97 protein-coding genes and 2 pseudogenes (1 of these 99 running past the window's edge) are annotated in these 115,343 nt (G+C 50.7%); 51 read left to right on the top strand and 48 right to left on the bottom strand.

All coding sequences use genetic code 11. From position 1 onward, the window contains the following. Positions 1-321: the 5' portion of a tetraacyldisaccharide 4'-kinase gene (gene lpxK, locus CFERDRAFT_RS02010; protein WP_006365526.1), read on the bottom strand. The gene continues 747 nt to the left of window position 1, outside the view; only the first 321 of its 1,068 coding nucleotides appear in the window; its start codon is at positions 319-321; its stop codon lies beyond the left edge, outside the window. Further along, on the bottom strand, positions 314-931 hold the full coding sequence (locus CFERDRAFT_RS02005) for a lysophospholipid acyltransferase family protein (protein WP_006365525.1): 618 nt from the start codon (positions 929-931) through the stop codon (positions 314-316). The genes lpxK and CFERDRAFT_RS02005 overlap by 8 nt, the downstream gene beginning before the upstream one ends. A gap of 144 nt (positions 932-1,075) precedes the next feature. On the opposite strand from CFERDRAFT_RS02005, the gene purD reads away from it, so the two are divergent. The 4 genes from purD (at position 1,076) to trpC (ending at position 5,492) form a co-directional block, all read left to right on the top strand. After that, a complete protein-coding gene (gene purD / locus CFERDRAFT_RS02000; RefSeq protein WP_040432940.1) occupies positions 1,076-2,365 on the top strand; it encodes a phosphoribosylamine--glycine ligase in 1,290 nt (429 codons plus the stop codon). Positions 2,366-2,680: 315 nt separating this feature from the next. Further along, on the top strand, positions 2,681-3,112 hold the full coding sequence (locus tag CFERDRAFT_RS01995) for a Mov34/MPN/PAD-1 family protein (protein ID WP_006365523.1): 432 nt from the start codon (positions 2,681-2,683) through the stop codon (positions 3,110-3,112). Between the two features lie 119 nt (positions 3,113-3,231). Next, positions 3,232-4,710, top strand: a complete 1,479-nt coding sequence (gene carB, locus CFERDRAFT_RS01990; RefSeq protein ID WP_006365522.1) for a carbamoyl-phosphate synthase large subunit — start codon at positions 3,232-3,234, stop codon at positions 4,708-4,710. 5 nt (positions 4,711-4,715) lie between these two features. Beyond that, a complete protein-coding gene (trpC, locus tag CFERDRAFT_RS01985; RefSeq protein WP_006365520.1) occupies positions 4,716-5,492 on the top strand; it encodes an indole-3-glycerol phosphate synthase TrpC in 777 nt (258 codons plus the stop codon). Here trpC and rpe read toward each other — a convergent pair. Together rpe and CFERDRAFT_RS12555 are read right to left on the bottom strand one after the other, a co-directional pair. Continuing rightward, complete coding sequence (gene rpe, locus CFERDRAFT_RS01980) at positions 5,473-6,138, bottom strand: ribulose-phosphate 3-epimerase (RefSeq protein ID WP_006365521.1); 666 nt, start codon at positions 6,136-6,138, stop codon at positions 5,473-5,475. The two genes, trpC and rpe, sit on opposite strands and share 20 nt — an antisense overlap. Positions 6,139-6,186: 48 nt before the next feature. After that, positions 6,187-7,425, bottom strand: coding sequence for a BamA/TamA family outer membrane protein (locus tag CFERDRAFT_RS12555; RefSeq protein WP_006365519.1), 1,239 nt, complete (start codon positions 7,423-7,425; stop codon positions 6,187-6,189). Positions 7,426-7,788: 363 nt separating this feature from the next. Here CFERDRAFT_RS12555 and CFERDRAFT_RS12550 point away from each other — a divergent pair, with 363 nt between their 5' ends. After that, the gene (locus tag CFERDRAFT_RS12550; RefSeq protein WP_232209738.1) at positions 7,789-8,007 is read left to right on the top strand and encodes a hypothetical protein; all 219 of its coding nucleotides are present in this window, start codon (positions 7,789-7,791) and stop codon (positions 8,005-8,007) included. 21 nt (positions 8,008-8,028) lie between these two features. Here CFERDRAFT_RS12550 and CFERDRAFT_RS12545 read toward each other — a convergent pair. From CFERDRAFT_RS12545 to pheA, 5 genes and pseudogenes are all read right to left on the bottom strand, one after another. Next, positions 8,029-8,277, bottom strand: a pseudogene (locus CFERDRAFT_RS12545) (POTRA domain-containing protein); the annotation flags it as partial. 160 nt (positions 8,278-8,437) lie between these two features. Beyond that, positions 8,438-8,665, bottom strand: coding sequence for a DUF2795 domain-containing protein (locus tag CFERDRAFT_RS01970; RefSeq protein WP_006365518.1), 228 nt, complete (start codon positions 8,663-8,665; stop codon positions 8,438-8,440). Positions 8,666-8,685: 20 nt separating this feature from the next. Then, positions 8,686-9,447, bottom strand: a complete 762-nt coding sequence (locus CFERDRAFT_RS01965; protein ID WP_232209737.1) for a M23 family metallopeptidase — start codon at positions 9,445-9,447, stop codon at positions 8,686-8,688. A gap of 102 nt (positions 9,448-9,549) precedes the next feature. After that, positions 9,550-12,384 (bottom strand): DNA polymerase I, encoded by a 2,835-nt coding sequence (gene polA, locus CFERDRAFT_RS01960; protein ID WP_006365516.1) that lies wholly within the window; start codon positions 12,382-12,384, stop codon positions 9,550-9,552. After that, on the bottom strand, positions 12,381-13,223 hold the full coding sequence (pheA, locus tag CFERDRAFT_RS01955) for a prephenate dehydratase (protein WP_006365515.1): 843 nt from the start codon (positions 13,221-13,223) through the stop codon (positions 12,381-12,383). The genes polA and pheA overlap by 4 nt, the downstream gene beginning before the upstream one ends. A 233-nt stretch (positions 13,224-13,456) precedes the next feature. On the opposite strand from pheA, the gene CFERDRAFT_RS01950 reads away from it, so the two are divergent. From CFERDRAFT_RS01950 to CFERDRAFT_RS01940, 3 genes are all read left to right on the top strand, one after another. Further along, on the top strand, positions 13,457-14,209 hold the full coding sequence (locus CFERDRAFT_RS01950) for a YebC/PmpR family DNA-binding transcriptional regulator (protein ID WP_006365514.1): 753 nt from the start codon (positions 13,457-13,459) through the stop codon (positions 14,207-14,209). Positions 14,210-14,214: 5 nt separating this feature from the next. Further along, positions 14,215-14,781 carry a crossover junction endodeoxyribonuclease RuvC gene (gene ruvC / locus CFERDRAFT_RS01945; protein ID WP_006365513.1) on the top strand — a complete coding sequence of 189 codons (567 nt, stop codon included), beginning with the start codon at positions 14,215-14,217 and terminating at the stop codon, positions 14,779-14,781. Positions 14,782-14,870: 89 nt separating this feature from the next. Next, on the top strand, positions 14,871-15,425 hold the full coding sequence (locus CFERDRAFT_RS01940; protein ID WP_006365512.1) for a CDP-alcohol phosphatidyltransferase family protein: 555 nt from the start codon (positions 14,871-14,873) through the stop codon (positions 15,423-15,425). Between the two features lie 317 nt (positions 15,426-15,742). Here the strand turns inward: CFERDRAFT_RS01940 and CFERDRAFT_RS01935 are convergent, their stop codons facing one another. Beyond that, positions 15,743-17,146, bottom strand: a complete 1,404-nt coding sequence (locus tag CFERDRAFT_RS01935; protein WP_006365511.1) for a bifunctional UDP-3-O-[3-hydroxymyristoyl] N-acetylglucosamine deacetylase/3-hydroxyacyl-ACP dehydratase — start codon at positions 17,144-17,146, stop codon at positions 15,743-15,745. A gap of 155 nt (positions 17,147-17,301) precedes the next feature. Beyond that, positions 17,302-18,102, bottom strand: coding sequence for an inositol monophosphatase family protein (locus CFERDRAFT_RS01930; RefSeq protein WP_006365510.1), 801 nt, complete (start codon positions 18,100-18,102; stop codon positions 17,302-17,304). Between the two features lie 358 nt (positions 18,103-18,460). Here CFERDRAFT_RS01930 and CFERDRAFT_RS01925 point away from each other — a divergent pair, with 358 nt between their 5' ends. Beyond that, entirely contained in the window at positions 18,461-18,937 is a 477-nt protein-coding gene (locus CFERDRAFT_RS01925) for a TspO/MBR family protein (RefSeq protein WP_006365509.1), read from the top strand. A gap of 66 nt (positions 18,938-19,003) precedes the next feature. Here CFERDRAFT_RS01925 and CFERDRAFT_RS01920 read toward each other — a convergent pair whose 3' ends face one another. The 6 genes from CFERDRAFT_RS01920 to rsmI form a co-directional block, all read right to left on the bottom strand. Further along, complete coding sequence (locus CFERDRAFT_RS01920; protein WP_006365508.1) at positions 19,004-19,498, bottom strand: DUF4405 domain-containing protein; 495 nt, start codon at positions 19,496-19,498, stop codon at positions 19,004-19,006. A gap of 344 nt (positions 19,499-19,842) precedes the next feature. Continuing rightward, on the bottom strand, positions 19,843-21,846 hold the full coding sequence (gene acs / locus CFERDRAFT_RS01915; RefSeq protein ID WP_006365507.1) for an acetate--CoA ligase: 2,004 nt from the start codon (positions 21,844-21,846) through the stop codon (positions 19,843-19,845). Between the two features lie 187 nt (positions 21,847-22,033). Next, complete coding sequence (gene leuS, locus CFERDRAFT_RS01910) at positions 22,034-24,463, bottom strand: leucine--tRNA ligase (RefSeq protein ID WP_040432914.1); 2,430 nt, start codon at positions 24,461-24,463, stop codon at positions 22,034-22,036. A gap of 135 nt (positions 24,464-24,598) precedes the next feature. Then, on the bottom strand, positions 24,599-26,794 hold the full coding sequence (locus tag CFERDRAFT_RS01905; RefSeq protein WP_006365505.1) for a polyribonucleotide nucleotidyltransferase: 2,196 nt from the start codon (positions 26,792-26,794) through the stop codon (positions 24,599-24,601). A 315-nt stretch (positions 26,795-27,109) separates the two neighbouring features. Next, positions 27,110-27,961 carry a pantoate--beta-alanine ligase gene (gene panC, locus CFERDRAFT_RS01900; protein WP_006365504.1) on the bottom strand — a complete coding sequence of 284 codons (852 nt, stop codon included), beginning with the start codon at positions 27,959-27,961 and terminating at the stop codon, positions 27,110-27,112. Beyond that, positions 27,945-28,679, bottom strand: a complete 735-nt coding sequence (gene rsmI, locus CFERDRAFT_RS01895) for a 16S rRNA (cytidine(1402)-2'-O)-methyltransferase (protein ID WP_006365503.1) — start codon at positions 28,677-28,679, stop codon at positions 27,945-27,947. Before rsmI ends, panC begins: the two co-directional genes overlap by 17 nt. 135 nt (positions 28,680-28,814) lie before the next feature. Between rsmI and CFERDRAFT_RS01890 the strand changes: the two genes are divergently transcribed. Together CFERDRAFT_RS01890 and sppA are read left to right on the top strand one after the other, a co-directional pair. Continuing rightward, a complete protein-coding gene (locus CFERDRAFT_RS01890; RefSeq protein ID WP_006365502.1) occupies positions 28,815-29,798 on the top strand; it encodes an ABC transporter ATP-binding protein in 984 nt (327 codons plus the stop codon). Then, entirely contained in the window at positions 29,791-31,599 is a 1,809-nt protein-coding gene (sppA, locus tag CFERDRAFT_RS01885; protein WP_006365501.1) for a signal peptide peptidase SppA, read from the top strand. Before CFERDRAFT_RS01890 ends, sppA begins: the two co-directional genes overlap by 8 nt. Before the next feature lie 181 nt (positions 31,600-31,780). Here sppA and CFERDRAFT_RS01880 read toward each other — a convergent pair whose 3' ends face one another. The 3 genes from CFERDRAFT_RS01880 to CFERDRAFT_RS01870 all read right to left on the bottom strand — a co-directional run bounded on the left by CFERDRAFT_RS01880 (position 31,781) and on the right by CFERDRAFT_RS01870 (position 37,658). Next, positions 31,781-33,088 (bottom strand): DcaP family trimeric outer membrane transporter, encoded by a 1,308-nt coding sequence (locus CFERDRAFT_RS01880; RefSeq protein ID WP_006365500.1) that lies wholly within the window; start codon positions 33,086-33,088, stop codon positions 31,781-31,783. Between the two features lie 122 nt (positions 33,089-33,210). Further along, a complete protein-coding gene (locus CFERDRAFT_RS01875; protein WP_006365499.1) occupies positions 33,211-34,761 on the bottom strand; it encodes a YifB family Mg chelatase-like AAA ATPase in 1,551 nt (516 codons plus the stop codon). Between the two features lie 140 nt (positions 34,762-34,901). Continuing rightward, entirely contained in the window at positions 34,902-37,658 is a 2,757-nt protein-coding gene (locus CFERDRAFT_RS01870) for a phosphoenolpyruvate carboxylase (protein WP_006365498.1), read from the bottom strand. Positions 37,659-37,887: 229 nt separating this feature from the next. Between CFERDRAFT_RS01870 and CFERDRAFT_RS01865 the strand changes: the two genes are divergently transcribed. Continuing rightward, positions 37,888-38,538, top strand: a complete 651-nt coding sequence (locus CFERDRAFT_RS01865; RefSeq protein ID WP_006365497.1) for a photosystem P840 reaction-center cytochrome c-551 — start codon at positions 37,888-37,890, stop codon at positions 38,536-38,538. Positions 38,539-38,617: 79 nt separating this feature from the next. Here the strand turns inward: CFERDRAFT_RS01865 and queF are convergent, their stop codons facing one another. Beyond that, positions 38,618-38,968, bottom strand: a complete 351-nt coding sequence (gene queF, locus CFERDRAFT_RS01860; protein WP_006365496.1) for a preQ(1) synthase — start codon at positions 38,966-38,968, stop codon at positions 38,618-38,620. Between the two features lie 178 nt (positions 38,969-39,146). Here queF and CFERDRAFT_RS01855 point away from each other — a divergent pair, with 178 nt between their 5' ends. The 9 genes from CFERDRAFT_RS01855 (at position 39,147) to CFERDRAFT_RS01815 (ending at position 48,737) form a co-directional block, all read left to right on the top strand. After that, complete coding sequence (locus CFERDRAFT_RS01855) at positions 39,147-39,857, top strand: class I SAM-dependent methyltransferase (RefSeq protein ID WP_006365495.1); 711 nt, start codon at positions 39,147-39,149, stop codon at positions 39,855-39,857. Next, positions 39,854-40,717 carry a DUF4905 domain-containing protein gene (locus CFERDRAFT_RS01850; protein WP_006365494.1) on the top strand — a complete coding sequence of 288 codons (864 nt, stop codon included), beginning with the start codon at positions 39,854-39,856 and terminating at the stop codon, positions 40,715-40,717. The genes CFERDRAFT_RS01855 and CFERDRAFT_RS01850 overlap by 4 nt, the downstream gene beginning before the upstream one ends. Further along, complete coding sequence (locus CFERDRAFT_RS01845; protein WP_006365493.1) at positions 40,714-41,724, top strand: tyrosine recombinase XerC; 1,011 nt, start codon at positions 40,714-40,716, stop codon at positions 41,722-41,724. Before CFERDRAFT_RS01850 ends, CFERDRAFT_RS01845 begins: the two co-directional genes overlap by 4 nt. Before the next feature lie 80 nt (positions 41,725-41,804). Continuing rightward, positions 41,805-42,125, top strand: a complete 321-nt coding sequence (locus CFERDRAFT_RS01840) for an HPF/RaiA family ribosome-associated protein (protein ID WP_006365492.1) — start codon at positions 41,805-41,807, stop codon at positions 42,123-42,125. Between the two features lie 77 nt (positions 42,126-42,202). Further along, complete coding sequence (gene hprK / locus CFERDRAFT_RS01835) at positions 42,203-43,198, top strand: HPr(Ser) kinase/phosphatase (RefSeq protein WP_006365491.1); 996 nt, start codon at positions 42,203-42,205, stop codon at positions 43,196-43,198. 73 nt (positions 43,199-43,271) lie between these two features. Beyond that, the gene (locus tag CFERDRAFT_RS01830) at positions 43,272-44,993 is read left to right on the top strand and encodes a peptide-binding protein (protein WP_156777968.1); all 1,722 of its coding nucleotides are present in this window, start codon (positions 43,272-43,274) and stop codon (positions 44,991-44,993) included. 6 nt (positions 44,994-44,999) lie between these two features. Beyond that, positions 45,000-45,965: an ABC transporter permease gene (locus CFERDRAFT_RS01825; protein ID WP_006365489.1), complete on the top strand. Its 966-nt coding sequence runs from the start codon at positions 45,000-45,002 to the stop codon at positions 45,963-45,965. 35 nt (positions 45,966-46,000) lie between these two features. Further along, on the top strand, positions 46,001-47,023 hold the full coding sequence (gene ruvB, locus CFERDRAFT_RS01820; RefSeq protein ID WP_040432936.1) for a Holliday junction branch migration DNA helicase RuvB: 1,023 nt from the start codon (positions 46,001-46,003) through the stop codon (positions 47,021-47,023). Positions 47,024-47,066: 43 nt separating this feature from the next. After that, positions 47,067-48,737 (top strand): tetratricopeptide repeat protein, encoded by a 1,671-nt coding sequence (locus tag CFERDRAFT_RS01815; protein WP_198002377.1) that lies wholly within the window; start codon positions 47,067-47,069, stop codon positions 48,735-48,737. A 202-nt stretch (positions 48,738-48,939) separates the two neighbouring features. On the opposite strand, the gene nifJ is transcribed toward CFERDRAFT_RS01815, so the two are convergent. After that, positions 48,940-52,503 (bottom strand): pyruvate:ferredoxin (flavodoxin) oxidoreductase, encoded by a 3,564-nt coding sequence (gene nifJ / locus CFERDRAFT_RS01810; protein WP_006365486.1) that lies wholly within the window; start codon positions 52,501-52,503, stop codon positions 48,940-48,942. 243 nt (positions 52,504-52,746) lie between these two features. Between nifJ and rlmB the strand changes: the two genes are divergently transcribed. The 3 genes from rlmB to gcvPA all read left to right on the top strand — a co-directional run bounded on the left by rlmB (position 52,747) and on the right by gcvPA (position 55,349). Then, positions 52,747-53,493 carry a 23S rRNA (guanosine(2251)-2'-O)-methyltransferase RlmB gene (gene rlmB / locus CFERDRAFT_RS01805; RefSeq protein ID WP_006365485.1) on the top strand — a complete coding sequence of 249 codons (747 nt, stop codon included), beginning with the start codon at positions 52,747-52,749 and terminating at the stop codon, positions 53,491-53,493. A 131-nt stretch (positions 53,494-53,624) separates the two neighbouring features. Then, entirely contained in the window at positions 53,625-54,008 is a 384-nt protein-coding gene (gcvH, locus tag CFERDRAFT_RS01800) for a glycine cleavage system protein GcvH (protein WP_006365484.1), read from the top strand. Between the two features lie 3 nt (positions 54,009-54,011). Further along, the gene (gene gcvPA, locus CFERDRAFT_RS01795) at positions 54,012-55,349 is read left to right on the top strand and encodes an aminomethyl-transferring glycine dehydrogenase subunit GcvPA (RefSeq protein ID WP_006365483.1); all 1,338 of its coding nucleotides are present in this window, start codon (positions 54,012-54,014) and stop codon (positions 55,347-55,349) included. A 72-nt stretch (positions 55,350-55,421) separates the two neighbouring features. On the opposite strand, the gene dapA is transcribed toward gcvPA, so the two are convergent. The 5 genes from dapA to CFERDRAFT_RS01770 all read right to left on the bottom strand — a co-directional run bounded on the left by dapA (position 55,422) and on the right by CFERDRAFT_RS01770 (position 59,778). After that, positions 55,422-56,312: a 4-hydroxy-tetrahydrodipicolinate synthase gene (dapA, locus tag CFERDRAFT_RS01790; protein ID WP_006365482.1), complete on the bottom strand. Its 891-nt coding sequence runs from the start codon at positions 56,310-56,312 to the stop codon at positions 55,422-55,424. 269 nt (positions 56,313-56,581) lie between these two features. Then, the gene (locus CFERDRAFT_RS01785) at positions 56,582-56,791 is read right to left on the bottom strand and encodes a hypothetical protein (RefSeq protein WP_006365481.1); all 210 of its coding nucleotides are present in this window, start codon (positions 56,789-56,791) and stop codon (positions 56,582-56,584) included. A gap of 173 nt (positions 56,792-56,964) precedes the next feature. Continuing rightward, positions 56,965-58,680 carry a DNA repair protein RecN gene (gene recN, locus CFERDRAFT_RS01780; protein WP_006365480.1) on the bottom strand — a complete coding sequence of 572 codons (1,716 nt, stop codon included), beginning with the start codon at positions 58,678-58,680 and terminating at the stop codon, positions 56,965-56,967. 191 nt (positions 58,681-58,871) lie between these two features. Further along, positions 58,872-59,072: a Sec-independent protein translocase subunit TatA/TatB gene (locus CFERDRAFT_RS01775; RefSeq protein ID WP_006365479.1), complete on the bottom strand. Its 201-nt coding sequence runs from the start codon at positions 59,070-59,072 to the stop codon at positions 58,872-58,874. A gap of 85 nt (positions 59,073-59,157) precedes the next feature. Further along, complete coding sequence (locus CFERDRAFT_RS01770; RefSeq protein ID WP_006365478.1) at positions 59,158-59,778, bottom strand: phosphatidylserine decarboxylase; 621 nt, start codon at positions 59,776-59,778, stop codon at positions 59,158-59,160. Positions 59,779-59,996: 218 nt separating this feature from the next. Between CFERDRAFT_RS01770 and tilS the strand changes: the two genes are divergently transcribed. Further along, positions 59,997-61,010, top strand: coding sequence for a tRNA lysidine(34) synthetase TilS (tilS, locus tag CFERDRAFT_RS01765; RefSeq protein ID WP_006365477.1), 1,014 nt, complete (start codon positions 59,997-59,999; stop codon positions 61,008-61,010). 8 nt (positions 61,011-61,018) lie between these two features. On the opposite strand, the gene CFERDRAFT_RS01760 is transcribed toward tilS, so the two are convergent. From CFERDRAFT_RS01760 to trpD, 5 genes are all read right to left on the bottom strand, one after another. After that, entirely contained in the window at positions 61,019-62,053 is a 1,035-nt protein-coding gene (locus tag CFERDRAFT_RS01760; protein ID WP_006365476.1) for a hypothetical protein, read from the bottom strand. 11 nt (positions 62,054-62,064) lie between these two features. Beyond that, positions 62,065-62,505: a ribonuclease HI gene (gene rnhA, locus CFERDRAFT_RS01755; RefSeq protein ID WP_006365474.1), complete on the bottom strand. Its 441-nt coding sequence runs from the start codon at positions 62,503-62,505 to the stop codon at positions 62,065-62,067. An 83-nt stretch (positions 62,506-62,588) separates the two neighbouring features. Next, positions 62,589-62,804 (bottom strand): 50S ribosomal protein L28, encoded by a 216-nt coding sequence (gene rpmB / locus CFERDRAFT_RS01750; protein ID WP_006365473.1) that lies wholly within the window; start codon positions 62,802-62,804, stop codon positions 62,589-62,591. Positions 62,805-62,950: 146 nt separating this feature from the next. After that, on the bottom strand, positions 62,951-63,943 hold the full coding sequence (gene chlG, locus CFERDRAFT_RS01745; RefSeq protein WP_006365471.1) for a chlorophyll synthase ChlG: 993 nt from the start codon (positions 63,941-63,943) through the stop codon (positions 62,951-62,953). Positions 63,944-64,017: 74 nt separating this feature from the next. Next, complete coding sequence (gene trpD / locus CFERDRAFT_RS01740) at positions 64,018-65,073, bottom strand: anthranilate phosphoribosyltransferase (RefSeq protein WP_006365469.1); 1,056 nt, start codon at positions 65,071-65,073, stop codon at positions 64,018-64,020. A 244-nt stretch (positions 65,074-65,317) separates the two neighbouring features. Here trpD and CFERDRAFT_RS01735 point away from each other — a divergent pair, with 244 nt between their 5' ends. Next, positions 65,318-66,400: a M24 family metallopeptidase gene (locus CFERDRAFT_RS01735; protein WP_006365467.1), complete on the top strand. Its 1,083-nt coding sequence runs from the start codon at positions 65,318-65,320 to the stop codon at positions 66,398-66,400. A 37-nt stretch (positions 66,401-66,437) separates the two neighbouring features. Beyond that, positions 66,438-66,785, top strand: coding sequence for a divalent-cation tolerance protein CutA (gene cutA, locus CFERDRAFT_RS01730; protein WP_232209736.1), 348 nt, complete (start codon positions 66,438-66,440; stop codon positions 66,783-66,785). A gap of 72 nt (positions 66,786-66,857) precedes the next feature. On the opposite strand, the gene CFERDRAFT_RS01725 is transcribed toward cutA, so the two are convergent. From CFERDRAFT_RS01725 to CFERDRAFT_RS01715, 3 genes are all read right to left on the bottom strand, one after another. Beyond that, the gene (locus CFERDRAFT_RS01725) at positions 66,858-68,027 is read right to left on the bottom strand and encodes a DNA polymerase III subunit (protein WP_006365465.1); all 1,170 of its coding nucleotides are present in this window, start codon (positions 68,025-68,027) and stop codon (positions 66,858-66,860) included. A gap of 16 nt (positions 68,028-68,043) precedes the next feature. Beyond that, positions 68,044-68,955, bottom strand: coding sequence for a branched-chain amino acid transaminase (locus CFERDRAFT_RS01720; RefSeq protein ID WP_006365463.1), 912 nt, complete (start codon positions 68,953-68,955; stop codon positions 68,044-68,046). A gap of 219 nt (positions 68,956-69,174) precedes the next feature. Continuing rightward, on the bottom strand, positions 69,175-70,380 hold the full coding sequence (locus tag CFERDRAFT_RS01715) for a 6-phosphofructokinase (protein WP_006365461.1): 1,206 nt from the start codon (positions 70,378-70,380) through the stop codon (positions 69,175-69,177). 184 nt (positions 70,381-70,564) lie between these two features. Between CFERDRAFT_RS01715 and CFERDRAFT_RS01710 the strand changes: the two genes are divergently transcribed. Continuing rightward, positions 70,565-71,839: an ABC transporter permease gene (locus CFERDRAFT_RS01710; RefSeq protein WP_006365460.1), complete on the top strand. Its 1,275-nt coding sequence runs from the start codon at positions 70,565-70,567 to the stop codon at positions 71,837-71,839. Between the two features lie 39 nt (positions 71,840-71,878). Here the strand turns inward: CFERDRAFT_RS01710 and ispF are convergent, their stop codons facing one another. Then, entirely contained in the window at positions 71,879-72,352 is a 474-nt protein-coding gene (gene ispF / locus CFERDRAFT_RS01705) for a 2-C-methyl-D-erythritol 2,4-cyclodiphosphate synthase (protein WP_040432934.1), read from the bottom strand. Between the two features lie 226 nt (positions 72,353-72,578). On the opposite strand from ispF, the gene CFERDRAFT_RS01700 reads away from it, so the two are divergent. Continuing rightward, on the top strand, positions 72,579-73,676 hold the full coding sequence (locus CFERDRAFT_RS01700; protein WP_040432933.1) for a DUF4407 domain-containing protein: 1,098 nt from the start codon (positions 72,579-72,581) through the stop codon (positions 73,674-73,676). Between the two features lie 14 nt (positions 73,677-73,690). On the opposite strand, the gene CFERDRAFT_RS01695 is transcribed toward CFERDRAFT_RS01700, so the two are convergent. Together CFERDRAFT_RS01695 and glgP are read right to left on the bottom strand one after the other, a co-directional pair. Then, the gene (locus CFERDRAFT_RS01695) at positions 73,691-74,635 is read right to left on the bottom strand and encodes a dihydroorotate dehydrogenase (protein WP_006365457.1); all 945 of its coding nucleotides are present in this window, start codon (positions 74,633-74,635) and stop codon (positions 73,691-73,693) included. 112 nt (positions 74,636-74,747) lie between these two features. Next, the gene (gene glgP / locus CFERDRAFT_RS01690) at positions 74,748-76,859 is read right to left on the bottom strand and encodes an alpha-glucan family phosphorylase (protein WP_006365456.1); all 2,112 of its coding nucleotides are present in this window, start codon (positions 76,857-76,859) and stop codon (positions 74,748-74,750) included. Between the two features lie 157 nt (positions 76,860-77,016). Here glgP and CFERDRAFT_RS01685 point away from each other — a divergent pair, with 157 nt between their 5' ends. Further along, complete coding sequence (locus tag CFERDRAFT_RS01685; RefSeq protein WP_006365455.1) at positions 77,017-77,883, top strand: metallophosphoesterase family protein; 867 nt, start codon at positions 77,017-77,019, stop codon at positions 77,881-77,883. A gap of 70 nt (positions 77,884-77,953) precedes the next feature. Here the strand turns inward: CFERDRAFT_RS01685 and CFERDRAFT_RS01680 are convergent, their stop codons facing one another. After that, entirely contained in the window at positions 77,954-78,424 is a 471-nt protein-coding gene (locus CFERDRAFT_RS01680; RefSeq protein WP_006365454.1) for a hypothetical protein, read from the bottom strand. 207 nt (positions 78,425-78,631) lie between these two features. On the opposite strand from CFERDRAFT_RS01680, the gene CFERDRAFT_RS01675 reads away from it, so the two are divergent. Further along, positions 78,632-80,596: a tetratricopeptide repeat protein gene (locus tag CFERDRAFT_RS01675; RefSeq protein ID WP_006365453.1), complete on the top strand. Its 1,965-nt coding sequence runs from the start codon at positions 78,632-78,634 to the stop codon at positions 80,594-80,596. A gap of 47 nt (positions 80,597-80,643) precedes the next feature. Here the strand turns inward: CFERDRAFT_RS01675 and carB (CFERDRAFT_RS01670) are convergent, their stop codons facing one another. Continuing rightward, positions 80,644-82,500, bottom strand: a complete 1,857-nt coding sequence (gene carB, locus CFERDRAFT_RS01670; RefSeq protein ID WP_006365452.1) for a carbamoyl-phosphate synthase large subunit — start codon at positions 82,498-82,500, stop codon at positions 80,644-80,646. Positions 82,501-82,728: 228 nt separating this feature from the next. Here carB (CFERDRAFT_RS01670) and CFERDRAFT_RS01665 point away from each other — a divergent pair, with 228 nt between their 5' ends. Together CFERDRAFT_RS01665 and glyA are read left to right on the top strand one after the other, a co-directional pair. After that, on the top strand, positions 82,729-83,970 hold the full coding sequence (locus CFERDRAFT_RS01665) for a bifunctional 3,4-dihydroxy-2-butanone-4-phosphate synthase/GTP cyclohydrolase II (RefSeq protein WP_006365451.1): 1,242 nt from the start codon (positions 82,729-82,731) through the stop codon (positions 83,968-83,970). 61 nt (positions 83,971-84,031) lie between these two features. Then, complete coding sequence (glyA, locus tag CFERDRAFT_RS01660; protein WP_006365450.1) at positions 84,032-85,345, top strand: serine hydroxymethyltransferase; 1,314 nt, start codon at positions 84,032-84,034, stop codon at positions 85,343-85,345. Between the two features lie 84 nt (positions 85,346-85,429). Here glyA and dnaG read toward each other — a convergent pair whose 3' ends face one another. Beyond that, positions 85,430-87,325 carry a DNA primase gene (gene dnaG / locus CFERDRAFT_RS01655; protein WP_006365449.1) on the bottom strand — a complete coding sequence of 632 codons (1,896 nt, stop codon included), beginning with the start codon at positions 87,323-87,325 and terminating at the stop codon, positions 85,430-85,432. A 211-nt stretch (positions 87,326-87,536) separates the two neighbouring features. Between dnaG and CFERDRAFT_RS01650 the strand changes: the two genes are divergently transcribed. The 4 genes from CFERDRAFT_RS01650 to CFERDRAFT_RS01635 are packed head-to-tail and all read left to right on the top strand — an operon-like array spanning position 87,537 to position 90,182. Further along, positions 87,537-88,286, top strand: a complete 750-nt coding sequence (locus CFERDRAFT_RS01650) for a MotA/TolQ/ExbB proton channel family protein (RefSeq protein ID WP_006365448.1) — start codon at positions 87,537-87,539, stop codon at positions 88,284-88,286. Further along, the gene (locus tag CFERDRAFT_RS01645) at positions 88,286-88,819 is read left to right on the top strand and encodes an ExbD/TolR family protein (protein ID WP_006365447.1); all 534 of its coding nucleotides are present in this window, start codon (positions 88,286-88,288) and stop codon (positions 88,817-88,819) included. The genes CFERDRAFT_RS01650 and CFERDRAFT_RS01645 overlap by 1 nt, the downstream gene beginning before the upstream one ends. Before the next feature lie 2 nt (positions 88,820-88,821). Next, positions 88,822-89,346 carry an ExbD/TolR family protein gene (locus tag CFERDRAFT_RS01640; protein ID WP_006365446.1) on the top strand — a complete coding sequence of 175 codons (525 nt, stop codon included), beginning with the start codon at positions 88,822-88,824 and terminating at the stop codon, positions 89,344-89,346. A 29-nt stretch (positions 89,347-89,375) separates the two neighbouring features. Then, complete coding sequence (locus CFERDRAFT_RS01635) at positions 89,376-90,182, top strand: energy transducer TonB (RefSeq protein ID WP_006365445.1); 807 nt, start codon at positions 89,376-89,378, stop codon at positions 90,180-90,182. 158 nt (positions 90,183-90,340) lie between these two features. Here CFERDRAFT_RS01635 and CFERDRAFT_RS01630 read toward each other — a convergent pair whose 3' ends face one another. From CFERDRAFT_RS01630 to CFERDRAFT_RS01615, 4 genes are all read right to left on the bottom strand, one after another. Beyond that, a complete protein-coding gene (locus CFERDRAFT_RS01630) occupies positions 90,341-90,538 on the bottom strand; it encodes a hypothetical protein (protein ID WP_050770602.1) in 198 nt (65 codons plus the stop codon). 25 nt (positions 90,539-90,563) lie between these two features. Then, positions 90,564-91,766, bottom strand: a complete 1,203-nt coding sequence (locus CFERDRAFT_RS01625; RefSeq protein WP_006365443.1) for an aspartate aminotransferase family protein — start codon at positions 91,764-91,766, stop codon at positions 90,564-90,566. A gap of 73 nt (positions 91,767-91,839) precedes the next feature. After that, positions 91,840-92,052 (bottom strand): hypothetical protein, encoded by a 213-nt coding sequence (locus CFERDRAFT_RS01620; RefSeq protein ID WP_232209735.1) that lies wholly within the window; start codon positions 92,050-92,052, stop codon positions 91,840-91,842. Next, the gene (locus CFERDRAFT_RS01615) at positions 92,049-93,344 is read right to left on the bottom strand and encodes an NAD(P)/FAD-dependent oxidoreductase (RefSeq protein WP_006365442.1); all 1,296 of its coding nucleotides are present in this window, start codon (positions 93,342-93,344) and stop codon (positions 92,049-92,051) included. Before CFERDRAFT_RS01615 ends, CFERDRAFT_RS01620 begins: the two co-directional genes overlap by 4 nt. A gap of 219 nt (positions 93,345-93,563) precedes the next feature. On the opposite strand from CFERDRAFT_RS01615, the gene CFERDRAFT_RS01610 reads away from it, so the two are divergent. Beyond that, positions 93,564-98,114, top strand: a complete 4,551-nt coding sequence (locus CFERDRAFT_RS01610) for an autotransporter domain-containing protein (protein WP_156777960.1) — start codon at positions 93,564-93,566, stop codon at positions 98,112-98,114. Between the two features lie 5 nt (positions 98,115-98,119). Here the strand turns inward: CFERDRAFT_RS01610 and CFERDRAFT_RS01605 are convergent, their stop codons facing one another. After that, positions 98,120-98,620: a cupin domain-containing protein gene (locus tag CFERDRAFT_RS01605; protein WP_006365440.1), complete on the bottom strand. Its 501-nt coding sequence runs from the start codon at positions 98,618-98,620 to the stop codon at positions 98,120-98,122. Beyond that, positions 98,607-99,137, bottom strand: coding sequence for a 5-(carboxyamino)imidazole ribonucleotide mutase (gene purE, locus CFERDRAFT_RS01600; protein WP_006365439.1), 531 nt, complete (start codon positions 99,135-99,137; stop codon positions 98,607-98,609). The genes CFERDRAFT_RS01605 and purE overlap by 14 nt, the downstream gene beginning before the upstream one ends. A 141-nt stretch (positions 99,138-99,278) precedes the next feature. On the opposite strand from purE, the gene hemN reads away from it, so the two are divergent. From hemN to CFERDRAFT_RS01545, 13 genes and pseudogenes are all read left to right on the top strand, one after another. Beyond that, complete coding sequence (gene hemN / locus CFERDRAFT_RS01595; protein WP_006365438.1) at positions 99,279-100,697, top strand: oxygen-independent coproporphyrinogen III oxidase; 1,419 nt, start codon at positions 99,279-99,281, stop codon at positions 100,695-100,697. Between the two features lie 291 nt (positions 100,698-100,988). Beyond that, a pseudogene (locus CFERDRAFT_RS11840) lies at positions 100,989-101,138 on the top strand (tyrosine-type recombinase/integrase); the annotation flags it as partial. Between the two features lie 189 nt (positions 101,139-101,327). After that, complete coding sequence (locus CFERDRAFT_RS01590) at positions 101,328-104,810, top strand: tetratricopeptide repeat protein (RefSeq protein WP_006365436.1); 3,483 nt, start codon at positions 101,328-101,330, stop codon at positions 104,808-104,810. A gap of 166 nt (positions 104,811-104,976) precedes the next feature. Further along, positions 104,977-105,198 (top strand): BrnT family toxin, encoded by a 222-nt coding sequence (locus tag CFERDRAFT_RS12605; RefSeq protein WP_083791463.1) that lies wholly within the window; start codon positions 104,977-104,979, stop codon positions 105,196-105,198. Beyond that, a complete protein-coding gene (locus tag CFERDRAFT_RS01585; protein WP_040432908.1) occupies positions 105,182-105,481 on the top strand; it encodes a BrnA antitoxin family protein in 300 nt (99 codons plus the stop codon). Before CFERDRAFT_RS12605 ends, CFERDRAFT_RS01585 begins: the two co-directional genes overlap by 17 nt. A gap of 241 nt (positions 105,482-105,722) precedes the next feature. Further along, positions 105,723-106,181: a DUF6088 family protein gene (locus CFERDRAFT_RS01580; RefSeq protein WP_232209734.1), complete on the top strand. Its 459-nt coding sequence runs from the start codon at positions 105,723-105,725 to the stop codon at positions 106,179-106,181. A 101-nt stretch (positions 106,182-106,282) separates the two neighbouring features. Next, positions 106,283-106,426, top strand: coding sequence for a DUF2442 domain-containing protein (locus tag CFERDRAFT_RS12535; protein ID WP_232209733.1), 144 nt, complete (start codon positions 106,283-106,285; stop codon positions 106,424-106,426). Between the two features lie 247 nt (positions 106,427-106,673). Further along, the gene (locus CFERDRAFT_RS01575; protein WP_006365434.1) at positions 106,674-107,090 is read left to right on the top strand and encodes a VOC family protein; all 417 of its coding nucleotides are present in this window, start codon (positions 106,674-106,676) and stop codon (positions 107,088-107,090) included. Between the two features lie 329 nt (positions 107,091-107,419). Continuing rightward, the gene (locus CFERDRAFT_RS01565; RefSeq protein WP_040432906.1) at positions 107,420-107,719 is read left to right on the top strand and encodes a HigA family addiction module antitoxin; all 300 of its coding nucleotides are present in this window, start codon (positions 107,420-107,422) and stop codon (positions 107,717-107,719) included. Between the two features lie 354 nt (positions 107,720-108,073). Beyond that, positions 108,074-109,210 (top strand): Gfo/Idh/MocA family protein, encoded by a 1,137-nt coding sequence (locus CFERDRAFT_RS01560; protein ID WP_006365433.1) that lies wholly within the window; start codon positions 108,074-108,076, stop codon positions 109,208-109,210. A gap of 60 nt (positions 109,211-109,270) precedes the next feature. After that, positions 109,271-109,597, top strand: coding sequence for a quaternary ammonium compound efflux SMR transporter SugE (gene sugE, locus CFERDRAFT_RS01555; protein WP_006365432.1), 327 nt, complete (start codon positions 109,271-109,273; stop codon positions 109,595-109,597). Positions 109,598-109,732: 135 nt separating this feature from the next. After that, the gene (locus CFERDRAFT_RS01550; protein ID WP_006365431.1) at positions 109,733-110,200 is read left to right on the top strand and encodes a methylglyoxal synthase; all 468 of its coding nucleotides are present in this window, start codon (positions 109,733-109,735) and stop codon (positions 110,198-110,200) included. 366 nt (positions 110,201-110,566) lie between these two features. Continuing rightward, on the top strand, positions 110,567-114,622 hold the full coding sequence (locus CFERDRAFT_RS01545; protein WP_232209732.1) for a response regulator: 4,056 nt from the start codon (positions 110,567-110,569) through the stop codon (positions 114,620-114,622). Positions 114,623-114,821: 199 nt separating this feature from the next. Here the strand turns inward: CFERDRAFT_RS01545 and CFERDRAFT_RS01540 are convergent. Then, a partial coding sequence (locus CFERDRAFT_RS01540; protein WP_006365429.1) for a Tll0287-like domain-containing protein occupies positions 114,822-115,343 on the bottom strand: 522 nt, incomplete at its 5' end.

Genomic DNA, 115,343 nt, shown 5'->3' with positions numbered 1-115,343 from the left:
TGTTGTTTCATCTCCGGCCTCCCTGCTGCCGAGCAGAACTCTGTTGCCGTCTGAAACCAGTTTTACCCCTTTTGACTCCCGCCGGTAACCACGCGAGATGATTGCCGGTTTACAGCCGATTGAGAGGTAGTATTTGACAATCCAGTCAACGAGCGGAGTTTTGCCTGTTCCTCCTGCCGTAAGGTTGCCGATTGAGACAACCGGAATCGGGGAGCTCCATCGGCTGAAGAGTGTGCGCTCGAAGAGTGCATTGCGCAGTTGCATGATGGAGCCATAGAGGAGAGCGACGGGACGGAGAAGTATGGAGAGCGGGTTATGCATGGCTCAGTTGTTCAGAAAGTTGTTTGCAGCAGGCGTGAAGTTCCTCTTCACTTCTGAATTCGGGGAGTTCTATGAGCTGGAGTGTGACCGTCGTTCTGGTGAAGGGTTTCGGGATTTCAAACCGGTCCCAGCTTTTGAGCCTCCAGGATGCGGCATAGCTGATTCGGGCAAAAATCAGAGGAGAGCGGTTGCGGGCAGCGAGCCGGATAGAGCCATACTTGAACTGGTTTATCGGTCCCCTTGGTCCGTCAGGAGTAATGACAACAATATCCCCTTTTTCGAGAGTCTGCTGCATGGCTCGTATGACTTCAACGCTTCCCCTGGAGCTTGACCCCCTGATGAGTGCATAGCCGAGCTGCTGCAGTGCATCGGAAAGAATGCGCCCGTCTTTTGACTGACTTACCACCGCAGCGGTAGGCTCTCCGGGAAAGAGTTCCCGTGCCAGGAGCCATCCGGCAACCATTTTGCCGTGCCAGAATGCGAAAATGGTTCCTTTTCCGTGCACTCTCATCTCTCCTTCCGGAGGCGTCACTGATATGCGGAGGCTTTTATAGAGAAGCTTCAGCACAAACGGCAGGATATGCCGGGTAATTACCGGTGAGAGTGCCATAAAAGGGGTGGCAAATTTTTTTTATTGTTTATTTTACCCTGCCTGCATTATATACATGCTACCTGCTGTATGAACGGGAGTAATTTAATAAACCACGCCGATAAACCACAGGGTGAACTGCGGCTGATGCCCACACTGAGAGCTATGAATGTTTTGATTATTGGAAGCGGAGCCCGGGAGCATGCCATGGCGCGGGCAGCAGCACAAAGTGAACGGGTGCAAGCCGTTTTTGTTGCTCCCGGCAATGGAGGAACCGCCATGATGGGTGGTAAAGTCCACAATGTTGCGCTCAAGGCAACCGATCTGGACGGTTTATTGCAATTTGCCGGAGAAACAGGTGTTGAGCTGACGGTTGTCGGCCCTGAACAGCCGCTTGAACTGGGTATTGTCGATCTGTTTCGCCGTTCCGGTAAAAAGATCGTCGGCCCGACAAGGGATGCTGCCCGTCTTGAATCGAGCAAGGTGTTTGCCAAGGAGTTTATGCAGCGGCATCATATTCCCACTGCCGGGTATCGTGTGTTCCGCGATTCGGCCTCCGCTGTCAGCTACCTCGGTGCACTTCCGGAACGCTCCTGGCCCCAGGTCATCAAGGCCAGCGGTCTCTGCGGAGGTAAGGGTGTGATTATTGCCGAAGACCGTGACGTTGCTTTGCGGACCATCATCGAGCTTTTTGACGATCGTATTTTCGGAGATGCCGCCGATGAGGTGGTTATCGAGGATTTTTTAAAGGGAGAGGAGGCAAGCGTTTTTGCCCTGACCGATGGTGTCAGCTACAGGTTGTTTCTCTCTGCACAGGACCATAAGCGGATAGGCGACGGGGATACCGGGAAAAACACCGGGGGAATGGGTGCTTATGCCCCGGCTCCGCTGGTGAGTGCCGAGGTTATGCGAAAGGTTGAAGAGCGGGTTATCCGTCCTACTCTTGCCGGGATGGCTTCGGAAGGTTATCCCTATACAGGCTTTTTGTATGTCGGTCTGATGATTGATGGCGGTGAACCTTCAGTAGTTGAGTACAATGCGCGTCTCGGTGATCCGGAAACCCAGGTGGTGCTTCCGCTTTTGAAAAGCGACCTGATCGCGGCCCTTCAGGCAAGTGTTGATGGTGATGGACGGCTCAATGAGGTACCGTTCGAGATGTATCAGCAATCTGCTGCGACGGTTGTTATGGCTTCCGGCGGCTATCCGGATCATTATGAAACCGGTAAACCGGTCACTATTGCCGACGGAGTGGAGAGTTTGGAGGGGTGTATGGTTTTTCATGCCGGAACGAGCCTGGATGGCGCGAGACTGTTAACGGCGGGGGGGAGGGTTTTTTCGGTTACCGCTCTCGGTGATACGCTCAGAGAGAGTATTGACCGAGCCTATGAGGCTGTTGAAAAAATCAGTTTTGAGGGAGCATATTATCGAAGCGATATAGGGGCAAAAGCGCTTTAGGGGATTACCGCTCATGACGATTTATAGCGCTGCCCTTAAGTGCTTTGGGAAGAGGAAGATGAAGAAAGTGGACTGAGTGGACGAAGAGATGGTGGACAGAAGTGGACGCTGGTGGACAAGAGGAAAAAAGTGCTGAGTAGCGAGTGTTGAGTCGAAGAGAACAGCAGCATGGTTTTTTGTGCATAATTTCGTGTAATTTCGTCTGTTTCGTGGTTCAAAAATCCTCAAACCGCTCATGACAATTTTAAAAAGGGCCTATAAAAAAGGTGCCTATATCTACAAGGTTTACGTATCAAGTCAATCGATAGTTGTTTTATGAAACTACTCAGGCGTAAATTTGAAATTATTCAGGAACAGGCTTTCCGGGAACTGCCCTATGAGTGCTGCGGGCTGCTTGCGGGAGTGAAAAATGTAGATCACCGGGGCAATATCGAGAACATTGTCTATGAGGTTGCTCCCTGCAGGAACTGCCTTTATTCCGGACGGGAACATGGTTTTGAGATTTCGCATAATGAGTATGACGCTGTCGAGAGGGAGGCCGAACGCCTCGGTTACCAGATTGTCGGTTCCTACCACTCGCATATCAATTCGCCGGCGATTCCGTCACTTCACGATGTTGATTTTGCCCGATCGGGCCATACCATGCTGATTATTTCACTGATGAATCGTGAACCGAAAGAGGTAACGGCATGGCTGAGACGTGAGTCAGGCGGTTTTCACCAGGAGCAGATCAGGGTGATGGAGTAGCGGAAGAGAGTGGAGTGTAGTGGACGCTGGTGGACAAGATGAAGAGGGGTGAAACTCGGCAAATATTTTGTACATTACGTTCATTTTGAAGCTTACCAAGTATTAAAACCCGAAACAACGTGCCAAAGCGGGAAGATATAAAGTCGATTTTAGTGATTGGGGCCGGTCCTATTGTGATCGGTCAGGCCTGTGAGTTTGATTATTCCGGCACTCAGGCCTGCCGTGCTCTCAAGGAGGATGGCTATCGTGTTATTCTGGTGAACAGCAATCCGGCGACCATTATGACCGATGTTGAGTTTGCCGATGCCACCTATATTGAGCCGATTACACCGGAGTATGTGCAGAAAATCATAGAGAAGGAGAAGCCTGATGCGCTTCTGCCTACCATGGGCGGTCAGACTGCATTGAATACGGCGGTCGCTCTTGCCGAGTCCGGCATTCTTGAACGTAACGGGGTTGAGCTTATCGGCGCAAAGCTTCGCGCAATCAGAAAGGCTGAAAACCGTGAGTTTTTCAGCGATGCCATGAAGAAAATAGGCCTTGAGATGGCCAAGGGTGTTTTTGTCCGCAATGAAAAAGAGGCAAAAGAGGCGCTTGAGGAGATAGGTCTTCCGATCATTATCCGTCCCTCGTTTACGCTTGGAGGTACCGGCGGCGGTTTTGCCGAAACCAAGTCAGACTATTATGAAGCGGTCCGCAGAGGTCTTGCTGAAAGTCCCATCAGTGAAGTGCTGGTTGAGGAGTGCCTCTTCGGCTGGAAGGAGTATGAGCTTGAGGTGATTCGTGATCTGGCCGATAATGTCATTATTGTCTGCTCTATCGAAAATTTTGATCCGATGGGCGTGCACACCGGCGACAGTATTACCGTAGCGCCAGCCCAGACACTTACCGACCGCCAGTACCAGGAGCTCAGGGATGCTTCGGTCCGGATTATCCGCGAAATCGGTGTTGAGACCGGCGGCAGCAATATCCAGTTTGCCATTCATCCAGGGAATGGCCGTATCGTTGTTATTGAGATGAATCCGCGTGTGTCGCGCAGCTCTGCACTGGCCTCCAAGGCGACCGGATTTCCGATTGCCAAGGTTGCGGCAAAGCTTGCCGTGGGTTATACACTCGACGAAATTCTCAATGATATCACTAAAACCACTCCGGCCAGTTTTGAGCCGGTCATTGATTACTGCGTCGTCAAGGTTCCCCGCTGGGATTTTGAAAAGTTCAAGAATGTTGACGCCCGTCTGGGTGTGCAGATGAAGTCGGTCGGTGAAGTGATGGCGTTCGGCCGCAACTTCCGCGAAGCGCTGCAGAAGTCGCTCAGGGGACTTGAGATCGGTCGTGCCGGTCTTGGCTCCGACGGCAAGGATATCATGAATGTGCTTGATATGACGCAGCAGCAGAAGAAGTTTGCCAAAGAGGATATTCTGGAGAAGATAAGGATACCGAAAGCGGACAGGATCTTTTATCTCCGTTACGCATTTCAGGCGGGTGCGACCATTGATGAGGTGCATCAGTCAACCGGAATTGATCCATGGTTTCTCGACAATATCCGCCAGATCGTTGAGTTCGAAAATGAGCTCAGGGAACTTGCTGCCGCCGAGTGAGCGCCATGACCTACCTTACCAGGATTTTAGAGGAGAAGAGACGGGAGATAGCGGAGCTCAAAAAAGAGAAGCCCCTGCAGCGCTATATGGCGGAGCAGGGCTCTTTTGCTTTGTGCCGTGATTTTACCGCCGCCCTCAAAAGAAGTGACGGGGGGGTAAGGCTTATTGCTGAAATCAAAAAAGCCTCTCCCTCGCGCGGTCTTATAGTACACGATTTTGATCCTGCGGCGATTGCCGGTCGCTACCTGGAACTCGGTGCCTCGGCTTATTCGGTGCTGACCGACCGCCGGTTTTTTCAGGGTTCGAACGACTATCTCCAGCTTGTCAGCCGTTCATTTCCGCTGCCGGTTCTGCGAAAGGATTTTATTATCGATGAAACCCAGATTTTTGAGTCACGCCTGATCGGAGCTGATGCCATTCTGCTCATCGTTGCCGCGCTTGACCGCAGCCAGCTTGCGGACTATTTACAGGTAGCAGCTTCAATAGGCCTGCATGTGCTGGTAGAGGTTCACGATCATAAAGAGCTTGAGCAGGCAGTTGAAGCCGGCGCAGCGATAATCGGCGTGAACAACCGCAATCTCAAGGACTTTTCGGTTGATATCCAGACCTCCGTGATCCTCCGGCCCTACATTCCATCCGGCGTATTGGCTGTGGCCGAGAGCGGTCTGAAAACCGCCGCCGATATTGCCCTGATCGAGCAGGCATCTTTCGATGCCGTGCTGATAGGAGAGGGGCTGCATACCAGTCCGGAACTCTCTTCGCTTACCTGGTCAAAGCCCTGATTTTTGCCGCTGTTTCCGCAGGGTTTGCGGCCTTGAAGAACGCGGTACCCGCTATCAGCGCATCGGCTCCTGCTGAAACAACCTCCTGAGCATTATCCTCCGTAATACCGCCATCAATAGCGATAACCAGCTCAGGATTGATCCTTGTGCGCATGTTGTGCAGCTCTCTGATCTTTCCTATTGAAGAGGGGATAAACTTCTGGCCGCCGAAACCGGGATTGACCGACATCAGGAGAACAAGGTCAAGGTCGGGTAGAATCGATTCAAGCGTTGAGACCGGTGTTCCGGGGTTGATCGAGACTCCCGCTTTTGCTCCGAGACTTTTGATGAACTGAATGGTGCGGTGCAGGTGCGGGCAGGCCTCCTGGTGGACGGTGATCTGGTGTGATCCTGCCTTGACAAACTCCTCGATGTAACGGTCCGGTGCGGCAATCATGAGGTGTGTATCGATGATCATGGAGGTACATGATGCGATTGCCTGAACGATGAATGGCCCGAAGGTGATGTTCGGTACAAAGTTTCCGTCCATGATATCGCAGTGAATCCACTCGGCGCCCGCATTTTCAGCGATTGCTATTGATGAACGGAGATCTGTGAAGTCTGCCGAGAGAATGGATGGGGCCAGGAGTGTTGAGTGTGCAGGCATGGTTGTACTTCTGTTGATCGTGAAAAAAATATCCTTGTAATGAAATAATTAAAAAGCCTCTCCAATTCCAAAATTGAAGGTGTAGTCTTTCAGGCGCCATTGAGCTATTCGCCATGGCTGCACTTCAGCCGGGTCATGGATTTTCCAGGCGAAGTCAAAACGGAAGGGACCGATCGGGGAGCCTATTCTGAATCCGGCGCCTGCATCCCAGGCAAAATCTCTTCTCAACGAGCGCAGTGTCAGGGCGTATGGCCCGGTTCGATCCCAGATGTTACCGACATCGGTAAAGAAGGTGACTCCTGATTGCTGCTTGAAGAACCTGAAGAATTTGAGACGGTACTCCAAACCGAGCTCAAGCTTGATGTCCGCCCCGAAATTTGAGGCAGCTTCACTGGCGCTCCTGCCGGGGCCAAGGGTGTTGAACAGCCAGCCGCGCATACTGTTCGGCCCGCCGGCATAAAATCGCCGTTCTTCGGGAGTCGTTTCAGCCTTGCCGTACGGCCGCATCAACCCGATACTCCATCTCCCTGCCAGCTGGCTGCCGGGTGAAAGGTTTTTGGCAAATCCCATACCTGATTCCAGCTTGACATACTGGGAATAGGCTATGCCGAATATCTGGGGGTCACTCTCGGTAAAGCCTGCATACGGTTTTTTGTCAAGATAGTTGTCAACGAGCCATGCCAGACTACCGGACTCTTCAACGAGCAGATCGAGGTTCCAGATTGTTTTTTCGGGCAGTGCATTCAGCCGGTTCGAGTAGTTATAGCGAAGCCGGAAGCTCTGGTTGACATGGGTGTTGAGCAGGCTGTCAATTCCCGCGTTGACTCTGCTCTCATTGGTCGGGTCTATGCCGATATTGCGGGCAAGGTCGGTTTTAAAGAGCTTTTTAAAGCCGCGAAGGGAGTCCTTCTGTACCAGTTCAAATTCAAAAAAGTCGAAATTCAGGCGGGATGAAGGGCCAAGTTTTGCACTGTAGCTGCTACGGAGCAGTCCGTTCCGGCTTGAGAGCAGTATCGGTTGAGTTATGGTTGCATATTCGGCCGTTATGGAATAGAAGTTTCCCGGTTTTTTAAGAACAGGCAGAAGCAGCCGGTTTTTCAGGCTGAACTCCCTGGGAGTTACCTTGTCATAATCACCCGGAGCAAGGTTTGAAAGCAGTCTGGTGCTGCTGCCGGACTGGGTGCCGTAAGCTGCCGTTGAAAGGAATTTTTCAGCTCCACCAAAGATATTTTTGTTTTCAAAGGCCAGTGCTCCTCCGAAAAAAAGCTCCCCGTAGCGGTTGTCCACCAGCAGCTTGGGCTCTATCTGGTACTTTGGTGCGGTTTCCAGATGGAGTGTGGTGAAGAGCTCGCCGGCGCGGACCGAGTCCTGATTGATATAAATAGAGGAAAAGAGGTTTGTAAGGCCAAAATTCTGCAGGGTGTTCTGTTCACGACTCTGGCGGGTTGTATCGCCCGGTCTGAATTCTATGGCTGAAACAATGAGATCCGGAGCTATTTTCTGTTTGCCGATAATGGTGGTGCTGATCCCCTCTTTTGTATATGCATGTACTTTTGCGGTGCCGGTGTTTCTCGAAGTAGTGTTGACAACGACATTGACACTGCCGTATTTGAGGCGTTGCGGCAGATTGAACCTGAACCGGACGCCGGCATGGGTGCCGACGGTATCAACCTTGATGCGGATACTGTCTTCATGAAAAAAGGTATAGCCATACTCTTTGAAAAAGGAGATGGTGCGGTTTCGTTCTTCAATCAGTCGTTCAACGGAAAATATATCGTTGACTTTGAGGCGTTTCTGATTGAGAAAGAGCGTTCGGAGCTCGTCGGAAATTGGCTCAAGACCAATGTAGTTGAGGCTGTCTACTCTTGATGGCTCGTTTTCACGGATCCGGATGTTGATATTGACTTTCCGGCCGTCTCCTTTTTTATCAACAGTGGTGTTTACCTCACTGAAAAAATAGCCTTTGTAGGTGTAGAGCTTTTTTATGAGGGAGATATCCTTGTTAAACTCTTCGGGGTTGAATGGTTTTTTTGCCCCGCCAAAGAGCCCTAATCCGAGGAAGGATGAGTGTTCTGTGGTAGCAATGATCTGGCGGAGTTCATCCTCACTGATCGATTTATTGCCGGAAAAGCGAATGTTGCCGACATAGGGCGTTACCGTTTCTCTGACTGTTTCAGAAGGTTCGGGAAGAGCATTTACCGGTAAGGCAAAGAGGAGAAGAAGGGCAACAAGTGCGAAGACTTTTGCCCTTGCATAACGGGATTTATTTAAAAAAAAAACACTGGCTCCCTTTTTGGCTCTATGTTAATGGTTCTTCATCGCCGTACAGAAAGTCCTCATCTGTAGGGTAGTCAGGCCATATCTCATCAATGGTTTCATACATGTCGTCACTATCGGGAAGATCAATCAGGTTGTCAATTACTTGCTGGGGCGCGCCGGTTCTGTTGGCGTAATTGATCAGTTCATCTTTTGTTACAGGCCATGGGGCATCGGCTATATAACGGGCCAGGTCTAAATTCCAATACATACTGCGTCGATTGAATCGGTTTAAGAGTTATTACCACTCTCTTCGGCTGAAGCGTCCTTTGTTGTGATGAATTTGTCAGGATTTGCATCATCAAAGAAATAGGCGGTTGGATTTACTAAGAGATTGTTTTTGCGCACTTCGTAGTGCAGGTGCGGCCCGGTTGAAACTCCGGTGTTGCCGGAAAGCGCGATGATGTCGCCGCGCTTGACTCTTTGACCCTGACGAACCAGAGCTTTTGAGAGATGGCCATAGATTGTTTTATAGCCGTAACCGTGATTGATGGTGATTTTCTGGCCATACCCCCGGTCATATCCCGAGAAAGCTACAATACCGTCACCTGTTGAGCGCACTCTTGATCCTTCGGCCGCAGCAAAGTCAATGCCGGAGTGAAAAAGAGGCACATTGTAGATTGGATGTACCCTGATACCGAATTTGCTGGTAATTGAGCCGGAAAGCGGTTTGATATTGGGTACGCTGGCAAAAAAGGATGTTGGTCTCGGGTTATCTGATAGTTCTCCCGTTTCAGGTGTGCTCTCCCTTTGGCGTTCAATCTGCAGGATCAGGTGTTCAATCATCTGTTCTGTACTTGCCAGCAGTCCCTCGGTAGTTTTGGTCTGATCGCTGGTTTTGGTTACCGCAGGCTGTTTTTCTTCAGCATGAAGCGAACGGGGTGGTGACTGGAGCAAGAGAGAGAGAAGCAGCAGGGCAAGAACAGGTGGCAGTGAAAAGGGGATCGAAAAGAGGGAGTTCTTCACTTTTCTGACGTAATCAGTTCGAATCATAAATCGTGTGTTTGAAGACATGTGCTATCCGGATTATCACGCTGAGTATGTGAGTCATTATCGATTGAGAAGTATAAAAAAACTTTTTCTATAACCCAATGATTAGTGGGCATCCAGCCAGTTTTTTCCGATGCCGGTATCGACCTCTACGGGAACATTTTTCAACCCGCAAATTATTGCTGCATCGATCATTGCCTCTTCTATCAAGTCGGCAAGCGGCTCTTTTTCTTCATCAGTAGTTTCGAAGAGCAGCTCGTCATGTACCTGAAGAAGCATAACCGAACGCATGGAGTTTTTTCGCAGGCGCTCGCTGCAGAGGTTCATGGCACACTTGATGATATCGGCCGCTGTGCCCTGGATCGGCGTATTCATTGCCGCCCGTTCCGCCGCTTTCTGAATATTGGAATTGCGGCTGTTGAGATCAGCAATATAGCGGCGCCGTCCGAGAAGGGTCGAAACGTAACCATCTTTTTTTCCGGTTTCGATAATCTCCTGCAGGGCGAGGAAGAGCCCCGGATATTTGGCTTTATAGGTATCTATGATAGCGATTGCCTCGGAACGGGGGATGTTGAGCCGCTTTGAAAGGCCGAACGGCATGATGCCGTAGAGGACACCGAAGTTCACCTCTTTTGCCTTCCGCCGCATGTCGGGAGTTATCTCATCACTGCCGAAAATTACCCGGGCAGTTGCCGTATGGATATCTTCACGGTTACGGAATGCTTCAATGAGCTGCGGGTCTCCGGAAATTTCAGCCGCAATTCGAAGTTCAATCTGGGAGTAGTCTGCCGACAGCAGCCACTTGTCCGGTGATGAAGGAATAAAAGCCCTGCGGATCTCCTTGCCGAGAGGGGAGCGGATAGGGATGTTCTGCAGGTTCGGGTTTGATGAGGAGAGCCTTCCGGTTGCCGTGATAAACTGGTTGAAAGAGGTATGCAGCCTTCCGGTTAAAGGATTGACTATTTTCGGCAGTGCATCAATATAGGTGGTCTTGAGCTTCTGGAGCGTCCGGTATTCAAGCAGACTTGCTACAACGGGATGAAGCTCTGCGAGCTCTTCGAGCACTTCGACATTTGTTGAAAAGCCGGTTTTGGTGCTCTTTTTTGTGGGAAGACCGAGCACATTGAAGAGAATATTGGAGAGCTGCTTCGGTGAGTCGATGTTGAATGGTGCGCCTGACGCTGCGTATATCTTTTCCGTCAGCAGTTCAAGTTCTTTTCCGACCGCTTCGGAGGTCTTTTCAAGATGGGGCGTGTCGATACAGATACCGGCATGCTCCATGGCGGCAAGTACACTGACCAGCGGAAATTCTATATGCTCGCATAGCCAGAGAAGCTCTTTTTCCCCTTCAAGTTTTTTGCGGAAGATCTCCTCAAGCTGCAGGGCAAGATCGGCATCCTGACAGGCGTAGTCGGAGAGTTGTTCGGGTTCCACATCGAAAATATGCAGTTTTGCTTTTCCGGTGCCTGTGAGCTCTTCAAAGGTAGTTGTTTTGTAACCGAGATGGCGGGCTGCCAGATCATCGAGATTGTGCTTCTCCTCCGGGTCAAGTACATAGCTGGCCAGCATGGTATCGAATCCGACAGGCGTGAGATCAATGCCGTATTTCTTCAGAACAAGAATATCGTATTTGAGGTTCTGGCCGGTTTTCGGCAGTTCAGGGTTTTCAAGCAGCGGTCTGAGGAGCTCAAGGGCACTCTGAGGATTGAGTGAGCTGTTTGCAAGTGCGATAAAGCGGGCTTTACGGGCCTCTGTGGAGATTGATATGCCGGCAAGTTCAGCTTCAAAGGTGTTGAGGCTGGTCGTTTCGGTATCCACCGCGATCCGGGGAGCGTCCTGAAGTGAATTGATGAGTGCCTTCAGCCCTTCCTCTGTGGTGATCACGCCATAATCGGCGCCGGTTCGGGGTGAGCGGAGTTCCGGCTCTGCTGCAGCGAGGGGACTGTCCGGACCGTCATGCATACTCGCCTCAAGGGAAGCATGTTCCATGAGCTTCGGAAAGACGACAGGAAGCCGTCCGATAACGGTTTTAAGCTCCAGTTTATTCAGGAGCGGTAACAGCAAGGTGAGGTCCGGTGAACCGCAGGCAAGCTCTTTCAGCGTGAGGTCGATCTGCAGATCCGTGCGAATGGTGACGAGCTGCTTTATCAGGTCGAGCTGCGGCTGAAACTCTTCAAGAGTGAGTCTGTTTTTTGGGGAGAGATCACCGAGATGGAGGTAGATATTCTGCAGGGAGTCGTATTTGCCGAGCAGTGTTGCTGCGGTTTTCGGCCCGATCCCTTTTGCTCCGGGGATATTGTCGGAGGTATCTCCGGTTAGTGTCAGCAGGTCGGTAAATCGCTCGGGAGGAACCCCGAACTGTTCAGCGATCTCGCTCCGGCCGAGCAGTTCAAGCTCATTCTGGTTTTTACCGGGCCTCAGGATGCTTACTCCGTCCTGGACCAGCTGGGCAAGGTCCTTGTCCGGCGTGACGATAAAGACTGCGCATTCCGGTTGAAATATCCGTGCGGCTGTGCCGATAAGATCGTCGGCCTCGAATCCGGGGATTTTGATGAGCGGGATATCGAAAGCTGCAAGCAGCTCGAAGACCGCATCGAGCTGGCTGATGAGATCTTCGGGCGGAGCGGAACGGTTTGCCTTGTAGAGCGGGTAGAGATGGTGACGGAAGGTTTTTTCACGGCTGTCGAATGCTGCCGCCAGGTAGTCGGGCTTATAGGTTTCAAAGATTTTCAGCAGCGCTGAGGTAAATCCATACACTGCTCCGGTCGGCTTGCCGTCACGACTGGTCATCCCTGCCCGCTGGAGGGCAAAAAAAGCCCGATAGAGCATGGCCATACCGTCGATCAGAATGAGCTTTGGTTTTTCAGCAACCGGTTTCGGCGGGGCTACCGCTCTTTCCGCACTGCCGGAATGGAAAAAATCAAGCTGTTTGCGGCTCATGATGCAACCACCCCGTAACTGCCAAGCACCTTGACCATGGTTGCGAATTCGCGGAGATGGCAGAGGGCGTTATGGATATTCGGGTCGCTCTGATGCCCGGTAAAGTCAACATAGAACAGATACTCAAATGCTTTTTTTCGAAATGGCCGCGACTCTATTTTAGTCATATCGATACCTCGCAGGGCAAAGGTTGCCATGGCTTTAAAAAGTGATCCCGGTTCGTTCGGCAGGGTGAAGGCTATGGATGTTTTATATTGTGCGGGGTCCGTTCCGGTTTCGAGCTGAAGCGCAACACTGTTCTCTGCATGCGAAATACAGAAGAATCGGGTGATATTCCACTCTTCGTCTGCCAGGTTCTCCTGCAGGATCCGGAGTCCGTAGAGTTCGCCGGCTCTTTTTGATGCAATGGCCAGTTTTGTGGGGTCGTTGTCAGCGGCAATTATTTTTGCGCTGCCGGCAGTGTCATAGGCTACTTCAGCTTTAACTTCTTTGTGTGCTGCAAAGAAATTGCGGCACTGTGCGAGTGCCTGGGGATGGGAGAGTACCCTTTTTGCATTCGCTATGGTTGAGCCGTGAATGCCGAGCAGGCAGTGCTCCACCTTGACAAAGGTTTCGGCTGCGATAGTGACCGGGTGCTGGAGGAGCAGGTCGTAGTTCTGATGAATGCTGCCTCCGAGTGAATTTTCAATGGGGATAACCGCGAAATCGGCCGCGCGGTTTTCGACGGCAGCAAATACCTCTTCAAAGGATTCGAAGGGTTTCGGCTCTCCAATCCTGAGGGCGGCAATTTCACTGTAGGCGCCGGGTTCACCCTGGTAGGCTATGATCAAGTTTGTCATTATTTGTTCTTGTGATTACCTTGTATGTATCACCATCTATTATCTCTCGCGATATACCGGTGTGCCGGGATCTCCTCCGGTTCCGGTATTACGTAGCGCTTTTTCTTAAAACGCTCCGGAGTGATAAATAGTGATTCCTTAGTACTTATGCCGTTGGATTTCATTTTATTTAAAGAAAATAAATCTATTATCATAGACGGGTGTTTCCGGCAATTATAAATCAGCAGTTTTTTATGTCTGGACATAGCAAATGGGCTACTATTAAAAGAAAAAAGGCGGCCACCGATCAGAAAAGAGGAAGCCTCTTTACCAAGCTGGTCAAAGAGATTACCATAGCAGCAAAAATGGGTGGAGGGGATCCAAACGGTAACCCCCGGCTCAGGCTTGCCATTGATACGGCAAGGGCCAACTCCATGCCGATGGACAATATCCAGCGTGCAGTCAAGAAGGGGACAGGTGAACTGGAGGGTGTGACCTATGATGAGATCACCTATGAGGGTTACGGTCCGGCAGGGATTGCCCTTATTATTGAAACGGCAACGGATAACCGCAACCGGACCGTGGCTGATATCCGTCATATCATGAGCCGCAATAACGGCTCTCTGGGCGAAAGCGGCAGTGTGGCATGGATGTTCCAGCGAAAGGGAACGGTTGATGTTCTGAAGTCCGCCGCCGATGAGGATCAGCTTATGGAAATTCTGCTTGATGCCGGCCTTGAGGATCTCAGTGATGATGATGATAACTACTATACCGTCATTACCGATGTCAGGCAGCTTGAGGATGTTAAAAAAGTGCTTGATGAAGCCGCAATCGCTTATGAAAATGCCAAGATTGATCTTCTTCCCGAAAACTATATCGAGCTTGAAGCCGATGATGCAGAGAAGGTGATCAAGTTGATTGATGCACTTGAAAATAATGATGATATCCAGGCAGTCTACAGCAATATGGAGATCAGTGAGAGTGCCATGAACAGTTTGAACGGATAGGCCGGATGGTTGTTCTCGGGATTGATCCCGGAAGCCTGATCACCGGTTATGGCGTTATTCGCCAGGAATCAGGAGTGTTGAGGGTTCTTGCATCCGGAGTGATCCGGATGCAGGCCAGCAGAAGTCATGCAGAGCGTATCGGTCAGATTTATCGTGAACTTGATGCTCTTATCACTGCATTTGTTCCTGACAGGGTTGTGCTTGAGACTGTTTTTTTGAATAAAAATGTGCAGTCGGCTCTGAAGCTTGGCCAGGTGCGGGGTGCGGTGATTGCTCTGGTCATGAACCGTAATCTTCTGCTTCATGAGTATGCACCGCGTGAGGTCAAATCCGCAGTGACCGGAAGAGGCTCGGCAACCAAGGAGCAGGTTGCCTTTATGGTTGGAAGATTACTTGGCCTCAATCCGGTGCCCGAACCGTTTGACGTTACCGATGCCCTGGGCATAGCATTGTGTGATCTGCTCCGGGGTGAAAGCAGGGATCTTGTAATACCGCAGCGAAAGTTCCGTTCCGGAGGCGGCAGCTGGTCGAAGTTTGTTACCGAATCACCTGATCTGGTTATCAGGGGCTGAAGCGGAGTTGCCGGTGATCTATGGCTGCCGCGGAGAGCTGAATCGAGCAGTTTAATCCAGAGAACAAGCTGAACCATAAATTCAATACTGTGGAAGGTCACATCATCAATCTGCCGAATTTTCTCAGCGTATTGAGAATAATACTGATACCCTGGTTTCTCTATTATTTTCATACCGGTCAGGTCAATATCGCTATGGTTATCATGATTATAGCTGTTTTGAGCGACTGGTTTGACGGTCAGGCTGCCCGTTGGACCAATGAGGTCTCTGATATGGGTAAAATTCTTGACCCTCTTGCCGACAAGCTCTGCCTTGCCAGTGTGGCTATCTATTTTCTCTGGATCGGTGAGCTTCCCCTCTGGTTTGTGATTTTTGCAGTCCTTCGTGATATTCTGATCTTTATCGGTGCAGCCTATGTCCGGTTACGCCATTCAGTTGTTACCACATCCCTCTGGCCGGGGAAATGGGCTGTTGGATTTGTCTCCATGATGTTTATTGTCATGGTCTGGCCTCATCCCATTTTTGTCCGTTATCCGCTGAAGGAGGTTTTCCTCTATCTCTCCACCGTAATGCTTCTCTACTCTTTCGTGCTCTATTGTTTGAGGTTTCTGCGCATACACAAGGGTCTCGATTATCGTGCCTGATTTCTCCGGGGGTTAGCGGTTTTACAGTACTCTCATTATTATCTTCAGGGTATTGATAACTTTTTTTGAAAAGTGAATGTTAAGGGCGTTTAGTTTCATAAATAGCTATTATAAATGGGGATGCGGTTATTAACGGACTTTATACCTGTTCGTTAAAAATGTTGATAACTTGTGGATGGAATGTTGAGATGCGTTTTTGCAAGCGCCGTCAGCTGTTTTTTTAGCCGATTACGTTGCGCTTGACCGGGATTGCGTGAAAGAAAGAGAGAGCCCCCCTCCGGGGAGAAGAAGGGGGCTTTATTCATTAAAAAAGCAGGTTATTTACTCTTCTGTACAACGGTCGCCATGAGTGAGGCTTCGCAGACCAGCTCCCCCCGTACATAGGCTTTAGCGTCAAACTGGCAGACATTTCTGCGCTTGTTGGTCATGATTGCTTCAATGACAAGCGTGTCGCCGGGAAGCACCGGTTTGCGGAAACGTGCCTTGTCGATTCCCATGAAGTAGACCACACTCTCCTTGATGTTGTCATTGCCGTTAAGCATCATGATGCCGCCTGTCTGGGCCATGGCTTCAAGGATAAGCACTCCCGGCATGATGGGGTTTCCGGGGAAATGGCCCTGGAAGAATGGCTCGTTCATGGTGACGTTCTTGATGGAGACAATTTTCTCGTCCAGTTTGAACTCGACGATTTTGTCAATCAACAGGAATGGATAGCGATGCGGAAGGATGTTCTGAATGGCATTGATATCAAAAATGACACCGGCTTTTTTCTCATGCTGGAACTGCCGGGCGAGCTTGTTGCGATCGGCATATTTTTTCAGCTGTTTGACAAATTCAACATTTGATGCGTGGCCCGGCCTTGCGGCAAGAACCTGGGCTTTCAGCGGCATACCGAGCAGGGCGATATCTCCGAGAAGATCGAGCAGTTTATGGCGGGCAGGCTCATTTTTAAATCGAAGCTCCCTGTTGTTGAGAATGCCGTTTTTTCCGAGGATGAGGTTTGCGCTCTCAATACCGAGTTTTTCGCCAAGAGCACTCAGCTCCTCCTGCTGCATGGTTTTGTCAATAATGACGATTGCATTGTCGATATCACCACCTTTGATGATACCCTGATTGGCGAGTGCTTCGACTTCACTGAGGAAGCAGAATGTTCTGGATGCCGAAAAATCTTTTACGAACTCCTGCTCAAGATCAAAAAGACCGGAGTGCTGGGAGCCGAGGGCGGGATTTTTGTAGTCGACCATGACCGTTATTCTGAAATTGTCCAGCGGCAGAGCAACAATATCCACACTGTTTTCTGCATCATGGTACTCTATGGTCTCATCGATGACAAGGTAGTTTTTTGGTTCCTCCTGCTCAAGGAAACCTGCACCAAGCAGGGCTTCCGCGAAGGGGTGTGAACTTCCATCCATTACCGGAGGCTCGGGCCCGCTCAGTTCAATACGGCAGTTATCGATCTGAAGGCCGTAAAGTGCGCCAAGAACATGTTCAGTGGTATGAACCTTTACACCGTCCAGGCCTATGGTTGTGCCACGGAGAACATCAACCACATTCTCGATGAGGGCAGGTATTTCGGGACTGTTTTCAATATCGGTCCGGACAAAACGGTAGCCGGAGTTGACCGGGGCCGGTTTGAAGGTGATCATACACTCCTTGCCGGTGTGTAGTCCGGTACCCCAGAGAGAGACCTCTTTTTGCAGTGTGCGCTGATGAATGAGCATAGTGTTCTTGTTGCTCCTGACGAGTCTGCCGTACAGGAAATGAAGTGGAATTATTGGCTATACTATAGCCTTCTGCTGATTACAGGAGTAAGGGGTAACCGATAAAGCGTACAAGATAATAAAGATCGTATTCCTGTTCAAATCACGGCGGTCCATCATGCGGGAAAGTGCCTCTTTGCCTGATCGAGCAGGAGTGGATGAGTCACAGCGTTGCCGGCGATGATGCTCTGCTGCCCGAAGAGATCGCTCTCTCCGCCAAAGCCGGTTACGCTTCCCCCGGCTTCACGGACCAGCAGTGCTCCGGCGGCAAAATCCCACGGAAAAAGCCTGAACTCCCAGAAGCCGTCAAAGCGACCGCAGGCGGTGTAGGCCAGATCAATTGCCGCTGACCCGGCCCGCCGAACCCCTGCTGAATTTTCAATGACCTCCTTGAGCATGCCGAAATAGGCCTCCAGATAGTGGTACTCCTTGAAGGGAAGACCGGTTGCTATGAGAAAGCTGTTGCTGTCGGTGCGGTTTGAAACAGAGATGCGTCTGCCGTTCAGGTATGCTCCTTTTCCCCGTTCAGCCGTAAAGAGTTCCTCAAGAAGTGGCTGAAAGACTACTCCGGCAAGGAGATCATTTTGCTCGTTTTTCAACGCGATACTGATTGAAAATACCGGGAAGGAGTGAATAAAATTAAGGGTGCCGTCAAGCGGATCAACAATCCAGGTTCGTCCCGAACTCCCGTTCCTGATTGTCCCCTCTTCCGAGAGAAGGCTGTCTTCGGGAAAATTCTCCATGATAATTGCTGTAATTGCAGCTTCACACCGCTTGTCGACTTCAGTCACAAAATCCTTGGACTCTTTTGTATGGATTTCGCGCTCGGTGAGTTCTCCGAGTTTTTCAAGTGTGATGGCCCCTGCAGCCCTTGCCGCGTTGATGGCGGTCTGCAGTTCCCTGCTCATTTGTTCCATGGTGTAACATGAGGATAAGTTTTGCAAAACTGGCACTCAATAGGGAACCTCTATTAATTTGTTCCGCGATTCGATTACTTCGTTGGTCGGTGCTCGAAATCCCATCCCGGCCCCGACTTCGTCGGGACTGCGCTACCAATATTTCGCCCCTCCGGGGCTTGAACAGCAAACCGCTCACGACAATTTATAGTGGTGCCTAATATAGCATTTTGAATTCAGTTGAGAGTTGAGAGAATGGGACCTATGGGTCTTATGGGACTTATAGGTACAATGACTGACATGCGGGAATTATCGGTGAACTTCGTTTGTTGAGTAACTTATTGCTTTACGTTGATTTATAACCATAATACCCAAAATCATGAAACTCAACGTCCCAAAACTTGCACTCAGCATTGCATTCTGTTTTCTGTTTGCATTTGCCGGTGGAACCTTTACGCCAGAGCCGGGCTCGGAGTGGTACTATCAGCTGCTCAATAAGCCGTCGTGGAATCCGCCCGACTGGCTTTTTCCGCCGGCATGGACTCTATTCTTCCTCCTCATGGGCATTGCCCTCTACCTTGTTGTGACAGAGTGGGATAAAAATAAACTGGTGAAGGGGGCTCTTGCGGTGTTCGGTGTTCAGCTTCTTTTGAATCTTGCATGGTCAGCGCTTTTTTTCGGACTGCACTCCCCGCTCTTTGCTCTGGTGGATATTGTGCTGCTCTGGCTTGCGATCGTGCTTACTATCGTGAAATTCCGGGCGATTTCGCCTTTGGCGGGCAATCTCTTGATTCCCTATCTCCTCTGGGTAAGCTTTGCCTCGTTTCTGAACTTTACGATCTGGCAGCTTAACTGAAGAGGAGGAAAGCTTTATTTGGGAATTCAGGGGCATCCCGACGGCGTCGGGATGCCCCTGAAATTTTTATTTTTTTGGCTGTTCGAAGATGATGCCGAGTATATCCTTCTCCTCCCTGCTGTTTTTTGCTGCAATTTCCCGGATGGTCATGGATGGTTTGACAACGGTGATGCCCTTGCTTTCAAGTTTGGCAATGATGGTTTCGCTCTTTTCGGCGGCAACTCCGGCAACCGTTTCGATGCTTGACGATTCAACGGCCCTGATGATATTCATCCGGGGGTTTGACTCTTTTTCAACCGGAGCGAAGACCGAGATCAGGGTGACAAGGAGCCCTGTGCCGATAATGGCAAGCGCGGGTTTTCGGGAGAGGTAGCCGGTAAATGACTTCCAGTTTGCGGCGATATGCAGCAGGACGCCTGCAATCAGCGCCCAGCTCAGCCATTCATGCACCGGGCCGATAAATCCGGTCTCGATTTTAAAGAACATCAGGATGCCGGTGATGGCAAGAATGATGAAGGTGCCTGTGGCAAGAGGGGTTGCCCATGATTTCATTGAGGACATTTTGTTTTTTTGTTTGGTTCAGGTTGTCTAACGGATTGTTTCGGGGTATCGAAATACCGGGTTCACAGGTGTGACGTTACTGTTGCGGAAATCCTGCGCCTGTTTTTTTTAAGAAAATAACGTGGACACCAAGAGGGTGGACTTTGTGGACAACCAGTGGACTGGAGTGGACAGTCCCAAAACAAAGGCAACAGCGTCTGTTTTATCCCTCTTCAGCTCTTGTCCACTTATGTCCATTTCTGTCCACCATTTCTTCGTCCACTGAAGTCCACTTTCTTTTAAAAAACGCGAAAAGCGCAGGGTGAGCTGCGCTTTTCGTATGGTTTACAATCCTGCAGAAGGAATCAGTCCTCTTCTCCGCTGCGAAGGTTTTCCAGTACTCCGAAATCCTCAAGCGTGGTGATATCTCCCTTGATCTCATTGCTGGTTGCAAGTTCACGGAGGAGACGGCGCATGATTTTACCGCTTCTGGTTTTCGGAAGACCTTTGGCCCATCTGATCTCATCAGGTTTTGCAATAGGTCCGATCTCTTTGGCTACATGGTTGCGGAGCGCCTCACGGAGCTTCATGTCGCCGACATACTCGTCTTTCAGCGTTACGAAGGCTACCAGGGCGTTACCCTTGATCTCATCCGGACGGCTGACAACAGCGGCTTCCGCCACAGCTTCGTAGGAGACCAGTGCGCTCTCGACCTCGCTTGTGCCGAGACGGTGGCCTGAAACGTTGACCACATCATCAACACGTCCCATGATCCAGATGTAGCCGTCATCATCCTTGCGGGCGCCGTCACCGGTAAAGTACATACCGGGGAACTCCGACCAGTAGGTCTTTTCGTAGCGTTCGTTATCGTTGTAGATGGTACGGAGCATTGAAGGCCATGGCTTTTTGATGACGAGGTATCCGCCTTCGTTGGCTTTGCACGGGGTTCCGTCCTTGTGGACAACATCGACGGCAATGCCGGGGAGCGGGCGGGTTGCCGTGCCGGGTTTGGTCGGTGTTGCACCGGGAAGCGGAGAGACCATGATGCCGCCGGTCTCTGTCTGCCACCAGGTATCGACAATCGGGCATCTCTCCTGTCCGACCACCTTGTGGTACCACATCCATACATCAGGATTGATGGGTTCGCCGACGCTGCCGAGAAGTCGGAGCGAGCTGAGGTTGTGTTTGGTGACCCACTCGTTTCCGGCGCGGATGAATGCGCGGATAGCGGTTGGTGCGGTGTAGAGGATGGTAACTTTGTGGCGGTTGATGATATCCCAGAACCGGTCCCACTGAGGATAGTTCGGAGCACCTTCATACATAAGCATGGTAGCGCCGTTGAGCAGCGGACCGTAAGCCATATAGCTGTGTCCGGTAATCCAGCCTACATCGGCCGTACACCAGTAAATATCCTCATCCTTGATATCAAAAACGTATTTGAAGGAGCTTGCCGCATGCACCATGTATCCGGCGGTGGTGTGCAGGATACCTTTCGGTTTTCCGGTTGAACCGCTGGTGTAGAGCACAAAGAGCGGGTGTTCGGAATCGACCTCGACCGGTTCACACTCGTCGGAAGCAAGACCCATGAGATCGTGCCACCAATGGTCCATGCCGTCGTGCATGTTGATGGTCTCTCCGGTGACTTTGAGTACGATTACGCTGCGGACCGAAGGCGTGTTGACAATCGCTTCATCCACGATATTTTTCAGATTGATGGATCCGCCGCGGCGTCTGGTACCGTCTGCGCAGATGACCATCCTGGCTCGGGAGTCATTGACACGCTCGGTGATGGCGTGAGCCGAGAAACCGGCGAAAATAACGTTATGGACAGCTCCGACACGTGCACAGGCCAGAACGGCAATGACCAGCTCGGGAACCATGCCCATGTAGATGGCAACCCTGTCACCGGGTCTGATACCGGCTATTTTGAGTACGTTTGCAAATTTGCTGACCTGGCGGTGCAGTTCGCCGTAAGTAAGCACACGCTGGTCACCTTCCTCGCCCTCCCAGATAATGGCAGCCTTGTTCTTTCTCCAGCTGTTGACATGGACATCAAGGGCATTGTAGCAGATATTGGTTTTGCCGCCGTTAAACCATTTGGCATAAGGGCTGTTCCACTCCAGTACGCTGTCCCATTTTTTGAACCAGTGAAACTGTTCGGCAATTCCGCCCCAGTATGCATCAGGATCTTCGGCAGCTGCAGCATAGAGCTTTTCATACTCAGCCATGGATGACACATGGGCATTTTTCGAAAACTCTGCAGGGGGCGGAAATTTCCGTTTTTCAGAGAGCACGGAGCTGATCGAATCGTTTGCAGAAGACGAGGTCACGGTGTTCTGTGAGCTTGGTGTTGTTTCGTCTGTAGCCATTGATACCAGATTTTATGTGTTGAAAAAAGAAATATACCCCCGTTAAAGGTATGTCAGGAACATGGAAAATAACCGGTTAAAGCGGAGAATAAAAAGCCGTATGACGAGTTTTTCTATTTCACGCTGAATTCTACATAAAAATTTTCTTCCTGCCAATATCTCCTGGCAGTTCACTTTTTCCGCTCGCTTATTTCACTGCAAAATTGACCAGCTTGTCCGGGACTACAATTTCGCGGACAATACTCTTTCCCTCAAGAAATTTAATGACCGATTCAACCTTCAGAGCCTCTTCAAGGAGCAGCGCTTTCGGACTTTTTGCCGGAGCCTGGAAGGTGCCTCTCAGTTTTCCGTTGATCTGTACGGCAATAGTCAATACCGAATCTTCAACAAGCTCCGGACGATATGAAGGGAAGGGCGCCTTGCTGATGGAGCTGTTGTGACCGGCAGCTTCCCAGAGCTCTTCGGTAATGTGAGGAGCGTAAGGGGCAAGCAGGATGAGCAGGGTTTCCACAGCTTCGCGATTCCGGCATCCGGCCTTGTGCAGTTCGTTGACGAAGACCATCATTTCGGATATGGCGGTGTTGAACTTCAGGTTTTCGGTATCCTCGCCGACTTTCCTGATGGTTTTATGCATCTTCCTCAGCAGCTCTTCCGGCATCGGATCTTCTGACAGCTTTGCAGCAGGGCTCTCTTCATCCCGATCGGAATCGGAGTGGAAGAGTCGCCAGACTTTGGAGAGAAAACGGCTGATCCCTTCAATGCCGTTGGTGTTCCAGGGTTTTACCTGCTCAAGCGGCCCGAGAAACATCTCGTAGAGACGAACGGCATCGGCACCGTAGCGCTCAAGAACATGGTCTGCCGGGATGACATTGCCCCGTGATTTCGACATCTTCTCATTGTCTTCACCGAGTATCATACCCTGGTTGAAGAGTTTTCTGAAGGGCTCCCGGGTGCTTACAACACCAAGATCAAAGAGCACCTTGTGCCAGAATCGGGCGTAGAGGAGATGCAGTACAGCATGTTCCGCTCCTCCGATATAGAGATCGACATTCATCCAGTAGCGCTCCTTTTCCGGGTCGATCAGTGCATTGGTGTTTGCAGGATCAATGAAGCGCAGATAGTACCAGCAACTGCCGGCCCACTGGGGCATCGTATTGGTCTCACGCCGGAAAACGCCGAATTCATCGCTTCCAAGGAGCCACTCCGCAATATTGGCAAGGGGAGACTCTCCGGTTGATGAGGGGTGGTAGGCTTCAACTTCGGGAAGAACGAGTGGAAGTGTGGTTTCCGTACGAAGTGTTCCGTCTTCGTAGTGCTTGATCGGGATCGGTTCACCCCAGTATCGCTGGCGGCTGAATATCCAGTCGCGGAGTTTGTAGTTAACTTTTCGTGCACCAAGATTTTTCGATTCAAGCCATGAGGCCATGCATTCAAAAGCCTCCCTGAAGGGGAGCCCGTCGATTGATATTTCACTGTTTGACGAGTTGACCGGGATGCTGTTTTTCTCGTCAAATACCTTCTCCTCTACGTTATGAGGACTTTTGATTACCTCAATGATCGGGAGGTTGTACTGTTTGGCGAACTCCCAGTCCCGCTGGTCGTGTGCCGGAACCGACATGATCGCCCCGGTACCGTAGCTTGTCAGGACAAAGTCGGAGATCCAGACCGGAAGCGGCTCATTGGTTGCAGGGTTTATGGCATAGGAGCCGGTAAAGACACCGGTTTTCTCTTTCTGCAGGCCGGTGCGCTCGAGTTCAGTTTTCAGTTTTGCCTGCCGGATGTACTCTTTCACCGCAACAAGCTGCGGAGCGGTTGCAAGTTTTTCTGCAAGCGGATGCTCGGGAGAGATAACCAGATAGGTTGCGCCGAAAAGGGTATCAGGACGTGTGGTGTAGACCTTGAGTTTGCTTTTGTGGCAGCGGAGTTCAAAATCAATCTCGACACCTTCAGATCGTCCGATCCAGTTGCGCTGCATCTGTTTGACGTTTTCCGGCCAATCCACTTCATCGAGATCGGCGATCAGGCGTTCGGCGTACGCGGTGATTTTAAGCACCCACTGCCGCAGGGGACGACGGATAACGGTGTAGCCATCGGCAATTTTTTCTTCAACCTCTTCATTGGCAAGAACGGTTTTAAGCTCTTCACACCAGTTGACGTCAACTTCCGACATATAGGCAAGCCCCATCTCATAGAGCCGGAGAAAAATCCACTGTGTCCATTTGAAGTATCCCGGATCGGTTGTGTTTATCTCCCGGGACCAATCGTAGGAGAAGCCCATTGCCTGCAGGGTCTCCTTGAAGCTTCTGATATTCTGTTCGGTTGTTATTCTCGGGTGGGTGCCTGTTTTGATGGCAAACTGTTCTGCCGGAAGGCCGAAAGCATCCCATCCCATCGGGTGCAGTACATTGAAGCCGCAGCTCCTTTTGTAGCGGGCGGTTATATCCGAGGCGGTGTACCCTTCCAGATGGCCGACATGGAGTCCTGAGCCGCTGGGGTAGGGAAACATGTCGAGCACATAGTATTTCGGTTTATCGGCAGTTTCTGCGGTTTTAAAGCTCTCCTGCTGCTGCCAGTATGCCTGCCATTTCTTTTCTGTTTTTGAAAAATCGTACTTCATGGTGTTACGGATGAATGAGATCTCTGTCATACATAAACAGAGGTCAAGAAAGCGAACTCTCCCATAATTAAGAACGGGAGGGATAAAAAAAAGCAGTGCAGGTTTGGCTGCACTGCTTTTTCAGTGTTGTCATGTTCAGTCGTTTGCAGCGACAGGCTCCTGTACTGCTTCCGGTTCGTTCTCCACAGCTTTTATGGAGAGTGCAAATCGGGTTTTTCCGGTCCGGGGGTCTTTGCGGACATCGACCAGTTTTACCTTGATCTTGTCACCGATATTCAGGTGGTCGCTGACTTTATTGACCCGTTCGGTTGATGATATCTCCGAGATGTGGACCAGTCCGTCAGTTTTCGGCAGGAACTCAACAAAAGCGCCGAGCTCGTCACGGATGTCGCGCACCTTGCCGAGGTATACGGTGCCGACTTCCGGTTTGGCAAGCAGGGTTTTGATGGTGGCGAGCGCTGCGTTGGTGCCCTCCACGCTTGTGCAGGCAATGGTGACGGTTCCGTCATCATCAATGTTGATCTGTGCTCCGGTCTCTTCGGTGATGCTGCGGATGGTCTCTCCACCCTTGCCGATAATCATGCCGATCGATTCAACCGGTACCTTGATGGTGGTGAGGCGCGGTGCGAACTGGGCCAGCTCTTCGCGTGACTCAGGAATAGCTTCATCCATTTTGTCGAGAATGTGCAGCCGTCCTTTGCGTGCCTGCTCAAGCGCAGTTTCGAGAACATGGTAGTCAAGCCCGTCGATTTTGATGTCCATCTGGCAGGCCGTGATCCCATCCCTGGTGCCGGTTACCTTGAAATCCATGTCGCCGAGGTGATCTTCGTTACCGAGAATATCGGAGAGAACAGCATAGGCTGATCCTTCCTTGATCAGTCCCATGGCGATGCCGGATACCGGTTTTCTGATCGGAACGCCGCCGTCCATCAGGGCAAGTGTGCCGCCGCAGACCGATGCCATTGATGAAGAGCCGTTGGATTCAAGAATGTCCGAAACAATACGGATGGTATAGGGGAACTCCTGTTCGGTTGGGGCAACCATTTTAATGGCGCGCTCGGCAAGGTTTCCGTGGCCGATTTCGCGGCGCCCGGTGCTTCCGATTCTTCCGGTTTCGCCGACCGAGAAAGGAGGGAAGTTGTAGTGAAGCATAAACTTCTTGTCGGCGCTGTTTGTCAGGTTGTCCACTGACTGTGCATCTTTTTTGGTGCCGAGTGTTATGGTGACAAGCGCCTGGGTTTCGCCTCTGGTGAAGAGTGCTGAGCCGTGGGCTCTCGGAATGATGCCGAGTTCGATCGATATCGGGCGGACCTCTTCAAGGGTTCTTCCGTCAAGGCGTTTGGAGTCGTCAAGAATCATGTGACGCATCACCTTCTTTTCAACCGAGTGGATCTCCTCTTCAATGATATGCTCGTTCAGGCAGAGTGCTTTTGCCGGATCGGCCGCTATATCTTCACTGCTGATTGAGGATTTGAATTTCTCTACGATGGCCTGTATGGTTTCGCGGTAGATGTGTGCGGTCTGGTCGGCACGATCTTCCTTTCTGAGCGGAGTGTAGGCAAGCTCTTTCAGGCGGGTTTCGCATGTCGAGCGAACCGCTTCGGTAAGCTCGGCAGGAACCTGTACAGGCACAAAAGGACGGTCCGGTTTTCCGACTGCAGCGGCAATCTCATCCTGGAGTGTGCAGAGTCTCTTGATAGCATCGTGACCGAATTTGATGGCGTCAAGCATTTCGGCTTCTGAAATCTCCTGCATCTCACCCTCAAGCATGCAGATAGTGTCTTTAGTGCCGCCGATACAGATATCGAGGTCGCTCTCGGCCAGTTCGTTGACGTCCGGGTTGATGATGAACTTTCCGTTGATTCTGCCGACGCGGACTTCACTCATCGCGTTGCGGAAGGGAATATCAGAGACCATTATGGCGGCTGATGCGGCAATACCGCCGAGAACATCGCCGTCATTGATCTGGTCGGATGAGATGACCGTTATGATGATCTGTGTTTCGTAGAGGTAGCCGTCCGGAAAGAGGGGTCTGAGAGCCCGGTCGATAAGGCGTGCAGAGAGTACCTCTTTTTCGGAAGGGCGGGTTTCGCGTTTGAAAAAGCCACCCGGAAATTTGCCGGCAGCAGAATATTTCTCACGGTATTCAACCTGAAGGGGAAAGTAGTCCTGGTTTGGCGGAGGAGTTTTTTTGCTTGACACAACCGTTGCAAGCACCATGGTGTCGCCAAGGCGGACAACGGTTGCTCCGTCAGCCTGCTTGGCCATTTTACCGGTTTCGATAGAGAGTATCTTTCCCAGGCCGAGATCAATTTCTTTGTTGATAATCATGTAGATCGTGTGATAGTAGTGAAAAAAAATCTTTCGGGTAAGGCCCCGCTATAAATCTATTCCGCAATTCGATTGCTTCGTTGGCCGGTGCTCGAAATCCTCGTGTACTCCGTGTACATTCCGGTTTCTGCGCTCCGTCTGCCTCGCCCTCGAACCGCTCATCACGATTTATTGCGGGGCTTTGTAAATGTAAGCTGTTCATTCCCGGCCTTACCCAGTGCAGACTTAAGGGTTTTATCAGAAGGCTGTCAGTGAATACGTTTTTAAATATAGCACAAAAAAGTTGTTTCCGGTAACGTTCAAGCGTGCGCTCCACTACGCATGGATTCTCCCGTTATCGATCAGTCGGACGGTTCCTGCCCATGCGGCAATCAGCAGCCGGTACTCCTTTCCCTTCCCGGCGGTTTCCGCCGGTTCAAACCCTTCTTCATCAACAAATTCAACATAATCCGCACGAAAGCCGGGGGTTGAGGAGATCATCTCCCTGATCTCTCCGGCAATGGTATGCAGTTTTGTTTCACCCTCAGCAACCCGCTTTTCGGCATGAAGGATTCCTCTGTGGAGAATGGCCGCATCACGGCGTTCCTCACTTGTAAGGTAGATGTTTCTGGAGCTTACCGCCAGGCCGTTTTCCTCCCTGATGACGGGGGCTCCGACAATCTTGATGTCAAGATTGAGATCACCTGCCAGTGTTCGTATAATTGCGAGCTGCTGCGCATCTTTTTCACCGAAAACAGCGACATGCGGTTTGGTAATATGGAAGAGTTTGGTGACAACGGTAGCGACACCGTTGAAAAGGTCCGGTCTCTTCTCGCCCTCGAACCGTTTGGCGAGGGGGCCGCACTGAACCGTTGTTTGGAAGTTATCGGGGTAGATGGCTTCTGCTTGCGGTGCAAAGAGGTAGTCGACTCCAGCAGCTTTGGCAAGAGCGACATCCTTCTCGAAAGGCCTCGGATAGCGGTGAAGGTCTTCGTTCAGTCCGAACTGACGGGGGTTGACAAAAATGGTAAGAATGACTGTTCCCGCACACTCCTGTGCGAGTTTCACCAGACTCAGATGTCCTTCATGCAGTGCGCCCATGGTCATGACCACACCGACAAGCTGCCGGTTGAGGCGAAGCTTTTCGGCTATGAGCTGCATCTGGGCGGGTTCAGTAATGATCTGCATGGTGCTCTTCTGATTTGTTTGATTTGTTGTCTGCCGGGTGAACAATAACGACAAACTCCCCCCGTCTCTTTGCTTCGGTCAGGTGGAGGCGGATCTCTTCAATAGTTCCGGTGATATACTCTTCATGTATTTTTGTCATCTCGCGTCCGATAAAAATCCGGGCATCCGCCATGACCTTTTCAATCTCATCAAGCAGCTTCATGATTCTGAACGGGGACTCGTAGAGGACAATCGAAACATGGAGCCCGGCAAGCTGTTCAAGCCGGGTTTTACGCCCTTTTTTATGCGGAAGAAATCCGGCGAAAAAAAAGTTGTTGACCGGGAGCGGACATACAGACAGAGCGGCGGTTACAGCGCTCGGGCCGGGAATCGGAATGACCTTGAATCCTCTCTGGTGAAGGGCTTGCAGCATGGCGTATCCGGGGTCGCTGATCACGGGTGTGCCGGCATCGGTGGTAAGTGCTACATCAGTGCCCTCTTCAAGCAGGGCGATAATCTGCCCGATAGCCCGCGGCTCATTGTAGTTATGGTAACTGATGAGCTTTTTGCCTGAAATCTCAAGATTTTTAAGCAGAATTGAAGCCCTGCGAGTATCTTCACAGGCGATAGCGTCGCACTGCTGAAGTGTTTTAACCGCTCTCAGGGTAATATCTTCGAGATTTCCGAGAGGAGTTGCAACAACGTAAAGTGTTCCGCTATGTAGCTGTTCTGATGGCAAGTGTAGAGATGCTTGAAACGAAGGATTTTTATTGTTCTGATCGAGCCCTGCAATTAATAGATAGCGAGCTCACTGGTAGATTCACATTGCTTTTAGTATAATAATAAAAATACGATAAACAGCGTTCAGTCAAAGATGAAGCTTCCACGGCGGTTACTCTCGGTCAACGATCTGAGGGTGCAATTTTTTCAGAGTCAGAGCGGGGGATTTGGTAAACCCCTGCCGATCAAGGTGGTTAACGGGGTCTCTTTTGATGTTTTTGAGGGGGAGACACTCGGACTGGTCGGAGAGTCCGGCTGCGGTAAAACAACGCTTGGCCGGGCTCTGATCCGCCTTGGTCATGCCGCAGTATCGGGCAGGATCATGTTTGACGACCGGGAGATATCCTCGATCAGCAACCGTGAGTTCCGGACGCTGCGCAAGGAGATCCAGATGATCTTTCAGGATCCGTTCGGATCACTCAATCCCCGCTTGACCGTCGGGCAGATGCTTGGTGAGGTTCTCGCTGTCCATAATATTGCCCGCAAAGAGAGTGCCCGCAAAAGAATTGAGGAGCTGCTTGATGTTGTGGGTTTGCAGCGGGAGTATTTCAATCGCTATCCCCATGAGTTTTCAGGCGGGCAGCGTCAGCGGCTCGGCATTGCCCGGGCGCTTGCGGTTAATCCGAAATTCATTATCTGTGATGAGCCGGTCTCCGCGCTTGATGTTTCAATTCAGTCGCAGATCATCAATCTGCTTAAGGATCTTCAGCGGGAGCTGGGGCTGACCTATCTCTTCATTGCCCACGATCTCTCGGTTGTTGAATATATTTCCGACCGGGTTGCGGTCATGTATCTCGGCAAGATAGTTGAAATTGCCCGATCCGGCGAGCTCTATGCCAATCCGAAACACCCCTATACCCGGGCCCTCCTTTCGGCAATTCCCTCTCCGGATCTCGGCGGGAAAAAAGAGCGGATTATTCTGAAGGGTGATCTGCCCGGACCAATGCATATCCCTTCAGGATGCAGTTTTCATCCGCGTTGTCCCGTTGCCATGCCGGAGTGCCGGCAGAAGGAGCCGCTGCTTAAAGAGCTTGATAACAGTGATGGCCATCAGGTAAGTTGCCTCTTATATGAATAGTTCGCCAGAGAAAAATCGGGGATGCCGGCGTAAAAGCTGCCTTGTGCTCACTCTTGTGCCACTGCTGCTTATAGTCGTGCTGTTTTGTTTGTTCCGCTCTTCACATACACTGCCTGACCGTTTTGTGCTGAACCTTCAGCTTTCAGGTGATCTCAGCGAGATACAGGGTGAAAGCAGCACCCTTCCGTTTCTCTCTTCCAGGGAGCCGCTCTCACTGCAGGATCTGCTCTTTATTCTTGATCATGCCGCGGCTGATGAGCGTGTCAAAGAGCTGCTGCTTGAAATCGGAGGCTTGCACGCCTCCCCGGCAAAAATCAGTGAGTTGCGAAGCTCGATTGAAAAGGTGCGTTCAAGGGGTAAAAAAGTCACCGCTTTCCTGAGCTCTCCGGAGGACAGTGATTATCTGCTTGCTTCGGCATGCGACGCTATTGTAATGGAACGGGGAGGCTATCTGCTGCTTGACGGATTGAAAGCCGAAACGCTTTTTTATACCACACCGCTTGGAAAGATCGGTATCAGGTTTCAGGCAGCTCAGTGGAAGCAGTACAAGAGCGGTATCGAACCTTTTACAAGAACCGGGGCGAGCCGTGAGTATTTTGAACAGATTGGCGGGCTGCTTGATGAGGTCTATGATGATTACCTTGGTTATGCATCCCGGCGGCGCGGAATAAGCCGTGATTCACTTAGCGGGATTATTGACCGAATTGCCCTGATCTCCGATTCCAGGGCCAAAACTTTCGGACTGGTGGACTCCGCAGCTTCGAGCTGGGAGTTGAAGCGTGCCCTGAACAGAAAAATAACAGGCAAAGAGCCGACCGGAGAGAACGATGCCCTGGTCTCCGGTGGAGAGTATCGTTCTGCTGTTGATTGGCCGATGAAGGGGGAGGGTGATGAGCGTATTGCCCTGATAACCCTTTCCGGTCCGATTGTTCGCACTGCGGGTGAAAGCGCTCTCGGTATGGGAGAGGGTGTTGATGTGGAGAGCCTGAAGCACTCGCTTGATGCGGCCCTTGATGACAAAAAGGTCAAGGCTCTTGTACTGCGCATTGACAGCCCCGGCGGCGATGCGCTTGCATCGGCGGAGATGCTCCAGATGCTTGACTCTGCTGCCGTAAAAAAACCGCTTGTGGTCTCCATGTCGGGTGTGGCTGCTTCAGGCGGCTATATGGCAGCTCTTGCAGGGAAAACGGTTTTCGCTTCGCCGCTTACCATTACCGGTTCCATCGGTGTTTATGCGCTCAAGCCCGAGATCAGTGCTCTTGTTGCAAAAACAGGTCTTGGTCGTGATGTGGTGACCAGGGGGCGTCTGGCTGATGCCAATAGCCCGTTCAAACCGCTTGATAAGGAGGCCTATCAGAAATTTGTGGCAGCTTCAGGTGAGATCTATGATGATTTTATAGGAAAAGTTGCACGCTCAAGGAGGATGCCGCTGACGGCGGTTGACAGCGTTGCCGGGGGACGTGTCTGGAGCGGAACCAGGGCCCTGAAGGCGGGTCTGGTTGACCGTACAGGAGGTTTGTTTGATGCCATTCATGCAGCCCGGCTTCTTGCAAAGATGGATATGAGCAAAAACCCCCGGATCATTCTCTATCCCGAACAGAAGAGCTGGATCGAAATGCTCGTACAGGGAAACCGTGCAGGGCTCCCGGGCATGATCGGTGCGGCATTTAAAAAACAGCTCATGCAGGAGTTCCTTCCCGTCCGCCATCTCTCCTCAATTGCGGCGTTCTATGATAGGCTGATGCTTTCGGGCAGGGTGCATATGATGGCGATGATGCCCTCAGAGATTATTATTGAATGAAGAGCCTCACTATTACTTTGTTCCGCGATATGATTACTGCGTTGGGCGGTGCTCAAAATCCTCAAGTACTTCGTGTACATTCCGGTTTTTGCGCTCCGTCCGCCTTGTTCTCATATCGCTCACTACAAGTAATAGCGAGGCTTTTGCTGAAGTCCCTCCCTCCCCGACCAACACTCTTTCTCTAAAATTTGTAGGTCAGGGAGCTCTGTGCACGCAGGGCCTCGGCCGTGCCTGAGTTCAGATATCCGGTCCGCCACTCTGAAAGCTGAATGCCAAGAATAAGGTCCGGTGTGATTTTATTGATGATGTTGGCGAAAATGGTTCCGTTCACTTTTCTGCCCCCTGCGGCAAGGTCACTATCCCTGGGGTCGTCAATACCTCCGCCCATATTGATGGTGACAGATGGAGAGGGTGTGTACCTGACGGCGCCCCATCCTCCACAGGAACGGATCTCCCTCACTGTTGCGGTGTTGACCCCCTGACCGATACCGCCGAAATAGTCGTCAAGGTTGGTGCCAGTAAAGTATTCACCGGCCAGTGTCAGTTTCCGGCTTACCGGCATGGAGAGTTCAACACTGCATGACCATGAGTCAAGCGTTTGATGCGTTCCTGTTTTATCGGTGTCCCACTCCTCCTCTGCGTAGTGGCCCGAGAGCGCAACGGTTGCCGGCTGGTCAGCCACCAGAACCGGTCCCGACCAGGCGATGCGGCCCTGGATGGCCGGAATTGCTGCATCCTTTCCCGGATCGGTGTTCCATGTATCGGCAAGCGTGTTTGCCTCTCCGATCGTTCTTGCTGCGGCTGCGGTGAGTTCCACATGACCTTTTTCGCCGGCAGAAAATCCTTTGGTCAGCCGGAACTGTGGATGACGGGAGCCGATATTGCCGCCGCTCCACATCAGCGCGGGGTCATCCACAAATGGAATAAGCGATGAGTTGACATCCCACGTCTGGCCGGCAAGAATGCTGAAATCCGATGCCGGCCAGTATGCCTTCAGCCAGCCGTGACGGAGTCGGGGATTCTGGTTGTTTTCCGTTCCTCCGCCAAAAAAGTCCATTTCGATGTTGCCCGAGAGTTTTATGTCCTTCGTATCCGGACCGCTCAGGTTTATGCCGATTCGTGTTGCACCCGCAGTCATGTTCCACTCCCCGTCATTGTTGTTCAGATTCTCTGGACGAACCCACATGGCGGTGTTGCCGGGATTGATTTTTCCGGAATCGTATGCCCCGTCGAGGCGGGCAAATCCGTAGAGCTGCACCTTTGCTCCGGAAGCTGACGATACCGTAAGGGGGGTGCTGGTTACAGGTTTTTCTGACGTTGCAGCACTGCTCTTTACGAGAGCCTTCAGTTCGGCAAGCTCACGCTCAAGATGGTTGATGCGGGCCTCTATGGCAGTTGTACTCACTGAAGGTTCTGCGGCCAGGCCGGGTGCGGCGGAAAAAAGTATGCCGGCAAGCAGTGCATGCCGGAAAGTTCCCCTTGCGTTCATGATCATGCTCCCTGTTACTGAGATTAAGGATGTCAATTGGCTATTGAATTGAAGTGGTAATATAGAGAGCGGGGAGGCAATATTCAATTGAGGTTTATGGAGTTAACGAGTGTTTGATGGAATCAGAAGCTCCAGAAATCGCGGTCAAGGTTGCGGTACTGTATACCCTGTATGAGATGCTTCATCGCTATCTTCTCGGAGCCCTCAAGGTCGGCGATAGTGCGGCTTACCTTCAGAATACGGTCGTGAGCCCTTGCTGAAAGGTTGAGGCGGTTCATGGCATCCATGAGTTTTTGTGAACTTTCGGTGTCAAGACGGCAGAAGAGTTTGATCATTTTCGCATTCATCTGGGCATTGGTATAGATTTTTGGCGTTCCGTTGAACCGCTCAAGCTGGATCTTTCTTGCCTCAATGACCCGTTTGCGGATTGTTTGCGAGTTTTCGGCTGTCGATGTTGAAAAGAGCTCGGTGTTCTCAACTTTCGGGACATCAATGTGAATGTCAATACGGTCGAGCAGCGGCCCGGAAATTTTGGAGAGATATCGCTGGATCTGCGGAGGAGTTGCCGTCAGGTTTCCGTCACGGTCCTTAAGGGCGCCCGCCGGGCTCGGGTTCATGGCCGCAATAAGCATAAATCCTGCCGGATAGCGTGTCGTGATGGATATTCTTGAAACGGTCACCTCCCGGTCTTCAAGCGGCTGACGGAGTACTTCGAGGGCGTTACGGGTGAATTCAGGCAGTTCATCAAGAAAAAGAATGCCGTTATGAGCCAGGCTGACCTCTCCCGGTTTTGCATTTGAACCTCCGCCGATAAGCGCAATATTGCTTGTTGTATGGTGGGGACTGCGGAAAGGACGGGTGACCATGAGCGGTCGTTGCAGTTCCAGCAGGTTGGCTACCGAGTAGATTTTGGTGGTCTCAAGGGACTCTTCAAAGCTCAGTGGAGGGAGAATTCCCGGCAATCCCTTGGCCAGCATGGTTTTTCCACTCCCCGGAGGGCCGATCATGATGACGTTATGGCCTCCGGCTGCGGCAATTTCAAGCGCTTTTTTTGCCGCCCCCTGACCCTTGATATCGGCAAAATCAACCGGGTATTCCGGTTCCCGCTCAAAGAGCTCTGCGACATTTACGGTAACCGGAGCCTGTTCACTTCTGCCGTTTACAAGCTCAACGGTTTCGTTGAGGGTTTCCACACCGTAAACCTTGATGGTTGCATTTGATGCCGAGACGGCCACAGCGGCTTCGGCAGCATTGGCCTGCGGCACGATCAAGCGTTTAATCTTCTCTTTTCCGGCCATGATTGCAACCGGCAGAGCTCCGTTGATTCTGCGTACCGAGCCGTCAAGGGCAAGTTCACCGAGAATCAGTGTGTTTTCAAACCGGTGGCGTATGAGGTTGAGTGAGCCGAGCAGTCCGATGGCAATCGGAAGATCAAAGGCCGTTCCCTCTTTTTTTATATCGGCAGGGGCAAGATTGACCGTGATTTTTTTCGGAGGTATATCAAAGCCTGAATTTCTGATTGCGGTGAGAATCCGCTCCCGGCTCTCGCGGATGGCATTGTCCGGCAGTCCCACGACCGTAAACGAGGGAATACCTCCGGTAACATTGGTTTCGACCGCCACTTGCATGGCGTCAATGCCGATCAGGGCTGCCGCATTAAGGGTTGAGAGCATCAGAGTCGGTTGTTGAGAATTACGAGTATTGCTATATTTGCGTAATAATAGGCAAAATTAGCAGTAATTCAACGTTATTTCGAGGTATCGGACAGATCAGACGGATCAGTCGGATCGGACGGATCTGCCCGATCTCACCATTACCCTGTTGTTCTCAGACCTCCCGAAATTGCATTCACGGTCAGAAGGAGCTCGGGGAGCATGCTCTCCGCCTCCTCCTGCTTTCCCGAGTTCTTCAGCTCTCTCCATTGCCGGAGCAGAGTGATCTGCTGACGGTGGAGTATATCAAGTCCTTCACGGCGCAGGGAGATAAAGCGGTTTACATTGATTCGCTGTGTTTCGAGCTGAGCGGTATAGAGCAGGTCGATATAGGTTTTTGTCCGGTGGTACTCCGCTTCGATCATGCCGAGAAACCTCTCCCTGACGCTGCGATCGCTGACCATTAAGGCATACTGGCGCATGATCTGCAGGTCAGCCGAGGCAATGCTCGTGTCGGCATTGCTGATGATGTAGCGCAGAGGAGGCCAGGCATGGCTGCGCTGACGGATCTCTTCAAACGCCTCAGGATTGCTTTCGTGAAGGTATTCAAGCGCACTGCCGACTCCGTACCAGCCGGAGAGCGAGAAGCGGGCCTGGTTCCAGCTGAAGACCCAGGGGATTGCCCGAAGGTCTTCAAGGCTGTTTTTACCGCTTCTTCTTGAGGGGCGCGAACCGATTCTGCTTGATTCAATGATGTCGATAGGTGTGGCCTGGCGGAAAAACGTGAGAAATCCCTTTGTTTCGATCAGCTCCCGGTATGCCTGGTAGCTTTTTTCCGACAGCAGGTCCATCATCGGCTCAAGCGGATGCGCCCGATGTTCGCTCTGCTGCTGCTTTCCAAGTGCTCCGGCAACGCCGGCCATGAAGAGTTCGAGATTGTAGACTGCGCTGATGCGATTGGCATATTTCTGTGCAATGGTTTCACCCTGTTCGGTAAAGCACATACCGGTTTTGAACGACCCGTAGGGCTGAGCCTTGATGAAGCGGTGTGTCGGGCCTGCTCCACGGCTGATGCTTCCGCCTCTGCCATGAAAAAAAAGAATATCCGTTCCGCTCTCTTTTCCTGCAGCAATCAGAGTCTCCTGGGCACGGTAGAGTGTCCATGTACTGGTAAAAATACCTCCGTCCTTGTTGCTGTCGCTGTAACCGATCATTGCCTGCTGGATTTTGCGCGGTTTTCCTGCCGCCTCTCTCCGGTATTCGAGGCTTCTTCGGGTGACCGGATGGTGGAGAAATTCAGAGAGAATCGCCGGACTTTTCCGGAGATCTTCAATGGTCTCAAAGAGCGGCACAACGGGGAGTATGCATGCGTCTCCATCTCCGGTCGGTGTCATCAGGCCGACTTCCCGGGCAAACAGATAGACGATAAGCAGGTCGGAGACATTTCTGGTCATACTGACGATGAGCGATCCGAGACCGTCGGTGCCATAGCTCTTATTGTGCTTCAGCAGCACCCGGTAACAGGCGAGTACCGCTTCAGCTTCGGCTCCTGCACTCATATCCGGATGGGTGAAAGGCCGGGGAGATTGCAGTTCAAGATCAAGAAATACTCTTCTGGCCGTTTCATCCCATTCAAGAAACCCGCTGCCGTCAAGGCCTGCAGCCGTCATGAGCTGCGAAAGGGCAAGCTCGTGAATGTGGCTGTTCTGGCGTATATCGAGTGTGCCGAGATGAAAACCGAAAGTCTGAACAATCCTGTAGACCGGTGCAACCTCCATGTCGGCCAGATGCTGTGCTCCTACAGCAATCAGGGAGTGGCGCAGGAGAGAGAGATCTTCGAGGAGTTCAACCGAAGCGTTATAGCCGCAATGATTACACGCTGCCGGGATCTCCGCATCAGGCGGAAGTGCGGCTATGAGCAGGTTGAGAAACTGGCGCCATGGCTCATGACGGTTTTTACGGAGTGCATCACTGCCTTTCTCGGCGAGCTTTTTCTTGAGTGTCTCTATGCGCAGCACCAGTGGTTTTCCGGGAGTCTGGAGCCGGTCGGAGAGGCTCAGTTTGGATGCAAGTTCATAGAGATGGTGCCTGACAAGTTTCAGGGCGCTCCGGCGCATTTCAGCAAGGGTCTCTTCAGTAACTTCCGCCGTAACGAGCGGATGGCCGTCCCGGTCACCGCCTACCCAGCTTCCGAAGTTAAGGCGGGGGAGTGAGCGGGGATCGGAGAGATGAGCGGGATCAAATCCGGTTTCCCGCCACGCCTGCTGGAGTCGCTTGTCAAGCATGGGGAGGGCTTCCGGGAATATATTGTAGAGGTAGTGAATAACATTGCGCCGTTCATCGTCAATCCCCGGCTTTTCGTAGAGAAGCTCTCCCGTTCTCCAGAGTCTTTCGAGCACGCTTTTGATCTCACTTTTTATCTCAAGCTGTTCAAGCGGAGTCCACATCTGGTTTTCACGTTTGACCAGAAGCAGATAGAGCTGACGATGCTGTTCGAGCACCGTCTTTCGTTTGGCTTCAGTCGGGTGCGCTGTCAGTACGGTGTTAATGACCACTTCCGGCAGCAGGCTGCAGATCTCCTCCACAGGGATTTCGCGTTCACGAAACCGCAGCAGTGTTCTGCCCCAGAGTCCGGTGAGATGGGATAATCCCTTGTCGGCTTCCAGTGCCCGCCGGTTCTGGGCTGAGGAGTTCTCCTCGGCCATATTGAGAAGCTGGAAAACAATGGAGAAGGCCTGCAGGGCCCGCTCCGTGTCGGGATAGTGTTCAAGGGGGAGGCTTGCACCCTGCCAGGGGAGGTGGTCGGCAAGTTTTTTCTCTCCGAGATCGCACAGCACCTCCTGAAAGCAGTGGAGCAGAAAGGTGAAATCGCGTTCGGCCTTCTCGAAATCTATGACGTTGCTGGTAGTGGTGAGCATTACGGTGAGGCGGTTCCCGGGTTGATTACGGTAATTTTTTGATTTTTGCAGTATTCGAAAAAATCAACTCAGTTACAAATGATGTTTCCCTGCTTTTGTCAATTACGACGAACGGGCAGGCGTAATACAAAAGCTTTTTAAGGTTTCTGTTTGTCGTCTTTACTATTTATGCTTATCTTGACTCTATAATTTTTGGGGTAAGCCACTAACACCTAACTCATTACCTGACATGGACAACAAATCAAATGGTAAGCTTGCAGCCCTGGCAGTAGGGGGAGCTGTCTTAATGGGGGCTTTGCTTTTCGGGTTGTCTTTTTTAACCGGCTACAAGCTCCCGGCAGACAATCTCTCTCCAATACTGACTCCCTTGCGCTCCTTTGCGGGATGGTTTGCACTGATCTTGTTTGCCTCGCTGACCATCATGGGGCTTGGCAAGATGTCCTCAAGAATCAGCGCCAAGTGGTTTCTGAGTTTTCCCCTTACCATCATTGCCATTGTTGCCCTGATGTTTGCCTCACTTTGGCTGAGGCCTTCCGGTATTCTGATGTCGGGTACCGGGCGTACAACCCTGCTTGACGGTTCATCCATCCGTTCGGTTACAGAACTGAAAGCCTACTTGGAAAAACCGGTACTCTCTCCCAATGTTCCCCTTGCACCCGCAGGATTTGATTTTGTTGCTGCAAAGGCTCTCTGGACTGCCAAGTGCAACATCTGTCACTCGCAGGTTTCCACCATGGATGCATTGAAGAGCAAGTACAAAAAGACCGGCAAGATTGATGTGGTTGTCAATCGTATGGTAGCTGCTGCTGGCGGTATGATTACTCCTGAAGATGCCACAAAAATCATGCAGTTTCTGAACGAGGGGCTTGATAAATACTGATCGAAAGAAGTCCGATAGTTACATAAAGTATAAAAAAAGCCTCAGAGTGCTCCTCTGAGGCTTTTTTTATGTCCGGTGTTCATCGCGCGGCACTGTAGCTGACGCTGACGGTTTCGGTTATTCCTCCCCTTGCTTTCCATTCGGTTGTGACAGAGAGCGTTCGTGGCTGCATAACGCTGACCAGATCGTCGAGAATTCTGTTGGTGACGTTTTCGTAAAAGATTCCGGCGTTGCGGAATTCAAGGTAATAGTATTTCAGCGATTTCAGTTCAACACAGCTTTTATCGGGAACGTAGCGGACCGTAATGGTGCCAAAGTCCGGAAGTCCGGTTTTCGGGCAGACCGAGGTGAACTCCGGATTGACGATTTCAATGGTGTAATCCCGGTCCGGGTAGGTGTTGCTGAAAATTTCAAGGATCTCTTTTTTCATCTGGTGTGCGGTTTGGTGACGTTATATTGTTTTGTTCCGGCTGTTTGATGCAAAATAGAAATCCGGTTCTATTTTTCGGTAAATTCCGTTGATTTTTTATGGATCGGAAACCGGGGAGCTCTATCCCTGCCGGCAACCCACTTTTCTGAACAGTTGACGTATAAAAAGGCGCGTAAACATGAACTCACCAAATACCGGGGCGGGAGGGGAGATAGAGCAACTCTATGAGGAGCTTGCCGGAGAGTATGATCTTGATGGAAAACCCTATACCTTTGGCGGCCACTCCTTCAGCTTTCTCTCTGTTCTTGACAGTTATGCCCTTCTTGACAGGATATCGCCGGAGGAGTTTGTGAAGGATGAACAGATGCCCTACTGGGCTGAAATCTGGCCTTCCGCCATCACGCTCTCCACATTCATTGCCGATGAGCTTCCGCTTGAGGGGAAGCGTATCGTTGAAATCGGTGCCGGAGTGGGGATGGCTTCAATTGTTGCTGCCTGGAAAGGGGCGAGTGTGCTTGCTACAGACTACTCTCTGGAAGCACTTCGTTTTATCCGCTATAATGCGCTGAAAAACAGGGTGAAGGTAGAGACCGAAAGGCTTGACTGGCGGCTGGTGCAGTGCAGAGAACAGTTTGACCTGCTCTTTGCCGCCGATGTGCTTTACGAGCGGGTGAACCTCCTTCCGATTGTCTATGCGATTGACAAGCTGCTTAAACCGGGTGGAGCGGCTTTTATTTCTGATCCCCGCAGAAGGCTTGCCGAGCAGTTTCTTGAGCTTGCCGGGGAGAATGATTTTTCGGTTACCCCTCTGGTCCGGGAGTATCGGACAGGCACAGAGTCGGTTGCGGTCAATATCTACCGATTGATGAGGAGCGCAGAGAGACCATGACCATCATCCAACAGCAGCTTCCGGTTATCTGGAGCTATCATGCGGGAGCCGGTGCGCTCATATGGCAGTTCATGTTTACCGGCAATGGAGAGCTGATAGGTCAGAAGCGCTATCCGCTGAGCCGCGAGGCCCTCTTTTTCAGCATTGAGACAGAGAGCGGAAAGGTTTTTTTTGATGATTACTTCCTGACGGACACTCGGCATCCAATCGCCGCGGGGGAGGGGTGGTTTACCGGCTTTGAAACAACATCCCGTAATCTGCTCTATTGCCACCTTTATCAACCGCAAAGTCCGGAGCATCTGGGTATATGGGCGCTGGATGCGAGGAGCGGGCGCGTGGTATGGTCACGCAGAGATATTATTTTTGCCGCGAATCTTGAGCATGAGTTTCTGGTCTACCGGCTATCGGTTTTCGCCGGTTTTCCCGAAAGACATTTTATCCTTATTGACCCGGAGAGTGGTGAAGATATCCGCCATCTCGGCAGTGAGAGTATGTCGGTCAGCGAGATAAGGGCCCAGCTTGTTCCTGAAGAGGAGCGCCAGCAGGTTGTTCTGCCTGAGTTTGTCTCTGAAGGCATGGCGCTTGAACACCTTGCGCTGCAGCGTGTTGGTGTTGCCGGCTCGGAACGCTGTGAATGTATTGTGCAGGGCACACTGACTGTTGCCGCGCTGCATGAAGCGGCTGATCACCCCGGTTTATGGAACTCCCGGCTCAAGGTGTGGCAAAACGACCGGCTGGTTTATGCTGACTGGATGGAGAGTGGTGTTGAGAAGCCGGGTTTGAACAATTTCCTGATCCGTGGTGTTCATTTGTATTACATTAAAAATAAAGCGGAACTTCTCTGTGTAGCACTCTCATGAAGGATTCATCCTCATCCTGGTTTACCATTCCGGCGGCTGAAGAGTACAAGCCTCTCGGTGACTTTCTCAGCGCACTCCGGAGCAGAAAAAACCTTTCACCCAATACGCTGAAAGCATACCGGGGTGACCTGATTCAGTATTTTTCCTTTCTTCTGCACCATTTCAGGCTTGATGACCTGAACGGTTTTGCCCTCGAACAGGTTAAGGCTGTAGATGTGAGGCTTTTTATGGGAGCTCTGATAGAGAGAGGAGTCAAGCCGCGTTCAATTGCAAGAAAACTTGCTTCGGTCAAAAGTTTCTATCGCTATCAGCAGGAGACGGGCAAGATAACGGGCTCCCTCTTTTCTTTTATAGCAACACCCCGTTATCCGAAGCGTGTCCCGGCATTTTTAACCGAACAGCAGACAGAGAAGCTTTTTAATGAAGAGCTCTCTTCCGGTAGAGCTCCATTCCGGCAGAGTGAAAAGAGCCCGATCGAGGAGGAGTTTGTTTCGGAGCGTGACCGGAGCATTCTTGAGCTGCTCTACAGTTGTGGCCTCCGGGTCTCGGAACTTACCGGGCTGACAACCGACCGGCTTGATCTTGACGGCGGATATGTGAAACTGACCGGCAAAGGGCGCAAGCAGCGGATTGTTCCCGTCGGCGGGGCTGCGCTTCAGGCACTTAAAAAATATTTTGAAGTCCGGCGAAACTTCTTTAGAATATCTCTGAAGGGGAGAGCTGAATCGATAAACTATGTATTTGTAACAAAAAAGGGTAAACAGCTGTATCCCATGCTTGTTCAGCGATTGACCAGAAAATATCTTGTTTCGGTCACAGAGCAGAAACAGAAAAATCCACATATACTGCGTCACAGTTTTGCCACACACCTGCTGAACAGCGGGGCTGACCTTACCAGCGTCAGTGAAATGCTCGGTCACAGTAATCTTTCGACAACTGAGATATATACCCATGTTACCTTTGATCGCCTGAAGGAGGTATACCGCAAAGCGCATCCCAGGGCATAGATTATTCCAGCTCCGGTTTACTCCAGAAACCAGGGGCGTGTTCCTTCTTTACGTTCACCATATATTTAACGGAGGTTGTTATGACAAAAGTTGTTGCCAATGAACCGCTCAATGTTAAGGTTACCCTGCGCCATTCCAATAATCACACGACTATAGAGGAGTATGCCCGCAATGCCGTGATTCCGCTTTCCCGGATTTTCCCCGGAATAATCAGTTGTCATGTTATTCTGGATCATCAAAAGAATGACTTTGAAAAGAACAAGCTTGCTGAGATAACGGTGAATGTTCCGCAGCATGTGCTTGTTGCCAAGGATGCGGGAGTGGCCTACGAACAGTGTATTGATAACTGTGTTGAAGCAATGAGCCGTCAGCTGCTCAAATACAAGGAAAAACAGTCATAAAAAGCTCTTTTTGACTATTGCGGGGTCTTTTATGGTTTGGCCCCGCAGTTTTTTTTCACACCTCCATTGCCAAACCCATGAATCTTGATCAGAAAGGATTAAAAAAGCGATCGATAACGGTCGCCTATTTTTTTAATACGATCGGCAAGAAGCACGATATCAAGTTGCGGCGTCTGAACAATGTTGATGAAGAGAAGCGCCGGATTTTTGAGCGCGATCTTCACCGTCCCGGACTTGCTCTTGCCGGATTCACCAATCTCTTTACCTACAAGCGGGTACAGATTCTGGGAAATACGGAGACAAGGTTTCTCAATCATCTGGATGAGGATGAGCGCAAACGGGTGTTTGAAAATCTTGTGCGCTTCAAGATGCCCTGCATTATTCTGACCAGCAACAACAAACTGCCTCCGGAGCTGCTCAACATGGCAACCAAAGCGGGCATTCCGGTCTACATTACCCGCCACTCTTCAACGAAAACAGTCTATCTTGTTACCGGCTTTCTTGATGAACAGTTTTCACTCTACCAGCAGTATCACGGTTCGATGGTTGATGTATACGGGGTCGGTGTGCTGTTAACCGGCAAGAGCGGCCTCGGAAAGTCCGAAATAGCCCTTGATCTTGTTGAGCGTGGTCACGGTCTGGTAGCCGACGATGTTGTTGTTATTCATCGAAAGGGTGAATCTATGGTGCTGAGTGCCAAACGAAACAATATTGTTGATCATTTCATGGAAATTCGAGGACTCGGAGTCGTTGATGTCAAGGCGACCTTCGGTATTCGCGCTATTCGTGATGTCAAGGAGGTGCTCGTGGTGGTTGAGCTGCTGGAGTGGAACAAGGAGATGGGCTACGAACGGCTGGGGCTTGATACCAAATTCACTAAAATTCTCGGTGTCGATGTTCCGCTTGTACAATTGCCTATATTTCCGGGTAAAAATATTACGGTTATCATTGAGGTTGTTGCCCTTAATTTCCTGCTGAAGCGATACTCGAATTATGTTGCAGCTGAAGCCCTGACCGAGAGGATAAAACAAGTAATCAATAATGACAGAATACAGGAAAATTTTGAGGAGTGAACTCCGCGGCGGTCGCTCTTTGCCTTTGCCAGGGTTGGTGCTTTGCCTGCTGCTCGCCCTCTCTGTTTTGGCCATGAGTGGCTGCAACCGGAGTAACGGGGGTGCCGAGCATTCAGCAATGGGCCAGGCGGCAATGGATTCTACCCTTGTCATTGCCATGCTTGGCGATGCTGATTATCTGAATCCTGTACTCGGCAGTACGGTCACATCCGGCAATATCATGGGTTTGATCTATCCTTCGCTCCTTCAGACAGAGTTTGATACGACGACCGGGCTGCTCAACTATATGGCGCTTGAAAAAAAGCTGCGCGAGGTTGCATCGAGTCAGGCAAAAAAAACACCCAGGGCCGCAGTTGCCAGGAGCTGGCAGATGTCAGCGGACCATAAATCCATAACCTACACGCTCAGAAATGATGTATTCTGGAATGACGGCAAGCGGATTGTATCGGGCGATTTCAAGTTTTCCTATAAACTCTATGGCAATCCGGTCATTGCCAGTGCCCGTCAGCAGTATCTTGCAGAACTGGTCGGAGCTGACAAAGGCCGTATAGATTTTGACAGGGCAATAGAGACCCCGGATGATACAACTCTGATTTTCAGGTTTTACAAACCGGTTGCGGAGCATCTTGCCCTTTATCATACCTCGCTGACACCTCTGCCCATGCACCTCTGGAAAGATGTCAAACCTGAAGAGTTCCGTCACTCACCGCTCAATCTCGAACCGCTTGGTGCCGGTCCCTACAAGCTGAAGCGATGGCAGCAGCAGCAGCAGATGATTCTGGTTTCAAGCCGGAACTCCAATCTCCCCAAACCGGGAACTATTCCTGCTCTTGCATTCAGAGTGGTGCCGGATTATACGGTGCGGCTGACGCAGCTGCAGACCGGTGCCGTTGATGTTGTTGAAAATATCAAACCCGAGGATTTTACCGCCCTCATGAAGGCAAACAGGCAGATTGATATCAAAACGGTTGGACTCAGAGCCTATGACTATGTCGGATGGTCAAATATTGATCAGGAGGAGTACCGCAGAAGCGGAAAAGTGAAACCTCATCCGCTCTTCGGTTCGCCAAAGGTAAGGCTTGCCCTGACTCTTGCAATCGATCGTGAGTCCATTATTGACGGCTATCTCAAAGCGTATGGTGTGATCTGCAATAACGATATTTCTCCATCCCTGAAATGGGCCTACAATAACCGGATAACACCGCATCCAATGGATCCTGCCAGAGCCTCTGCTCTCCTCAGAGCTGAAGGGTGGCTTCCCGGGCCGGACGGTATACTGCAGAAGCAGGGCCGGAAATTCAGTTTTGTGCTCTATACCAATGCGGGCAATGCACGCAGAAACTATGCCAGTACCATTATTCAGCAGAACCTTCGTGCGATCGGAATTGACTGCAAGCTTGACGTCCAGGAGAGTAATGTCTTTTTCGAGAATCTTCAGGAGAGAAAGCTTGACGCATGGATGGCCGGATGGTCGATAGGTCTGGAGATTGATCCTCTTGATGTATGGGGTTCGGATCTCAAAAAGAGCCGGTTTAATTTTACCGGATATGTCAATTCGCGAATTGATCAGCTCTGTGAACTTGCCAAACAGAAAATGGATCCGACAGGAGCGAAAGCTTACTGGCAGGAGTATCAGGAGATTCTGCACAGGGATCAGCCGATCACCTTCCTCTACTGGATCAAGGAGACCCAGGGGTTCAGCAGGAGGATTGAGGGCGAGGAGCTCAATATTTCGGGGACTTTTTACAATCTTGATGACTGGAGGCTCCGGCCTTCAGCTGCGCTTACCCAATAGGATGTCATGCTGATCTATATTCTTAAACGCATTCTGATAGCCGTTCCGCTCATCTTCGGAGTGCTGACCCTGACCTTTTTCATTATCAGGCTTGCTCCCGGTGATCCGGCGGCCTTCTTTATACAACCGGGTATCAGTCCGAATGTTGCCGAGCAGATCAGGGCGCAGTATGGTCTTAACGATCCCCTCCCGGTGCAGTATGTCAAGTGGCTTGCCAATGTTTTGCAGGGTGATTTCGGCCGCAGTTTCAGCCGTGCCCAGCAGCCTGTTTTCGATGTCATTGCCGAGGCTCTGCCGATTACCGTAACCATCGCGGCTCTTACCCTTGTTGCGAATTTCACCTTTGGCATTCTTATCGGTATTGTTTCCGCGGTTCGCCAGAACAGTTTTATTGATCGCTTTCTCACCGTGAGCGCACTCTTTTTTTATTCAATGCCGGAGTTCTGGTTTGCCCTCATGATGATTATACTCTTTGCTCTGAAGTACCCGCTCTTTCCCGCATCAGGACTGAACGAAATCGGAGCCGAAAGTTTCGGGCCGCTTGGTTTTGTGCTTGACCGTTTCTGGCATCTGGTTCTGCCGGTAACCGTGCTCAGCATTAACGGGGCAGCTGGTATCGCACGCTATGTCAGGGGCAGCATGCTTGAAGTGATCCGTCAGGACTATATCCGAACCGCAAGAGCGAAGGGATTGCCGGAAAATGTGGTTATTTTCAAACATGCACTTCGCAACGCCCTGCTACCGGTCGTTACCCTTATGGGGAGTTCACTCCCCTTTATTTTCAGCGGAGCTCTCTTTATTGAAGTGATTTTTGCATTCCCCGGTATGGGAAGGGTGACGGTAGAGGCGATCTTTGCCAGGGATTATCCGCTGATCATCGCCAATACCTTCATTTCAGGATCCCTGATCGTACTCGGCAATCTTGTTTCTGATGTGCTCTATGCAGTTGTGGATCCACGCATAAAGCTCTGAAGGTGCTCATTGATCAACCTGAAACGCTCTTTGCTGTGAGAATAGAACTGCTCAATACACCACCCGATGCCGTTGAAACAAGGTTTGAGGAGCAGATACGTCCGCTTCGGATGGGTGATTTTGCCGGGCAGCAACGATTGACTGATAACCTGAAGGTATTTATATCCGCGGCCAAAATCCGGGGAGATGCACTCGACCATGTTTTGCTCTCAGGACCTCCGGGACTTGGCAAAACAACACTTGCCTATATTATCGCCTCTGAAATGGGGGGAAGCATCAAGGCAACCTCCGGGCCTCTGCTCGACAAGGCGGGCAATCTTGCCGGTCTGCTGACCGGTCTGCAGAAGGGTGACGTACTCTTTATTGATGAGATCCACCGCATGCCGCCGGCAGTTGAGGAGTATCTCTATTCGGCAATGGAGGATTTCCGTATCGATATCATGCTCGACAGCGGCCCTTCTGCACGGGCCGTACAACTTCGCATTGAACCCTTTACCCTTATCGGAGCCACAACCCGTTCCGGTCTTCTGACCTCTCCGCTCAGGGCACGCTTCGGCATCAACAGCCGATTTGACTACTATTCTCCGGAACTTCTTGAAAAAATCATTGTCAGGGCCTCGGGTATTCTCGGTATCGGTATCGATGGTGAAGCGGCAAAGGAGATTGCCGGACGCTCCCGGGGCACTCCCCGTATAGCCAACAGACTGCTCCGTCGGGCGAGGGATTTTGCCCAGGTTGATTCCGAAGCGCTCATTAACCGCGCCATAGCCATGAAGACGCTCGAATGTCTCGAAATAGACGAGGAGGGACTCGATGATATGGATAAAAAAATCATGGAGACCATTGTCAACAAATTTAACGGCGGTCCCGTCGGTATAGCCTCTCTGGCCGTGTCAGTGGGGGAGGAGCAGAATACCATTGAAGAGGTTTACGAGCCCTACCTGATTCAGGCGGGCTATCTGACAAGAACGCCGAGGGGAAGGGTCGCGACCCTGCAGGCGCATGTGCGATTTTCAACAGGAGTGGAGAGGAGTGAAGGTCCTCTTTTCAATGCGTAGCCTGTGCGGAGCTATACCGGCATGGCGGCATGCGGTGTATTTCATGCTGCTGTTTTCGGCTTTTTTGGCGATCGCCCTTTCAGGCTGTTCTTCAGAGCCGGTTGTTGCGGGAAGGAGCCTCAAGGCTGACTCGCTTTCCGAATCGAAGAGAAGGGAGTTTGTCGGCGCACTGCTGCTGAATATAAAAGGGGAGCACAGGGCGGCTGTTGATCGTTATCGGGCTCTTCTGAAGAGCGATGCTTCAACTCCTGCTATCAATTATGCGCTTTCACGATCATTTTACAGTATTGGTGTTTCCGATTCCGCCCGATTTTACAGCGAAAGGAGTGTAAAGCTCGATCCCTCCAATACCTATTACCTGCGATATCTTGCAGAACTCTCCCATCAGATGACTGATTACACCTATGCGGCCGAGCTCTACCAGCGCCTGGTCACGCTTGAACCCGGTCGTCCGGAGAACCTCTCTCTGCTTGCCGTCGAATATCTTTCCGCCGATCAACCGGAAAAAGCTCTTGCCGTCTTTCAGGAGATTCTTCGTATTGATCCGAAGAATGAAACAACCCAGGCTCAGGTACTGCTGCTTGAAATAAAGCTTCGTCACTATCAGAATGCAATCGGTACCCTTAACGAGCTGGTTGAACAGGGAGATGGTAAAGAGAAGCTGCGTCTGACCCTTGGCGAGCTCTATCTGCAGACCGGTCAATATGAATCGGCATTCAAGTCGTTTCGGGACGTTATCGATGACAATCCGCTCTATGTTCCGGCCTGGCTCGCTCTGTTTGAGGTCTCTGTACAGTCGGGAAACCGGGAGACTTTTTTGAAAGATCTTCACCGGTTTCACCTGCTCGGTCGTATTGGTGTGGATCAGAAGATTGCTGTTGCCCGTCTCTTTCTTATCAGATCATTGAAGGACAGCGCCTACGAGGCGCCTGCCCAGGTTATGATTTCAGAACTGAACAGGCATTATCCCCGCAATGGCGGCGTTTATCTGCTCAGAGGGCAGTCGATGCTTCAGCGGCAGGATGCACAGGGAGCGGAGCGTTATTTTCTCAAGGCACGCTCTTTTGTACCGGGGAATCCGGTCATCGAGGAGGCTCTGGTTTCCGCCTATATTATGCAGAAAGAGTTTCGTAAAGCATCATCGATCATCGTGCGTGCTAAAAAACGATATCCGGTTCTGGCGATGAGATTCCGGGTCATGGAAGGGGATCTTCTGTTTCAGGAGGGCAAGCTGGACCATGCTGTTTCGCTGCTTGAAAACGTGCTGCAGTCGATCAATGTTAAAACAGAGAAGGATCTGTACCTTCAGGCGGCAGGTATTCTTGCCTTATGTTATGACAGGCAGGGTTTATCCGTCAAAAGCATCAGACTTTATGAGGAGGTTTTACTGCTTGATCCCGGAAATGCGCTTGCCATGAACAATATTGCCTACATGCTTGCCGAGCAGGGCAAAGATCTGTCGAGAGCCAAAACGCTTGCCATGAAAGCGGTAGCAGCGGAGCCGCTCAGTGCAAGTTATCTTGATACGCTCGGCTGGATACTCTACAGGATGGGCGAATATGACAAATCGAGGGAGTTACTGGAAAAAGCCGCAGGGCTCAATTCACGTGAAGCTGAAATATTCGACCATCTTGCCCAGGTCTATGACAAACTCGGAAATATGCAGAAGGCTGCTGAAACTCGTGACAAGCTGCGGAAGCTGAAGGGGATGTAGGGAAGAGGAAGAGAGTGGACTAGATCCAAGAGATTTTATATTCTGAATATTGGATTGAGCTCCAGAGGAAAGCGATATTGGTAGAAAGTGATTGATGTTTCTCTTCGTCCTTGATGTCCCTGTAGTCCTTGATGTCCTTTCTCTCAAACAAAAAACGGCGGGTGTTATACCGCCGTTTTTTATTGCTTTCTTTTACTCAGGCCTACTGCTCTTTCAGCTCATCAAAGGTTCTGGCTGCAAGGTATTCGTAATGGGCCCACCGTGCGTCCACCTCTTTTTGGATTGCGGTAAAATAGCCTTCGGCAAGAGCCGGATGGCTCTTCTTGAGCATTCTGAAGCGGTTCTCCATGTTGAGGAACTGGGCAACCGGAATTTTCGGTTTTTTCGAATCAAGAATAAGCGGATTTTTACCCTCTTTCAATCTGTCCGGATTAAAGCGGTAGAGGAGCCAGTGTCCGGAATCCACAGCGGCTTTCTGGTTGTCCAGCGCTCTCCCCATGTCGATACCATGAGCGATACAGTGCGAGTAGGCAATGATGATCGATGGGCCGTCGTAAGCTTCGGCTTCAAGGAAAGCCTTGAGTGTCTGCTCATCACGCGCGCCAAAAGCCACCGAGGCGACATAGGCATTGTTGTAGCTCATGGAGATCATGCCGAGATCCTTTTTCGTCACCGTGCGGCCGGCAGCGGCAAATTTTGCAACCGCGGCTTTCGGGGTTGCCTTCGATGCCTGTCCTCCGGTGTTTGAATAGACCTCGGTATCAAGTACCAGAAGGTTGATGTTCTTGTCGCCTGCCGTGATATGGTCAACTCCGCCGTAACCGATATCATAGGCCCAGCCATCGCCTCCGACGCCCCAGACACTCTTTTTGACCAGCATGTCGGCTATCGAGAGCAGGTTTTTTGCGTCGGGTGAATCCAGTTGACGAAGTTTCTCCTTGAGTATCGCCACCCGTTTTCTCTGCTCGAAGATCTCGGGTTCAGTGAGCTCTTTTGCTTCAAGGATCTCCCGTGTCAGGGTTTCACCGATCTGGGAGCCGATTCTCAGCAGAATCTCGCTTGCGTATTCACGCTGCTTGTCAATTGATATCCTGAAACCGAGTGCAAACTCTGCGGTATCCTCGAAAAGAGAGTTTGACCATGTCGGCCCGAGACCCTGGGCATTGGTGGTGTAGGGTGTTGTCGGAAGATTGCCGCCATAAATCGATGAACATCCGGTGGCATTGCCTATAACAAGGCGGTCTCCGAAGAGCTGTGTCATGAGTTTGATGTAGGGTGTTTCACCGCACCCTGCGCAGGCTCCCGAAAATTCGAAGAGCGGCTCCTGAAGCTGCTGCTCCTTGATCAGCTTGGTATTGATTTTGTTGCGATCAAACTCCGGAATGTTGAGATAGTAGTTCCAGTTGTCAATCTCGGTCTCGCGAAGCGGAAGCTGCGGCTCCATGTTGAGTGCATGGCGTTCCGGATTGCTCTTGTCCCTTCCGGGGCATACATGAGCGCAGACGATACAGCCGGTACAATCCTCAGGCGCTATCTGGATGGTATAGTTCATCCCCTCCCAGCTTGCACCCTTTGCCTGTATGGATTTGAAGGTACGGGGTGCGTTTTCAATGTATTTGGGGTCATAGACCTTGGCGCGGACAGCCGCATGAGGGCAGACCATGGCGCATTTGCCGCACTGGATGCAGAGATGGGGTTCCCATACCGGGATTTCATCCGCAAGATTGCGTTTTTCGAATTTAGCTGTGCCGGTTGGATAGGTGCCGTCATCGGGAAGATCGCTGACAGGAATGTCGTCACCGTCACCGGCAATAACTTTTGCCAGTACATTACAGAAGAATCCGCTTGCCTCTCCGACAATACAGGAGCGCAGATCCTGTTTGCTGTCGGCAACCGTGCCGATCGTTACCTGGTGCAGATTGTCAAGGGTATTATCTACAGCCTGTATGTTCTGCCTGACGACCTCATCACCCTTTTTGCCATAGGTATATTTGATAGCACTCTTGATTTTTTCAATCGCCTCATCACGGGGAAGTACTCCGGAGATGGCAAAAAAGCAGGCCTGCATGATGGTGTTGATACGCTGGCCCATCCCGCTCGCACTGGCGACCTTGTAGGCATCTATGGTGTAGAGTTTTGCCTCTTTGCGGATCAGGTGTTCCTGGACGGTTTTCGGAAGTTTATCCCAGATCTCTTCCGGAGTGAATTGAGAGTTCAGGAGCAGTGTTCCGCCCTTTTTCAGATTTTTAACCAGATCAATCATTTCAAGGAAGATCCAGTGGTGACAGCCGATGAACTGGGCTTCGGTGATCAGGTATTGTGAACGAATCTCATGAGGACCGAACCGCAAGTGTGAAGTGGTGATTGAGCCCGATTTTTTGGAGTCATAGACAAAATAGCCCTGGGCGAAGTTCGGAGTGTTTTCACCGATGATCTTGATGCTGTTTTTGTTGGCACCAACCGTGCCGTCGGAACCAAGGCCGTAAAAGAGGGCGCGGAACATTTCGTCCGGCTCAATCGAGAAGGTCCGGTCATAGTCAAGACTCAGGTGGGTGACATCATCATTGATGCCGATCGTGAAATGGTTTTTCGGTGCGGCTGTTGCCATATTGTCGTAAATGGCTTTAACCATCGCCGGCGTGAACTCCTTGGAGGAAAGACCGTATCTTCCGCCGGTAATGCTTGGCAGCCCTTTCAGGAGTCCTTTCTGCACACCTTCAAAGAGAGCATTGACGATATCAAGGTAGAGCGGTTCTCCGGCGCTTCCTGGCTCCTTCATCCGGTCAAGAATGGAGATCGATTTGATTGTGGAGGGCAGTGCCTTGACAAGACGCTCAACATCGAATGGACGGAAGAGGCGGGCATTGATAACGCCGACTTTTTCACCGCTGTTGTTGAGATATTCAACGGTTTCACGGACGGTTTCAACGCCGGAGCCCATCATGACGATAACCCTCTCTGCATCAGGAGCACCGTAGTACTGGTAGAGTTTATAGTGCCGTCCGGTAAGCTCACCGAATTGTGCCATCACCTTTTCTGTTATATCAGCACAGGCATTGTAGTAGCTGTTGACGGTCTCGCGAGCCTGGAAATAGACATCCGGGTTCTGTGATGTTCCCCGGATAATCGGGGCATCAGGGCTCATGCGCCGGTTGCGGTGCGCAATGACAAGATCATCGTTGATCATTGCTTTTATGGTTGTATCGGGAATGACCTCGATTTTTGCTATTTCATGCGATGTCCTGAATCCATCAAAGAAGTGAAGGAATGGAATTCTTGATTCAAGGGTTGCCGCTGCCGAGATAAGCGCCATATCCATGGCTTCCTGAACAGAACTGGATGCAAGCATTGCAAAGCCTGTTCCCCGAACCGACATGACGTCACCATGGTCGCCGAAGATTGAGAGCGCCTGACCGGCAAGGGCACGAGCCGATACGTGAATTACGCAGGGGGTGAGCTCACCGGCAATTTTATACATATTCGGAATCATCAGGAGAAGACCCTGTGACGCCGTAAAGGTGGTTGTCAGAGAACCGGTCTGCAGTGCGCCGTGAACCGCCGCAGCTGCACCCGCCTCGCTCTGCAGTTCATCAATTTTGGGGACGGTGCCCCAGATATTCTTTCTGCCCTCGGCAGACCATGCATCGGAATACTCGCCCATCGGGGAGGCCGGAGTAATCGGGTATATACAGATAACTTCACTTGTACGATAAGAGATATGAGCAACAGCTTCATTTCCCTCCATGGTTTTAAATATCCGGCTCATACTGGCAGTCCATGAATTTGTATTGATGAAAGGTATGTACAGGGGGGCACGATCCAGGAACCCCGAAGGAGCTGAAAACGTTTTGATCGTATTAAATTCGAGACGATTGGAAAGATATTAAAAAAATCGATTTTTGATAAATTTAATTACATTCTGCTTTGCCACCCGCAACAGGCTGCCGGTCTCTCTTTACCGGGATCCTGAGCTTATCTTATTAATCGGCAAGAGATGGTATGAACGTCTATGGATGTTGAACATTCAGAAAATATAGTTTACGGCCGCAACGCTGTACTTGAGCTGCTCCAGCAGAAGCCCGAGAGCATCGAGAAAATCTATTTCCAGTTCAATACTGCGCACCCCAAGCTGAAGGAGATCATCATTGGCGCAAGGCGGCAGAAGATTGTTACCGGCAAGGCCAGACTCGAAAAACTCTCCCTGATTGCAGGAACAACGAAGCATCAGGGTGTGTGCGCGCTCATCAGCACGGTTACCTACTACTCGCTGGACGAGGTTCTGGCCTCTCCCCGCAACAGCTCTCCGCTTCTGGTCGTTCTGCAGGGGCTGGATGATCCTCATAATATCGGAGCCATTATAAGGACAGCTGAAGCCGTGGCGGCTGACGCTGTTGTGCTTGTGGAAGGAAAGGGTTCTCCGGTCAACGCCGTGGTTCACAAGGCATCCGCCGGAGCGCTCTCCCATATGCGGATCTGCAAGGTGAAGAGCCTTGTTCGCGCTCTTGAGTATCTGCACGAAAAGGATATTCAGGTGATTGCGGCCGATATGGATGCGGAACTCAACTATAACGATGCCGATATGAAGCGAGCGACAGCCATAGTGCTTGGCATGGAGGGGAGCGGGATTGCCCCGGAAGCGCTCAAATTCTGTGATCATGTTGTCCGTATTCCGATGGCCGGTTGCGTTGAGTCGCTGAATGTCAGTGTGACGGCAGGGGTACTGCTTTACGAGTCGATGCGCCAGAGATTGTTGTAGCATCTTTTTTTTGATTGATTTAACCGGGATTCTTTTTCCCTGTTGTTTCAGCACTTTCAAAAAAATATTACCTTGCTCTTCATAAAAAGTTTCTGCTCCGGAAAACTCCAACAACACTCATACGCGCTATCATGACTATTCCTGAAGATCTTCTTTATACCAAAGACCATGAATGGATCAAACTGCTTGCAGACGGCAGCACCGCCCTGGTCGGCATTACTGATTTTGCCCAGCACGAACTTGGTGATATTGTTTTTGTGGAACTGAAGTCTGCCGGAACGGTACTCAAGCAGCATGAGGTGTTCGGTACGGTTGAGGCGGTAAAGACGGTTGCTGATCTTTTTGCTCCGGTTGCCGGCGAGATTCTTGAACTGAACCCGTCGCTCGACAGTGCTGAAGTTGTCAATCAGGATGCTTATGGCGAAGGGTGGCTGATCAAGCTGAAAGTTGCAGGCCCCTCAGCTCTTGAGGGACTTCTTGACGCTGCGGCATACCGTCAGTTGACAGGAGAGTAACGTATGCCCTTCATTATCAATACTCCGGAAGAGAGGGAGGAGATGCTCCGGGCGATAGGCGCAGGCTCCTTTGAGGATCTTATCAAGGATATTCCTGAAGAGATCCGGCTTAAAAAAACCCTCGATCTTTTTGCGGCTTCAGATGAACCGCAGGTGCGGAAACTGCTCGAAACCCTTGCTTCTGCGAACCGGAGCACTTCCGACTATGTGAGTTTTCTTGGCGGAGGAGCATACGATCACTTTATTCCCGCCGCGATCAAGACTATTGTTTCACGCAGCGAATTCTATACAGCCTATACCCCCTACCAGGCGGAGGTTTCCCAGGGTACCCTGCAGGCGATCTACGAATACCAGAGCCTGATTTGCCGTCTCTATGAGATGGATGTAGCCAATGCCTCCATGTATGACGGAGCTACAGCACTTGCCGAAGCGGTGCTGATGGCCATGAACGTCACCGGCCGCTCACAGGTTGTGGTTGCCGGCAAGCTGCACCCCTACAACAGCGCTGTTCTGAAAACCTATCTTGAAGCCTCGGGTCATAATGCGGTCATCCAGAATGAACTTGCAGATGGTGCCGGATCGCTCGCTTCACTTGCTGAACTGGTCAATGAGAGTGTCGCGGCCGTTGTTGTTCAGCAGCCGAATTTTTACGGCTGCCTTGAAGATGTTGAAGCGATACGCGATATTGCCCATGCAAAAGGGGCTCTCTTTATTGTTTCAGCCGATCCGCTCTCGCTCGGCGTGCTTGCAGCACCCGGAAGTTACGGCGCGGATATCGCAGTCGGAGAGGGCCAGCCGCTCGGTAACCCGCAGAATTTCGGCGGACCCTATCTTGGTATCTTTACGGTCAGGCAGGAGCTTGTCCGCAAGATTCCCGGCCGACTGGTCGGTATGACCAAAGACCGCGATGGCGAGGATGGCTTTATTCTTACCCTGCAGACCCGCGAGCAGCATATCCGCCGGGAAAAAGCAACCTCCAATATCTGCAGCAACCAGGCGCTCAATGCATTGCAGGCCGCCGTTTACCTTTCGCTTCTCGGCAAAGAGGGTATCCGGCAGGTTGCCGCACAATCCACCCGGAACGCGCACTATCTGGCAGCGAAAATTGACGCACTGCCGGGGTTTTCACTGAAGTATCAGACTCCGTTTTTCAAGGAGTTTGTTGTTGAAACTCCGCTTCCAGCAGCAGAAATTATCAACGCCATGCTTGAAAAGAGGGTGTTTGCCGGTTACGACCTTGCTGCTCACCACGAGACCGGTCTCTTGATTGCGGTCACCGAAAAACGGACTCAGGAGGAGCTGGACAGCTTTGCGGAGAACCTTGAGGCTTTTATTGCGTAAACTGGAAGAAGGGAGTTATAAATCAAAAGGGCTGCATGATCATCATGCAGCCCTTTTGATTTGAATAGAGAGCTAAATGAGGCCGAGAGAGGCGAGTTCGGCATCCATGATCACCTTGTTCTCTGCGCTCATGGGTACAAGCGGCAGCCGGTAGATCTCCTCAATCATTCCCATTCGTGCGAGAGCATATTTTACCGGTACCGGGTTGCTCTCAACAAAGTTCAGTTTAAACAGCTTTCTGTAGGTACTGTTCAGCGTTCGGGCCTCATCAAGATTCCCCTTCTTGACCGCATTGACCAGGCTTTTGACCTGTGACGGCACCTGGTTTGCTGCTACGGAAATCACTCCGTCCCCTCCCATGGCAATAAAGGGGAGTATCATGGAGTCCTCTCCTGTGAGAACCGACAGGTGTTCCGGTCGCTCCTCTATAAGCTCCATGATCTGTCCGATATTTTCCGATGCCTCCTTGACAGCGGTGATGTTTCCGAACTCGCGCGCAAGCCTGAGTATGGTTGACGCAGCAACATTGCATCCGGTTCTTCCGGGAACATTGTAGATAATGACCGGCACAGAGACAGCTTGCGCTATATGGCGGTAGTGCTGGTAGATACCCTCCTGCGAAGGTTTGTTATAGTAGGGCGCAACGGAAAGAATTGCTTCAGCACCGGCCTTTTCGGCGTGTTGTGCAAGTTCGACCGCGTGCTCGGTCGAGTTGGTGCCTGCACCGGCCGCCACAATGATCTTTCCCTCAGCCTCTTCCTTTACCGTGCGGATGATGGCAAACTGCTCTGCTCCGGAGAGTGTCGGTGACTCACCGGTTGTTCCGCAGGGTATGATAATATCGGTTCCCGCCGCGATATGAAACTGCACAAGCCGCCGTAACGCATCGGTATCGACGGATCTGTCGTGCCGGAAAGGAGTGACCAGTGCAACGGCAGATCCTGAAAGGTATCGTGTGGACATACTATTTGAAATCCTCTTGTTATTACTAATGGTTTTATTCTGCTAAAACTATAAGCTAAAATAGTAGAGCTGAAAAGAACTGCCTGAAAACACCCTCTGTTTTAACAGATTTTCCGGGAACTTCAGCTTTCAGCTTTTCCTGGTTTCACTCTTCAGAAAGATAGAAGATAAATAAAGAAACCAAATTTGCTCTTTCAGAAATATTTTCAGGATCCGGTACTCTTGATGCGCGCTCTTTTTGCACTCATTCAGCGCCGCTTCCGGAGCGGCTACTTCTGTTTCCATTCTGCGGGGTCAACCGTTATCAGCCAGTTGAGTGTTCTTCCGATCCCTTCGTCCAGAGAGATCTGTGGTGACCAGCCAAGCATCCTGCGGGCTTTTGATGCATCAATAACTGCTCGGGAGGCAAGCAACACAACTGCCTGACGGGTAAGGAGGGGACGTTTTGCCTGTTTGACCATCCGGTAGAGTGACTTCATTGCTCCAGCAAGCAGATAGACAAAGCGGTAGGGCAGATAGCGTGATGGCGGTGGAGCATGAATTCCTTTGGCTATCCCGATGCACCGGTGACCAGAACTACGGTCATTTCAGGATGATGCATGATAGTAACTATTTTTTCGACCAGGTCATGTAATGGATGTGCAGGAGCACTTCAGTGACGAAGCGCTGATTCCGCGCCGGCAACCAGCTCGGCGGCAAGAGTGAGTGAGGATGGTGAAATCCGGTTTCCGCTGATGAGTGCGGCAATGGCCTGAAGACGGCTCTCCCGGTCGAGAACGGTTACCTCGGTTACGGTTCTCTCTCCCAGCACAGATTTCTCTACAGAGAGGTGCAGATCGGCCATAGCGGCAATCTGCGGGAGGTGGGTGATGGCAATAATCTGGTGAAGCCGGGAGAGGGTTTTCAGGCTGTTTCCGACGGCATCGGCAATACGACCGCTGATACCGGTATCAATTTCATCAAAAACAAGAATCGGCAGATCAGCGGATGCAGCGAGCGCACTTTTCAGGGCGAGCATGATTCTTGAGATCTCGCCACCGGATGCCACCTTAACGAGAGGTCTTGGTTTTTCACCCGGATTGGTAGAGATCAGGAACTCTATCCGGTCATAACCGTTCGGCAGTGCGGTATATGTTTTCCCTTCAAGTGCAATCTCGCCATTCTCCTGCTCCTCATGCACCATGCTCACAATGAAGGTGGCATTCGGTATGCCGAGATCTGCGAGTTCTCCCTGAATGATGCTTTCAAGGCGGCAGGCCTCCTTCTGCCGTTTGAGGGAGAGTCTCGCTGCATCAACGGAGAGTCTCTCTTTCTGCTGCGTGATCTCACTTTCGATTCGGGAGATCTCCTCTTCAAGATTGTTTTCAAGAGCTATTCTTGTGTCAAGTTCATCCCTCAGATCAATAAGCTCCGGCAGCGTTCGACCATATTTTTTGCTGATTCGCTGGAGCTGGAGCTGGCGTTCACGAAGTTCCTCCAGTCGAGAGGGGTTGAAATCAATAGCAGCAGAGTAGCTGCGGCTGAACCGGGCAAGTTCGTCAACAATGCTTTTTGCCGTCCGGGTCTCCTCGAGATGAATAGCAAACTGTTTGTCAATATCAGCAAGCTTCTCAAGGGTATGGATAGCAGTGCTCAGGACGGAGTATGCCGAGTGCTCGCAATCATAGAGCTGGTCGCTGAGTGCTGTGCTGAGGGTAAAGAGGGTTTCTGCGTTTTCCAGAAGCGTGATTTCAGTTTCGGCAGACTCTTCTTCACCCCGTTTAAGGTCGAGCATATTGAGTTCGTTGAGCTGGAAGTCAAGCAGCTCTTTTTTATCGCGAATTTCAGCCACCTCTTTGTTGAGTCGTTCTATTTCAAGCTGGAAATTCCGGAGCCGTGTGCGGGTTGTTCTGTAGGCGGTCACCTCCGGCAGGCTCCCTGCAAATTCATCAAGAAGCGTTTCGTGGGTTTCGGCGCGCAAAAGGAGCTGGTGTTCATGCTGGCCGTGCAGATCAATCAGCAGCTCCCCGACCTGCTTGAGGAGCCCTGCAGTGCAGGGTGTATCATTGATGAAGCAGCGCGATTGACCGGTTGAAGAGAGCTCCCTGCGGAGAATAAGTTCCACGGCCGGTTCGATATCAGCGCCATGCAGAATGGTGTCAATTTTCTCACTTCCTGCCTCTTTCAGAACCGCCTCTATAACTGCTTTGTTAGCGCCCGAGCGGACAAGGTCACTGCTTGCCCGTTCTCCGAGAACAATGTTCAGGGCACCCATCAGAATTGATTTGCCTGCACCGGTTTCACCGGTGATAATAGTCAGTCCGGGCCTGAACTCAACCGTTAGCTCCTGGATCAGAGCAAAATTTCTGATATAAAGGCTGAATAGCATATCCGGGGTTTCTTGATCTGTGCAGTCAACTGCAAAGATAACGCTAAAAAAAGAAAAAGGTACTATCCTTCCATGTTGCAGCCGCGCTCTTGCTGTGCCGATTTGACAGATCAAGGGCGTGCAGGTTCTTGTGGATGTTCAAAAAGCCCTGACAAGGGCTTTTTGAACAGAGGTTTATGGCTGACAGCGAGTCAAGCGGTTGTCGATTTATCCTTTTTCGGGGCTTCATCGGCAGCTTTATTGAACTCTTCTTCGATATCATTCTGGGCCTTCTTGAACTCTCTCATTCCCTTGCCCAGACCTTTTGCCAGCTCGGGAAGTTTTTTTGCACCGAACAACAGCAGAATTATCAGCAGTATAAGAATGAGTTCCTGTCCACCTAATCCAAACATCGCAACTCCTCCGGAGATGATAAAATGATATAATGCTACTCAATGATAATTATATAAGGAATAAGCATTCCGAAACCAACATTTTTCAGTATCTCGCCAGGATGGTCCGGCCCGCGACGGATTTCTGGCCGACCTGAACCTCAACGGCTGCCCCCGGAGGAAGGGTGAGATCCACTCTTGAGCCGAACTTTATCATGCCGAACCGGTTGCCTATGGTAACCTGCTCATCTCTTTGAAGCGGACAGACAATTCTCCGGGCAAGAAATCCTGATACCTGGCTGAAGAGCACCCTGATCTCACCATTGTCGATACCGATCTCCATTTTTTCATTGCTCTCCATGCTCCGGTTGTCAAATGCCATAAGGAACTGACCGGGTTTGTAGTTTACTTTTGTTACTCTGCCGCTGATGGGGATCCGGTTGACATGGACATTAAAGGGTGACATGAATATGCTGACCAGCGTACTCTCTTCCTGCTTCTGAACCAGAAGGATTCTGCCGTCTGCCGGTGCGAGGATTATGCGCTGTTCATTCGGGACTTTTCGTTCAGGGTCTCGGAAAAAGTAGAGGGTAAAGAGGCTGAAGGTGACTGTGGCAATCAGCAGTGTGATTTTGACTCCCGGTGGAAAAAACAGGGCGGCACCGCTGCAGAGCATACAGATCAGTAAAGCTTTTATCATGGTGCTGTAGCCGTAGGGAGTAAACATAGGTTTTGGTCGAGGGGCGGTTAGTGATGGTAAGCGTACCAAACATGATAATTATTTATCTTGTACCTGAAAAAACAGGGTAAAGATTTTCGGTTTGTTTTGCAACTATTGTTCGTTGTAATGGTTAGCAAGCCTGATCAGGCGCACTCTCATCCCGTTGTCGTGATAACGAAGTACGGGTTGCTTCTTGCGGGAAAAACGATAATGAGCGGGGAAAAGTGAATGCTTTAGAGAAAAAGTTTCTCAGTCAGATAAAGGCAAGGCGGCTGGTTGAACAAGGTGACAGGATTCTTGTTGCTCTCTCCGGAGGGCCGGATTCAATGGCCATGCTCTCCCTTTTCACGGCACTGCGTCCTGTGCTGCATCTTCAGCTTGCTGTAGCTCACTGCAACTTCCTGCTCCGCGGCAGAGAGAGTGACGGTGATGAGGATTTCGTGCGTGAGGCGGCTCTCAGGCTCGGTATGGAGTGCTTTGTGGAGCGATTTGATACCCGGCATCATGCCTCGCAGCTGAAAAAGTCTCTTGAAGAAACCGCACGAATTCTCCGTTACGGTTTTTTTGACAAGGTGCTTGAGGAGCAGGGATTCTCGAAGGTTGCCACCGCTCATCATGTCAGTGATAATGCCGAGACTATTCTTTTTAATCTCTTCAGGGGAGCTTCTCTTCCCGCTCTCAAGGGGATCAGGGCCCGAAATGACCGGATCATCCGGCCGATGCTGCTGCTCCATAAGGCTGAAATCAAAGGCTACCTGAAGGAGAAGGGCATTGCGAGCCGGATTGACAGCAGTAACAGTTCCGATGACTACGACCGGAATTTTATCAGGAACCGCGTCATTCCGCTGATCGAGGAGCGGTTTGCCCATAAACTGATGCCATCGCTCCAGAGAGTCTCGGAACAGGCAGGGGAGCTTGAAGAGTTTCTTGAACTCTATTTTGAAAACCTTGCTGAATGCGAGCCCGGACTTTCACTTGTTGAGGGCAGGCTTGAGGTCGGTGCGCTCAGGAAGTTGACGGTTTTCGAACAGAAAGAGATTTTTAAAAGAGCTCTGCGCGAAATGGATACACCGGTTGACGCGCAGGCACTGCAGAAGCTGGTTGATCTACTGAACTCCCGGCCGGGAAAAGTGGTGATGGCCGGCAGAGGGTTGCAGGTGCTCTGGAAAGGCAGAGTGCTCTGTTTTCTGCGGGATCCGCTCTCCTCTCCTGGCAGCCCGGACGCTCTGGAGAGGTAACCGGGCTGTTACTTTTTCTCTTTGGCCTGCTGGAAGAGTTCTATGGGAAGCTTCGTATGAATAATCACTGATTCATAGTTCTGCTGAATATCAAGCTTTTCAAGCAGTTTTTTCGCCTGGTCGGATGTTCTTGTACCGGCGAGCTCCGAAAGCTTGATTGCCCCCCAGAGAAAGGTTGAGGAGAAATAGGCAGCCCGTCTGGTTGTATAGACCCATTCGCTCTCAGCTTCAATTCCGTCACTGAGTTTCAGGGAGAGAGCCATACTCCGGATACGGTTCAGGTTTCCGAGGGTTTTCATGTCCCGGTTAGCCGACGTGAGGCTTTGCAGTGCGCCTGTGGTCCATGATGCGGAAGGCAGTGCAAACCAGAGATGTGATTTGTATACAGCCTTGTCGATAAGGGTTGTGGTGAGAGAGTCCCGCGTGTAAAAACTCCCGGTTGGAACGAGGAACTCCTGAAGCATATTCCTGCTGTTGGCAAAAGCTATACGTTTCGGATCAAGCTGACAGATCCAGAGTGTACTGTCGAGAGCGTAACATTGCCGGCCCCCTATTTTTTCAGAGAGAGTGCTGTTTGATTTGAGAAATGATTCGGGAAGCTTTTTTGACAATGGCCCCCAGGCAACTCCTATATAGTGCTGCTCTTTGTATCCCCTTCGCCTGAAACTGATCAGGAGGGTGTCAATATCCTCAGTGGTGTTGATCCTTGAAGCTCTTATGATTTCTTCAACCCTTCCTTTTGGCTGGAAGAGCGGCGCCTTTTTCAGCGAATCCGGAATGATCTCCTTCCAGATACGGCTCTGGCGGATATCTTTCAGTCCAATGTAGATAAGGGCATCGGATTTTCCGGGAATCCTGTCAACCAGACCCTTGATCTCCGGGTTTAAGGGTTCCGGCTGCACTCTTGTTTTCGGCCAGTTGATCCAGACTACTATGGCAAGAAAGCAGATCATGCTGAATGTGCTGATCAACAACAGGAGCCCCGCCCCCTTTTTGAAGGAGCGTTTTTTCTCTCTTGTGTCAGGTCCGGTTTTGCTCGGCATACAGCAACTGGTTATGGATGTTTTTTTATGGCTTCCCGTGCCAACACGTCGCAGCGATTGTTGTAGGGATTGTCGCTGTGGCCCTTCACCTTGTGAAAGGTAACCTCATGCAATCTAATCAACTTCAGGATTTTTTGCCACAGATCCGGATTCTCGACATTTTTTTTTGCAGCAGTCTTCCAGTTATTGACAACCCATCGTTTCAGCCACCCCTCATTGATGGCGTTGACGAGATAGCTGGAGTCGCTGTAGAGATCAACCCTGCAGGGCTCCTTGAGTGCTTCGAGCGCTTCTATTGCCGCAGTCAGCTCCATGCGGTTATTGGTTGTAGCTGGAGAGTATCCTGATAGTTCGCGGGTTGAAGGACCGTACATCAAGAGTGCTCCCCAGCCACCGGGCCCCGGATTTCCGCTGCACGCCCCGTCTGTGTATATGATCAGTTTTTTTTGCATAGACAAAAAAAGGCTCAACCGTTGATGATTGAGCCTTTATAAAACATTGAAAATCTTGAGTGTCCTTATGGATCCGGACGCTCTTATACCAGTTTGGCGAGCTCTGCGGTACCGGTTTTAGCGATAATTCTCATGGCTTTTGCAGAAAGCTTGACTTTGACAAACCGCTTTTCCTCTTCAATCCAGACTTTTTTTGTGTGGAGGTTCGGCTCAAAACGGGTACGGACATGGTTGTTCGCATGGGATACCGTATTACCATATATAGGCTTTTTACCGGTCAGAAGACAAACTTTTGGCATGGTGCAATCAATTGGTGTTAAAAAAACGAACTGGAATATAACAATAGTTTTGTAATCCCGAAACCGATTATTGTCGCACCGGCAGGTCAATAAATCGTCGGAACAACGAAGCAATCAACTTGCGGAACAGATTTCCGGAATGCTCGTTACGGGCGGATGCCGACGGCGCACACCATCATCGACAGCACATAGAGCAGGGTTCCGAATGCGTTGTACCAGACCGCTTTTTCGAGGGGTTTGGCAATCAGGATTTTCTGCATCGGCAACTGGGCAACAAGCAACACAAGAGCAATCACGGTTGTTGTCATGGAGCCTTTGTAGACAAGAATGGCAATGGCTGCAAGCTGGGCAAGATCCATAAGAATTGCGGCAAGAACTGCTGCTTTTTTCTCTCCGAGCTGGACCGGGATGGAGGCCACCTTGCGGATACGGTCACCGACAACCGATTTGAAGTCGTTGAGCGTCATGATGCCGTGTGCACCGATTGAAAAAATAATTGCAAGTGCAATGGTCTCCGTTGATGGAACGCCCTGGGTAATGGCGAAACTGCCGGTCAGCCATGCAACACCCTCATAGGCCAGACCGACGATGAGATTGCCGAACCAGCCGTTTCGTTTAGCTCTGATTGGCGGTCCGGAATAGGCGTGTGACATCAGTACCCCGACAAAGGCGATGGCGACGACATAGGGGTGGATGGAGAGGGCTACGAGAAAGCCGCTGACAATCAGGCCGAAGGTAATCAGCCAGCTTGCAGATTTTGATATTTTCCCTGCCGGGATAGGTCTGTCGGGCTCATTGATAGCGTCAACTTCGCGGTCGAAGTAGTCGTTCATGGTCTGCGACATGGCGCACATAAGCGGACCCGCAAGGAGAACTCCCCGAAGAAGTATGTCCCAGTTGGCAGCTACACCTTCACCGGTTGAGACCACACCACAGGCAAAGGCCCACATCGGGGGGAACCAGGTGACAGGCTTCATGAGCGGCAGGATAGCTGAAGGGTCGATCCTGAAGCCTGGTTTGTTGACATTTTCAAGTGCCTGCCGGATGATCTTCTGACGGTCGTCGCTCACTCCTGACTGACGAAGCTTTTCATTGATGCTGTGCTGCATCTCAGGATTTAGCGTTTCGCTTCCGTTCATGGGTGTAATGATTCTCGCTTCGGCTTAAAAACAAGGGAAACAGTATACAAGTTTTTTGGCATAAAGATAAGCATTTAGTTTACGCCCGACCTGTATTTCTCGGTGAGCTGAGTGTTTATTTTCAGAATCTCATTGAATTTTTTCTCTGCACGGCCACTTTTAAGAGCATCTGCAGCTTGGCTGAACCCTTCATTAATGGATGATGCTTTTCCTGAAACAAAACAGGCCATGGCAGCGGTGAAGATGCTGGCATCAAGATGAGCCTGCGGAGCGGAACCGTCAAGGATGTTCCGGATAATGGATGCATTTTCATCTCTGGTTCCTCCCTTGATATCCGACAGGGCATGGCGGCCAAGGCCGAAATCTTCAGGATAGATGGTTTTGCGCCGCACGGACTGGTGCAGTATCTCGATAACATAGGTTGGCCCGTTAAGGCTCGGTTCATCAAGAGCAATGCCCTCTTCAGTCATGGAGTGAACCACAAGCGCATGCCGCGCCCCGGTCTGCAGGAGAACCTCGGTATAGAGCTCCATGAGCTCCTGGTTGAATACGCCGACAAGCTGCCTTTTTGCCCGTGCCGGGTTGATAAGGGGGCCGAGAATGTTAAATATTGTTCTGATACCCATCTCCCTGCGGATACCGGCTACCCGTTTCATCGACGGGTGGTAGAGGGGGGCAAAGAGAAAGGCAAACCCTGTTGCTTCAAACAGCTCCTTTGTCGCTTCAGGCGGAAGATCAATCGTAAATCCGAGGGCTTCGAGCACATCGGCACTGCCACAACTGCTCGTTACCGAACGGTTTCCGTGCTTGGCGATGGGGACTCCCGCACTGTTGGCAATAATTGATGCAGTGGTCGAAATGTTGAAGGTGCCGGCATGATCACCGCCGGTACCGCAGGTATCAACAGCATCTTCATCAAGGGATATGCAGTTGGCTTTTGCCATCAGGCTTTGATAGGCTCCGACAGCCTCCGCAGCCTTCACCCCTTTTTTTTGCAGGAGCGCAAGCAGTGCCGCAATGACAACATCGGAAAACACCCCGTCCATGATGCTGTTCATGCAGTAGGTCATCTCTTCCTGTGAAAAATCCTCCCCTGTGAGCAGCTTTTGCAGTAACTTCTTTTGCGGCATATATCGGATTGGTTGGCAAATGAGTTCGAATATTCGTAAATGTAAATAATAATGAGAATTGATATAAATCTAAATAGGGCACCTCTATTAATTGTCGTGAGCGATTTGAGTGCGAGGCGGACGGAGCCAGAGAAACCGGAATGTACACGGAGTACTTGAGGATTTCGAGCACCGCCCAACGAAGCAATCGAATCGCGGAATAGGTTAATAGGGGTGCCCAATAATCAGAGCTGATTCTGTGCTTATGGATAACGTATACCGGGAAGCTGCCCTGAAGATGGTTCTTGGCAAAATGATGGCCCAGGCTCTTGATGCCTGTATTGTTACCGATCTTTCGGTTATCCGGTGGCTTACCGGTTTCAGCGGCTCCAGCGCCAGAATGATTGTTACCAGGGAAAAAAGCTGGCTTTTTACCGATTTTCGCTATAAGGAGCAGGCGGCCCGAGAGGTGATTGTGGCTGAAACGGTAATTTCAGCCGAAGGGTTTGATGCCGAGCTTGGTTCAGGCCGATACGCCCTTGGGGAGAGCGTTGCCCTGCAGTCGGATAATATTACCTGGCACGAAGCCACACGACTGATCGAGCGGCTTCACGGACGGCAGCGGGTTATTCCCGTTCACGCTTTTTTTGATGAGTTCAGGATGGTCAAGCATGAGACCGAACTGATGAAGATGCGGCGTGCGGCAGAGATCAGTGAAGCGGTACTGGAAGCTGTGCTTCCCCTTATCACGCCTGTGGCTACGGAGATTGATATTGCGGCTGAAATTTCGTACCAGCATAAAAAACTCGGAGCAGAAAAAGACTCTTTTGATCCGATTGTTGCCGGAGGTCCCCGTTCTGCCATGCCCCATGCAAAACCTTCATCAAACCCCTTCAAGCCCGGAGAGCTGATTGTTATCGATATGGGCTGTGTCTATGAGGGGTACGCCTCCGACCAGACAAGAACCCTCTCACTTGGTAGGGCGTCGGAGGAGGCCCGCACTGTTTACCGTATTGTCCGGGAGGCTCAGGAGCTCGGCATAGCCTCGGCGACGTGCGGCATGACCGGCAAGGAGCTTGACGCGATAGTGCGTGGATATATTGCCGGTCACGGCTACTCGGATGAGTTTGGTCATGGTCTCGGCCACGGTGTCGGGTTCGAAGTGCATGAAGAGCCGAGAATCAGCCCGAAAGGGGAGCTGGTGCTTCGGGAGAATATGGTTTTTACCATTGAACCGGGCATTTACCTGCCCGGCAGATTCGGCGTGCGTATTGAGGATACGGTGGTACTCGGAGCGCACGGCGCCGAACCGTTGCAGCGTTTCAGCAAGGAACTTATTGAACTGTAATCTTATTGCCCCGGAGATCATGAAAAGCGATTATTGCATGGTTATCACCACGGCCCCTGACCGGGAGGAAGCCGAAAATCTTGCCGAGGGTATTCTGGAAAACCGTCTTGCGGCCTGTGTACAGATGGCTGATATCCGGAGCTTTTTTATCTGGGAGGGAGCGCTGCAGAAAGAGGATGAAGTTGCGCTCTCCATCAAAACCACCGAAGAGCGTTATACGGCCCTTGAGGCCTACATTCTGGAGTATCATCCCTACGATGTGCCTGAAATTATCAAGCTTCCCGTTACCGGGGGTCTGCCCGGTTACCTTAACTGGCTTGACTCCACGACCGGGGATAGGAAAAATATAGACTCCGAGGGCCCAAAGGACCAGGAGATGCTGTAGTACCTCTTTTTACGTCTCCTTGCGGTCCCTGTTGTCCTTTTGGTCCTTTTCGGAAATTCTCCTCAAAGCCTTTCAGGCCCGCTGCAGCAGGCGGCGGATCTCGGAGGTGTAGGATGCCATGACGAGGAGCGGACTGGCATTGCGTTCGATGGTGCGGATCGCCTCTTCGGTGAGGGTTGAGATGGTGAAGAAATCCGCATGGGGGAAGTTCCGGGCAAAACGGTCAATCGAGTCGGTAATGTCGGGGTTGTTGAGTTCCGCAAACTCCGGCACAATTTTGCGGTGGTTGATGTCCTGAAAGAAGAGCAGGAGCGCACCAAGAAAGAGCGTCAGCTCACTGCGCGTCAGGTTTCGGGCACACTCTTCAGCGGCCATAATAGCTTCATGGAAGCGGTTCGGCGTGAGCACCTTGCGCAAATAGTCGAGCGCCTGGTTGCGCAGGAGCATGGTTGGCGTCTCAGCTCCATTGCTGTCACGGTTGTTGATCAGCTCCCATGCAAGCCGGAGGTTTCCCCTTGAAAAACTGATAATAAAGCTCAGTTCGGGCTCCACAATTTCGGGGCGGTTTTCCATCAGCCAGAGGCGCAGTTCCCGGGCGGTTACTTTTGTGAAGCGGAGAGCCTGGCATCGTGAGCGTATGGTCGGAAGGAGCCCGTCCGGCCTTGAGGTTACCAGAATAAACAGCACATGAGCAGGCGGTTCCTCAAGCAGTTTCAGCAGCTTGTTTGCTGCCGAGGGGTGCAACCGGTCAGCCTGCGAAATAATGAAGATCTTTTTGCTTCCCTCACCCGGCATAAAGGAGGCTTTATGCTGAAGCGCGATAATCTGTTCGGTCAAAATGCCCATGGAGCGCTCCATGGCGGGAGAGAAGTAGGGATTCTCTTTTTTTTGTTCAAGCAGCGCTTCGTATCGTTCCCTGGCCTCGGTAAACTTTTTGTTCTCTTTTTTTGCCCCCTCCCCGGGGTCAAGCAGGGCTGATTCGACAGGAAAGAGATACTCAATATTCTGGTGCATGAAGGAGCGAACCTGCATACAGTCAGGGCAGGTTTCGCATGAACCCTCGCCGTTCTGAAGTGAAGCAGTGCGGCAGTTGAGAATTGAGGCGAGTTCAAAGGCAACGGACTCTTTTCCCGACCCTTCCGGGCCGGTAAAAAGGTAGGCATGAGCAAAGCGGTCTGTTTCAAGAGCTTTCTGCAGAACACGGATCTGCTGTTTCTGACCGATAATGTTTTTCCAGCTCATGCCTTCTCTGTCACCGTCATATAAAGGTCAGCCAGTTGTAGGGATCTTCGCCGGTCTGAACGATTTTCAGGTAGTGATGCTGCAGTGCTTCGGTAATCGGACCGCGCCGTTCATTGCCGATCGGATATTTGTCGATGCTTCTGACCGGGGTGATCTCTGCCGCCGTACCGGTCAGAAAGACCTCATCGGCAACATAGAGCGCTTCGCGGGGAATCAGCGTTTCACGAACCTCGTAGCCAAGCTCTTTTGCGATGTGCATCACGGCGAAGCGGGTAAAGCCGGGCAGGATTGACTGACCGGACATGGGGGTATAGATAATGCCATCGCGGACAACGAAAATATTCTCGCCGCTCCCTTCGGAAACATAGCCGTTAACGTCAAGCGCAAGGCCTTCGGCATAGTCATCCATCAGGGCTTCCATTTTGATAAGCTGCGAGTTCAGATAGTTTCCTCCGGCCTTTGCCCAAGAAGGCAGGGTGTTCGGAGCCGGACGGGTCCAGGATGAAACCCGGACGTCAACACCGGTTTCAAGAACATCCTCTCCAAGATAGGTGCCCCACTCCCAGGTGGCAATGGCAACTTCAATGGAGGCACGGTGAGGGTTGACTCCGACTGCCCCCTGTCCGCGGTAGACCAGCGGACGGATGTAGCAGGCTTTCTGACTGTTGGCGTGGATGGTGCTGATGACCGCATCTTTCAGCTCCTTTTCGGAGTATGGAATTTCAATACGGTATATTTTCGACGAGTCCCTGAGCCGTTTGATATGTTCGTCAAGAAAGAGCACCGCCGAGCCTTTGAGGGTCTCATAGCAGCGGATCCCTTCAAATGTGGATGAACCGTAGTGGACAACATGTGACAGGATGTGGATTTTGGCGTCATTCCAGTCAATCAGTTCGCCGTTCATCCAGATTTTTGCAGACTTGTTCATGATGCGGGTATTGGATGTTAAATCGTTACCGGTCTAAAACTCAAAGATATATTGTTTTGAGTTTTTTGAAAGTAAATGGAGCTGTTTTTCTGTAGTGTACGGGTAGATAATCTACTTTATCATCCGGTTCATGCAGCCGGATGTAATGCGGAAGAGGTGCGAGAGGAAACAGCAAACCCGCATGGTATTGCGGGCCTGCTGATCTTGAATTGGGAACGCTCAGTAGATTCTTTCGTAAACGCCGTCCACTTCACGAAGAATCGGCTCATAGAGGCTGGCTTTTCGTCCGAAGCAGATGCCGAGCGCTTCATACATGGCGACATGGTCAAGATCGACATGGCGCTGGACAATAGCTTTGCTCGATTCAATGTATTCGATTTTACGACCCCTGACTTTGGATATCGTCACTCCTGTTTTGCCGTCAAGAAGGAGCAGAATAGCCGCCGCTCCGGCTTCGAAGCCGAAGTTGACATCGTAAGCCGAAGAGCTGCCTGAACGGACAAGGTGGCCGGGATGCACTTCACGCACTTCGGGAATCTCGTAGATTCCTTCAACGAACATACCGGTCTCTTTCATGAAAATCGGCATGGCCGGGTCGGTTTTCATTCTTTTCTGGATCTGCTGGCAGGTAAATTTGCCTGCACCGGCCAGTTTCTTGTGGCCGAAAGCATCAACGCCGGCTGATTCATCAACAATGTCGCTGCCATCGGCATTTTTTATGCCCTCGGCAACCACTATGGTATAGGTACCGCTGTTGACGTCGCTCTCCCTGATTCTGCGGGTAAAGCGCTCCTTGAGGTGTTCGTAGACAACATCCCAGTCTGCCGGAATTTCCGGTATGAGAATACAGTCGGCTTCAGCTGCAACACCGCTGCGGAAAGCGGTATGTCCGGCATAGCGGCCGAATACCTCGGTTACGAGTACACGGTTGTGGGTTCTGCCGGTGGTTTTCAGGTCATGGACAAACTGCGCAATACGGTTGATCGTGGAATCTCCGCCGACCGAGTAGGTCTGGAGGTCGAGATCCATGGTTTTCGGTGCGTGGATGCACTGTATGCCATTCTGGTTGAGGTCAACCATAACGCTTCCGGAGTCGTCACCGCCGCTGATGACAAGAGCGTCAAGGTCAAATTTTTTCATGCCGGCCTTGATGCGGTTATACTTTTCCGGATTGCTTATTGCCTTGATTTTAACTCTCGAATGACCGGCTTCGGATCCGGCAAAACTGGCATCGAACAGGTCAAGTCGACTCTGGTCAAGACGGACAATAGATGGCTGATCAATGAGGTTGTAGAGTCCGGCGTAGCCGTTTGGAATGATATAGAGTTCGAGGTCTTTTGACAGAGCCATCATTGCCGCACCCTTAAGCACTGCATTGAGTCCACCACAATCTCCTCCGCTGGTCAGTATGCCTATTTTTTTCACTGTACTATTCTCCTTGAATGCTCGGGTTAGTTTTTAATGGCCGAATTTAGTTATTTAAATGAGGAGTTCATTGTTCCTGCTTCTGGCAATCAAGATAGATTTTTTGTCTGATTTTTCAACGCAAAGCTGCAAAATTTAAATAGGTGAGGATGCTTCCCATAACGCCAGAATTGCTCATCATTTCATGAATTATCTGGACCAGGCAAGGATTGCTTTCGTGCATCTCAGGGAGAGAAAGCGCCAGACTCTCCTGACCGCTCTTGGTGTTGCTGTCGGTTCAGCCATGCTTGTGACCACTATTTCGGTGGCTCGGGGTTCTTCGTCGAATGTCATAGCCAAGGTCATTGATACCATGCCGCATGTTATGGTGACAGCCGAGAGAGTGGTGCCGCTTATTCCGGACAATATCATCGGTCAGAACTCCCGGCGGATTGCCATGGTGACGAAAAATATCACACCGGACAAGCAGGAGGTTATCAAGAATTATGCCGGGGTTGTTGAGAGTATTCGTTCAGTCAAGGAGCTTCAGAGTATTTCACCGTTTGTTCTCAGCAAACTCCTTGCCCGCAACAAGACACGATTTACACCCTGCGTTGCCCGCGGGGTTGTGCCGCAGCTTGAAGGGGAGATTGCCGGTCTTAAAAAGAATCTGATTGAAAAAAATGCTCTTGAGGAGCTCTCCTATACGCCGAATGGTATTCTTGTGGGTGATCTTCTGGCGAAAAAACTCAATGCCGGCTATCACTCAAGAGTTGTGCTGGTGACTAAAAACAGCGAGGAGTTCCCGGTAACGCTGGTGGGCCGCTTCAGCAGCGGATTCAATGCCAAGGATGAGCGGGAAGCCTATGTTAATCTTGCCCTTGCCCAGAGAATGGAGGGAATTGCATCGAACTCGGTGACCGGTATCGGGATGAGAACAGCGCATGTTGAGCGCGCAAAAGAGACAGCCGCAGAGGTGCAGAGGCTGAGCGGTTATAAAAGTGAGAGCTGGGATGAAACCAACCGGAATGTCATTGAGTTCTATAACCGGAATGCCCTGATTACCCTTGTGCTTGTCGGTTTTGTCTTTATTGTTGCAGGCCTCGGCGTCTCTTCGGTTATGACCACCGTGGTACTGCAGAAGGTGAAGGATATTGCCATCATGCGCTCAATGGGTATGCCTGCGGGGAACATAACCCGGATATTCATGCTTGAAGGGTTGATGATCGGGATTCTCGGGGTGCTCATCGGAAGCCCGGTGGGTCATGTGATTTGCCACTTTGTATCTTCCATCCGCTTTGAGGCCAGTACGGCAGGGGTGCTGAAAAGTGACCGGATCAATCTGATAGAAACGCCGGATGCGCACCTTATTGTGATTGTTTTCGGCATCCTGATTGCCGTGCTCTCATCCATGAGCCCGGCGCGAAAGGCAACACGCTATCAGCCGGTACGTATTCTCAGGGGCGAGGTAGGCGCTTAGGGTTATGGCCGGGAGTCCGGATGTTCAGGAGCGGTGTACTCAGATTTTTTTGATGATGCAGACAGCATGTGCGGCCGCACCCTCTTCGCGTCCGATATAGCCGAGTTTTTCGTTTGTTGTGGCTTTGACCGAGACCGTTCCGATCTCCATATTGAGACAGCGGGCAATGTTTTTACGCATGTCGGTGATGTAGGGAGCGATTTTTGGCGCTTCAAGCAGCAGCATGGCATCAACATTGACCGTCCGGTAGCCGTTTTTCTCAAGCAGTTTTCCCACATGCTTCAAAAGGATCATGCTGTCGATATCCTTGAATTCCATGCTGGTGTTGGGGAAGTGCAGACCGATATCTCCCAGTGCCGCAGCACCAAGCAGTGCGTCACTGACCGCATGGAGTAAAACATCGGCATCGCTGTGGCCTTCAAGTCCTTTTTCAGCAGCAATTTCAACACCGCCGATAACCAGTTTCCGGCCCTCTGCAAAGGGGTGTACATCAATACCGATTCCAATACGCATGGTCATAGAGAGTTTAAAGGGTTATGTCAGCAGGGTCTAAAGATAGAATAAATCATGAATATTTGGAACAGGGCGGCTCGTTGAGGAGCAGTAAAGCCTGAAAACGGCGTTGATTTCGCCTGATTTGAACTTTTACCGCCCCCTTTTCTATGAAATGAATAAGATATTCCGGAAATTTCCGTAACAAGTGGCGCCAGAGAGATCAATGAGCGTGCATATGAGTACCATGACCTTTTCCCGATTACAGCGTTTTTTCTGGATCTGCTCCGGAACTCCGGTTTCAGTGATTGAAAAATATCCGACCGAGCACAGCAAATATATCGGTATCGGGGCAACCATATTTTTTACAGCGTTTTTTGCCGGTCTTTCCGGTGGATACGCGCTCTATTTTGTTTTTGCCGGTTCTGCTTTTGCCGGGTTGTGGGCTCTCCTCTTCGGCCTCATCTGGGGGCTGGCGATTTTCAATCTCGACCGGTACATTGTTTCAGGCATCAACAAAAGCTCCAAAGGGCTGAAACAGTTCTACCAGGCATCCCCACGGCTGATATTTGCCGTACTGATTGCCCTGGTTATTGCCCGACCCCTTGAACTGAAAATATTTGACAAGGAGATCCGCGAGCAGCTTCGTCTTCGTTATCTCTCCGATCAGAGGGAGATGATTGGAAAGGTTCAGAGCTCATTCAGGGAGAAATATGCTCTTGAACTCGGCCAGATTGCTGGCTATCAGAAAGAGTATGACAGTCTGAGCAGCGAAGTGAACCGGTTGCGGGAGGAGCTGAAAGCGGAGGTGTTCGGTTCCCATACCGCCACGACTTCCGGTGTGGAGGGGTATGGTACCTATGCGAGAAACAAGGAGCTTGTTGTGAAGGCCAAACAGACAAGACTTGAATTTCTTGCTGCTCAGCTTGCCGGACTTCAGGAGTATATGAACCGCCAGAAAGCCGCTGAGGGGATCAACGCCCAATCGATACAGAATGAAAAAGAGATGGATCAGGCCGTTGCTGTTGCCGGATTTGCCGACAGAAACTGGGCACTGGGTGAGTTGACCCACTCGGCAAACGATGTGAGCCGCTCTTCGGCAAATGCGGTTACCTTTATTACCCTGCTCTTTATTGCTTTCGAATGTGCGCCGCTCATTGTCAAGCTGCTCTCCGATATCGGACCTTCTGATGTGGATATCAGGGAGGCGGAGTCCAGAATTATTTCGCAGTTGACCAGCAGCACATTTCTGTCACGCACCCGGATTGTCCGCGAGTACCGGACTCCAGGCTCCAAAAAAGGGGGCCGGCGGGCAAAGCGGTATCTCTCCAACAAGAGGTGGTAGAAAGAGAGCGCCGGCTAACCGGTAACAAGACTTCCGCTGTACTCTCTGATGGGTATCGCTCCCGGCGCCGAGAAGTGCTGCTCTATGGCTACCGCCACCTTTTCGCTGATGTCCGGATAGACAAAGTTCATGGTGCCGATCTGTACCGCCCGCGCTCCGGTGACGAGGAACTCCATCGCGTCTTCAAATCCGGCAATACCACCCATACCGACCACCGGAATTTTGACGGCATTATAGACCTCCCAAACCTTTGCGAGTGCAATGGGCTTGATAGCCGGTCCGGAGAGTCCTCCGGTGATGTTTTTCAAGAGCGGCTTGCGGGTTTTGTAGTCCACCGCCATGCCGACAACGGTATTGATGAGTGAAACCGAGTCTGCACCGGCCTCTTCTGCGGCAAGTGCGATAGAGCTGATCGAGGTGACATTTGGTGTCAGCTTGATCATGAGGTGACGGTGGGTTATTTTTCGCAGTTCCGAAACGATTTCAAAGGTTGCGTTCCGGCTGACACCCATAATCATGCACTCCCCCTTCACGTTGGGGCATGAAAGATTTATTTCATAGCCGTCAAGTCCGTCAACCCGGTCCAGTTTCGAGACAACTTCACCGTACTCATCGATCGAGCGGCCGGCAATATTGACAATAACGGCCGTATCAAGTGTTCTGAGAAACGGTACCTTCTCCTCTATGAACCGTTCAATGCCGACATTGGCCAGCCCGATGGCGTTGATCATGCCCGAAGGGGTCTCTGCAATTCGTTGCGGGCGGTTGCCGACCCGGGGTTCAAGGGAGATTGCCTTGGTAACGATGCCGCCTATTTTAGAGAGGTCACAGAGCCGGCTCAGCTCTTCGCCGTAGGATACGGTGCCCGATGCAAGCAGCACCGGAGATTTCAACTCCAGACCCCGGCCAAGGGAGACCGATGCGATTGTAGCCGGCTTGGCGCTACCGTGTTGGCTCATGATGGTCAGTGCTTGTTTCGGCACTCACCTGAAACCGGACTTGATTATGATGGTATCAGTCCGGTTCAGGAAGCGCAGAATGAGTATCGTTTCCGTTCCGTTCACTTTTACGTTACTTGTTCAGATAGTAGCGGGTTGCGTAATCCCTGACCATTCTGTGGGTGTTGTATTCCGGTGCAATGGTTGCAATGGCGTTCCGGATTTTTTTGATCCACTCGGTCGGAATATTCTCTGCGTTTCGATTGTAGTATGCAGGAATGATCTGCTTTTCCAGTGTCGAGTACATCTTTTCGGCATCGAAACGGTCCTGTTCCTCATGATTTTCGAAGAATTCACCGTTGCCTATTGCAAAGCCGTTCTCGCCGTTATATGCTTCAGGCCACCAGCCATCCAGCACACTGAAATTCAGCCCGCCATGCAGCACGGTTTTCTCGCCCGATGTTCCGCTTGCCTCCATCGGTCTGACCGGGGTGTTCAGCCAGATATCAACACCGGAAACCATCCGTTTTGCCACACCGAGATTGTAGTTCTCCAGGAAGATAACCTTGCCGGTAAACTGCGGACGGCGCGAGTGATGCACAATCTGGCGGATATAGTCCTTTCCTGCGTCATCGTGCGGATGGGCTTTTCCTGCAAAGACAATTTGCAGCGGCATATCCGCATGATTGATGATCCGGTCGAGACGGTCAAGATCACTGAAAATCAGCGGTGCTCGCTTGTACGTCGCAAATCGCCGAGCAAAACCTATGGTCAGCACGTCCGGAGAGAAGGTGTTTTTCGGAGAGCGCATCACGTCATACTCGTTGTAGAAGGTATTGGAGTGCTGGTGAAACAGCTGGTTTGCCAGGTAGCGGTCGATAAAGTCGAACAGATTGCGCTTCAGGCTGTAACGCAGAGACCAGAGTTCGGAATCGGAGACTGTTGCAAGAGCAGCTTCAGCAGCTTCACGTGAAAGGGTCATCTCGTCGATACTGCCGGCATGGTTTTTCCAGAAACTGTCGGTCAAACCGCATGTCCAGCTGCTGGCGTGCACGCCGTTGGTGATATGACCGATCGGTACATCCGCAACCTCTTTGTCTTTGTAGAGGTGCTGCCACATGGCGCGAGAGACCTCTCCATGCAGTTTTGATACTCCGTTTGCCGCCCTCGACAGATTGAGTGCAAGCACGGTCATGGTGAAGAGTCCGTAGATATTATTCCGGTCTTCGGAGCCGAGCAGCATAAGATCATCGAACGTAATGCCTGTAGTTGCCAGGTACTTGTCGAAGGTGTAGTGCATCATCTCTCTTGAGAATCGGTCATGACCGGCAGGAACAGGTGTGTGCGTAGTGAAAACGCAACGTGAACGGACACTTGCCTTTGCCGCCTCTTGTGTAGCTCCTTTTGCATGCTCCATGGCCAGCAGCTCAAGGGTGAGAAATGCGGAGTGCCCTTCGTTCATGTGATAGACTGCGGGTTTTTCACCAAGCTCTTCAAGCAGCTTGACGCCGCCGATTCCGAGGACGATCTCCTGGTTGATACGCATGTTCTGGTCACCGCCATAGACACGGCAGCAGATATCGCGGTAGTGGGATTCATTCTCCGCAATATTGGTGTCAAGTAGATAGAGTGTTGCCCGGCCGACCTTTAAACGCCATGCCTGTGCAAAAACTTCGCTTTGTGCTATATTAACGGAGATGACGAGATCACTGCCGTCAGCCCGTTTTACTTTTTCAACCGGAAGATGTTCAGGGTGCTGAAGCGGGTAGTCTTCCATCTGCCATCCATCGTGATTGAGGTACTGGCGGAAGTATCCCTCCCTGTAGAACAGGGTGATGCCGATAAAGTTGATGCCAAGGTCACTGGCCGATTTGATGTGATCTCCGGCAAGAACCCCGAGTCCTCCGGAATAGATCCTGACACTTTCATGGATACCGAACTCCGCGCTGAAGTAGGCTACAGGACGCTCAACAAGTTCCGGAGCGTTTTTTGCCGCCCAGGTCTCTTTTTCGTTCATGTAGGCGGTAAAGCGGTCGTGGGCGGCATCTATTTTTTTGCCGAAATCGCCATAACTGCGAGCTTCCAGTTCATCCTGGGAGATATGCCGAAGCAGTTCTACCGGATTGTGGTTGTTCCGTTCCCAGAGCAGAGGAGAGAGCTCCTCAAAAATCTGTTTTGCTTCTGTATCCCAGGACCACCAGAGATTTCTTGTGAGTTCGTTAAGAGAGACTATTTTTTTTTGCATAATGGGTTATGAAATGCTTTGCTTTGCTGCAGCAGGTTGAATGAGAGGCAGAATCTTACAGCATTAAGAGACTTTTGCGGCTTTTGACGTTTGCCCTTGTGAATGAAAATATGGCTCAATTTACTGTTTTAGAATAAAAAACCGCAAACATAACGATTTGAATACAGGAGAGGTGAAAATAGCGCACCTGTCGGACCTTCATGTTTCCGGCAGAAAGGACCACCGCCAGCTCGAAGATCTTGATCGTATGCTCGATCATCTCAACACCGCAGGCTTTGATCATCTGGTCATTTCCGGGGACCTCAGCAATACAGCAAATTCCGGTGACTGGGGGGTGGTGAAAGAGAAACTGGAGAAGCATGGTCGCTACCATTGGGAGAAGACCACCGTTATTGCCGGTAACCATGATTTGATCAATCTTGAAGAGGAGATGCGTTTTTATAACGCCCTGAATCCCTTGCCGCTTCTCAGAAAAAAAGCATTTGATCGCAAGCTCGCTAATTTCTGCCGGTATTTCCGGGAGTTGATTACCGGAGAAGAGGGCGGCACTCCGATCTATCCGTTTGTCAAGATCATCAACTATCCTTCGGTTAGAATTGCCATTACCGCATTCAATTCAGTTTTCCCCTGGTACCCGGCTGATAATCCTTTAGGGGCGAGAGGTGAAGTTGATCAGAAGCAGCTTGATGCATTTTCCTCGGAGAGCCTGCTCTCAACGCTCCGGGAGTGTTTTGTCATCGGGCTCTGTCACCATGCCTATAAGGTGTACGGCACCGATTCGCTGATTGATCAGGCGTTTGACTGGACCATGGAGCTGAAAAACCGGGAAGCGTTTCTTGATCTGATGATTACCCTGCATGCAAGAGTGGTGCTGCACGGACATTTTCACCGTTTTCAGTCCTATGTGGTTAAAGATCTGACCTTTATTAACGGGGGAAGTTTTCGCATCATTCCAAAGCAGTACAGTGAGTTGATCGTGGACGGGAAGGGGGGATTCACTCAGCGTTTTATCATGCTGCCGTGACACCTTCTCAACGGCACTATCGTTTATTCCGGACTCTGCTGCCGTTCCCGGAGATTCGCAATCGCGGTGATCAGCCTATCCGGTTTGTCTTCATGTAGTCGCGGATTCTTTCGGCATGATCGCGATCCTCCTGGTTGAGCTGCTTGAAAATATTTGAGGAGTAGGAGTGTGTCGGGCTGTCGAGAAAGTGCTGAAAATGGGACTCTCCTGCGGCCAGTTCAATGTCAAGCGCGGCCTGAAATGCTGCCTTTCTTGAAGGCGGTGCGGCCGAATAGGCGGCTATGAGAGCTGTAATTTTTTCGTTGGTATCAATAAGGGACTGAAGGTCTTTGGAGAGCAGATTGTCAGGAAAGAATTCCATCGGTTGAGGCTGCTTTTTTTCCTGCTGAAGCAGTGATGCGTGCCCTCTCTCCTCCATGGCGAGCTGCCACCAGAAATCCTCATCTTCGGAGAGCTGATCATGCAACAGCGTATAGAGTTTTGCAAGGCTCAGCTCAAGCTTTATGGACTCGTCAAGGTGCTGCAGAAGTGTAGCGGGCATGGGTAAATACGTTTGGTATTGATTTTAGTGCAGGCGAACTGCTGCTTTGGCATCGGAACAATCTTTTGAAACCTAAATATAACCGAGATATTTTTTCCTTCAGGCCATTATTTTCCTGTAGCGGGAAAAAGTTCTCGGCTTACATGATTTATTAGTGCTTGTGCTTGCCATTGATGAACACGATTAAACCGGAAAAAGTTTGTGGCAATGGGAGGAGAATTCGACAGAGCCTATGCTCTTCACATGAAGGGCCGTTTTGAGGATGCATTTGCGCTTTACCAGAGTGTACTGAGTCGGAATCCCCTACATTTCGATGCGTTGCATCTCTCGGGAGTAATTGCCGCCCAGACCGGTGACCTCCTTCGGGCAGCAGAGTTGATCAAACGGGCATTGGAAATAGATCCCCGGCATATCAATGCCTTGAATAACCTCGGCTATGTACTCAGGGGGCTTGGTCGCATGGAATCGGCGATCGAAATGCATGACAGGGCACTTCTGCTCGAATCTGGACATGCAGATCACTGGTATAACCGCGCTCTTGCCCTCCATGATCTCGCCCGCTTTGAAGAGGCTGTCGGGAGCTTCCGGCAGGCACTTTCCCTGAAGCCGGACTTCGCCGATGCATGGAATATGCTCGGGGCGGCTCTCAATGCACTGACGCGTCATGAGGAAGCTCTGGAGTGTTATGAGCGGTCGATTGCACTGAACCCGTCAACTGCCGCCGCCCATAACAACAGGGGGGTTGCATTGAACGATCTTGAACGGTTTGCCGAAGGGCTGAGAAGCTGTGAGCAGGCTCTTGCTCTGCATGCAGGGGATGTTACCGCCTGGAATAACAGGGCAATCTCCCTGATGGGCCTTGATCGTCATGAGGAGGCACTTGCAAGTTGCATGAAGGCTATTGCACTGGATCAGGGGAGTGCTGAAGCGTGGACGCTTCAGGGTGTGGTGTTGAACAATCTGAAGCGCTACGGGGAGGCGATTGAAGCTCATGAACGTGCCTTGCGGTTGAAGCCCGGAAATGCAAAGGCATACAACAATCTGTCGGTGGCGTTGAATGGCCTGAACCGTTTCCCGGAGGCTCTTTCAAGCTGCACGAAAGCTATTGCACTGAATCCGGACTACAGCGGGGCATATATCAACAGCGGTAACGCACTGAACGGGCTCGGACGCTATAACGAAGCCATTGCATGCTATAGCATGGCACTTGAAAAAGAGCCTGATAGTATTGATGCTTGCTGGAACATCGGTTTCAATCAGCTTCTTGCCGGTAATTTCCGGGAGGGCTGGAAGAACTTTGCATGGCGCTGGAAAAAGAGAGAGATGAAGGGCTATGTCCGGGAGTTTTCTCAGCCCGAATGGAATGGAAAGGATTCACTGGATGGCCGAACCATTCTGCTCTACAGTGAGCAGGGGCTTGGCGATACGATCCAGTTCTGCCGCTATGCAGGAGTTGTCAGGGATAGGGGGGCAACGGTCACGCTTCAGGTGCAGGATGCACTTGCACCGCTTTTAGCAGGCACTCTTGAAGGGGTAACGATTATCAGTGAAGAAACGGAAGTTCCTCCCTGTGACGTTCATCTCTCACTCATGAGTCTCCCAGGGGTTTTTTGTACGGTGGAGGAAACTATTTCTGCCGATAAAAATGGTTACATCAGGGCGGATGCAGCAAAGGTCAGGATTTGGAGGGAGAGGCTTGGAGTCCCGTCAAAGCCCAGGGTCGGTTTGGTATGGAGTGGCAGCACGACCCATGGCAATGATCATAACCGGAGCATTCCGCTCTCTGAATTCGTCAGCGTGCTGCCGGAAGGATTCGACTATATAAGCCTCCAGAAAGAGGTGCGCGAGAGTGACATGGAGGCGCTGCGCGAGCATCCCGGAATAGTACATTTTGGTGAACAGCTTGCTGATTTTGCTGATACGGCGGCTCTCTGTGAGCTGGTCGATCTGGTGGTGAGTGTTGATACAAGTGTGGCCCATCTGGCAGGAGCGATGGGTCGACCGGTCTGGATTCTTCTGCCGTTCAATCCCGACTGGCGATGGCTGCTTAAGCGAGATGACAGCCCGTGGTACCCCACCGCCCGTCTTTTCCGCCAGGAGTCGCCCGGTGAATGGTCGCGTGTGATGATTGCAGTCAGGGAGGCGCTGCTTGAAAGATTTTCCGGATTCTGAAACAATAAAGCCCGCGATGTGCGGGCTTCTTTGCGTATAACGTGGCGTTACTTGTTGCGGTAGGCGGCGTACTCCTGGAGGCTTTTGACGCCGAACTCCTGATGGCGGATACAGTCTATCGCCTGTACCGATGCTTCGGCAGCCTCAATGGTTGTGACAAACGGAACATTGTTCAACACTGATGCAGCGCCGATCGCCTCCTCATCATGCAGGGCTTTTTCGCCTCTCGGTGTGTTGATGACAAAGTTGATCTTGCCGTGCTTGATAATGTCGAAGATGTTCGGTCGTCCCTCTTCTCCCACCTTGAACACCTTTTTGCACTCAATGCCGTTCTCTCTGAGGAAGCTGTAGGTGCCGGCAGTGGCAACAAGATCGAAATCCATGCGGTAGAGCGCTTTGGCAATAGCGATGATCCTCTGGTTTTTATCCTGGTCATTGACGCTGATGAAGACTGCTCCGGAGAGGGGCAGGTGCATGTTTGCCGCCTGATAGGCCTTTGCAAAGGCTTCAGGGAAGTTGTCGGCAAGGCTCATGGCTTCACCGGTTGAACGCATTTCCGGGCCGAGATAGACCCCTGATTTTGCAAACTTTGAGAATGGAAAAACCGGCTCCTTTATCGAGATGTGGGTCATACCGAGTTCATCGCAATCTTTCAGGTCATACACCTGTCGCAGATCGCTGAGCTTTTCTCCGAGCATGACGCGTGTGGCAATTTTTACAACCGGAATTGCTGTAGCCTTGCCGACAAAAGGAACCGTACGGCTTGCTCTCGGATTAACCTCAATGACATAGACACTCTCATTCTGAACGGCATACTGAATGTTCATCAGTCCCACAACCTTGAGGTTTTTGGCAAGGGTGCGGGTATATCCCTTCATGGTCTCTATGGCCTTCGGGCTGATATTGTGATAGGGCAGAATCGAGGTGGAGTCACCGCTGTGTATGCCGGCTGCTTCAACATGCTGCATAATACCGCTGATGACGCAGTCCGAGCTGTCGGCAATGGCATCAATGTCGAACTCAACCGCTGTTTCCAGAAAACGGTCGATCAGGAGCGGATATTTTTCGGTAATGAAGAGCGCCTGATCGATATACTCCTTGAGCGAGTCGTCATTGTAGACAATCTTCATTGCCCGTCCGCCGAGAACGTAACTCGGGCGAACGAGAGCAGGGTAGCCTATTCTGCGGGTAATCTCCTTTGCTTCCTCAAAACTGATGGCCGTGCCGTATTCTGGATGGGGAATCTCAAGCTCTTCGAGGAGTGCGCCGAATTTTTTACGGTCTTCAGCAAGGTCTATCCCTTTTGAAGAGGTTCCGAGAATGGTGACTCCGGCTTCATGCAGCTTGGTCGAGAGTTTGAGGGGTGTCTGGCCGCCAAAGCTGACAATAACGCCGAGCGGCTGTTCATGCTCTATGATACGGATGGTATCTTCAAAGGTGAGGGGCTCAAAGTAGAGTTTATCGGCAATATCGTAATCCGTCGAAACGGTTTCAGGGTTACAGTTCACCATGATGGTCTCATAGCCGGCCTCCCTGAGAGCAAACACAGCCTGGACACAACAGTAGTCAAACTCGATACCCTGGCCGATCCGATTTGGGCCGCCTCCGAGGATTATGACTTTCTTCCTGTCAGAGGAGATTGATTCGTTTTCCTCCTCGTAGGTTGAGTAGTGGTAGGGTGTTTTTGCATCGAATTCAGCAGCGCAGGTGTCGACGGTTTTGAAGACGGATTCAACATGGTAATGTTTTCTGAGAGCCCGGATTGCGGGTTCGGAACTGTTGAAGATATTGGCAAGTTGAAAATCGGAAAAGCCGTGCTGTTTTGCTTTCAGAAGCTGCTCTTTCGGGAATTTGCGGGAAAGGTCAGTAACCTCCTGCGGCAGGTCGGAAGCTTGAGTGGTCATGCAGTCTCAGTAGTTTTGAAAAGCTTCAGGATTCGACAGTGTAAAGGTAACAATTCACCTCTTTATATAAAAACCGGTGCATTATACAAAAATGCCCATGCTTCTCAAAGCCGCCCGTTTGAGCTTCCTTCGCTTCTTTTTCTGCGGCCTGAAAATGGAACGGGAATTTTTTTACATTACAATGTTTTCGTGTAATATCTGCTTTCGAAAAACGGTGTAACAAAACGTATGGATAAGTCGAATTTTGACTCAATAGAAGCTGCTCTTGAGGATATTCGCCAGGGCAAACTGGTGATTGTAATTGATGACGAGGATCGTGAGGACGAAGGCGATTTTATTGCTGCGGCTGATCTGGTGACCACCGAGATGGTCAATTTTATCACCAGAGAGGCGCGGGGCCTGCTTTGTGTGGCCATAACCATGGCGAGGGCAAAGGAGCTGCAGCTTGATCCGATGGTTCAGAGAAATACCTCCCAGCATGAAACCAATTTTACCGTCTCTGTCGATGCCATTGCCGAAGGTGTGACGACCGGTATTTCGGTTTTTGACCGGGCAACAACCATCAAAATGCTTGGAGATCCATCCTCGAGCGCCGATGATTTTTCCCGTCCCGGCCATATTTTCCCCCTCCGTGCCATGGATGGCGGAGTGCTTCGCCGGGTAGGTCATACCGAGGCCGCTGTTGATCTTGCCCGTCTTGCCGGGTGCAGCCCTGTCGGTCTGCTTTGTGAAATCCTGCATGAAGATGGCAGCATGGCGCGGCTTCCCGAGCTGATCAAGCTGAAGAAAAAATTCGGGCTGAAACTTATTACCATCAAGGAGCTTGTTGCCTATCAGATGCAGCGCAACAAGCTGGTGAACCGGGCGGTTGAATCAAGACTTCCGACGGCATACGGCGAGTTCAGGCTCATCGCCTATGAAACGTTTGCCGACCAGCAGAACCATATGGCGATTGTGAAAGGGGATATCACCAGTGACGAACCGGTGCTGGTCAGGGTTCATTCGCAGTGCGCTACCGGTGATACCTTTGCCTCTCTTCGCTGCGACTGCGGCAACCAGCTTGCATCAGCCCTCTCCAAGATTGAAAAAGAGGGACGCGGTGTACTGATCTATCTGATGCAGGAGGGTCGGGGTATCGGTCTTATCAATAAACTCAAAGCCTATAATCTTCAGGATGAGGGGTTTGATACGGTCGAAGCCAATGAGAAGCTCGGTTTCAAGGCTGATCTGCGTGACTATGGTATCGGAGCCCAGATTCTCAAGGATCTTGGTGTCAGGAAAATGAAGCTCATGACCAACAATCCCAAAAAAGTGGTTGGTCTTGAAGGGTACGGTCTGGAAATTGTCGAACGTATTCCGCTTGAAATTGCTCCGAATCCCATGAATCAGAGCTATCTGGATACCAAGCGTGACAAGCTCGGTCATATGATCGGATGTTCATGCGGCTCCGAGGGGCGAACGAACCGCTGAGAGAAGAGAGAGAATAAAATCACAACAAGTAAACTTCCATAAGGAAAAGGAACGACTCGCGATGGATACCGACATCCTTCAACTGCAGGATAGAGAGGTCTTTGAGGCTATAGCCAATGAGACGACCCGGCAGACTGAAACACTTGAACTCATTGCTTCGGAAAATTTTACCAGCCGTGCCGTCATGCAGGCATGCGGCTCGGTGATGACCAATAAATATGCCGAGGGCTATCCCGGCAAGCGCTACTATGGCGGATGCGAATTTGTTGATGTTGCCGAGAATCTCGCCCGCGACCGGGCTAAAAAGCTGTTTAAATGCGACTATGTCAATGTACAGCCGCATTCCGGTTCGAGCGCCAACATGGCGGTTCTTTTTTCGGTGCTGAAGCCCGGCGACACCATCATGGGGCTCGACCTCTCGCATGGGGGCCATCTGACTCACGGCAGCTCGGTCAACTTTTCCGGCCAGATGTATGATGCGCACTCCTATGGTGTGGATCGCGAGAGCGGCTTGATTGATATGAACAGGGTTGAGGAGCTTGCCCTCAAGGTCAGACCTAAACTGATTATTGCCGGAGCCAGCGCCTATTCGCAGGGGTTTGATCTGAAGGCGTTCAGGGCGATTGCCGACAAGGTCGGAGCTTTTCTGATGGCCGATATCGCTCATCCTGCCGGACTGATTGCCGCAGGTCTTCTGGGCGATCCCATGCCGCACTGTCATTTTGTGACCACCACGACGCATAAAACCCTTCGCGGACCCAGAGGCGGTATGATCATGATGGGCAGTGATTTCGAGAATCCCATGGGAATTACCATCAAAACCAAAACCGGCTCGCGCGTGAAAATGATGTCCGAAGTGATGGATGCAGAGGTTATGCCCGGTATCCAGGGCGGCCCGCTTATGCATGTCATTGCAGGCAAGGCTGTAGCGTTCGGTGAGGCACTGAAGCCGGAGTTCAGGGAGTACGCCATTCAGGTCAGAAAGAATGCTGCTGCGATGGCGGAGAAGTTCACCTCACTCGGTTATAATATTGTCAGCGGCGGAACCAAGAACCACCTCATGCTGCTTGATTTGCGCAACAAGAACGTTACCGGCAAGGTTGCCGAGAACCTGCTGCACGATGCCGGTGTTACGGTCAACAAGAACATGGTTCCTTTTGATGACAAGTCACCCTTTGTCACCAGCGGCATCCGTATCGGTACACCGGCCATGACGACCAGAGGCATGGTTGAAGCGGACAGTATCGCTGTCGCTGAACTGATTGACCGGGTTATTACTGCGGCTGAAAAGCCTGATGTGGCGAAGGTCTGTCAGGGTGTCAGAGAGGAGATCAAGGCACTCTGCCTTCGCAACCCGCTTGTGGGCTATGTGTAAAACCCCCTGTTTGTTTATCTGTTTCAAAGCCCGTCAAAACCATCTGACGGGCTTTTTTTTTTTGGTGCATAGAGAATGCGCGGCTCAGAGGTTCCTGACAATGTTTTCGATCATGGTTTTCAACTCTTTCGTGGTTTTTCCGATTTTATTATCCATTGCCACCTTCTCCATCAAGAGCTCTTTTTCCTTCTCGGTATTGTTCTCTATCCGGATTTTTTCCGTAATGGCGGTTTTCTGACGGATCAGCGGCTCAAGAATAAGGTTTTTGAATGCATCAAGAAACATGGCCAGGCACCGTTTGGCGCTTTCAGCGTGGACATCGGAGAGCTCGTGCCACTTATTGCTGACCGGCTGGTCCATCATCAGTCCTGAAGCAAGATCTCTCGACTCGGGAGTGCTGAACTGACTGATCTCGGATGCGATGTCGATCCGCTCTTCCGGATTCCCTTCGATCTCGTGGTAGCGGCGGATCATATGGGTGAAGATCTGCTGTGCTGCCGGATGTGAAAGCTCAAGCATCTCTTCATGAGAAGCGGCAAATTCCAGAACCGCATTGCCGTATCCGGTGCTTTCAAGCAGTGCTTTTAAAAAAGTTTTTTCAAGCACGGAGAGCTCTTTATTCACCCTTTTCGGAACGGTTACCTCTGTTCGCCGTTCTTGTGAAACGCTTTTTTTCCCTTCCGCCTCAAGTTGCTTTCCGAGCAGTTCAAGGAGTGCCGAGTGACTGATGGAGAGTTTTTCTGCCAACTCCTGAAGGTAGAGCTCCTGCTGGATACGGTCGGGAATCAGCGCTATCGTATGCACCATTGAGCGTATGGACCTTGATTTTTCCTCCGGTTGTTCGAAATCGCCGGATTCCGAGAAAAAACGGATTTGAAACTCCAGAAATTGGAGTTTTTCCGCTTCAGTAAACTGCAGGAACTTTTCCCGCCCTTCCCGGCGAATAAAGCTGTCGGGATCGTCTCCCGAAGGAAGCATGACAACAAAAGGGGTGATACCCTCTGCAAGAAGGGTTTCGATACCCGTTATCATTGATTTCAGGCCTGCAGGATCAGCATCATAGATAAAGAGTACCCGCCGGGTGTAGCGTTGCAGGATTTTCGCCTGATAGCGTGTCAGTGAGGTGCCGCATGAGGCGACAGCATTGGTTATACCGGCCTGGTGAAGGGCAAGGACATCCATGTAGCCTTCAACAAGGATGGCACTCTCCATCCGGCGGATCTCGTTTTTGGCGGCGTGAAGGCCATAGAGCAGTTTTGACTTTTCAAACAGCGCACTCTCCGGAGAGTTAAGATATTTTGGCGCATGCGGATCATTGCCGAGCGTGCGTCCTCCGAAACCGACAACCTGCCCTCCAACCGAAAAGACCGGAAAGATCACCCGGTTACGGAAGGTGTCATACCACGAGTTTCTCTGCTTGTTGTGGGTTATGAGTCCGAGATCAACCAGGTGCTCCTGGGGAATTGCCGAACGTTTGGCTGCGTTGAAGAGATGCTCCCAGGATTCAGGCGCATAACCGAGGCCGAAGCTCCGGATGGTTTTTTCCGAAAGCCCTCTCTCTGTTCCGAGATAGACAGAGGCGGTTTTTCCTTCACTGCCCTGAAGCGTCTGATGAAAAAACTTTGCCGCCCAGCGGAGAGTTTCAGTCCGGCTCTCTTCTCCCGGCTTTTCACGCTCTTTCTTTTCGGTAAATCGGCTGATATCCACCCCGGCTCGCTTGGCAACCAGTTCGACCGCTTCGGGAAATGAGACTTTTTCCATCTCCATGATGAAGGAGAAGACATTGCCGCCCTTGCCGGTTGAAAAACACTTGTAGATCTGTTTTTCGGGTGAAACCACAAAAGAGGGGGTTTTCTCCCTGGTAAAAGGGGAGAGGGCCTTGTAGTTTCTTCCCGAAGGCTGAAGGGTTAGGTAATCGGAGATAATATCGACAATGTCTGCAGCCTGACGGACATCATCAATGGCTGTATGAGGGATCATCTATCGGTACCCGGTTATAAAAATTATTGCTGGAATACGTCTATTTCTCTTTTCCGGATCGATTAGTATTTAAAAATCGCAAGCTTATTTACTAAATTCAGCTCTACTGTAGTAGATTTTTTGCATCGATTTCCACCACAGTATAGCAAATTACAAAGTGGTTTATCACACCGGTGTTATTTGCCGGAGAGACAAAAATAAAAAACAGTCTATGAAACAGGGTTTATTTACGGGTTTACTTATTGTCGTAACCTACTTGGTTTCTTTAGGGTTTTATGTCTGGATGGGCACGAACCCTCCTGAGTCGATGTTTCATGCCGTATGGAAGGGCGGACCGGTTGTATCGGTGCTTATGGCGCTGATTCTTATGGTTATTGCCTACGTTGTAGAACGGATCATTGCGCTCAACAAGGCTTCCGGAAAAGGCAATATTCCCGAGTTTGTGCATCTGCTTAAACAGGATATTGACAACGGGGATATTGATCAGGCAATTCTGAAATGTGATGATCATCAAAGCTCACTGGCTGCGGTCCTTCGTTCAGTGCTTGAGCGCTATAAAAAACTTGCCCAGTTCAATGTGACTGATCGAGAGAAAAAGATCAGCGAGATGGAGAAGGCTGTGGAGGAGGCTACGATTATGGAGATGCCGCTTCTGGAGAAAAATCTTGTCGCGATCTCCACGATTGCATCGATTTCCACCATGGTCGGACTTCTTGGAACAACGCTTGGCATGATTCGCGCTTTTGCCGCCATGGCTACAAGCGGCGCTCCTGATGCGGTCCAGCTCTCTCTTGGTATCTCAGAGGCTCTTTTCAATACCGCGCTTGGTATTTGCGGCGGTATCATGGGTATTGTGGCCTACAATATCTTTACCAGCAGGGTGGATCGTTTCAACTATACGATTGATGAAGCGGCCTTTTATATCATTCATACTCTCGGAACCGGAAAATCGGATAACTGATGTCGAGAATCAAGGCTAAACGGGTTGGTTTTCGACTTGATATGACGCCGATGGTGGATGTTGCGTTTCTCCTCCTGACGTTTTTTATGCTGACAACCAAATTCCGTCCTCCGGAAGTTGTCCGGATTGACCTTCCCTCATCTCATTCGGATCTGAAGCTTCCCGAATCGGATGTGCTTACGGTGACGGTGAGCGGAGATAATACCTTTTTTATGGGGGTCTCATCCCAGCAGTCGAGGGAGAAAATTTTCAACTCCGTTGTGAAGCAGAAGCTCATAGCCGCAAAGTTTTCAGCAGCGGCTGTACAGGATTCACTGAAACACTTCAAACTTGCCGACAGCTTTCCTGTCGAGCGCGATGAACTTGACCGGTTTGTGGTTATGGCACGTTTTGCCGACCAGAAACTTCGACCGGTTGTCCGGGCCGATTCAGATGCGAGTTTTGATGCGGTAAACCATGTGATCAAGGTTTATAAAAAGGCCAATCTTCTGACCTTCAATCTGGTTACTGTATTTGAAAAGGAGGGCCGCTGACAATGGGTGTTGTTGATTCTCCAAATGGCCGCCGGGGTCCCGGTAAAAAGAAGCGGCATTCAAAACGAATAGGGTTTCATCTCGATATGACCCCGATGGTGGACGTGGCGTTTCTGCTGTTGACTTTTTTCATGCTGACAACGACCTTTTCGAAATCAAATACGATGGAGATCAACCTTCCTCCGGAAATGACCGAAGTGAAGGTTGCCGAAAATAATGTCATGACACTCAGAATCGCTGATGAAGCCATGGCATACTGTTCTCTGGGCAATGAGGCTCCCCGGCGTATTCCCCTTTACGATACCCAGGACAGCCATCGGCATGTACTGAGCACGCCGTTGCGTCAACTGATCAAACAGCAGGCGAAAGCCAACGAGAAGACGGTCATTGTCGTTAAAATCAGCGACAAAGCCAGGTACAAGCAGCTTGTTGATATTATCGATGAGCTGAACCTTATGAAAATAGACCGGTTCAGTCTTGATGACTTTACCGAGCAGGATGCGCTGGAAATCAAAAGAGCTGTTTAAGCGTATAATCAGCAAAGGAGTTCATTCAGGTGTCTTCAAAGTTAAAAAAAGTCCATCAGGAGACCTATCAGCGTAAAGCGATCACCTGGTCTTTCGGTGATGAGTTTCTTGATACTGAAACTCTGCGCAAGCTGCAATACGGCAATCTTGTTCTCCGCCGGCAGGCCCATCTTTTTCTGAGCCACGGAGTTATTACCGCTGTCGTGCTTCTTTCTCTGTTCTGGCTTGTGACGGCCAACTGGAAGCTTATCTCTTCTATTACCGGCTGGTTTGGTCATGATGACGCCCCGATGGTTGAGTGCTATGAAGTGGTTACCAGTGTTACCCAGCTTCCTCCACCTCCACCGCTCAATGCTCCCGAGCCGACTCCTGTCACCCCTTCAGCGGCGGTTCCACCCCCTCCGAATGTCGGTAAAATAAAACAGGTCAGTCAGGCGGAAGTTCCCCTTCAGCAGACGGTTGCTACGCAAAAGGAGCTTAAACAGGCAATACAGACCACCGGTGCAGGTTCGGGATCCGGAGCCGGTTCAGGTGATGATGTTCCGATGTTCATACCCTGCGAGAAGATGCCGGGTTTTCTTGACCAGAAAAAACCGCTCTATCCCGAAATGGCAAAAATTGCCGGAATTACCGGAAAGGTATTTGTCAGTGTGCTGATCGGTGAAGATGGCAGGCCTATCAAGGCGAAGGTGATGAAGCGTATTCCTGCTGACTGCACTGTTTTTGATGCCGTGACCATCAAATCGGTGATGGAGTCGAAATACTACCCTGCAATGCAGAACGGCAGCCCGATCAAGGTGTGGTTTACCGTGCCGGTAAAGTTCCAGCTCGACTGACTCACCGCTCTTAATTTGTTCCGCGATTCGATTGTTTCCTTGGGTGGTGCTCAAAATCCTCATCCCGGCCCAGACTTCGTCGGGACTGCGCTACCAATGTTTCGCCCCTCCGGGGCTTGAACATCAAACCGCTCACGACAGGTAATAGCAGCGATTTTTCAGCTGCTTTTTTTCGTTTTCGGGCGGTAGAGCACGGCAAAGGCAATGCCTGCATAGGCCGCCGTCAGGGTGACGGGGCTGACGAAGAGTGCGAAAACCCCGTCCACATCCTTCTCAAGGAACATTATTCCAAAGCTGGCAGCAATAACGAGCGTTCCGAGAGCAATCAGGATATAGTTGACTCTCCCGAGGGGCATTGCGGCTGTTTTTGCGGCAGGGGATTTACCCTGCTCTCTCTTCGCTGAAGATTTCATCAAGTGTGTTTATACATTTTTGAGCTTCCTCCCTGGTGATACAGAGCGGGGGGAGAAGCCTTATGACGTTCACGCTGGTGGCGTTGACAAGCACCCCTTTCTGCAGGGCCTGTTCAACATAATATTTAGCCTCCTTGTCAACCGTTATGCCGATCATCAGCCCATACTGCCGTATTTCAAGGATTTGCGGGTGTTTTGCGGCCAGTAGCTGCAGCTTCTCGTGAATATAGCTGCCGATTGCTGAAGCATTTTCCATGAGCTTGTCCTCATCAATGGCATTGATCATGGCAATTCCCGCAGCACAGGCGACCGGATTGCCGCCGAAGGTGGTACCGTGATTGCCGTAGGAGAGTACATCGGCTACCTTTTCGCTGCCGATCACGGCCGAGAGCGGCAGTCCGCCGCCAAGAGGTTTGGCAAGGCAGACCAGATCAGGGTCGGCATTGAGCGGCGAATAGCTGAAAAACGTTCCTGTCCTGCCGCATCCCGCCTGAATTTCATCGGCAACAATGAGAAAGTTGTACTGCTGCCGCAGCTCTTTCAGCCGGTCAATAAACGGTTGTGAAATCCGGTGAATACCGCCTTCGCCCTGTACCACTTCAATGAAAACCGCGGCGGTTTTTGCGGAAACCTTGGTTTCGAGATCCGCAATATCATTGAAGGTGATCATCCCTGTTTCCGGGAGCAGCGGTTCAAAACCGTCACTGTATTTGGCTTTTGCCGTCAGCGACAGGGCGCCGTAGGTTCTGCCGTGAAAACAGTTGCTCAGCGAGAGCACCTCTTTTTTATGCTGGTCACCCGATTGGCCGGCCCACTTCCTTGCCATTTTGATGGCAGCCTCGATTGCTTCCGTGCCGCTGTTGGCAAAAAAGACTTTCGAGAGCCCGGATAGTTCCAGGAGCTTTGCCGCCAGTTCGAACTGGGGCTGCATCATGAAGAGGTTCGACGCATGGATAAGCTTTGCCGCCTGATCGCCTATGGCCGCTACAAGCCGTTTGTCGCCATATCCGAGCGCATTGACACCGATGCCTGACAGCATATCAAGATAGCGGGTGCCGTCATCACCGACCAGCCACACCCCTTCGCCATGCGATACGGCAATCGGCAGCCGGGCATAGTTATGAAAAAAAAGTTTCTGTTCGGTTTCCCGTGTGATGGGCAGTTGTTTCATGCTCTGGTACTCAAAAGATGAGAGGTGTCTTTTTCAGTTGATTGGTTGATTATAAGGATCAATTCCGATGCTTTCAAACATTTTCTTCGGCTTGTTTCCACACCATCCAGACCCGCACAAGCCGCCAGATGCCGTAGGCTCCGGTGAGGAGTGCATACAGCCGGAGATCCTCCCTTGATGCCAGAGGAATGGTTCCTGGAAAAAAGAGGAGCCAGGCGGCTATGCCGATAAAGCATAACGCCAGCAGTGTGCCGACGATCATCGTTACCGGGAGGGGCCTGCTCACTCCTCTTCATCGTTAACGGAGCTGCTTGAACAGGCTTCCGGATAGAATCTCCACTCCCTGTTGACTATCAGTCGGGCGCCATAGCTGAAGGTGAAGTATGACCATCCCCACTGCAGGAGCACAAAGACCCTGTGGCGGAAGCTGGTGAGAAAGTAGATGTGGACCAGCAGCCAGGTAAACCAGGCTAAAATGCCGTCAAATTTCAGACTGCCGAATTCAACAATCGCCTTGTTTTTTCCGATGGTTGCCATCTGTCCCTTGTCGCGGTACCGGAAGAGCTTTCTTGTTCTGCCTTTCAGGTCGAGCAGGATATTTTTGCCGATGGCGCGTCCCTGCTGCAGTGCAACAGGAGCAAGACCAGGCAGTGTTCTGCCATCCTCAAGCTGAAAATTGGCCAGGTCACCGCCGACAAATATTTCCGGATGCTGCGGAATGCTGAGATCTTCATCAACAATAATCCGTCCGATACGGTCAGTGTCAACATCCATGGTTTTGCCGATACCGGTCGCCGTAACGCCTGCGGCCCAGAGCACGGTAGCGGCTTCTATGCGTTCATTGCCGATCTGTACGCCGTTTTCATCGACGTTGCTGACCATGCTGTTGGTCCATACCTGCACGCCGAGTTTCTCCAGCGAGCGGGTTGCCTTGCTGGCCAGATCAGGGGAAAAAGAGCCGAGAATGCGCGGTGCGGCTTCGACGATAAAAATCCGGGTAAGCTTCGGGTCGATGTTGCGGTAAAATTTTGAGAGAGTGTAGCGGCTCATCTCTCCTATTGAACCGGCCAGCTCAACTCCGGTCGGTCCTCCGCCAACAATGATGAAGGTGAGCAGCTTTTTGCGTTCAACGAAATCGGTTGTCCGTTCCGCCCGCTCATAGGCCTCCATGACCCGGCGCCGTATCTCCTTTGCCTGCGCAAGGGTTTTCAGCCCCGGAGCAAACTCCTCCCACTGGTTGTTGCCGAAATAGTGGTGCTGTACACCGCAGGCAAGAATGAGGTAGTCGTAGGTGATCTCACGGAAATCGGTAACGATGGTTTTCTTCTCGATATCGACGCTTCTGACGATGCCCTTGAAGACCGTAATGTTCCGGTAGTTCGCCAGCATGTTTCGCAGGGGCGCGGCGATATCGCCCTCACCAAGGGCGGCCATCGCTACCTGGTAGAGGAGCGGCTGGAAGAGGTGGTAGTTTTTCCGGTCAATGATGGTGATCTCGATATCCGGCTTGTTGCCGAGCACCTTGGCCGCATTGATCCCAGCAAATCCACCGCCTACTATGACAACATGCTTTTTCATGAACGCCTGTCTCTTCTGTTAGTCTCTATTCTGCTCAATTCTATAACCCGTTTGAAAGTAATAAAAAAGAGATAAAACTCCACGATTTCCCGATTTCGTCGTCAGTTACGGCAGCTATCGGACTTTTTACATCTGCACGGGATGTGTCTGAATCGACGGTATTAGGCAAAATATTCGGTTTTCTGTGCCTGTTTTTGTGATAAATAACGTAAAATATACGTGAAAAAAGTATATCTCTCTGCGAGCCTGTCGTTCGGGGAGCGCAAACATTTTCGGCAGAGCGGCACACCCATGAACAAGCGAAACTTGTCGATTATACTGCTTCTTGCTGTGATCTCCGATAAGAGCGCTGACGGGGCGGTTTTTACGGTCAGTAATTCCGGTGACAGCGGATACGGAACCTTTAACCAGGCGATTCTTGAGCTGAACAGTGCCGGGGCCGGAGCGAATGCAATCGAATTTACTGCAGCTGATCCTGAAATAACTCTTTTTTTAACGCCGGAATTCATAAAAAAACCGGCGGTGATCATGACCAACAATGGCGGGGCTCCCTTACAGGTAACCCACGTGACTTCGACAGCAAATGCCAGAACCCTGAAGGTGACTACGAACGTGCAGGTTTCTCTGGCGGATGAGCTGTTGACCCTTGGTATGCAGAGCAGTAGTACCGGAAGCGTAACGCTCTACTCTGCCGACAACCTCATCATTTCAGGAAATCTTGGCAGTAATCTGCTCAACACCTCAACCGGCAGTTCGGCTTATGGAGTATATGCCGGTGGATCACTCTCTCTATCCGGGGCGGTTTCAAGAGGATCAACGATCTCTTCACAAGCCACCGGCAGCGTCTACGCGCTCTATTCGGTTGGAAATATTTCAGTAAGTGGCGAGCTGTCCGGTTCTGTCTCGGCAAAAGCAACGAGCGGCGGAACCGCTTACGGGATCAGGAGCGGAATGTCGAAAACAACGACGTTGAATCTCGGCGGCGGAGTCACGTCATCAGCCACTATCACGGCAACGGCAGTCAACACCGTAAATAATTCGGACAGCACTGTTTATGGTATCTATTCCGGCGGTGCGATCACTATCGGTCAACGTGGCCAAACAACAGGAATCAGTGGTGTGGTATCTGCAACGGCAGGATATGATACGGCATATGGCGTTCGGGGTAATACGGTTACCGTTCATGGAGGAGTCACCCGGACGGGGAGAATATCCGTATCGGCAGGCCGGAATAATGCTTTTGCTCTGGATGCTACCACAACGCTTGATATGGTCGGTGATCTGTGTGGCGATATCAGTGCTACAGCCATGACCGGTGGAACAGCTTATGCCCTTTATGCCGGGAGTGCGCTCACCATTACCGGTGATATTGCTGCATCATCAACTGTTACAGCCTCAGCCGGGAGTTCAAAAGCGTATGCGATCTTTGCTGAGGATGGTCCAGTTGTTATAAACGGATCCGTGATCGGTAGACTCTCAGCTACAACAGGGACGACAAGTGCTTATGGTATCTCTTCGGGCACTTCACTCGATATCACGGGAGATATATCGGAAGGTTCGACAGTGACGGCGAGTGCAGGAACCGGTATCGCGTATGGTCTGCATGGCGCTGCAGGATTGACGATTGGTGGTGGAATCGGCGGGGAGGTTATTGCGAAAACAACGAAGAGCGGCGGCCGGGTATACGGATTGTATGGGGGGAGTGATGAGGGGAGCAGCCTCACCATAACTGGGGGAATAGCTGAAAGCGGAAACATCACGGCGGAGGGGGTCAGCGGATCGACAGCCTGTGGTATTTATTCAGCAGGAAGCGTGACGATAGGCCGGAGTGGCGGTACGACAGGAGTCAGCGGATCGATAGTTGCTGATGCGGGCCTGGACGATGCGTACGGAATCAGCGGGAATGCGGTTACACTCTACGGAGGAGTAGGCGCGACAGGAAGTATAAGAGCTGATGCGGCAGAGTCGGGCGCCTGGGGTATCTATTCCGCCTCCACCCTTGAAGTCAATGGTGATATTGCTGTTTCATCCTCAATTTCAGCATCAACAGGGACAACGAAAGCGGCTGCGCTGTATGCTGAGGGAGGTGATCTGACAATCAGGGGATCAGTCGGAGGAGAGCTGCTTGCCATAGCAGGCACCTCCGGAGCCTATGGTATCTATTCCGGCTCATCGCTCACCCTTGCCGGTGATCTCTCCGGCAGGATCGATGTTTCTTCCAGGAAAGGGTCAAAAGCACATGCCCTGCATGCAGGTTCATCACTGATCATTACCGGCAGTATCGCCGAATCTGCAAAGATCATTGCTTCAGCAGCCACGACAGAAGCCTATGCTCTTTACGCCGGGAGCGGCGCAATTTCAGTCAGAGGAGTGGTTTCAGGCGAAGTGAGTGCGACAACCGGCAGTAATAATGCCGCCGGGATCTATGCAAAAGCAGGTATTTATGGAGCAACAGAAAGCGATGCATTGACCGTTTCCGGGATGGTTTCGGCTGTGGCAAAAGGAGCTGCTGCGGGAATTATGAGTGAAGGGCCGATGAATATTTTTGTTTCCGGTACACTCTCCGGCGTCGATAACAAAAACGGAACTCTCGGGTATGCCATCTATTCAGGAGGGTTTGCCGGAAGCGGGGAGTTTTCGGACTCCATTGCCTCTGACGACCGCATTGTTGTGGCTGAAAGCGGTATGCTTGTTGGTAACATCGCTCTTGGCGCGGGAAGTGATATGATGACGATGCGTGATTCGGGAAGTGTAACGGGGGATCTGGATTTCGGGGAGAACGATGATGCTTTGCTGATGAGCGGCTTCTCTTCAGTAACGGGGAGTATTGTTATGGGGTCAGGCAGTGATTCCCTGATCATGACGGGAGGCTCAATGGTAAACGGAGCGATCAATTTCGGCGCAGACCGTGATCTGCTGCATCTTATGGAGAACGCAAGGGTAACGGGGGATATTGATTTCGGGACAGGAGATGATACGCTGAGGCTGGACAATGGCACTGTTCTGGCTTCAACGGTCAGGTTCGATAAAGGGGATGACCGGATTGAACTCAGCGGTGATGTTGATATTTCCCGATCGCCACTCATCGATGGCGGGAGCGGAGATGAGTCGGCAGGTGACAGGATCGTGCTCTCCTCCTGGAACGGGGTTATCACCGATGCGTTTAAAGGATGGGAACGGATTGAAGTGGCTGGAGCATCCTGCGTCAATCTGGACCTTGATGATCTTCTTCGTCTTGCACCCTCTTACGGTCAGCAGCTTACCTTTATGATCGAAGCCGGTTCAACCGTAATGGCTACCGGAAACTCGCCGGGAAGGTATGAGATTGCCGGTAATCTTGAAAACAGCGGACTGCTCGATCTGCGCGATGGTGAGGCTAATGACCGGGTGACGGTAAGTGCAACCTATACCGGAGGTGGAGGTTCGCTTGGGCTTGATCTGGCATTGGGAGGCGGAAGCCAGAACAACCAGGATGCGCTTGATCTCCTTTCGGTTGGCCGGGTGAGTGTGGCTGGAAGCGGAACGGTACTTGGTTCAACCGCTCTTCTGGTGCGAAATATCTCCGAGAAAGGAAAAATTAAAATGACAACAGGAGGCAATGGTATTCTTATTGCAAAGGTCTATGGTACAAGCAGTTCGAATGCCTTTTCCGTGGATGGTTCATCCCCGGTTTTTCGCGGTGCCAATGTAAGAGTGGTTAAGGTCGGCAGAGACTGGTATCTGCAGATTCTGAGTGCTCCGAATGTTGATACGACCACCGATCTTTCAGATGAAGAGGTATCCGATTATTCCATTGACACCTCAGTTGAGGCTATCGAGAGTTCCGGGATTCCGGAAGAGCACCGGGTACTCCAGACAATTCTCCCGATGCTTGAGCGTCATGGAGCGGAGTCGGTTCCACGGTTCCGTCACCGTCAGCTCTATTACTGGTCTCGGGGGGATCATGGAGGGCAGGAATCATGGTGGATTCGCACAACCGGAAGCCGATTTCTCTTTCGTGCAGAGAGCGGCGGTCAGCCAGCAGAGACGGGAGGCTATCGCAGTGCCATGCAGATAGGCAGCGATCTTAAGGCGTTCAGATTCAGTAACGGTATGATGCGACACGGTCTCTATGCCGGAACCGGGTATGTGAAGTCGGATATCATGGAAGAGGGTGGAGTGAGTGCCGGAAGAGTCGATGCGTTTACGATGAATATTGGCGGATATTCGAGTGTTGAACTCTCCGGAACAACGTTTCTTGAAGGGGTTGTGCAGGCGACCAGATATGATGTTGATGCGTCGTTCAAAGGGGGAGCAAAGAGCAGCGGGAGATTCTGGGGGTTTAGTGCCTCGCTTGAAAGCGGGTTAAGGATTGGCATTGCCGGATCATTTTTTCTTGAGCCACAGGCTCAGCTGATCTGGATGCGTCTTGGCGGGTTCGAGATGCATACACCTTCAGGGGGAGTGCAGCTTCATGAAGAGAGTAGCTTGCTTGCCCGCGCAGGTATGGCAGGGAAATTCGAACCGGAAGGGCTCTCATTTTCTCCATTTTTCGAGATTAATACCGAGAGGGATTCCGGTGCATCCTCACAAGTTACCTATAAAGAGAGCGGGCGAAGCCTGAGGGTGGATGCTGAACGGGTTCATGTCGGGGGAGCTGTAGGGATCATCAGCCGGAATGCAAAGCGGAGTGGTATCGAGTATTCTGTAAAGACAGGCATGATGGCCGGTATTGGTAACACAGGATCGCGGGAGTACCAGTTAAACGTTGCCTTGCGCAAAAGCTGGTAGCGTGGTCAGGTGAGGCGCTCGATGAGCAGCGCGTGGCCGGGGAATTGCTGCAGCAGTGCCGCTCTCCGGGCAAATGAGAAGTCACGGAAATCAAATCCGGGTGCTACAACGCAGCTTACCAGTGCATAGCTTTCCTTTTCAGGGTTGGCAAGTTCAGCGCCAAACCAGCTCTCAGCCGGAACAAACTCCTGAAATACCTGACCTTCATCGGGCGACTGACCGAGAGTAAACGAGTAGGGCGCCCCTGTTTCAGCAAAAACATGCACCGTGAGCGGATCACCGGCATGGAAGAACCAGAGCTCATCGGAGTGAATCCGGTGCAGCTTTGAGCACTCGCTGTTTCTCAGCAGATAGTAGATTGCGGTCGCACAGGAGCGGGAACCCTCGAATGGGGCGTTACCGGTGAAGGAGTAGGAGGCGCTGCTCCGGTAGGTTTCGCGGTAGAAGCCGCCTTCAGGGTGGGGGAGAAGCTGAAGGCGATCTATCCAGTGCTCAGTCTTTTGCATGCAGTTTTTCCCTGATTTTCGCGGTTTTCTGGCGCGAAGCATCGGCAAGTTTATTGCGGAACTCAATCAGAGCGGCCATCAGCGGTTCATCGGAGAGCGCAAGAATCTGGATGGCAAGCAGTGCGGCGTTACGGGCATTGTCAATCCCGACGGTTGCAACCGGAATGCCGGCAGGCATCTGGACAATAGAGTAGAGTGAGTCCTGCCCGTTAAGCTTTTTGCTGAAAATCGGTACGCCGATTACCGGAAGAACGGTCATGGCTGCTGTAACTCCGGGAAGGTGCGCTGCGCCGCCGGCTCCTGCAATAATGACTTTAAGGCCGCGCTCTATGGCAGAAGTTGCATACTCTTCGAGGTCGTGGGGAGTGCGGTGGGCTGAAATCACGGAGATCTCCGAAGAGATTCCGAACTCGTCAAAAACCAGTGAGGCCTCCCTCATGATTTCAAAATCGGAGTCCGAACCCATCAGTATGCCGACAACCGGGGCTGAAGAATGTTTTGCTGGATCTATAGTCATAAAAAAAGGATAGTTGACGACCGGTCCTGTGCCGCCTGTTTTGTAGGCCAAATGATGGCTATTGATTTATGAAATTGCCGAGTTTTATGTATTTTCACGAGAGTGAATTTAAAAAAATAATACTTGTTGAGGAAGATAACAATGGCAACTAATCTCGCAGTAAAGTACAGCAATCCCGGTCCCCGTTACACCAGTTATCCCACAATTCCCTCATGGAGCACCGACGGTGTAACCCAGGAAGAGTGGAAAGAGGCGATGGTCAAAGGGTTCAATGACAGCAACGAGACCACAGGAATCAGTCTGTACATTCATATTCCCTACTGTGAGAACCACTGTTATTTCTGCGGCTGCAATGCCCACCGCACCCAGGATCACTCCTACGAAACACCCTACCTTGAGGCCCTGCTCAAAGAGTGGCAGATGTACACCGATGTTTTTCCCGGACGCCTTAACGTCAAGGAGCTGCACATCGGAGGCGGTACACCCACCTTTTTCAGCCCCGAGAACCTCATTCGCCTTATTGACGGTATCTGCAAGAACGTCAACAAGATGGACAACTACATGTTCAGCTTTGAGACCAATCCGAAGTCCACGACAAGGGAGCATCTTGAAGCGCTCTACAGTGTCGGCTTCCGCCGCATGAGTTTCGGAATCCAGGATTTTGACCCGATTGTTCAAGAGGAGATCAACCGTCTCCAGTCATTTGAACTGGTCAAGGAGAAGATCGACCTGGCTCGTGAAATCGGATTCACCTCAATCAATTTTGACCTTGTCTACGGCCTTCCAAAGCAGACGCTTGCCACCATTACCGATACCATCCAGAAGGTTATGCAGCTGAAGCCTGATCGTCTTGCCTTTTATGCCTATGGCCACAACCCGCACATGTACGAAGGTCAGCGGAAGTTCAAGGAGGAGGATCTGCCGGTTGGCGATGTGAAGCAGGAGTTGTACGATAAAGGCAGCGCGATGCTTGAGTCTATCGGTTACCATGAGATTGGTATGGACCACTTCGCCATTGAGGGTGATGCGCTCTACATTGCGGCCAGAAACGGCACCCTGCACCGTAACTTTATGGGCTATACGGAAAACACCACCCAGATGATGCTTGCCCTCGGCTCATCATCCATCAGCGACACCTGGTACGCCTTTGCGCAGAACGAGCGTGACGACACCTCCTACATCAAGGCCGTGAACGAAGGTCGTTTCCCGCTCCATCGTGGTCACCTGTTGACCGACGAGGATCTGGTGCTTCGCCGTCACATCCTGAACCTGATGTGCAAACAGGAGACCTCATGGGCTGATCCGAAGCTCTATACCGAGGAACTTGATATCGCCCTCTACCGCCTTGAAGATATGGAGAATGATGGTTTGGTTGTGCTGGGCGACAAAAGTGTCCGTGTTACCGAGGTCGGTATACCGTTCCTCCGCAATATCTGCATGGCATTTGACGCAAGGCTCTGGAGTTCCGACAGCCTCTCGAAGGCATACAATGTCTCCCGCGATATCCAGAAGACCTACATCGAAAAAGCCCGCCTCGCAAAAGCGCAGCAGGTTAGCTAAGCTCCATTTTTTTAGTTTGAACAGCAATACAAAAGGGTGCCCGCGGTCACCCTTTTTTTATCTCCCCCATTATTCTTGTGTCATTCCTCACCCATCCCGATCCCGAGTTGTCGGTAGAGGGGCCTCTCGGGTGACGAATCTACCTTCTTCTGCCTTCGTGCCAATTCGCCCATTCCGTCCGACTTTGCTCATAAACAACTAAAAAGTACATCATTAGCTGTGGAATACTCAAAATCGCTGCGTACATTTATTTGATACGTATTCTGCTGAGCAGGGCATAACAGATTGTCGATAAAAGCAGGGTATGATATTCGAACTGTTCAGGAATTAACGGGGCATAAAGATGTACGAACAATCATGATTTACACCCATGTGTTAAATCGAGGACCATCCGGAGTTCGCAGTCCTGTTGACAGGTTGAAAGCAATGTTTTTATGCTGACCCATATAAGACGCTAACATAAATCGTAACAACGGGGTTTAAACAATTTCAATTAAAACGATTAACGGTATTCCGAGTAGTTCGTAATTGGCGTCTTGTATGGATTACAATTTAAAAATCCGCAGTTTAGGCGGATCCATCTAATTATTCTTATGTGCAAACGAAGATTTTTCACTCAATGGAGTACTCATGATTTATCAGCTCTCTCCCTTACTAGACGAATATGTTTTTGAAAAATTAGTACGGGATATTTTACGCCGAGTGTACGATGATCCTGGTATTGAATGTTTTGGTCGGAAAGGCCAAAGTCAATATGGCATAGATGGCTTTTCCTCGGAAAAATCCGGGGTAACATTTCAGTGCAAGCTCAAAGATACAAGATTTAGAGATGATGGCAGTCTGCGTGATATTCTTTCAGTTGAGATGGAAAACGAATTAGTAAAAACGCAAGGGCTTCAAAGCAAGGTAACGAGATTTATTTTTGCATCGACGTTTAAAAACGACTCACATCTTCAACAAAAAGCACAGTCTCTTTCTCGGGATACTTTGACCGTTGAATATTGGGGCTGGGACACAATAACTGAAAAATTATGGAGATATCGTGATGAGTTGCTACCAACATACTATCCTGATATTCCTGCTAAGAGTGTGCCTGGATTTAGAGAAATAACTTCAGAAAACATTACAGATGCATATCTAATAGATGGAGATGAACGTAAAGAGCTAGCTCTTGATTACTATCGAATCAACGATAGAGACGATGTAGTGTTCAAGGTAGTATGCAATGGTATGGATGTTAGAAATGACATTGTCATGCAAGATGCTTTTCATAAGCTGGAAAACTTGCCCGGTTGTGGTAGTTTATGGATAGTTGGTAACGGCGGTTGTGGGAAAACTACAATTCTAAACAGACTTGCAGTAGAGCTAGTACAAAGCTACAAGCAAGTATACTTACTTGATCTTGAGGCCCAATTAGAACGAGTTGATATCGAACACATACTAAATTATATCAAATTTACTCCCAATATAGACTCATGTCTTCTCTGTATTGACAACCCTGCAGCAAATGAAGATGCCTTAAAGGTTATCCTTCGCCATATCCCAGAATTATCTAAAAATATACGAGTTTTGCTCGCCGAACGAGGACATCGTTACCACTCAATGAAACAGTCGGGCTGTCTGACGTTTATTCATGGAGAGGAAGAAAGAGAACCTGTTGTTGTCAGAAATAGTCGCAATCAGCGTCGATTGGTTTACAGTCGTCTGTTTAAGCTTTTAGGGCTATCAGAAAATCTTATCAGCGAGTTAGGCGAGATAGTCCTAAATGAGAGCATTGTCTACGTTAATGCTACTTATAGAATACTGTTGGAGCTAAAAAAGAAACGGCTTATTGATTACGATTTTGATTGGGATGATTATCGAAAATCAACACATGATCTGCCCGCATTTCGAGATGGTTATAGATATATTGCCCTTTTTTACTTAATGGGGGTCAAGTCCCCGTTTGAAGTATTTGCAAGGGTTAGTGGTGCTGATGAACCACAAAAGAGAGCTTTTTTGTCAAAGTTTCGTGGATTGCAACAGGAATCAATCATTGTGACTGAATGGCGAGATGATTTATATAAAAAACACATATTTCTTCGAACCAAGCATGAAATTATCTCTGAAATCTATTTCCTTGAACATCCAGAGATAAATAAAAATGAACTGATGGTAGAATGGTTTGAGAACACTTACTTTGATGATATAGTGGAATCGCAAGCATTAGTAAATGTTTTTGGTGCAAAGAAAAATTACTTCACTGCTGAGGCATATTTGGATTTTGAGTATCTCATTAATTTCTTGCTGAAAGGTCATATTGCAGAAGAAGTGAAGAAATTTAGAAAGTTATTTGAGACACTTCACCTTGCACACTCTTGGACATTATTATCTCATGGAAACGATGACGGTGCTGCCGAAGTGTTGCTGTCCGCACTGAATTTAATGCCAAACAACCTTCATACACGGACTGAGTTGGCGAAGATATACCAACGGCAGGACAAACTGGAAGAGGCCGAGGTTGTTCTCAAAAAGCTGCTAGATATAGACAAAAACAACCTTATGGCACGGACTGAGTTGGCGAAGATATACCAACGGCAGGACAAACTGGAAGAGGCCGAGGTTGTTCTCAAAAAGCTGCTAGATATAGACAAAAACAACCTTATGGCACGGACTGAGTTGGCGAAGATATACCAACGGCAGGACAAACTGGAAGAGGCCGAGGTTGTTCTCAAAGAGTCGCTGGCTATTGATTCAAAGCAATTACATCCACGGACTGAGTTGGCGAAGATATACCAACGGCAGGACAAACTGGAAGAGGCCGAGGTTGTTCTCAAAGAGTCGCTGGCTATTGATTCAAAGCAATTACATCCACGGACTGAGTTGGCGAAGATATACCAACGGCAGGACAAACTGGAAGAGGCCGAGGTTGTTCTGAAAGAAATACTTGATATCTCACCCAAAGACCTTAACTCACGGACTGAGTTGGCGAAGATATACCAACGGCAGGACAAACTGGAAGAGGCCGAGGTTGTTCTGAAAGAAATACTTGATATCTCACCCAAAGACCTTAACTCACGGACTGAGTTGGCGAAGATATACCAACGGCAGGACAAACTGGAAGAGGCCGAGGTTGTTCTCAAAAAGCTGCTAGATATAGACAAAAACAACCTTATGGCACGGACTGAGTTGGCGAAGATATACCAACGGCAGGACAAACTGGAAGAGGCCGAGGTTGTTCTGCAAGAAATACTTGATATCTCACCCAAAGACCTTAACTCACGGACTGAGTTGGCGAAGATATACCAACGGCAGGACAAACTGGAAGAGGCCGAGGTTGTTCTCAAAGAGTCGCTGGCTATTGATTCAAAGCAATTACATCCACGGACTGAGTTGGCGAAGATATACCAACGGCAGGACAAACTGGAAGAGGCCGAGGTTGTTCTCAAAGAGTCGCTGGCTATTGATTCAAAGCAATTACATCCACGGACTGAGTTGGCGAAGATATACCAACGGCAGGACAAACTGGAAGAGGCCGAGGTTGTTCTCAAAAAGCTGCTAGATATAGACAAAAACAACCTTATGGCACGGACTGAGTTGGCGAAGATATACCAACGGCAGGACAAACTGGAAGAGGCCGAGGTTGTTCTCAAAGAGTCGCTGGCTATTGATTCAAAGCAATTACATCCACGGACTGAGTTGGCGAAGATATACCAACGGCAGGACAAACTGGAAGAGGCCGAGGTTGTTCTCAAAGAGTCGCTGGCTATTGATTCAAAGCAATTACATCCACGGACTGAGTTGGCGAAGATATACCAACGGCAGGACAAACTGGAAGAGGCCGAGGTTGTTCTCAAAGAGTCGCTGGCTATTGATCCGATCAATAGTTATGCCATGTCAGAGTTATTAGGTGTCTTGAGAAAGCAAAAAAAAGTAGAGTTCTCATCACGATTTTTAAAATTTATATGCCAACCACAGTACCGCTTTGGCCACCATTCACAAGCATCTGTGTTCAGATTTCTCTTATGCTGTCGAGATTTTCACATGAAAACGGAAGCTGAAATTGTATTTGATCGTTTCGGGAAGAAATTTGATGCAAAAAATAGAACCTTTTACGAGCAAAATTTCATTTAGCCGTTGACCTCTTCCCATAAAACTGGACCACTCTAAAGTAGAGTTTTCGGCAATGAGTATCTTGAACAAAGCAAGGGAAAATTGCCATTAAAAGGACAAAATTCACCGAGGAGCAGATTGCATTTGCCCTTTGTCAAGCCGAAACAGGAACCCGTTTTGAAGCGGTCTGACGGCAACTGGGCATCTCGCAGGCGACCTCGACTGGGAAGCCGCACTGGTGTGGGTTGATGAACGGTTTGAGTACGGCGAGTCGCGAATGATTGCGCTCGCTCCGCAAACCGAAATCCTGTACTGTGTGGCATTTGTAGACCGGAGCGAAGTGCGAAGGATCATCAGCCTGCGCCGCGCCAATCGTCGCGAGGTAAAACACTATGTCGAAAATTTCTAAGCGTTCAACTATCCTCATGCCCACTGCGGAAGAGGACAAGACCATTACTGCGGCAGCTAAAAGTGATCTTGACGCGCAGCCACTCACGCCAAAGCAACTGAAGGCGATGGTCCCAATCCGCGCCCTGCGTGGTCGTCCGAGGTCTGAAAACAAGAAACTGCTTGTGTCGGTGCGTTATAGCCCCGAGGTCATCGCCTACTTCAAGTCAACCGGTGAAGGTTGGCAATCGCGAATGGATGGTGTGCTTCGTAAGTACGTAACGCGCCATTCCCGTAGCGCGTGAAATGTGACCGAACCCTACGGTTAACAGGACGCTGCAAAACAAAACGAATGCCGAACCACGCAGGTTCCTGCTGGCCGTGGGGGCCGGGACGTTCATAACAGCGTTAACAAAATTCGATCCGATCTGATATTATTGCTACTTATCGTTTTGCTATGTCCATACTGTTGAACTCGGACATTGAACTCCGCAATGTCAGGGTTGATCTGATTTGACTTACAGAATACTGCTGGAGCGTGCCGAAATGGCCCTCGCCTTTGTTTTTGAAATGTCGTATATTGACACTATGAAAAAGAAGCCGAACACACTTCTGGCGAGAATAAAAACGCGTATCAGCCGTAAGCATGCAGATGTCATTTTACGTTCTGATTTTAAGGATCTTGGGGATTACGACCAGGTTGGACGTTGTTTGCTTACTCTGATCAGAGAGGGTACTCTTGTCAAAATAGGGCAGGGAATATATGTTCGTGCAGTTATCTCCCCCCTCGATAATCGACCTGCTCTTCCCAAAAGTCTCAATACGCTTGCTCAGGAAGCTCTGAAACGACTTGATATCCCTACAGCGCCTACGAGTATGGAGCGCAGTTACAACGAAGGCAGAACCACGCAGGTTCCTGCTGGCCGTGTTATTGGTGTCCGCAAACGAGTTCGCCGTCTTATCGGCTTTAATGGATATAGTCTGAGATTTGAACGAACCTCATGAGCATATTCCCGCCGGATAGATCGGCGATTGAACGGGTTGCTGGCTGACTGGAATTTGGCGGTAAATGGAAAGAAACCATTTCCGATAAAGGGACCTGATCAATGAGAATAGCTGAAATTTATCCACAATCTGAATGGGTGTTGTCAATCGTTTCAGAAGATGGTCGTGTTGGCCGATTTGATGTAACACCATACCTCGAATATGAAGCGTTTGAAGAGCTTCTGGACCCTGAGAAATTTTTTTAAAGGTTATCAACGGAGGATACTTCGTCGAATGGGAGTGTGGAGCTGACCTGTCAGCAGAAACTATTGAAGCGCGATGGAAGGTTGTTGGTAAAGCAGAGCAGCAGAAAACTCTCTGACCTTCTGTTATTCTTGTTTTGATACTTAACTCAAGGGGCCATCCGGAGTTCGGAGTCCTGTTGACAGGTTGTAAGTAGCGGTTTTATGCGGATCCATCTAATTATTGTTATTCCTGGAGGATGTAGAACATATGAAGCCACAAATCACTGTCATTACTATTGGCGTTAACGACCTCGAAACGTCATTGCACTTCTACCGTGATGGTTTGGGTTTCCCGACCGAAGGCATCATTGGCAAAGAGTTTGAGTATGGGGCTGTTGTGTTCATTCAGCTTCAACCCGGCTTGCGTCTTGCCTTATGGCCTCGCAAGAGCATTGCGCATGACACGGGGCATTCTGTCAGCCCTCCCAGTCCCACCGAAATGACGCTGGGTCACAACGTTGCTTCCAAGTCGGAGGTTGATGCAGTCATGGCAAAAGCTGCAGCCGCGGGTGCTGCAATCATCAAGCCTGCACATGACACGTTTTGGGGCGGTTACTCAGGTTACTTCCAAGATCCCGATGGTCATCTCTGGGAGGTGGTCTGGAATCCGCAATGGTCAGAATAACCTAAGTGAACGGGGACATAGGTAACACTATTTTAAAAAAAGCATAACCAGCTACTCCAGCCGACTGCCTACGGCCGCGGCTGACCGGCACGTCAGCTGCTTTAAGGAGCAGTATGAGAGATTTTCGAATGGCTGTAGGGAACAGCTTGAAGGAAAAAATTGGCGAGCTCGGTTTTTTTCTGCAAAGGAGGGCGAGGGGACGATATTCATTGCTGTCAGTTCGAGCTTGATTTACTAATGAGCCCCTATACACCATTCTGGACTTCGGGTTGTTGTTGCGAAAGTGAAGAGGAATGCATTCGAAACGGAAATTATTGACTGTCACTGAAATGAACGAACTGAGAAATATTCATCCGGGAGAGGTTTTGATGGAAGAGTTTTTAATTCCGTTGGAGATCCCGGCATACAGACTTTCCAAAGATATCGGGATCCCTCAGACCCGGATATCCGAAATCGTGAAAGGGAAGCGGCGAATTACCGCAGACACGGCACTACGCCTTTCACAATATTTCGGGAACTCTGCAAAATTCTGGTTAGGCATGCAGGATGACTATGATATTGAGGAAGGTATGCAGATCAAGCAAGCCGAAATCAATTCCATTCTTCGTCACACAAGCAGCGTTGCATAATATCCGGCACACTATCCCCAGTAGCTCCCTACGCTTCGACCTGACCCGACCTGCCGGGACGAAGCATCAGTTCAATTCCTGCTTTCCATAGACCCTGATGTAGCTTAAATTGAAGCTCATGAGGTAAAACGCGATATATTCTAAAGAAAAAGAAGTTAAATGCTTAAATAAATATGCGCACATTGTTTTTAGTGCCTTAAAATTTTAGTATATCTTCAGGTCGAAAAGGCATGCTGAAGTGGAGCCGCAGGGGTTTTATTATTCTGAAACAGTGCGAGCCTGAATTGAGTTGCGAAGCATTTGCGAAGTTTTATCTTTGCAAAAGGTTAAAAAATATGAACATAGGTTGAGGGGATGGAGCAGAAAAAAATAAAAGTCGGGTTTATCGGAAGCGGATGGGCGAGAATTGCACAGGCCCCGGCCTTTTCAATGCTGGGCGATGTGGAGCTTGCCGCTATGGCGAGTCCGACCGAGTCGCATCGTCAGAAGTTTATGAAGATGTTCGGCATTACCCGGGGCTTTGCCGACTGGCGCGAGATGCTGCAATGTGATCTTGACCTTGTATGCGTAACCACCCCGACCTACCTGCACAGGGAGATGGTTACCGGTGTATTGCAGAGTGGTAAAAGCGTGCTCTGCGAAAAACCCTTTGCGCTCGATGTTGCCGATGCAACCGCCATGGTGGAGAGTGCCTCCACAGCGCCGGGGTTTGCGCTTATTGACCATCAGCTCCGGTTTCATCCGGCGGTCCGATGCATGAAGCAGATGATTGACGGTGGCGAAATTGGTAAAGTGTATGAAGTACGTGCGGTTGTCAATCTTGCCACCCGGAACAGGCCTGATATGCCCTGGTCGTGGTGGTGCGAAGAGGAAAAAGGTGGTGGAGCGCTTTACGCTATAGGCTCCCATCTGATTGACCTGAACCGGTTTCTGGTTGGCGAAATCTCTTCGGTCTCCTGCAATCTCGCAACAAGTATTCCCTTTCGACCCGACAGTTCAGGGAAGTCGTGCCGGGTCACTTCCGACGACCATTTTGCCATGATGATGAAGTTCGGCCCCTCATCGGTAGCCCTTGGCAGCTCTTCGCTGATGCATGTGACTACGGTTGGCGCCTATACATGGTTATCCTTCGAAGTGGTCGGCAGTTTTAAGACCATTCGTCTTGACGGGGCAGGGAGGCTGTGGGAGGTTGCAAATGATAACGCAAAAGTGGGTCGCAGCCTGATTGATGCTCCCCGATGGAAGCTGGTTGAACCGATGCTTGCGTGGGACGAGCTGGTGCTTCAGGAGCAGATCCGCCACTCATCACTGGCTGTTCATGGTATATTTGCTGTCGGGTTCGCTTTTTTTGCCTACCGGATGGTCAAGGCGCTCAAGAAAGGAGAGAAGAGGCTCCATGATGCCGCAGGTTTTGAGGATGGCCTTATGATCCAGAGAGTTTTGCAGGCCGCCAGAAAATCGGATAAGTTACTTCGCTGGATTAAAATTTAAATGGCACCTTTATTTCACTACAATGAATAGAGGTGCGCTGATGAATGAAAAAACTTTCCTATGGCATGGTTCTATCTTGTTATTGCCGGTTGCCTTGAGTGTGGCTGGGCCATTGGCATCAAATACACCCAGGGTTTTTCCCGTCCTATCCCATCGATCATGACTGCTATCGCCATGATCGCAAGCTTCTGGCTTCTCTCGCTTGCCATGAAAACCATTCCGGTCGGAACGGCCTATGCGGTGTGGACCGGCATCGGTGCAGCAGGGGTAGCCATTATGGGGATGCTTCTGTTTGATGAATCCGCTGATCTTGCCCGCATCATCTCTCTTTTACTTATCATTTCCGGTGTGGTCGGGCTCCGGATATTTTCAGTGGGAGTGAAATAGGGCTTTCCCTGAAGGGTTCCGTGACGCTGGCTTATGTTACAAATATGTTATTTTTCTGCTGGAGGGAAAGATGGTTCTCTCTTTATTGCTGATATTTCCCTTGTTCGGCAGTGAGACTAATAAAATTATTATGATATGAGCCAGAAACAGATCACCATGGCCCCCTCCAAGAATATCGCTCTTGTTGCTCATGACAACAAAAAGGTTGATCTGCTCGAATGGGCGAAATTCAACAGAGACCTGCTTGAACAGCATACCCTCTACGCTACAGGTACTACCGGAGGGGTATTCGAGCGCGAGCTCGGCCTTGAGGTTCACAAACTGATGAGCGGTCCATTGGGTGGTGACCAGCAGATCGGAGCCAGGATTGCCTCCCGGGAGATAGACTTTCTGATCTTTTTCTGGGACCCGCTTGAACCCCAGCCGCATGATCCGGATGTCAAGGCACTGCTGCGTATGGCGGTGGTATGGAACATCCCCACCGCATGCAATCGGGCATCAGCTGATTTTATGATCTCCTCCCCTCTTATGGATAGAGATTACAATCGCCTTGTGCCGGACTACGATCTTTATCTGAAACGCAGCATACCTCCTGCCCGCTGAAGGTGATCTGTCTTGCTGTCCAGGACTCTCTTCTCATGGGTTTCTTCTCATCCGGCAGCTCTCAATCCACCTTGTTTGAGAGCTATGGAAAAAGTGGTAGATTAAAATGCAGTGCGCCCTCCTCCTTGACCATTCAAAAGAGGTTATTGGAGAGGGAGGGTTGTTGGGCCATTATCCCGGATCGGATGATTATTTTGTTTGGTATGCAAGGAGATCAACCTCGTTATTGAACAGTTCATGGAGGCTCTGAATACACCGTCACCCGGTTCAACGAAAAAAAGCTATATCCCGATACTGCTTTTAGGCCTCCTTTTTCTCTGTGGCTCTTTTTTTGCTTGGAGGGCAGTTGTTCACGCTGATCGTCAGATGCATGACCAGTTGCTCCGGCAGGTGCTTATTGCTGCCCAGGGCATTGATATGGAGCAGCTCAATGCGCTCGAAGGTTCGCCGGCCGACATTGAAAAGACGGCCTATGTGAAACTTAAGGAACAGCTATCCAGAACCAGAGGTGCCGTTTCAAAGTCCCGTTTTGTCTATCTGCTGGGCAGGTCCGGCAGCGGAACGGTTTTCTTTTATGTCGATTCCGAACCTTCAAGTTCACCGGAATCCTCTCCTGCAGGTCAGGTATATGGTGAGGCGACCGATATTCTTCAGAATGTCTTTCTGAGAAAAGCGCCGGATACCGAAGGCCCTGTTGCCGACCGCTGGGGAACTTGGGTCAGTGGTTTTGTTCCACTTGTTGATCCCCAGAGCGGCAGGGCTATTGCCGTAATTGGCATGGATATTGACGCTTCCGAGTGGACTTGGGATCTTGTGGCCCGTTCTGCAATTCCTGTCGGTTTTATCGTCGTAAGCCTTATTGTGCTCACCAGTGTTTATCTCGTTTCGCGCAGGGAGGAAGCCCGCCCGGGTCTGGTACTGCGACGTCTCATGCCGCCGCTTGCTGCACTGATCTCCATTCTTATCATCACACTCGGACTCCTGCTCTGGTGGCAGCAGCAGCAGCGTCTGGAAGAGGATGTTCACCGTTCTGAAGATGAGGTTGCCGAGGCGTTGCGTCAAAGCATTGATGTCTCAAAGGAGGGTTTTATTGTCACGCTTGAGGCAATAAGCCACAACAGCTCGCTCTATGATGCATTGCGCAACCACGACAAAAACAGCCTCTATTCACTCAGTGCACCACTCTACAAAAGGCTTGAGCGTTACTATGGCATAACACACTTCAATTTCATTGACACAGCTCGCAACTGTATTCTTCGGGTGCATAATCCCTCAAGGAGCGGTGACAGGATCAACCGGTTTACTGCACGTGAGGCACAACGAACAGGAAAGCTTTCATGCGGTATCGAGCTTGGTCCGCAGGGTACCCTGATTCTGAGCGCGGTCATTCCTGTTGAGGATAACGGCAGGCTGATCGGATACATTGAAATCGGCAGGGAGGTTGACAGTATTCTTAAGGGATTGCATCTTGAGTCGGGACGAGGAGTGGCGTTGTTCATCAACAAGAAGCTGCTCCAGCAATCAGGATGGGAAGAGGGGATCAAAATCTTCAAGCGTTACCGTGACTGGAATCGATTCGACAGTGATGTGCTGGTATTCTCTTCTCTCGGTCGTTTTCCCGGGGAGTTCAATGCCGTGCTTTCGAGGGGTTTATCGGAAAGTATGCAGACCGACTGGGAGGGGAGACCCTGGCGGGTTACGGCTAAATCCTTCAAGGAGGTTTCAGGCCGTATTACCGGGAAGATCATCATCATGCAGGATATTTCGGCTTACAATGACCGGGTTTATCGTCTTGTCTCGATTGCTGTCATCTCTGTTATCGTCATTTTTACCTTTCTTTACAGCTTTCTTGTTGTTGTACTCAGCCGGACGGACAGGAGTGTGCGGCGTCGTGAACAGGAGCTGATTCTGAGCCGCGAGCAGTATATGCTTGCTGTTAACGGCAGTAATGATGGCATCTGGGACTGGAATATACGCGATAACAGCCTCTATCTCTCTCCACGGTGGAAAAAGATGATCGGCTATGAAGACCATGAACTTCCCAATATCTACGCCACGTTTGAAGAGCGGGTACATCCTGATGATCTGCCGGAGTATAAAAACTTTCTGGAGCGATACCTTAAAGGTGAGGTTCCGGTTTTCAGTGTTGAATTCCGCTTCAGGCACCGAAACGGCGAATATCTCTGGCTGCTTGCGAAAGGGGAAGCTCTCCGGGACAAAGATGGTCTGCCCTACCGGATGGCCGGTTCTCACAGCGACATCTCCGGAAGCAAAAAGATAGAGGAGGAGCTCAAACGACGGTCGGCTTTCCAGCTTGTGCTTATGGATCTCGCAATCGGATTTATCAATAAACCGATTGAAGATCTTGATAACTCTATAAAGAGCGCTCTTGCACTGGTTGGTGAGTTTGCCCGGGTTGACCGTGTTTATCTGTTCAGCTATGACTTTGAAAACCGGTCAATGAGCAATACCCATGAGTGGTGTGCTCCGGGTATCAATGCTGAAATTCAGAACCTTCAGAATCTGCCCACTGCTGCAATGCCGGAACTGGTTGCATCTCACCGGCAGGGCAGGGTTGTGCACATTCCGGATGTGAAGGAGATGCCGGAAGAGAGCGCTTTTCGTGCCCTGCTTGAGCCTCAGGGGATTCAGTCGCTTATTACCATTCCATTGAATTATGGGGAACAGTGCTTCGGCTTTGTAGGCTTTGATGCCGTGCGCTCCCTGAAAATCTGGGCGGATGATGATCTCTCCCTGCTCAGGGTCCTTGCCGAACTGTTTACCAATGCAGAGGTTCGTCACCGCCATGAAACCGCTCTTGTTGAAGCCCGGTATGCTTCTGAATCTGCCAACAGGGCGAAGAGCGAATTTCTGGCAAATATGAGTCATGAAATCCGTACACCCATGAACGGTGTTATTGGAATGACCGGTCTTCTTCTTGACACGTCACTCAGTGATGAACAGCGGGGATATGCACAGGCAGTCATGGAAAGTGCTGATTTTCTGCTTGGTCTCATTAACGATATTCTTGACTTTTCAAAGATTGAGGCCGGAAAATTTGAACTTGAAATGCTTGATTTTGATCTTCGCAATGTACTGGATGATGTCTCCTCTATCATGGCGGTTCGGGCAAGGGATAAGGAGCTTGAGTTTATCTGCGCAGCATCTCCGGAAGTGACTCCGTTTCTTCGCGGCGATCCGGGGCGGCTCTATCAGGTACTGAATAATCTTGCCGGTAATGCCATAAAGTTTACGCATCAGGGTGAAGTCGCCGTCTCCGTTGCGCTTGTTTCAGGTTCAGCTCAGGAGGATCTGCTGCGTTTTTCGGTCAGGGATACCGGCATAGGAATTCCTGAACAGAAAATTGCCATTCTTTTTTCGAGTTTTACCCAGGTTGATGCATCAACAACACGCAAGTTCGGAGGGACAGGTCTGGGGCTGGCTATTTCCCGTCAGCTTGTGGAGCTGATGGGCGGAGAGATAGGCGTCAGCAGCCGGGAAAACGAAGGCTCCGAGTTCTGGTTTACCATTCCTTTCAAAAAGCAGCTGCCGAAGGGCAACGGCGGAAGGTATTCAAAGGATGCGATTGCCGGAACCCGCATTCTTATTGTTGATGACAATGCCACCAATCGCACTGTACTGCGACGGCAGTTTTTGTCATGGGGAGCAGTTGTTACGGAGCTGTCGGGTGGAGCGCAGGTTGTTGCGGAGCTCAAACGCGCACATGAAAGCGGGGAACCCTATCGCCTTGCCCTGATCGATATGCAGATGCCCGATATGGATGGCGCAACACTTTGCCGATCGATAAAGGATGATGAAAAACTTGCGCCTACTGTTCTTGTCATGATGAGCTCTCTGGGCAGTAAGTGCTCCGAGGAGGATCTCAAGCGTATGGGGTGCTCCGCATGCCTTTCGAAACCGATTCTCCAGTCCGATCTCTTTGATACGTTTGCGGCTATTATTTTTGCCGATACCGAACCGGGAGGAAGCTCAATGACTGCCGGTGAGAGCCCGAAGGAGAGTCAGCCGCAAAAAAAAGATGGTCGGGGGGAAGGCGTCCGGCTGCTGCTTGCTGAAGACACCAGCATCAACCAGAAGGTTGTGATAGGTATTCTGGGCAAGCTCGGCTATCATATCGATGTGGTCGTCAATGGCGCCGAAGCGGTCAGGGCACTTGAGACTACCCCTTATGATCTTGTCATCATGGATCTCCAGATGCCTGAAATGGATGGTCTGGAGGCTACCCGTATCATCCGCAGTCCTGATTCCGCAGTACTCAATCACCGTATCCCGGTGATTGCTCTTACCGCACATACCATGGAGGGTGATCGAGAGCTCTGCATGCATGCAGGGATGACTGATTACGTTTCCAAACCGATTGACTCCGCTATTCTGGTTGAAACCATCAGGAAGTGGCTATAGTAAACAGCTATTTCTTTTTTCTGCGACAGGATTACTTTTTCGGGAACGGACTCAAACTCCTCACAAAAATGAAGTGAGGTACCCAATTGTGAATGGTTTCTTCCTTTGGGCGGTTTTTCCTGTTCTCCACCCTGAGCGATGCACTGTGCAGGGTGGAGAATGGAGGTTATGTCGGTGAGAATTGGAGGTTATAGCGAGTTTAATTGATTGCTCTTGTAACCGAGAGAATACCCCGGACCTGGTTTATTTCATATCCTGTTGCCCGATCTTTCGGGTATACCTCTTTCAGCTTCTCTTTGATCTCTGTGGCAATATTCTCCTCTTTGCCATGACAGAGCAGACACTCTTTGACTGTTTTCAACCCTTTGGCAAACCGGAAATAGTGTTTGCCCTTAATGGTAACAATCTCGCCCTTCTCCATCGCGGCATCGCTGTTCACTGCAAGCTTCTGCTCAAAGTCCTTGATCGCCCTTGTTTCCCATTTGTCAGCACTGCCCTTCGGGTTTCTGTTTTTCAGACTGACCCGTTTAATCTCCCAGCCTGTTTTTTCACTGGCAGCTTTGGCCATTGCCGGGGCTTTGATGCTGCATACCTCTATTGCTTTTACGGCGCCATTGGTGGCAATTTCATTCACCAGCACTGATTTTAACTTCTCAGGCATGGGGTCAACAATCTCTTTGGTACTCTTCATGAGATCAGGGAGTCGTGAATCCTCCGTTTT

The sequence above is a fragment of the Chlorobium ferrooxidans DSM 13031 genome, assembly GCF_000168715.1.
GTDB classification, from domain to species: Bacteria; Bacteroidota; Chlorobiia; order Chlorobiales; family Chlorobiaceae; genus Chlorobium; species Chlorobium ferrooxidans.
This window is presented reverse-complemented; position numbering and strand designations above follow the sequence as displayed.

Bases quoted from the DNA above. Each gene is read 5' to 3' on its own strand.
- CFERDRAFT_RS02005 (WP_006365525.1), bottom strand. From the start codon at position 931: ATGGCACTCTCACCGGTAATTACCCGGCATATCCTGCCGTTTGTGCTG.
- purD (WP_040432940.1), top strand. From the start codon at position 1,076: ATGAATGTTTTGATTATTGGAAGCGGAGCCCGGGAGCATGCCATGGCG.
- CFERDRAFT_RS01995 (WP_006365523.1), top strand. From the start codon at position 2,681: ATGAAACTACTCAGGCGTAAATTTGAAATTATTCAGGAACAGGCTTTC.
- trpC (WP_006365520.1), top strand. From the start codon at position 4,716: ATGACCTACCTTACCAGGATTTTAGAGGAGAAGAGACGGGAGATAGCG.
- rpe (WP_006365521.1), bottom strand. From the start codon at position 6,138: ATGCCTGCACACTCAACACTCCTGGCCCCATCCATTCTCTCGGCAGAC.
- CFERDRAFT_RS12550 (WP_232209738.1), top strand. From the start codon at position 7,789: ATGGGTGCCGACGGTATCAACCTTGATGCGGATACTGTCTTCATGAAA.
- CFERDRAFT_RS01970 (WP_006365518.1), bottom strand. From the start codon at position 8,665: ATGTATTGGAATTTAGACCTGGCCCGTTATATAGCCGATGCCCCATGG.
- CFERDRAFT_RS01965 (WP_232209737.1), bottom strand. From the start codon at position 9,447: ATGATTCGAACTGATTACGTCAGAAAAGTGAAGAACTCCCTCTTTTCG.
- polA (WP_006365516.1), bottom strand. From the start codon at position 12,384: ATGAGCCGCAAACAGCTTGATTTTTTCCATTCCGGCAGTGCGGAAAGA.
- pheA (WP_006365515.1), bottom strand. From the start codon at position 13,223: ATGACAAACTTGATCATAGCCTACCAGGGTGAACCCGGCGCCTACAGT.
- CFERDRAFT_RS01950 (WP_006365514.1), top strand. From the start codon at position 13,457: ATGTCTGGACATAGCAAATGGGCTACTATTAAAAGAAAAAAGGCGGCC.
- ruvC (WP_006365513.1), top strand. From the start codon at position 14,215: ATGGTTGTTCTCGGGATTGATCCCGGAAGCCTGATCACCGGTTATGGC.
- CFERDRAFT_RS01935 (WP_006365511.1), bottom strand. From the start codon at position 17,146: ATGCTCATTCATCAGCGCACACTGCAAAAAGAGGTCTCTCTCTGGGGT.
- CFERDRAFT_RS01930 (WP_006365510.1), bottom strand. From the start codon at position 18,102: ATGGAACAAATGAGCAGGGAACTGCAGACCGCCATCAACGCGGCAAGG.
- CFERDRAFT_RS01925 (WP_006365509.1), top strand. From the start codon at position 18,461: ATGAAACTCAACGTCCCAAAACTTGCACTCAGCATTGCATTCTGTTTT.
- CFERDRAFT_RS01920 (WP_006365508.1), bottom strand. From the start codon at position 19,498: ATGTCCTCAATGAAATCATGGGCAACCCCTCTTGCCACAGGCACCTTC.
- acs (WP_006365507.1), bottom strand. From the start codon at position 21,846: ATGGCTACAGACGAAACAACACCAAGCTCACAGAACACCGTGACCTCG.
- leuS (WP_040432914.1), bottom strand. From the start codon at position 24,463: ATGAAGTACGATTTTTCAAAAACAGAAAAGAAATGGCAGGCATACTGG.
- CFERDRAFT_RS01905 (WP_006365505.1), bottom strand. From the start codon at position 26,794: ATGATTATCAACAAAGAAATTGATCTCGGCCTGGGAAAGATACTCTCT.
- panC (WP_006365504.1), bottom strand. From the start codon at position 27,961: ATGCAGATCATTACTGAACCCGCCCAGATGCAGCTCATAGCCGAAAAG.
- CFERDRAFT_RS01890 (WP_006365502.1), top strand. From the start codon at position 28,815: ATGAAGCTTCCACGGCGGTTACTCTCGGTCAACGATCTGAGGGTGCAA.
- sppA (WP_006365501.1), top strand. From the start codon at position 29,791: ATGAATAGTTCGCCAGAGAAAAATCGGGGATGCCGGCGTAAAAGCTGC.
- CFERDRAFT_RS01880 (WP_006365500.1), bottom strand. From the start codon at position 33,088: ATGAACGCAAGGGGAACTTTCCGGCATGCACTGCTTGCCGGCATACTT.
- CFERDRAFT_RS01875 (WP_006365499.1), bottom strand. From the start codon at position 34,761: ATGCTCTCAACCCTTAATGCGGCAGCCCTGATCGGCATTGACGCCATG.
- CFERDRAFT_RS01870 (WP_006365498.1), bottom strand. From the start codon at position 37,658: ATGCTCACCACTACCAGCAACGTCATAGATTTCGAGAAGGCCGAACGC.
- CFERDRAFT_RS01865 (WP_006365497.1), top strand. From the start codon at position 37,888: ATGGACAACAAATCAAATGGTAAGCTTGCAGCCCTGGCAGTAGGGGGA.
- queF (WP_006365496.1), bottom strand. From the start codon at position 38,968: ATGAAAAAAGAGATCCTTGAAATTTTCAGCAACACCTACCCGGACCGG.
- CFERDRAFT_RS01855 (WP_006365495.1), top strand. From the start codon at position 39,147: ATGAACTCACCAAATACCGGGGCGGGAGGGGAGATAGAGCAACTCTAT.
- CFERDRAFT_RS01850 (WP_006365494.1), top strand. From the start codon at position 39,854: ATGACCATCATCCAACAGCAGCTTCCGGTTATCTGGAGCTATCATGCG.
- CFERDRAFT_RS01845 (WP_006365493.1), top strand. From the start codon at position 40,714: ATGAAGGATTCATCCTCATCCTGGTTTACCATTCCGGCGGCTGAAGAG.
- CFERDRAFT_RS01840 (WP_006365492.1), top strand. From the start codon at position 41,805: ATGACAAAAGTTGTTGCCAATGAACCGCTCAATGTTAAGGTTACCCTG.
- hprK (WP_006365491.1), top strand. From the start codon at position 42,203: ATGAATCTTGATCAGAAAGGATTAAAAAAGCGATCGATAACGGTCGCC.
- CFERDRAFT_RS01830 (WP_156777968.1), top strand. From the start codon at position 43,272: ATGAGTGGCTGCAACCGGAGTAACGGGGGTGCCGAGCATTCAGCAATG.
- CFERDRAFT_RS01825 (WP_006365489.1), top strand. From the start codon at position 45,000: ATGCTGATCTATATTCTTAAACGCATTCTGATAGCCGTTCCGCTCATC.
- CFERDRAFT_RS01815 (WP_198002377.1), top strand. From the start codon at position 47,067: ATGCTGCTGTTTTCGGCTTTTTTGGCGATCGCCCTTTCAGGCTGTTCT.
- nifJ (WP_006365486.1), bottom strand. From the start codon at position 52,503: ATGAGCCGGATATTTAAAACCATGGAGGGAAATGAAGCTGTTGCTCAT.
- rlmB (WP_006365485.1), top strand. From the start codon at position 52,747: ATGGATGTTGAACATTCAGAAAATATAGTTTACGGCCGCAACGCTGTA.
- gcvH (WP_006365484.1), top strand. From the start codon at position 53,625: ATGACTATTCCTGAAGATCTTCTTTATACCAAAGACCATGAATGGATC.
- gcvPA (WP_006365483.1), top strand. From the start codon at position 54,012: ATGCCCTTCATTATCAATACTCCGGAAGAGAGGGAGGAGATGCTCCGG.
- dapA (WP_006365482.1), bottom strand. From the start codon at position 56,312: ATGTCCACACGATACCTTTCAGGATCTGCCGTTGCACTGGTCACTCCT.
- CFERDRAFT_RS01785 (WP_006365481.1), bottom strand. From the start codon at position 56,791: ATGAAGTCACTCTACCGGATGGTCAAACAGGCAAAACGTCCCCTCCTT.
- recN (WP_006365480.1), bottom strand. From the start codon at position 58,680: ATGCTATTCAGCCTTTATATCAGAAATTTTGCTCTGATCCAGGAGCTA.
- CFERDRAFT_RS01775 (WP_006365479.1), bottom strand. From the start codon at position 59,072: ATGTTTGGATTAGGTGGACAGGAACTCATTCTTATACTGCTGATAATT.
- CFERDRAFT_RS01770 (WP_006365478.1), bottom strand. From the start codon at position 59,778: ATGTTTACTCCCTACGGCTACAGCACCATGATAAAAGCTTTACTGATC.
- CFERDRAFT_RS01760 (WP_006365476.1), bottom strand. From the start codon at position 62,053: ATGCCGAGCAAAACCGGACCTGACACAAGAGAGAAAAAACGCTCCTTC.
- rnhA (WP_006365474.1), bottom strand. From the start codon at position 62,505: ATGCAAAAAAAACTGATCATATACACAGACGGGGCGTGCAGCGGAAAT.
- rpmB (WP_006365473.1), bottom strand. From the start codon at position 62,804: ATGCCAAAAGTTTGTCTTCTGACCGGTAAAAAGCCTATATATGGTAAT.
- chlG (WP_006365471.1), bottom strand. From the start codon at position 63,943: ATGAACGGAAGCGAAACGCTAAATCCTGAGATGCAGCACAGCATCAAT.
- trpD (WP_006365469.1), bottom strand. From the start codon at position 65,073: ATGCCGCAAAAGAAGTTACTGCAAAAGCTGCTCACAGGGGAGGATTTT.
- CFERDRAFT_RS01735 (WP_006365467.1), top strand. From the start codon at position 65,318: ATGGATAACGTATACCGGGAAGCTGCCCTGAAGATGGTTCTTGGCAAA.
- cutA (WP_232209736.1), top strand. From the start codon at position 66,438: ATGGTTATCACCACGGCCCCTGACCGGGAGGAAGCCGAAAATCTTGCC.
- CFERDRAFT_RS01725 (WP_006365465.1), bottom strand. From the start codon at position 68,027: ATGAGCTGGAAAAACATTATCGGTCAGAAACAGCAGATCCGTGTTCTG.
- CFERDRAFT_RS01720 (WP_006365463.1), bottom strand. From the start codon at position 68,955: ATGAACAAGTCTGCAAAAATCTGGATGAACGGCGAACTGATTGACTGG.
- CFERDRAFT_RS01710 (WP_006365460.1), top strand. From the start codon at position 70,565: ATGAATTATCTGGACCAGGCAAGGATTGCTTTCGTGCATCTCAGGGAG.
- ispF (WP_040432934.1), bottom strand. From the start codon at position 72,352: ATGCGTATTGGAATCGGTATTGATGTACACCCCTTTGCAGAGGGCCGG.
- CFERDRAFT_RS01700 (WP_040432933.1), top strand. From the start codon at position 72,579: ATGACCTTTTCCCGATTACAGCGTTTTTTCTGGATCTGCTCCGGAACT.
- CFERDRAFT_RS01695 (WP_006365457.1), bottom strand. From the start codon at position 74,635: ATGAGCCAACACGGTAGCGCCAAGCCGGCTACAATCGCATCGGTCTCC.
- glgP (WP_006365456.1), bottom strand. From the start codon at position 76,859: ATGCAAAAAAAAATAGTCTCTCTTAACGAACTCACAAGAAATCTCTGG.
- CFERDRAFT_RS01680 (WP_006365454.1), bottom strand. From the start codon at position 78,424: ATGCCCGCTACACTTCTGCAGCACCTTGACGAGTCCATAAAGCTTGAG.
- CFERDRAFT_RS01675 (WP_006365453.1), top strand. From the start codon at position 78,632: ATGGGAGGAGAATTCGACAGAGCCTATGCTCTTCACATGAAGGGCCGT.
- carB (WP_006365452.1), bottom strand. From the start codon at position 82,500: ATGACCACTCAAGCTTCCGACCTGCCGCAGGAGGTTACTGACCTTTCC.
- CFERDRAFT_RS01665 (WP_006365451.1), top strand. From the start codon at position 82,729: ATGGATAAGTCGAATTTTGACTCAATAGAAGCTGCTCTTGAGGATATT.
- glyA (WP_006365450.1), top strand. From the start codon at position 84,032: ATGGATACCGACATCCTTCAACTGCAGGATAGAGAGGTCTTTGAGGCT.
- dnaG (WP_006365449.1), bottom strand. From the start codon at position 87,325: ATGATCCCTCATACAGCCATTGATGATGTCCGTCAGGCTGCAGACATT.
- CFERDRAFT_RS01650 (WP_006365448.1), top strand. From the start codon at position 87,537: ATGAAACAGGGTTTATTTACGGGTTTACTTATTGTCGTAACCTACTTG.
- CFERDRAFT_RS01645 (WP_006365447.1), top strand. From the start codon at position 88,286: ATGTCGAGAATCAAGGCTAAACGGGTTGGTTTTCGACTTGATATGACG.
- CFERDRAFT_RS01640 (WP_006365446.1), top strand. From the start codon at position 88,822: ATGGGTGTTGTTGATTCTCCAAATGGCCGCCGGGGTCCCGGTAAAAAG.
- CFERDRAFT_RS01630 (WP_050770602.1), bottom strand. From the start codon at position 90,538: ATGCCCCTCGGGAGAGTCAACTATATCCTGATTGCTCTCGGAACGCTC.
- CFERDRAFT_RS01625 (WP_006365443.1), bottom strand. From the start codon at position 91,766: ATGAAACAACTGCCCATCACACGGGAAACCGAACAGAAACTTTTTTTT.
- CFERDRAFT_RS01615 (WP_006365442.1), bottom strand. From the start codon at position 93,344: ATGAAAAAGCATGTTGTCATAGTAGGCGGTGGATTTGCTGGGATCAAT.
- CFERDRAFT_RS01605 (WP_006365440.1), bottom strand. From the start codon at position 98,620: ATGCAAAAGACTGAGCACTGGATAGATCGCCTTCAGCTTCTCCCCCAC.
- purE (WP_006365439.1), bottom strand. From the start codon at position 99,137: ATGACTATAGATCCAGCAAAACATTCTTCAGCCCCGGTTGTCGGCATA.
- hemN (WP_006365438.1), top strand. From the start codon at position 99,279: ATGGCAACTAATCTCGCAGTAAAGTACAGCAATCCCGGTCCCCGTTAC.
- CFERDRAFT_RS01590 (WP_006365436.1), top strand. From the start codon at position 101,328: ATGATTTATCAGCTCTCTCCCTTACTAGACGAATATGTTTTTGAAAAA.
- CFERDRAFT_RS01585 (WP_040432908.1), top strand. From the start codon at position 105,182: ATGTCGAAAATTTCTAAGCGTTCAACTATCCTCATGCCCACTGCGGAA.
- CFERDRAFT_RS01580 (WP_232209734.1), top strand. From the start codon at position 105,723: ATGGCCCTCGCCTTTGTTTTTGAAATGTCGTATATTGACACTATGAAA.
- CFERDRAFT_RS12535 (WP_232209733.1), top strand. From the start codon at position 106,283: ATGAGAATAGCTGAAATTTATCCACAATCTGAATGGGTGTTGTCAATC.
- CFERDRAFT_RS01575 (WP_006365434.1), top strand. From the start codon at position 106,674: ATGAAGCCACAAATCACTGTCATTACTATTGGCGTTAACGACCTCGAA.
- CFERDRAFT_RS01565 (WP_040432906.1), top strand. From the start codon at position 107,420: ATGAACGAACTGAGAAATATTCATCCGGGAGAGGTTTTGATGGAAGAG.
- CFERDRAFT_RS01560 (WP_006365433.1), top strand. From the start codon at position 108,074: ATGGAGCAGAAAAAAATAAAAGTCGGGTTTATCGGAAGCGGATGGGCG.
- sugE (WP_006365432.1), top strand. From the start codon at position 109,271: ATGGCATGGTTCTATCTTGTTATTGCCGGTTGCCTTGAGTGTGGCTGG.
- CFERDRAFT_RS01550 (WP_006365431.1), top strand. From the start codon at position 109,733: ATGAGCCAGAAACAGATCACCATGGCCCCCTCCAAGAATATCGCTCTT.
- CFERDRAFT_RS01545 (WP_232209732.1), top strand. From the start codon at position 110,567: ATGCATGACCAGTTGCTCCGGCAGGTGCTTATTGCTGCCCAGGGCATT.